Raw genomic sequence first — 113305 nt, 5'->3', positions numbered from 1 at the left:
GCAAGCACGTCGACGCGCTCGTTATCCGGGTCGCCATTGTGGCCTTTCACCCAACGCCAATCGATGTTGTGTCGCTGCGTGGCCGCATGCAGCCGCTCCCACAGTTCACGATTCTTGACCGGGTCGCCGCCGGCTGTTTTCCAGCCGCGCCGCACCCAGCCGGACATCCATTCGGTGATGCCCTGGCGCACGTATTGCGAGTCGGTATGCAGCACGATCTGGCATGGCTCGGTGAGCGTTTCCAACGCCATGATCGCCGCCATCAACTCCATGCGGTTGTTGGTGGAGGTGGCTTCGCCGCCGGCCAATTCCTTCTCGCGGCCGTTGTAACGCAACAGGGCCGCCCAACCGCCCGGCCCGGGATTGCCGAGGCAGGAGCCGTCGGTATGCACTTCAATTGATTTCATCAGCTTCTGGTGTTTGGAAAGTAGTCAGTCGTCAGATCGTGGCCACGGGCTGTGGCCAGCGCGAGGGCATCGCGATCGGGGTCGGGCCGATCGAAGCGGCGGCACGTTTTTCCACTTCGAGTAAATACACGGCGCGCCAGGGTGCGCGGCCAGGGCCGGAGGGGCCACTTCCGGTGCGCCAGATCGGCCCCAGGTAACGTTCCTGGTCCACGCATTGCAGCCCCGCACGTTGCGCCAGCAACCGCCAGCGATCCGGCCGCAAGGCGACCGGACCACGTCGCGCCCAGCGAAAGCGGTAAGGGCTCATCGGATTGAGCGTGAACAGCCACAGCCGGCCGCCGGGCATCAGCAGCCGCTCGCATTCGGCCAAAAATTCCGCCGCGCCGCCGACCACCGCATGCTGCACCACAATCGCCTGCAGGCTCTCGGCCGGCAACGGGAACGGCATCGCGCAACGCGCATCGCCAGCGAAGCGCCCCGCGCTGCGATACAAGCGCAAACCACGCCCCTGCAATGCCTCGCGCGGGGGCAGGTCGGTCGTTGGCGTCAGCCACAACCAGGGCTGCGACGGACGCGTTTGCAGCGCCGCCAGCGCCACTTGGCGCTCCAGCTGGAGCAGACTGCGCCCCGCGCCTGTTTCAAACCAGGATGAGACGCCAGCTTGACGGGAGAAGGGCGTGGCAGGCATGGTCCCAATTCTATGCGACTGACCGCCCTGCCCGCATTCGAAGACAACTACATCTGGGCGCTGGTCGCTGCGGATGGCCGCTCTGTCATCGTCGACCCCGGTCAGGCAGAGCCGGTGTTCGCTGCGGCAGAGCGCGAAGGATTCACTCCCAGCGCCGTGTTGCTCACCCACCACCATGCCGACCACATCGGCGGCGTGGCGGCATTGCAGCAGCGCTGGCCGGACCTGGAACTGTTCGGCCCTGCCGACGAACGCAGTCCCGCCGATGCCCGCCAGGTTGGACAAGGCGAGCGCTTGACCCTGCTTGGCATGGGCTTTGAAGTGCTTGAGGTGCCGGGCCACACCCGCAGCCACATCGCCTTTGTCACCGACGAGCATCTGTTCAGCGGTGATACGCTGTTCAGCCTAGGCTGTGGGCGGATGTTCGAAGGTACCGCTCCTCAGATGTTCGACTCGTTGCAACGCCTGGCCTCTCTGCCCGGCGAAACGCTTGTGTGTTGCGGCCACGAATATACGTTGGCCAACGCGTCCTTCGCGCTGCACGTCGATCCCACCAACGCTGCCTTGCAGCGCCGTCAACAGGAAGCCCAGGCCATGCGTCAAGCAGCCCGTCCTACCCTGCCGATTTCGCTCAAGAGTGAACTGGCCACCAACCCTTTTCTACGCACCAGCAGTCCCGAGATTCGCGCCGCAGTCGCAGCGCGCGCATCTGGCGCACTTTCCTCCGATGTAGATGTTTTCGCCGAACTTCGGCGCTGGAAAGACGAATTTCGCGCATGAGGCGCTTGCTTTTGGCAGTGTTGGCCGCCTGTGCGGCCATTGCACCAGCAGCCGCGTCGCCCGCCGACGCAAGCCGCCCCACACCCGCATCCAGCGCGACGACGCCGCCAGTCGCACCCAGCCTGCGCAACGGCCAGGACATCTTTTCGTCGTTTCTGGACGGGCGTGCAGATCCAGGCTGCGATAGCGAGCACAGCGACACGCGTTGGGAACAGCACTTCTCGCGTGCACCAGCCCGCCTGGCCGACGATGCACAGGACGTCCTGCCGCTGTTCGGCTACGTGGTCGACGAGCTGCGCAAGGCCGACATGCCGACCGAGTTTGCGCTGATTCCTTTTGTGGAAAGCGGATACCGCCCGGGCGCCCGCAATGGCAGCGGACCGGCCGGCTTGTGGCAGTTCATCGCCACCACGGCGCGCAACCACCATGTGCCGGTTGGCGCGCAATACGACGGCCGCCTCTCGGCAGTGGATTCCACCACCGCTGCGGTACGTTATCTCAAGACGCTTTACGGCATGTTCGGCGGCGATTGGCGCCTGGCGCTGATGGCCTACAACGCTGGCGAGTACCGTGTGCTGCAGGCGATGCGCACGGCCGGCATGAACGCGCAGAACGCACGTCCGTCCGAGCTTCCCGGCATGTCCAAGGTCACCTATGAGTATGTGGAAAAGCTGCACGCGCTCGCCTGTGTGCTCGACCACGCGCAACAGCAAGGCAACTTGCTGACCTCGCTCGACCGCCCGGTTCCGGTACTGACCGAACACGCATTGCCGGTTGGCACCAGCCTCAACGCCTGGGCCGGACAGCGCTCCATCGAGCCGCAGCTGCTCGCCCGGCTGAATCCGGCATTGGCCAGCGCACGTGCCGCGCCAAGTGGGGTGCATGTACTTGCCCCAGTCGCGGCAGCACAGCCAGGCTCGGCCGGTGCCGTCGTCGCATCCGCTGATGTGGGCAGGATTGCCGAGACCAACGATGCCGCGCCTAAGGTGGTCGCCACGACTGCCAGGACGTCGAACGCGCAAGCGCGTACGCATACGGTGCGCAACGGCGAGTCCGCCTGGGCCATTGCGCGCCGCTACGGCGTGACTGTGGCGACGTTGCTCGCCAGCAATGGGCTGGACAAGCGTGCGGTACTGAAGCCAGGCATGGTGTTGTCGTTCGACGACAGGCCTTAAGCCGACACAACGCAGACTACGTAGTGGTCCACTTGGTCGGCAGCGACCATCGCGCATGCCACCGTCGCTCGCATGACGTTCTAGACAGCCAGCATCAGCGTGATCAAGGACTGCATGGTGCAGCAGCTGCTGTGCGCTTGAATGTCCTTGCGAGGCTGCCGGCGACACAGCAGGCGTGTTGAAATAATCGAACGGCAGTGGGCCAACCCGCTCAATCGACTGCTGCGTGGCCACGCGTGCTCGTCAGGATGTGGGCAGCCTTGGAGAGCGGTCTTTCTAGCGCTCTTGAAGCAGCAGACACACCATCGACCCCGAACCCGAAGACATCGGCCGAGTACGTCAAACGCACCTACAAGACCTCAGCCCCCACGGCACGACACCGATATCCCAAAGAAAAAGCCCGGTCACCCGGGCTTTCTCGTCTTCACCAGCTGAAGAAGACAGCCTTACAGCTGCGCCTCTTCGATCTGGATCTTGTAGCGCTTGCGCATTTCCTTGACGTACGCCTGCGCCGCGTTGTTGCCATCGATCTGGCTCAGCTGTTCGCGCAGCATGGTCTGCTGCTCGGCCGGCATTTGCTTCAGATCGCCTGGCGTGGCCTTGGCGATGACGAAGACCGCAAAGCGCCCGCCGTCCAGCTCCACTTTGCCCACCGACGGCTTGCCTTCGGTCGGGCGCGGCGCGCTGAAGATGGCGCGGTTTGCCGCCGGTGTCGGGATCGGCGCAGTGCGCGGCAGGCCCGGGATCGGCTGTACCTGCAGCTTCTCGCTGGCCGCCAGCGCCTGCAACGTTTCACCCTTCTGCACACGCGCCAACACTGCATCGGCAGCCGCCGCGGCGGCCTTCTCGGTACGGTCCGCATGGATCGCCGCAATCACCTTGTCGCGCACCTTGTCCAACGGCAACGCCTGCTCGGCGCTGTGATTGGTCACGCGCAACACCACACTGTGATTCGGCGCAATGGTGATCGGGTCGCTCACCGTGCCGTCCTGCACCAGCGTCTCGGAGAATGCCGAACGCAGCACCGCCGGATTGGCGGCGATACCACTGGCTTCGGCACGCGAGAACGGGCCCAGCGTCTGCACCGGCAGACCGACCTGCTTGGCCGCTGGCTCCAACGCGGTGGGATTCTTGTAGACCTGATCCACCAACTTGCCGCTCACATCGGCAAACGCCTTGTCGGCATCGGCCTTGAGCTGCTCGGCAGCGAGTTGATCGCGCACCTGCTCGAACGACTTGCCCTGGCCGCCCTTGACCTCGCGCAGCTGGATCACGTGGTAACCGAACTCGCTCTTGATCGGGCCGACCACATCGCCAGCCTTCATTGCGAACAACGCGTCTTCGAACGGCTTGACCATCGTGCCCTTCTCGACCCAACCCAGATCGCCACCGGCCCCCTTGGAGCCCGGATCCTGCGAGTTGGCCTTCGCCAATGCAGCGAAATCGGCGCCCGGCTGCTTGGCTTCTGCGGCGAGCTTGGCTGCCTTCGCCTCGGCAGCCTTCTGCGCGGCGGGGTCGCTGCCAGCGCTGATCAGGATGTGCGAGGCTAGACGCTGGTCCGGCTCGACAAAGCGGCCCTTCTCTTCCTCATAGCGCTTGCGCAAGGTCGCCTCGTCGGCGGCGGTTGCCGGCGGCAACTTGGCCGCATTGATATCGACGTACTCGATCGTCACGGTCTCCGGCTGACGGAAATCCTGCGCATGCCCGTCGTACCACTGCTTGATCTGCGCATCGCTGACCGGCGCGGTATCGGCGGCCGGTGGGGGCAGCATCGCCAACTCCACGTCGCGCGTTTCGCCCATCAGCTTGAGCAGGCGCTCGAACTCGGCCTTGGTCGCAAAGCCCGACTCGGCAATCGCCTGCGGAATCACCGACTGCTGCAAGCTGTCGCGCACCAACGCATCGAACTGCGCCGGCGTGCGCGGTGGTGTACCTTGTGCGAGTGCGGCGCGGTACTGGTCGGGGCTGAATTTGCCATCGACCTGGAACGCCTGAATGCCGGTGATGTAATCGCGCACCGTCGCATCGCCGATCACGATGCCGGCATCTTCGGCACCCAGACGCACGACTTGCTCGTCAACCAACTGATCGAGCACCTGCAGCTTGTTTTCGCGCGATTCGAACGTGCGCGGGTCGAAATTCTCGCCCTGGCGCTGCCGCTCCTGCATACGCGCCTGCTCGAAGCGTGCGCGGAAATCCTGCGTACTGATTTCATGGTGCTGCCACAGCAGCGACACCGGCCACCAGGAAGGTGCCGATTTCCACCATGTGGGCGGCGCCTGCACCTTGGCCACGTTGTTGGCGCCAATGCCGCCGAGGTAGCTGTTGTCGATGACGAACAGGAACGGAATCATCAGCAACCCCAGGATGGCGGTAGCGATCCAGCCTGACGTCTTGTCGCGAAGTTTCTGCAGCATTGGCAAATCACGGCCTGTGGGCGAGCCGCGCAGTGTAACGCGCTTGGCGCCGAGCACCCAGCCCAATGCTCCACGCCATCGGCCGCGATGCGCCATTAAACGCGTAACCTCGGGCAATGCTGCAAAAAAAAGCCCCCGGCACAAGGCCGAGGGCTTTCGTATAACTGGCGGAGCGGACGGGACTCGAACCCGCGACCTCCGGCGTGACAGGCCAGCATTCTAACCAGCTGAACTACCGCTCCGCTTTAAACTTGGACTTCTCTCTCCACAGCATTCGCAATGCGAATGCTGTGGAGAAAACGAAGCCCCCAATTGCTCAGGGGCTTCGGGTGTAACTGGCGGAGCGGACGGGACTCGAACCCGCGACCTCCGGCGTGACAGGCCAGCATTCTAACCAGCTGAACTACCGCTCCGCACTTGAAACGTTTGCCTGGTGCTTAATGGTGGGTGCTGAGGGTTTCGAACCCCCGACCCTCTCCGTGTAAGGGAGACGCTCTACCGCTGAGCTAAGCACCCTAGCGAGTCGATTAGTTTACTGCATCCTTCAGGGCTTTGCCAGCCTTGAACGCAGGATTCTTCGAAGCCGCGATCTTGATGCTGTCGCCGGTCTTCGGATTGCGGCCGGTGCGCTCAGCGCGCTCGCGGACCTGGAAGGTACCAAAGCCGACGAGGGTGACGGCTTCGCCCTTCTTCAGTGCCTTGGTGATTTCGCTCACAACCGCGTCGACAGCACGGCCGGCTTCAGCCTTGGAGATGTCAGCGGCAGCGGCAACGCCATCGATCAATTCGGTTTTATTCATTCTTGAAACTCCCTTTGCGGCAGATGCCGCGGAATCGACAATCGGCGCTCTTGCCGTTAGCGAAGAACCCGACACAAGTGGTATCGCGTGACGCATCACAATTTGCCGCGCCCACGAGTCGTGCATTTATACCAGCGCCCCCAACCGCACGCAAGCCAAAACCCAATAACGACGCGGGTTTTGGCTTGTTTTGCCTGGGTTTAGACAAGCACTTTTAGTGCTTGACGCGGGTACCCGGAGTAGTGCGGGACTTGCCACGCACGGCGACGCGCGAGGCAGTCTTGCGGGCCTTCTCCTTGCCCGCCTTCTTCGGTGCCAGCGGACGCTCCAGTGCAAGATCCAGCACTTCGTCGATCCACTTGACCGGCACGATCTTCAGATCGCGCGTCACGTTGGCAGGAATATCGGCAAGATCCTTGCGGTTCTCGTCGGGGATCAACACGGTGCGGATGCCGCCGCGCAATGCAGCCAGCAACTTCTCCTTCAACCCGCCGATCGCCGAGACGCGACCACGCAAGGTGATCTCGCCGGTCATCGCCACATCGGCGCGGATCGGCACCTTGGTCAGCACCGACACCAGCGAGGTCACCATCGCGATACCTGCGCTGGGACCGTCCTTCGGTGTGGCGCCATCGGGCACGTGCACGTGCACATCCTGCTTCTGCAGGAAGTCCACATCGATGCCGAGTCGCTCAGCGCGCGAACGCACCACCGACAACGCAGCCGATGCCGATTCCTTCATGACGTTGCCGAGCTGACCGGTGAGGATCAGATTGCCCTTGCCCGGCACCAGCGTGGATTCGACCTGCAGCAACTCGCCGCCGACTTCGGTCCAGGCCAGACCGGTGACCAGGCCGATCTCGTTCTCTTCTTCGGCGCGCCCGAAATCGAAGCGGCGCACACCCAGGTACTTGTCGAGATTCTTCGAGTTCACCACGACCAGGGCCTTGGGCTTGCCCTTCTTGGCGACGGCCTTTTTCACTACCGGCTGCGGACCGGCGAGCGCGATTTCCTTGACCACCTTGCGGCAGATCTTGGCGACTTCGCGCTCGAGGTTACGCACACCCGATTCGCGCGTGTAGTAGCGCACGATATCCTGGATGGCATCGCTGCCGATCTTGATCTCTTCCGGCTTCAAGCCGTTGGCCTTGATCTGCTTGGGCACCAGATAGCGCATGGCGATGTTGAGCTTCTCATCCTCGGTATAGCCGGGGATGCGGATCACTTCCATGCGGTCCAGCAACGGACCGGGGATGTTGAGCGAGTTGGAGGTGGCGACGAACATCACCTCCGACAGATCCAGATCGACTTCCAGATAGTGGTCATTGAAGGAATTGTTCTGCTCGGGATCGAGCACCTCCAGCAACGCCGCAGACGGGTCGCCGCGGAAATCCATCGACATCTTGTCGATCTCATCGAGCAGGAACAGCGGATTCTTGCTGCCCACCTTGTTGAGGTTCTGCACCAGCCGGCCCGGCATCGAACCCACATAGGTGCGGCGATGGCCACGGATCTCGGCTTCGTCGCGGATACCGCCCAGGCTCATGCGCACGAACTTGCGGTTGGTCGCCTTGGCGATCGACTGCCCGAGCGAGGTCTTGCCCACGCCGGGCGGCCCGACCAGACACAAGATCGGCCCCTTCATCTGCTTCACGCGCGACTGCACGGCCAAATACTCGAGGATGCGCTCCTTGACCTTGTCCAGACCGTAGTGATCGGCGTCCAGTGTGTCCTGCGCAGCCTTGAGGTCCTTGCGCACCTTGGAACGCTTCTTCCACGGCACCCCCAACAGCCAATCCAAATAGTTGCGCACCACGGCCGCCTCGGCGGACATTGGCGACATCTGCTTGAGCTTGTTGAGCTCGGCCTTGGCCTTGGTCTCGACCGGCTTGGGCATGCCCGCCTCGGCGATCTTGCGGGCGATTTCTTCCAGTTCGCCCGGCGCGTCGTCCAGATCGCCCAGCTCCTTCTGGATTGCCTTCATCTGTTCGTTGAGGTAGTACTCGCGCTGGCTCTTTTCCATCTGCGACTTGACGCGGCCGCGGATGCGCTTTTCCAGCTGCTGCACATCGATCTCCCCGTCCACCAGGCCGACCAGCAACTCCAGGCGCTCGCCGATTTCGGTGATCTCCAGCAGGCGCTGCTTGTCGGCAAGACGCACGCCAATATGCGCGGCAATGGTGTCGGCCAGACGGCCCGGCTCATCGATACCGGCCAAGGTCTGCAACAACTCCGGCGGCAGCTTGCGATTGGTCTTGACGTATTGCTCGAACAGCGACATCAGCGATCGCGCGATCGCCTCAAGTTCGCGTGGCTCGCGCGCATCGCTGGCTTCGACTTCGATGCCCTGGCCCTGCAGTGCGCCGTCCAGTTCGACGACCTTGTCCACCGTGACCCGCGACAGGCCCTCGACCAGCACCTTGATGGTGCCATCGGGCAGCTTGAGCAACTGCAACACCTGCGCCAGCGTGCCGACGGTATAGAGATCGGTTGCGGTCGGGTCGTCGGTCTCAGCCGACTTCTGCGCCACCAGCAGGATGCGCTTGTCGGCCTCCATGGCTTTTTCCAGCGCGCGCATCGATTTGTCGCGACCCACGAACAGCGGAATCACCATGTGCGGAAACACCACCACGTCGCGCAGCGGCAACACTGGCAGATCGAGAACTTCTGGTTGGGACTGGGCCATGGGGCGCTCCGCTGGAATCGGGAAATAGGGCGTAAAAAAAGCCGATGGCCCCGTTATGGGGCCATCGGCGAGGTCTTGCAAGTAGCGGTCGGAAACCCTTTATCCGCGAGCGAGGCCAAGGCCTGGAGACGCGGCATCAGGGGCTCAGTCGCCGGACGCTGCCTTGGCCGGAGCCGGTTGCGCCTGGTAGATCAGATACGGCTCGGACTTGTGCTCGATGACCGACTCGTCCACCACCACCTTGCTGACATTTTCCTGCGAGGGCAGCTCGTACATCGTATCCAGCAACACCGATTCGACGATGGTGCGCAGGCCGCGCGCGCCGGTCTTGCGCTTGAGCGCCTTCTTGGCGATCGCAGACAGGGCGTCGGGGCGGAATTCCAGCTCCACACCTTCCATATCGAACAGCTTCTTGAACTGCTTGGTGATGGCGTTCTTGGGCTCGGTCAGGATCTTGATCAGCGCCGGCTCGTCCAGCTCCTCGAGCGTGGCGACCACTGGCAGGCGGCCGACGAACTCGGGGATCAGGCCGAATTTGATCAAATCTTCCGGCTCGACTTCGGCCAGAATTTTGCCGACTTCCTGCTTGCGCTCGCTGCTCTTGACCTTTGCACCGAAGCCAATGCCGCCGGCATCGTTGGACCGCTGCTGAATCACCTTGTCCAGGCCAGCGAACGCTCCGCCGCAGATGAACAGGATGTTCTTGGTGTCGACCTGCAGGAATTCCTGCTGCGGATGCTTACGCCCGCCCTGCGGCGGCACCGAGGCCACCGTGCCTTCGATCAGCTTCAGCAGTGCCTGCTGCACGCCTTCGCCGGACACGTCGCGGGTGATCGACGGGTTCTCGCTCTTGCGCGAGATCTTGTCGATTTCATCGATATAGACGATGCCCTGCTGCGCCTTCTCGACGTCGTAATCGCACTTCTGCAGCAGCTTCTGGATGATGTTTTCCACATCCTCACCGACATAGCCGGCTTCGGTCAGCGTGGTCGCATCGGCGATGGTGAACGGCACATTGAGCAGGCGCGCCAGCGTTTCGGCCAGCAGCGTCTTGCCCGAACCGGTCGGGCCGACCAGCAGGATGTTGGATTTCGCCAGCTCGACTTCGTCGTTCTTGCTGCGGCTCTCGATACGCTTGTAGTGGTTGTACACCGCCACTGCGAGCGTGCGCTTGGCGCGCAACTGCCCGATCACGTATTGATCCAGCACCTCGAGAATCTCGCGCGGTTTGGGCAGGCTGGAACGTGCCGACTGCGCCTTCTCTTCGAGTTCCTCGCGGATGATGTCGTTGCACAGCTCAACGCACTCATCGCAGATGAATACGCTGGGACCGGCAATCAGCTTACGGACTTCATGCTGACTCTTACCGCAGAACGAGCAGTAGAGAATCTTGTTGCTGTCGCCGGAACGACCTTGGCGGTCTTCGCTCATGCTTCTGTTACCCAGTTACCCCACCCAATGCACGGGGGTTCGATTTCGAGAATAGCACAGGGTCGAGAGGACATCCGTCCAGCCCGACCCTGCCGTTTTTCCTGCAATTTCAGGCATCTGGCGATCAGGACGGCTGGATCGACTCTTCCGGACGACGCTCCAGCACCTGATCGACCAGGCCATAGGCCTGCGCATCGACCGCGCTCTTGAAGTTGTCGCGCTCGGTATCGCGCCCGATGGTTTCCAGCGACTGGCCGGTGTGCTTGGCCAGGATCTCGTTCAAGCGCGAACGCAGCGTCAGGATCTCGCGCGCATGGATGTCGATATCGGTCGCCTGACCCTGGAAGCCGCCCAGCGGCTGATGGATCATCACGCGCGAGTTCGGCAGCGCATAGCGCTTGCCGGCCGCGCCCGATGCCAGCAGCAGCGCGCCCATCGATGCAGCCTGGCCGACGCAGATCGTGCTCACGTCCGGCTTGATGTACTGCATGGTGTCGTAGATCGCCATGCCGGCGGTGACCACGCCACCGGGCGAGTTGATGTAGATGCTGATGTCCTTTTCCGGGTTATCCGCTTCCAGGAACAGCAGCTGCGCCACGATCACGTTGGCCATGTGGTCGTCGATCGGACCGACCAGGAAAATCAGACGCTCCTTCAGCAGACGCGAGTAGATGTCGTACGCACGCTCGCCGCGGCTGGTCTGTTCGACCACCATCGGGACGAGGTTCAAGGCTCTGGTTACATTGTCCACGCGAGGGGAATCTCCTGTGTCTATTAGTTGAATCCCCGCACATGGATGTGCGGGCTCTTGCGAGGGACTCGCATTACTGACGGATCGCATCCTGGAACGACATCGGCTGCTCGGTGTGCTGGGCGCGCTCGGCAATCCAGTCGATCACCTGCTCTTCCATGACACGGCTCTGCAGCCCACCCATCAACTGGGGGTCGTTGCGGTACATCTCAATGACCTGTTCCGGTTCTTCGTAGGTCGAGGCGATCAGACGCAGCGTTTCGCTGACGCGCTTGGATTCCAGACGCAGCTCGTTACGACGGGCCACCTCACCCACCAGCAGACCGACCAGTACGCGCTTGGCGGCCGCGTCCATGAAACCCTGATGGGCATCGGCCGGGATCTCGCCCGGGTTGCGGCCGCTACGGCGCACCTGCTCCACCTGCTGGGCCAGCATCGAACGCGCTTCGTTTTCGACCAGACGCGGCGGCATTTCCACATGCGCATAGGCGGCAATCAGCTGCTCACCCACTTCGCGCCGCAGACGATTCATCAGCGCACCCTTGAGCTCACGCTCCAGGTTGGTACGGATGTCGGCGCGGAACTGCTCGGCATCGCCACTCTTCACGCCGAAGCTCTTGATGAACTCCTTGTCCACCACCGGCAATACCGGCTCGGACACTTCGACCGCCTTGACGTGCACCTGCACGGTCTTGCCAGCGAGCTGCGGCACGCGCCACTCGGCCGGGAAGTCGATGGTCAGGGCCTTGTCTTCGCCCTTGGCCAGACCTTCCAGGCCCTTTTCGATCTGATCGAACATCACGCCCGAACCGAGCACGCTGCTGCCGGTCTCCACGCCTTCGGCGGGCAGACGCTCGTCGCCGGCCTGCGACCAGGTCTCCAGCGCCACCAGGTCACCGACCTGGGCACCACGCTCGACCGGGTTCCAGGTGCGACGCTGCAGACGCAGGTTCTCGATCATCTGGTCGATGTCGGCGTCGGTCACTTCGGCGGTATGGCGCACCACCGACAGCGTGGTCACATCGATGTCGCCGAAGTCCGGCACCACTTCGAAGGTGGCGACGAAATCGAAATCGCTCTCGCCGGCCTTGTCGATGCGCGGGTTGCCCGCCAGGCGCAGCGCATGCTCGCGCACGGCCGAATCGAAGGTCTCACGCAGCAAACCATCCATTGCCTCGGCACGCACCTGCTGACCGAAACGCTGCTCGATGACCTTGGCGGGCACCTTGCCGGGGCGGAACCCCTTGATGCGCGCGGTCCGCGCGATCTCGCGCAGGCGGCCACCGACGTGCGTCTCCAGACGCTCCTGCGGCAGGGTGAAGGTCAGGCGGCGTTCCAGATTGCCGGTGGATTCGATCGATGCTTGCATGTTGACTCCTGCCACCGACAGCACAAGCGTCGGCACGAGATGGAAGATGCGGGTTGACGGATGGCGAGAAAGCCGCCGAGCCTTGTAGTTTCGCCGATAACGGCTGCCGCTGCCAGCGGAATGCGCACAACCGCGTCGATCGCGTCTGGACAACCGGTTTTGCGGATCATGCAGCGGCCGGAACACTCACGGCCGCACTGCATTGGTGCGAAAGGGGGGACTCGAACCCCCACGCCTTGCGGCGTCAGAACCTAAATCTGGTGCGTCTACCAATTCCGCCACTTTCGCGATGCTGCGCTTGCCCGCGCATTGTTGCAGGGATGCCGGCAAAGAAAAAGCGTCGTGATGCCGCAGCGCACCTTCAATAGGCTTAAGCCCAATAGGCTGGAGCCGACCCGCAGGCTTTCGCAGCCGATCGTCCAAGCTATCGCGGACGCACTTTGCCCGGGAAGCGAGGTGAACCGTTAAACTTTGCATCGCCGCAACGATCGAAGCCTCGTACTTTTACTCGTACACGGTAAAGGTAGGATTTGCGAAAATTCCGTTAAATCTAGATGAGTGAGGCAGCAGTCGCGATGAGAGACCGATATCGCCAGATCGTGGCACTGTCCCGCGATTGCATCAAAGAGATCGACCTCGATGGGCGGATCACGGCAATCAACGTCAATGGGCTGGCCGGACTCGGCGTCAGCCATCCCGACCAGCTCATCTCGCAGCCATGGCGCGAACTGTGGCCACCCGAGGCCGTGGGCCTGGTCGATGCGGCGATCGCCGGTTCCGCGAATGGCTTGATCCAGGAATTCGAGGCCGCCTGCGTGAACTTCGCCGGCGTGCGTCAGACCTGGCAGGTGGTCACCAGCCCGCTGTTCGACGCCTTTGGCAACGTCGAGGCGATTCTTGCGGTGAGCAAGAACATCTCCGACCGCAGGGCGCTGGAGGCGGCGTTCCATACGCTGGATTCCATGCTCAAGGCCGAGCGCGAGTTTTCCACCGGTGCCTTGATGCTGGCGCGTGCGCGCGAAAATTCGCTATCGACCGAACTGCATACCCTGCGCGACCTGCAGGAGCGCATCGAAGGCGATCTGGACATTGCGCGCGCCGCGCAGGGAGCGGCCGAGAAAATTTCCGAGCAGGCACAGAAAGGCGAAGCGGTCGGCCAATTGCTGGCAGGCGTCGTCCACGACTTGAACAACGTGCTGCAGGCGGCGACATCGGCCATCGACCTGGTCGTACAGCGCGCAAGGATCGATGCGCACGATGCCAAGCTGCTGAGCGTGGCCGACGCGGCGCTTCAGCATGGCTCGGTCATGGCGCAGCGGCTGGTCGGATTTTCGCGCCAGTATCCGTACAGCCCGGAAGCAGTGGATCTTGCCGCATTGGCCGAACAGCTGAGCCCATTGCTGGAACAGGTGATCGGCGCCGAGTTGCAATTGCAGTTGCGCACCAGCGAAGGCGGATGCTGCGCCATGGTCGATCGCCATACGGTGGAGCGCGCGATCCTGAATCTGGTGATCAACTCCCGCGATGCCTGCAAGAGCGGGGACACCATCCGTATCGAAACCGGCGACACCGTCGTGGCGGCCGAGGACGCGAGCCTGAGCAAACCGGGCGGGCATTACGTCACCATCACCGTTGCCGATAGCGGCCATGGCATGGATGCAGGTGTGCAATCGCGGTTATTCGAAGCCTATTTCACTACCAAGGACGCAGGCAAAGGAGCCGGGCTTGGCTTGACGCAGGTGTATAGCGCGGTGCGTCAGGCCGGTGGCTTTGTCGAAGTGAGTTCGGCTCCCGGTAAAGGTGCGCGCTTCTTGCTGGCGTTCCCGCGCATGCAACGAAGCCAGACGTCTGAGCTGACCGCATTGTCCTGAGCGACTACGCGGTTGTAGTTGTATGCGACAAGCGTGACCTGAAGAGCCACGCAAGCAATGCGCAGATGCCGCCGCCCCATAGCCCGCTTCGCACCAAGGCCAGGATCAGATCGCGATCCGAGCCCATGGACCAGCCGCCGATGACCGCTGTGAGCAACACGACCAACCCAGCCGAAAACAGGCCGCTCAGCGCGCCGATTGCGATCTGGACAAAGGGGTTTGGCCCACGCTCGCCATACAGATGACGGCACGTCAACGCGCACACCAATCCCGCACCAGCGGCAGCAATCACCGGCAACACCAGAACGTAGGACAAGCCTGCGATCAGAAAAGCAGTCTCGCCATCTAAACGCGCCCACTGCAGAAAGCCCAGCACTCCGCCTAGCGGAGGACCGACCACTGCAAAGATCACGACCTGCTGGAGGATCGAGCGCCGCGTTGCTCTGGACACATCACGCCTCATTTGAGTTTGCCAGCCTGGGCTGCAGGCCAAAGATCACCAGGCATTCGATGCAAGCAGACTTCGCGCCGGCCAAGTAACAAGCTTGATCAGGCAACTGCTGAACTGACGCAGCAGGAGAATTCGCTGCAAGCGAACAACTCGCGCAGTTCCTGCCTTGAGACGTCTCTTCTTGTTTCCAGTGCCGGAAAAAAAAAAGCACCTAGGTGTTTGCCTAAGTGCTTTTATTTGGTGGGCCGTCAAGGATTCGAACCTTGGACCTATTGATTAAGAGTCAACTGCTCTACCAACTGAGCTAACGGCCCTGAAACTGGTCGCACATTGTATGTGCATTTTTGCTTCGTTGCAACACCCCGCGATGCGTCGGGTCCAACATTTCCTGCAATCAGTGGGGTGGCTGAGGGGACTCGAACCCCCGACATCTGGAATCACAATCCAGTACTCTAACCAGCTGAGCTACAGCCACCACTGAAAACCTACTTCCTACCGCACCGCCGATGGCGCGCCCGACAGGACTCGAACCTGTAACCGCCGGCTTAGAAGGCCGGTGCTCTATCCGGTTGAGCTACGGGCGCCCGGACCGAACGTTGCATTCCCACGCCGCAAGAAGCTCGGAATGGTCGGGGTAGAGGGATTCGAACCCCCGACATCCTGCTCCCAAAGCAGGCGCGCTACCAGACTGCGCTATACCCCGGCGGGACCTTTCAATCCCGAAGGCTGGAAAGGTCGGCTATTTTGGGAACGATTGGCCTCGCTGTCAATCACTCTGCGTCAATTCGCCGATCCGGTATCCTCGCGACAACGCTCACCACCATGGCGAGCACCTACATTTCATGGAGAACACGCATGCGTAGCGGCAACCCTGCCCTTCGGGAATCCACATTCCTCGACCTTGGCTCCGGCTCGGTCGTCACCCGCGACGGCCAGGCGATGACCCTCAACGGCACCGTCAACAAGACCGGTGCGTTGTTGTTGATGGCCGTGCTCACCGCCGCTTTCGCCTGGTCGCAGTCGATCGGTGCCGATGGCATGCCATTGCCTGCAGCCAAGCTGTACATGATTGCCGGCGCGATCGGCGGGCTGGTGTTCGCACTGGCGACCAGCTTCAAGCCGACCTGGGCACCGATCACCGCGCCGCTGTATGCGCTGGTGGAAGGCTTCTTTCTTGGCTCGATTTCGGCGGTGTACGAGGCGCGCTTCAACGGCATCGTGTTCCAGGCGGTGCTGCTGACCTTCGGCACGATGTTCGCGCTGCTGTTCGCCTACCGCAGTGGGCTGATCAAGGCCACCGAGAACTTCAAGCTGGGCGTGGTTGCGGCAACCGGCGGCATTGCGCTGGTGTATCTGGCGACCATCGTGCTGGGCTTGTTCGGCGTGCGTATTCCGTTCATCCACGACTCGGGGCTGATCGGCATCGGCTTCAGCCTGTTCGTGGTGGTGGTGGCAGCACTGAATCTGGTGCTGGACTTCGACTTCATCGAAAGCGGTGTGGAACAGGGCGCACCCAAGCACATGGAGTGGTACGGCGCGTTTGGCCTGATGGTGACGCTGGTGTGGCTGTACATCGAGTTCTTGCGCTTGTTGTCGAAGCTGCAATCGCGCAACTGAGCCGGGAATCGGGAATCGGGATTGGGGAATCGGTAAGAGCGGATTCCCTGTGCATTCTGGTTACGCGCAAGTCTCGAGCAAAAAGAAAGGGCGCCTAGGCGCCCTTTCTTTTTGCAGCTCGCTTCGATGCTTAGAGGCGGCTGGCGATGGCCTTGGCAAAGCCCATGGTGTTGCCGGTGCCACCCAGATCGGGGGTCAGCGAGTCCTTGGCTTCCAGGGTGGCCACGATGGCTTCGCGCAGGCGCTCGGCGTTCTGTGGCTGACCGATGTGGTCCAGCATCTGCGCAGCGCCCAGCAGCAACGCGCACGGGTTGGCCTTGCCCTGCCCTGCGATGTCCGGCGCCGAGCCGTGCACGGCTTCGAAGATCGCCGCGTCCAGACCGATGTTGGCGCCCGGGGCCAGGCCCAGGCCGCCGACCAGACCGGCGCACAGGTCGGAGATGATGTCGCCGAACAGGTTGGTGGTCACGATGATGTCGAACTGTTCCGGACGCATCACCAGCTGCATGCAGGTGTTGTCGACGATCATTTCCTGGAATTCGATTTCCGGGTACTGCGTCGCCACGTCACGTGCCACCTTCAGGAACAGGCCCGAGGTCGACTTGATGATGTTGGCCTTGTGCACCGCAGTGACCTTCTTGCGGCCAGTAGCGCGGGCGAGGTCGAAGGCGTAGCGCACAATGCGCTCGGAGCCCTTGCGGGTGACGCGGGCGCCGGAGAACGCGGTCTCGCCATCCTCGGACACGGTCTGGCCTTCGCTCAGGTACGCGCCTTCGGTGTTCTCGCGCACCGTGATCAGGTCCACGCCATCGGCGAAACGCGACTTGGTGTTGGGGAACGACTTGGCCGGACGCACGTTGGCGTACAGGTCGAACTTGCGACGCATGGCGACGTTGATCGAGCTGAAACCTTCACCGACCGGCGTGGTCAGCGGGCTCTTCAGCGCCACCTTGTTCTTGGTGATCGAAGCCAGGGTGGACTCGGGCAGCAGATCGCCGTGCTTTTCCAGCGCGACCAGGCCAGCATCGGCGTACTCGTAGGTCAGGCCAGCTTGCAGCGCGTCGAGCACGAACAGCGTGGCATCCATGATCTCCGGGCCAATACCGTCGCCGCGGATGACCGTGATTGTCTGCGTCATAACGTTGGGTTTCCGAACTTGAAGGGGGGAGCGCCAGCCGCAAAACCCGGCAGAGCGGCGCAAGGAGGTTTCACAGGCAATTATGCCCGATGCCGGTGAAGGCGCCCAAACCGACCTTGGTCTAAGAGCGGCGCACACCCTCCACAACGCAACGCGCCGCCTCGATGGGCGGCGCGCGCGACCGGCTCGCTTTTACGAATCCCGCATCCCGAATGACCAATCCTGACTCACACGCCGGTCGACTCCCGACCAGTCATGCATCAGTCGTGCGCGTGCTGCGCCGGGGCCTGCGCACCGCCTTCGAGCTTGTCGAGAAAATCCACCGCGCGACGCAGATGCGGGATGACGATGGAGCCGCCGACCACCAGGCCGACCGAGAAGGTTTCGAAGAACTCTTCGCGGGTTACGCCGGCCTCCTTGCATTGGGCGACGTGGTAGCTGATGCAGTCGTCGCATCGCAGCACCATCGAGGCGACCAGGCCGAGTAACTCCTTGGTTTTGACGTCCAGCGCGCCGGCCTGATAGGTCTGGGTGTCCAGCGCGAAGAAGCGGCGCACCACCTGGTTGGGCTCGGCCAGGATGCGTTGATTCATGCGTTGGCGGAATTCGGTGAACTCGCGCAGACGGTCGTCGCTGCCGCCCTCATGCTCACTCATGCCTGGCCGCCCGTGGCGCCGGCCAGTAAGGGTTCGAGCTTGCCGGCGCGGTGCATGGCCATCATGTCGTCGTAGCCGCCCACATGGACGTCGCCGACGAAGATCTGCGGCACGCTGGTGCGCTTGGCCAGGGCGACCATCTTGTGACGCTCGGCCGGGTCCAGGTCGATGCGCACCTCGGTCCAGGTCCGGCCCTTGCTCTTGAGGAAGTTCTTGGCAGCCACGCAATACGGGCAGATCGCGGAGGAATACAGGGTGATCTGCGGGCCGGTGGCCGCATCCTGCACGTTAAGGTCTTGGCTCACGGGAAACTCCGTGGTTGGTCTGAGGTCTGACAATGGTACCGGGCGACTGGAATTTCCATGTCGTCACCGCAACACTGTGGATTAACTGTCGATTCACGCCCCTGCGCTCTGCTGCCCGCATGCTCCGCGCATCACCTGGGAGTTCCACTTGCGCCTGCTACCGCTCGCCACCGCCCTCACGCTGGCCGTTGCCATGGGTGTGGCACCTGCGCAGGAAAGCCGCCTGCCCGATATCGGTTCGTCTGCCGGCGAGTTGCTGACCCCGGCGCGCCAGGCCGAGTACGGCAAGATGATGCTGGCCGAGCTGCGCAACTACGACTACGTGCTGGACGACCCGCTGGTCACCGATTGGCTGCAGACCATGGGCACCCGGCTAGGCGCCAACAGCGACCAACCGCAGCAGCCGTTTACGTTTTTCATGCTGCGCGACCGCCAGATCAACGCCTTCGCCACCTTGGGCGGCTACATCGCGGTCAACGCCGGGCTGGTGCTGACGGCCGAGCGCGAGGACGAAGTGGCCGCAGTGCTGTCGCACGAAATCGCCCACGTCACCCAGCAGCACGTGTTGCGCGGGGTGGAGCGGGCGCAGCGCGATCAGATCCCGATTCTGCTCGGCATGCTGGCGGCGGTGGTCGCCGCGCAACAGGCCGGCGGCAATTCCAAGGGCGATGCCACCATGGCCGGCATCACCAGCGCGATGGGGCTGATGCAGCAGCGCCAGATCGACTACACCCGCTCCAACGAATCCGAAGCCGACCGGCTGGGCATCCGCACGCTGGTGCGCAGCGGCTACGACGTGGATGCGATGGCCGGCTTCTTCGAGCGCATGTCGGTGGCGATGCGCGCCAACGAGGGCGGTTACAGCGCGCCGGACTTCCTGCAGACCCACCCGGTCACCGTCACCCGCATCAGCGAGGCCAAGGCGCGCGCCGAGCAGATGAAAAAGAACACCGTGGTGCTGACCACCTCGGTGCCGGGCGGCACGCGCCAGGAGCGCGTGAATCCCTCCGACCCGTCGCTGTCGGAGCCGCTGAGCCGCAACGGCAATACGATTCTTCCGTACGCGCTGCGCTTGCCGGTGGATGCGCTCAGCCGCAGCGGCGAACAACAAGGCTTCGACTGGGCCAAGGAGCGCCTGCGCGTGCTCAGCGCGACCACGCCGGATGCGGCCATTCGCGAATACGAGACCCTGCGCCGCAGCGCCAAGGGCGGCCTGACCGATGCGCAGCGCTACGGGCTGGCCCTGGCGCGCTTGCGCAACAGCGGCGGGCGGCCAAGCGAGCCGGTGGCCGAACTGGCCAGCCTGCTGGAGGCGCATCCGGATAATTTATGGCTGACGCTGGGCCTGAGCGAGGCGCAGGCGCGCGTGGGACAGCGCGAGGTGGCCAATGCGCGTTTCGATGCGCTGCTCAAGCAATTGCCGACCAACCGTGCGGTGGCGCTGACTTATGCCGGCGCGCTCAACGAGCAGGCGACCGAGACATCCGGCCAGCGCGCACGCCAGGTGCTGGAACCGCTGCTGTATCGCAACAGCGATGATGCGTTGTTGCAGCAGACCTACGCCCGCGCCTGTGAATTGGCCGGCGACCAGCTGCGCGCCAGCGAGGCCTATGCCGAATCCGCGTACTTGAACGGCCGCGCCGAACAGGCGCTGATCCAGCTAGAGGCGCTGAAGAAGAAAGATCTCGATTATGTGACACGTGCGCGCGTGGACGCCCGCATTGCCGCCATTACGCCCACCGTACTGGAACTGAGGCGCCAGGGCATCCGCGACCCGGATCTGTCCACGCGTTAGCGCATGTCATGCAGTGCAGTGGCTTCATTGTTCGGGATGACAAATCGGGTGCTCGATGCCGCAACGCCTGCCTGGTGCCTCGCAGCACAGTCCGCTTATTGGTGTTGCGAACGACGTAATGCGCCCGCCATGTCACATTAGAGTCACAAAACCGTAGTCTACTGGCGACCATCGAAGCCAGACGGTAAGCCCCGCGTGCAGAAACGCATCCTGATCGTCGACGACGAACCCGCAATCCGCGACATGGTGGCGTTCGCGCTGCGCAAGGGCGAGTTCGAACCCATCCATGCTGGCGACGCCCGCGAGGCGCAGACCGCCATCGCCGACCGTGTGCCGGATCTGATCCTGCTGGACTGGATGTTGCCAGGCACCAGCGGGCTGGACCTGGCGCGGCGCTGGCGCAAGGAATCGCTGACCCGCGAGATTCCGATCATCATGCTGACCGCGCGCGGCGAAGAAAACGACCGCGTCGGTGGCCTGGAAGCCGGGGTCGACGATTACGTGGTCAAGCCGTTCTCGGCGCGCGAGTTGCTGGCGCGCATCCGTGCGGTGATGCGCCGCACCCGCGAGGACGACGAAGACGGCAGCGTGGCCGTGGGCCGGCTGCGCATCGATGGCGCCGCGCACCGGGTGTTCGCCGGCGACGCGCCGGTGCCGATCGGCCCGACCGAATACCGCTTGCTGCACTTTTTCATGACACATCCGGAGCGCGTGTACACGCGCACCCAGTTGCTGGATCATGTCTGGGGCGGCAGCGTGTACGTGGAAGAGCGCACCATCGACGTGCATATCCGCCGCCTGCGCAAGACGCTGGAACCGTTCGGCCTGGAAAACATGGTGCAGACCGTGCGTGGCTCGGGCTACCGTTTCTCTTCGGCCGCCTGATGCCTGCCGCACAGGCCGGCCCGGCCGCTAACACCGGTCGGGCTGCGTGCCTACCCGACGCTCCGTGGTAACGCCTTCCATGCCCCAACATATTCGTTCCGCCTGGTTCAAGACGCTCGGTACCCTGGCGCTGTTGCTGGGCGCTGCCGTGCTGACCGGCGTGCTGATCGAACATGTGTGGATGGCGCTGACGCTGACTGCGCTGGGCGTACTGGCCTGGCATTACTGGCGGCTGCGGCAGGTGCTGCGGCGGCTCACTGCACGCCAGCGTGCCGAACCCGCAGCCGGCGTCGGTGCCTGGAACGAACTGGATCGGCTGCTCTATCGCAGCCAGGCCGAAATGCGCGGGCGCAAGCGTCGCCTGATCGACATGCTGCGCACCTACCGCGCCGCCGCACAGGCGTTGCCCGATGCGGTGGTGGTGGTGGATCGCAACAGCCAGCGCGTGCAGTGGTTCAACAAGGCCGCCGGTGGCCTGCTTGGCCTGCATCATCCCGGCGATATGGGTGTGTCGGTGGTGGAGCGGTTGCAGCCGTTGCCGTTGGCGCATTGGCTGGCGGCCGGTCGCAATGCAGAACCCATGCTCGATGCCGCCTCGCCGGTCGATCCGGATCTGCGTCTGAATCTGCGCCTGATCCCCTATTCCGACGACTACTGGCTGCTGGTGGCGCGCGATGTCAGCAAGCTGCTGCGGTTGGAGCAGGTACGCCGCGACTTCGTGGCCAATGTCTCGCACGAATTGCGCACGCCGTTGACGGTGGTGCACGGTTATCTGGACATGCTCGACCCGGAGGACTTCCCCGACTCGGGCCCGATGCTGGCGGAGATGCGCAAGCAATCGCAACGCATGGCGCAGCTGGTCGAAGATCTGCTGACGCTGTCGCGGCTGGAATCGCAGGAAGAACTCGGCGAGGAACACGTGGCGATGGCTCCGATGCTCTCCACGCTACGCCGCGAAGCAGAAGCGCATAGCCAAGGCCGCCACACGGTGGAAGTGTTCGACGAGGCCGGCGTGGATCTGCTTGGCTCCAACAAGGAACTGCATAGCGCGTTCTCCAATCTGGTCACCAACGCGGTGCGCTATACGCCGGGCGGCGGCAAGGTGACGATCCGCTTCATGCGCGATGGCGATGGCGCGGCACTGGCGGTGCGCGACACCGGCTACGGCATTCCCGCCTCGCATCTGCCGCGCATCACCGAGCGCTTCTATCGCGTCTCCAGCAGCCGCTCGCGCGAGAGCGGCGGGACCGGGTTGGGGTTGTCGATCGTCAAGCACATCCTGGGGCTGCATCAGGCGCGGCTGGAGATCGAAAGCGAAGTCGGGCGCGGCAGCGAATTCTCGTGTCATTTTGTGGCTGCACGTGTGGTGCAGCGCGATCAGTCCCTGCCACTGTCACGCTCGGCGTGATATGTAGTGGGTGCGCGCCGCAGCGCGGTGTGATGCACCTGCGCAGCGCGCGCCAAGTCGCACCGCGCTGCATGTTGCGCGCGCTAACGACGCATTCCATTCCGTCTTGATGATCGACTCCATGGGCCACGCCAAACACTCCCACGACACCGCTTCTTCCGAAGAGATCGCCGCCGATCCGTTGCGCGAGCCGTCGCTGTATATCAACCGCGAACTGTCGCAGCTGGATTTCAATTTCCGGGTGCTGGCGCAGGCGCTGGATGAGCAGGTCCCGTTGCTGGAACGGCTGCGCTTCCTGTGCATTTCCTGCACCAACCTGGACGAATTCTTCGAAATCCGCGCGGCCACCGTCCGGCACGCGCAGGAATTCGGATTGCCGCCGGCACCCGATGGGCTGAGCCCCACCGCCATCCTCAATGCCGTGCACGATCGCGCGGCGAAGCTGGTCGAGCAGCAGTACCACGCGTGGAACGAAGTGCTACGCCCGGCGATGGAAACTGCCGGGGTGGCGGTGCTGGGCCGCTCGACGTGGAACTCGCGCCAGAAGCGTTGGCTGCGCGCGTACTTCCGCAACGAGATCATGCCGGTGCTGTCGCCGCTCGGCCTGGACCCGGCGCATCCGTTCCCGAAGATTCTCAACAAGACCTTGAACATCGTGGTGGTGCTGGATGGCCAGGATGCGTTTGGCCGCGCCGGCCATCTGGCCATCGTGCGGGCGCCGCGTTCGTTGCCGCGCATCATCCAGTTGCCGGCCAGCCTGTCGCCGGAGGGAACGCAGAGCTTTGTGTTTCTGTCTTCGGTGCTGTCCGAGTTTGTGGATGAGCTGTTCCCGGGCATGCAGGTCAAGGGCTCGTATCAGTTCCGCGTCACCCGCAACTCCGAGTTGGTGGTGGACGAGGAAGAAGTCGAAAACCTGGCCTTGGCCTTGCGCGACGAACTGGTCACGCGCGGCTACCGGCCAGCGGTACGGCTGGAGATCGCGCACGACTGCCCATCGCCGATCATGCGTACCCTGCTGCAGAACTTCGGCTTGAACGAAAACGCGGTGTACCGCATCGTCGGGCCGGTCAATCTGAGCCGTGTCACCCAGGTCTACGATCTGGTGCAGCGCCCGGAACTCAAGTACCCGTTGTTCAATCCGCGCACCTTGCGCGACAACGACGGCATCTTCGAGATCGTCAAGAAGGGCGATGTGTTGTTGCATCATCCCTTCGATGCGTTCACTGCGGTGCTGGACGTGATTCGCCAGGCCGCAGTCGACCCGAACGTACTGGCGATCAAGCAGACGCTGTACCGCACCGGCAAGGATTCGTTGATTGTCGATGCGCTGATCCTGGCCGCGCGCAACGGCAAGGACGTCACTGTGGTGGTGGAACTGCGTGCGCGCTTCGACGAAGAAGCCAACCTGGGCCTGGCCGACAAGCTGCAGGAAGCCGGCGTGCAGGTGGTCTACGGCGTGGTCGGTTTCAAGACGCACGCCAAGATGCTGCTGATCGTGCGACGCGAGGGCCGCAAGCTCAAACGCTACGTCCATCTGGGCACCGGCAATTACCACAGCGGCACCGCGCGTCTGTACACCGACATCAGCCTGATCACGGCGGATGTGGAAATCGGCAACGATGTGCACATGCTGTTTCAGCAATTGTCCGGTCTTGCACCGCGCATGAAGCTGGAGCAGTTGCTGCAATCGCCGTTTACCCTGCATACCGGCGTGCTGAAGCGGATCGAACGCGAAACCCGGCTGGCCCGCAATGGTCGCCCGGGCCGCATCATCGCCAAGATGAATGCCCTCAACGAGCCGCAGGTGGTGCGCGCGTTGTACGCGGCGTCGCAGGCCGGTGTGCAGATCGATCTGATCGTGCGCGGCGCCTGCACGCTGCGGCCGGGCGTGCCGGGCTTCTCCGACAACATCCGCGTGCGTTCGATCGTGGGGCGATTTCTGGAACACAGCCGCGTGTACTGGTTCGGCAACGATGGTGCGGCGGAACTCTATTGCGCCAGCGCCGACTGGCTGGAACGCAACCTATTGCGGCGCGTGGAAACCTGCTTCCCGATCCTGGACCCGGACCTGGCCAAGCGGGTCTATCGCGAAGCGTTGCAGAACTACCTGGACGACAACGTCAACGCCTGGGAGCTGGATGCCGAGGGCGTTTATCACAAGCGCACGCCGGGCCCCGGCGAGCCGGCGCATTCGGCGCAGATGACCTTGCTCGATCGGGTCTAAAGAGCGGCTGACAACACGTAGCGCGCAGTCGTGCGTTGGTGCCGGCGGCGCAGCGCAGCCGCCTTGTGGTTGGTGCGCGACGCCACACACGCCTTGCCGGCGGTGTGCGCAGTCGTTTTGCCGGTGCCTCTCACGGGGCCAACCATCCATCGGCTACCATGCGGCCATGCCAACACCCTCCCCCACGATACCGCCACTGCGCGACGGCGATTACCTTGCCGCCATCGACTTAGGCTCCAACAGTTTCCACATGGTCATTGCGCGCTACCTGATGGGTCAGCTGCGCGTCGTCGATCGCCTGCGCGAGACCGTGCGCATGGCCGATGGCCTGGATGGCAAAGGTGGCATTTCCAACGAAGCGCGCCAACGTGCACTGGAATGTCTGGCACGCTTCGGCCAGCGCATTCGTGAAGTGCCGTCGTTGCGCGTGCGTGCGCTGGCCACCAACACGGTGCGTCAGCTGCGTTCGCCACAAGCGTTCCTGATGCCGGCCGAAACCGCGCTTGGGCATGCGATCGAAGTGGTCAGCGGCCGCGAGGAAGCGCGCCTGATCTATCTGGGCGTTGCGCATGCGCAGCCGCCTAAGCCCGATCAGCGCCGGCTGGTGATCGATATCGGCGGCGGCTCGACCGAGTTCATCATCGGCCGCGGTTTTCAGACGCTGGAACGCGAAAGTCTGCAGGCCGGCTGCATTGCCAGCACACGACGTTTTTTTCCCGGCGGCAAGTTGTCGAAAAAGAAATGGAAGGACGCGCTGACCGAGATCGGCGCCGAGTTCCAGCAGTTCGCCAATCAGTACAAGGCGCTGGGCTGGCATGAGGCGATCGGTTCGTCCGGCACCCACAAGGCCATCGGCGAGATTTGCGCGGCGATGAAGCTCACCAAGGGCGCGATCACCGCCGAGGCGCTGCCGGCGCTGCGCGATGAACTGCTCAAGGCCAAGCGCATCGAAGACATCCAGTTGCCCGGATTGGCTGCCGAGCGGCGCCCCATTATTGCCGGCGGCATTCTGGTGCTCGAGGCCGCATTCCAGGCCCTGGGGCTGGAGAAGCTGATGGTCAGCAAGGCGGCGATGCGCGAAGGCATCCTCTACGACATGCTCGGCCGCGGCGGCGAGAACGATCCGCGCGACAGCTCGGTGGCCTCGTTGGTGCAGCGCTACGGGATCGACGAAGTGCAGGCCCAGCGCGTGGAAGCCACCGCCTGCCGCCTGTTCGATCAGGTCTGCGAATCCTGGCAACTGGATGGCGACGATGCGCAGGTGTTGCGCCGTGCCGCGCGGTTGCACGAGCTGGGCTTGATCATCGCGCACAGCCAATATCACGTGCACGGCAGCTACATCCTGGAGCATTCGGATATCGCCGGTTTCTCGCGACAGGAGCAGCAGGTGCTGGCGTCGCTGGTGCGTACGCACCGCCGCAACGTGCCCAAGACCGCGTTCGAGGCGCTGCCGGATCGTTTGTTGCTGCCGACCCGACGCAAGGCCGCATTGTTGCGGCTGGCAGTGCTGCTGCATCGCGCGCACGAGTCCGACCCGATTCCGACCCTGGAACTCACTGCAGATGACACCCGGCTGTCATTGATCCTGTCGCAAAGCTGGATCGACTCGCGCCCGTTGCTGCGCGCCGATCTGATTGGCGAAGTCGAAAGCATGGCCGGGCTGGGAATCGCGTTCAAACCGTTTGTGACCTGAGGCCTGCGGCCTCAGGCGGGATTGGAGATTCGGGATTGGGGATTTGTTGATCCCGGTAGACCATGTGTTGCGGGCTTGCTGACATTTGCACAGCCCGCCTTTGCGAATCTCCAATCCCGAATCCCAAATCCCCACTCCCGTCGCGCTTGTCACCGCCGCGACTTATCGTCGCAACATCCATGCCATCGCTCTCCCGGAAGCTAGCCAAAACCGGAGAACGGGCATGCGCTACGCGATCGTTACCGAAACCTATCCCCCCGAAGTCAATGGTGTGGCGCTGACCGTGCACGGCCTGGAAACCGGCCTGCGCGCACGCGGACATCAGGTGGACGTGGTGCGCCCGCGTCAGAGCGGCGATACGGAACCGGCGACTGCCTTGTTGGTGCGCGGCGCATCGCTGCCGCGCTATCCGGGGCTGAAATTCGGGCTGCCGGCAACGCAGCGCCTCATCCGTCATTGGCGAATCACGCAACCGGATGCGATCTATGTGGCCACGGAAGGCCCCTTGGGCTGGTCGGCGATGCGTGCAGCGCGCCGGCTCGGCATCCCGGTCGCCACCGGCTTCCATACGCGTTTCGACGAATACCTGCCCGACTACGGCGCCGCCTGGCTGCAAGGCACCGCGTTGCGCTGGATGCGGCGCTTTCACAACCAGGCCGATGCCACCCTGGTGCCGACGCGCGAGCTGCAGCAATTCCTGCGCGAAGGCGGATTCGAGCGCGTGCAATTGCTGGCGCGCGCGGTGGACAACCAGCAGTTCGATCCGGCGCGACGCGATCACGCGCTGCGGGCCGAATGGGGGATCGAAGGCGAAGGCTTCGCTGCAATTTACGTCGGGCGCATCGCCAACGAAAAGAACCTGCCACTTGCCATCCATGCCTTTCGCAAGCTGCAGCAGATTCGCCCGAAGGCACGCTTTGTGTGGGTGGGCGATGGCCCGGCACGCGACAAGATCGCGCACGAGAATCCCGATTTCATTTTCTGCGGCATCCAGCGCGGCGAGGCGCTGGCGCGCCACTTCGCCAGCGGCGATCTGTTCCTGTTCCCCAGCCGCAGCGAGACCTTCGGCAACGTGACCCTGGAGGCGATGGCCAGCGGCGTGGCCACGGTCGCTTTCGATTACGGCGCTGCACGCGAGTATCTGCGCAGCGGTCACAGCGGCGCGGCAGTCGAGACCGACGCGGCGTTTATCCAGGCCGCCGTCGCACTCACCGACGACGACGCGATGCGCCAGCGCATGGGCGCTGCGGCCGCGCAGGCGATGCAGAAACTGCATCCGGACAATGTGGTGTCCGACTTCGAAGCCTTGTTGCTGGGCATCACTGCTGCACGGGGGCGTTATGTCGGCAACGCGGCTTGAGGTCTTACGCGGTCACGAAGCGCGCTGGTGCCGGCGCGCCAATCACTGGTGCCGACGTCACCCGGTGCGGCGCGCGTTCGCCACCATCAGCCGGCTCGGCGATGGGATGTTCTGGTATGGCCTGATGGGCCTGTTGGTGCTGCTCGACGGTATGGACGGCGTGCGCGCATCTGCGCACATGGCGGCCACCGGCGTGCTCGCGCTGACCTTGTACAAGTCACTCAAACGCTGGACGCGGCGGCCGCGCCCGTATGCAGCCGACGTGCGCATTCGCGCCTGGGTCGCGCCGCTGGACGAGTTCAGTTTTCCATCCGGCCACACCTTGCACGCGGTGTCCTTCAGCATCGTGGCGCTGGCCTACTATCCGTGGCTGGCACCGTTGCTGGTGCCGTTCTCGGCGGGCGTGGCGCTGTCGCGGGTGGTGTTGGGGCTGCATTATCCAAGCGACGTGCTGGCTGCGACCGCGATCGGGGTAGTGCTGGCCAGTTTGTCGTTGTGGGGATTGCCGGTGTTGCTGGGGTGATGAATCAGGCCGGGCCGGCCCGAGTGATCCGCCCAGATAAGTAACGCGTCTCAGCACTCCCTTCTCCCCTCGGGAGAAGGTGCCCCGCAGGGGCGGATGAGGGTACGCGCGAAGCCTCGCGCACTCGCCGTAGAAGATCTCTCGCGAAGGTTGATAAAAAGCCAACACGCAGCAATTGCAACTTCAGCGTGTGGCTTCGCCCCGTACCCTCACCCCTACCCCTCTCCCGCAGGGAGAGGGGATTTCGCTCCGTGCTTGTCCTGCTCACGCTGCCTACCCCAGCGTCCCGGTTCCCGTCCCGCGCTGCCGCCGTACAATGGCGCAATGACGACCCTGTTCATTTCCGACCTGCATCTGGATCCGGCCCGGCCGGCGATTACTGAGCTGTTTCTGGACTTCCTGCGCACGCAGGTGCCCGGTAGCGACGCGCTCTACATCCTCGGCGATCTATTCGAAGCCTGGATCGGCGATGACACCCCGTCGACCGCCGCAGACGCGGTCGCCACTGCGCTGCATGCCGTCGTCGATAGCGGCGTACCGGTGTTCTTCATGGCAGGCAATCGCGATTTTCTGGTTGGCCAGACCTATGCACAGCGCGCGGGCTTCCGCATCCTGCCCGACCCCACCGTCATCGATCTGTACGGGCATCCGACGCTGCTGATGCACGGCGATCTGCTATGCACCGACGACACCGCCTATCAGGCGTTCCGTGCACAGACGCGCGACCCGGTGTTTCAGGCGCAGTTCCTGGCCCAGCCGCTGGCCGCACGGGTGGCGTTCGCGCAACAGGCGCGCGCGGCAAGCCAGGCGCGTCAATCGGAACTCAAGCAGGGCGATCAATCGCGCTTCGAAACCGTTACCGACGTCGCACCGGCCGAAGTGGAAGCGACCTTCGTGCGTTACGGGGTGGATCGCTTGATCCACGGCCATACCCATCGCCCCAACGTGCACACGCTGCAGGCCGGTGGCCACACCTGCACGCGCATTGTGCTGGGCGACTGGTACGAACAAGGCTCGGTGTTGCGTGTCAATGCCGATAGCATCGCGCTGGAGCAGTTGGCGCTTTAGCGTGGCTGAGAGAACCTAGCGAGCAAAGGCATCACTGCACGCTACGCGCATGCTCGGCGTAGTCGACAAAATCGGCATTGACCACGTCGTACCAGAGCACCGTGCCGTCGGCTTGGACGCGGAAGCGGTCGCGTACCGGGCTGGTCTGCGGGTCGCCAGGGCAGTCGTTGCCATGGCGCTCGTGCACTGCAAATTCGAAGGCATCCGGGGTGGGCGCATCGCCCTGTTCGGACAGGATGCTGATGCAGTTGTCCGGATAAAAATGATCGCTCTGCAAGCGCGCTTCCAGCACATGCAGCGCGCGCGCCTCGGCGTCGTTGCCGGTCGGCGTTGCCGTCGCCACAGCAGCGGGCTTGGGTTGCGAGGGAGCCGGCTCGGCGGGCTGCTGTTTGCAGCCGGCAACCGCAAGTACGGCCAGGCACAGCACCGCATAACGCAAGGACTTGGACATGAGTGCTCCGCTCCGCAAGACAAGGCCGGCAGTTGCCGACGGTGCGCCTAGTCTGCGCTACACCCGCGCGCGGGTGTAGCGGCGAAAGCTCGGCACATGGAGTGCCGGGCCGACAGCGAAACGCTCAACGTCAACCTCAGCGGAAGCCGGCAATCGTGGCCTTGGTGTTGACCAGCACGCGCTGATTGTCGGCGGTGCTGGCATTGCCCATCGGGATGCCGTTGTAGTTGATGTTGGGGTTGGACCAATAGTTCAGGCGCGGGCAACCGCTGCTGCAGTCGTAGGCCATGATGGTGCGCCAGCTGTTGCCGTAGCGATAGCCGTGACCGTAGGCATACGGCGAGGTACTCGGGTCGTTGGTGGCGTCGTGGCGTGCGCTCTGCAGGTGCCCGATTTCATGCGCAAAGCTGTAGTAGCCGGTGGCGCAATCCCAGTACACCGATGCAAATGCGGTTGCGGCGGTCGACCCAATCCCCGATGCCAGTCCGCAGTAAGTGGCGTTGTTCAACACGATCACGCCCACATCGGCGGTATACGTGTTGCGGCTGGTGTGGATGCTGTCCATGTAACCGTCGTTGGTCACGCGGAAGCGCTGCAGGTCGGTGGTGAAGTTGCCGGTTTCGCTGTAGCTGGTGGTCTCGTAACGCGCCAGCTGCAGGGTGATGCCGACATTGCTGTTGGTGTAGCCCTGGTTGGCTTCGGCCACCGCCAGCTGCACCAGCGCCTGCATGTTGCCGCCGTACGCAGTCACCGCCTGATTGGTGGCGACCACCAGCACGCGAATGGTCGCCGGGCTGCCCGACGACGCGGCCGCTGCGGTGACACGACCGTCGCCGGGCATGTCGAACTTGGGCAGCAGGCTGTATTCGGCCGGATGCTCCTGCGGCATGCGCTGCTCGTCCACCTGCACCAGCACGTGGCGACCATCGGCCAGCGGACGCAGGCGATAGAGTTTGCCGGCGTAGCGAATGGTGCCGGTGACGGTGTCGCCGCTACGGACCAAGATCGCGGAGTTCAGCGGATCCACGCCCGACAGCGTGCGTGCACGCGTGCCAGCGCGCGGGCCCAGGTTGCCGTACCACACGCTATCGCCGCCTTCCAGGGCATCGATCTTGGCCTGGGTGGCGGTGATGGTCTGGCCGTCCAGTTGCAGTTCCAGCAGCTTTTCCGAGGCGGTGACTGCGCCGGCATCGAGCTGGACTACCTGCGCGGTGGCTGTTGACGGTGAGCTCAACACCCGTTGCAGCGAGGGTTCGGTGGTGGCCGTGGCGGCTGCACTGCGGCTCAGCGCAGGACCGGATTGATACAGCGGTTTGCCGGCAGCGGCGGCCGAACCGGCCAGACACATAGCAATCAGACCCACCGTGGTGCACATCGACTTCGACTTCATCGTCTCTCTCTCTCCTTAGACATGGAAGTAACGGATGTGAAACACCGGGCCCCTGCCCCCGGGACGCCATTAAGGCCGGAGTGACAGTACACATTGCAAGTAGTTGCAAAGGAAAATTACAGTTCTGTGATGCTCGCCTGGAATGCATGCGATTCCGGCGGCTGCGCAGAGGGAACCCGCGCACATTTTTTCAGCCAGCCTGCTCCACCAGACTGGCCAACTCATCCTCATCGAAACCGGCAAGCAGCCGCGCTTGGATATTGAATGGTCCATGCAGATAGCCGCCGGCGTATTCGCGCAGCAGCGCCTTGAAACGCGCGCGCGGCTCGATGCCGGCCTGCGCGCAATACCAGCGATACCAGCGCGAGCCGGCCGCTACATGCGCCACTTCTTCGCGCAGGATGGTTTCCAGCACCTGCGCAGTGGCGATATCGCCGAGCGAGCGCAGCTTGACGATCATGGCCGGTGTCACGTCCAGACCACGCGCTTCCAGCACGCGTGGCACCAGGGCCATGCGTGCGAGGCCGTCATGCGCGGTTTTCTCGCACATTTCCCACAGGCCGTTATGCGCGGGGAAATCGCCGTAGTCGTGGTCGTGCGCCTGCAATCGCGCGCGCAGCAGCATGAAGTGACGCGATTCGTCGTCGGCCACCGCTACCCAATCCGCATAGAACGCATCCGGCAACCCGCGGAAGCGATACACCGCATCCCAGGCCAGATCGATGGCGTTGAGTTCGATATGCGCGATGGCGTGGATGAAGGCGGCGCGCCCTTCCGGCGTGCCCAATCCACGCCGTGGCACCTCGCGCGGATGCACCAGCACCGGCGTTGCAGGCCGGCCAGGCATGCAGATCGGCGCGGAGGGCGCGGCCTGCGGCGATGGCAACGACAGCGTGCCGGCGCGGAAGGCGGCCGCATGTCGCTGGGTCAGCGCGACCTTCTCCAGCGGATCGGCCGTTTGCAGGCAGGCGTGTGCGGCCTGCAAGAGATCCATCGTCACGTCAGCGCTCCGTCATTCGCCGGCAGCGCAACTCCACGACGCTGCCGCACCACCATCACGCGCGGCGTTTGCGCTTGGCTTCGTCGGAGCGCAACTGCTGGATCCGCTGGAAATAACCCGGCTCGATCCCGGTGATGTACTCGCCGTTGAAGCACGAGGAATCGAACTGCTTGATATCCGGGTTGCCTTCGCGCACCGCCACTTCCAGGTCTTCCAGATCCTGATAGATCAGCCAGTCGCAGCCGAGGAATTCCTGGATCTCGTGCTCGCTGCGGCCATGCGCAATGAGTTCTTCGGCGGCCGGCATGTCGATGCCGTAGATGTTGGGGTAACGCACCGGCGGTGCGGCCGAGGCCAGATACACCTTGCGCGCACCGGCATCGCGCGCCATCTGCACGATCTGCCGGCTGGTGGTGCCGCGCACGATCGAATCGTCGACCAGCAGCACCACGCGGTTGCGGAATTCCAGGTGGATCGGGTTGAGCTTGCGACGCACCGATTTCTGCCGCTCGCCCTGCCCCGGCATGATGAAGGTGCGGCCCACATAGCGATTCTTGACGAAGCCTTCGCGGTACTTCACCCCGAGCACGTTGGACATCTCCAGCGCCACATCGCGCGAGGTGTCCGGGATCGGAATGATGGTGTCAATATCGTGGTCCGGGCGCAGGCGCAGGATCTTCTCGCCCAGCTTCAGGCCCATGCGCATGCGCGCCTTGTGCACCGAGATGTTGTCGATCATCGAATCGGGACGCGCGAAATACACGTACTCGAAGATGCATGGCGCATGGTCGGTGGGCGCGGCGCAGATTTCCGAAAACAGCTCGCCGCGCGCGGTGATCACCAGCGCTTCGCCGGGGCGCACATCGCGCACGCGCTGATAGCCGAGGATGTCCAGCGCGGCCGATTCGGAGGACACGATGTATTCGGTGCCTTCGGCGTGATCGCGCTTGCCCAGCACCAGCGGACGAATGCCGTGCGGGTCGCGGAACGCCACCAAGCCCAGGCCCAGCACCACGCTGACCACCGCATAGCCGCCCTTGCAGCGACGGTGCACGCCGGCCACCGCGCGTATCGCCGCCTCGGGGGTGAGCATGCGCTGCGCATCCAGCTCGTAGGCGAACACGTTCAACAGCACTTCGCTGTCCGAATCGGTGTTGATGTTGCGGCGGTCGGCCTCGAACACCTGCTGGCGCAAGGCCTCGGTGTTGATCAGGTTGCCGTTGTGCGCCAGCGCGATGCCGTAGGGCGAGTTGACGTAGAACGGCTGCGCCTCGTCCATGCCCTCCGAGCCGGCGGTCGGGTAGCGGCAATGCGCGATGCCGACGCGGCCTTCCAGCACCGCCATCTTCTTTTCGTCGAAGACATCGCGCACCAGGCCATTGGCCTTCTGCACACGCAGGCGCGTGCCATCGGCGGTGGCGATGCCTGCGGCGTCCTGCCCACGATGCTGCAGGACGGTCAGGCCGTCATAAAGCTGCCCGGCGACGTTTTGGTTGCCGACAATACCGACGATGCCACACATGGTGCGCGTTCTCCGCTGCGGCTTGCGCCGTTACTGTGAAGGTGGCCGTGCCTGGCCTTGAGACTCGACCCGAGCCGGGTCGCTTTCTCCGCCGCGAATCTGCGCCGGATCGATATTGGCCGGCATCGCCTGCGTCGGATCGCGTCCGTCGCTGGCGGCTTTACCGGGTTGCCCAAGCGCACGCGTGATGGTGTCGCTCAGACCGGACCCGGACAGCGCCTTGCCCAGATCCGTATTATTGCCTGCCGAGGGCAACTTCCCCAACTCCGTTGGCAAGTTGCCGAGTTCCATCGATGGCATGTCCATCGACGGCATCCGCCAGGCCGGCAGTTGCGCCCGCATCCAGCCCGCACCCGGCGACAGCATCGGCATCAGCACCGATTGCCGCCACGCCGGCTCGCGCGGCAACGGGGTGAAGCTCATCAGCAGCACCAGCACGCTGGCCAGAAAGCCGCCGCGCACCACGCCCAGGCCGAAGCCGAGCATGCGGTCCATCCCGCCGAGCCGCACTGCGTCCACGCCGGCACGGATCACCATGCCGATCACCGCTACGGTGATCAGCACGCCGACGAACACCATCGCGTAGCCGCCGAACGACTCGGTGGCCGACGGATGCTTGCCGTCGGCGATCCAGCGCGCGGCCGAGCCGCCGAACTGGAATGTGGCCCAGCCAGCAAGCAACCACGACAGCGTGCCGACCACGATCGCGACAAAGCCGCGCAGCAAGCCCAACAGGGCCGACACCAGAATGATGACGCCCAGCACCATGTCGATCATTGCCAACTTCTCCGCGCGGCGCACGCGCCGTTGCTGCAACCTGGCTCGGTGTTCATTGCGCTCCCCTCCATGGGTGTGAGGCGGTCGGGAATCTGAAAACCACCGACGACATGTCGTGAGTGGCTGTCAGGCTTGATGCGGACGGCCTGCAGCAGCGCAGTGTACGAAGGGTCGCGCCGATGCAGATGTCTGATACCGGCGACGCACACCCGATGGCGGCGCAGCCGTTTTACGGATGCGGACGCACCATGCCGGAAATGCCGACCTTGGCCGCCACCTGCGCACGCAGCTGTTCGGCATCGCCACGGTTGGCCACCGGGCCGACACGCACGCGGTTGAGCGCGCCCTTGTCGGTGCGGACCTGTTCGACAAAGGCGCTGAAGCCGGCGGCGCGTACGCGGTCGCGCAGGGCATTGGCGTCTTCGGCGCGGCCAAACGCACCTAACTGCACCGCAAAACCGACCGAACTGGCCGCAGGCGCTGCCGGCGCGGTAGGCGCAGCCACGACCGGCTTGGCAGGTTCGGGCTTGGCCGGCTCGGCTTTGGCGACCTCCGGCTTGGCCGGCACAGGCTTGGGCACTTCGGCCGGCTTGGGCGCGGCGGCTACCGGTTTGGCGGGCTCCGGCGGCAGGCTTTCGGTCTTGGTCGGCGCGGTGGTGCTGGCGGCTGCCACACTGCTGCTGGGCTTTGCGGCCGGTGCAGGCGTTGGTGCAGCTGCAGGCGCTGGCGCTGGCGCGGCGGCATTGGTATCCAGCGTCACCACCTGCGCGTTGACGTCGCCGCGCACCTTCACTGCCTGCAGGCGGGCCGATTCGGCCTGGGCCTGATCGACATACGGCCCCACGCGCACGCGCCACGCCGGGCGGCCGTTGATCTGGGTCTTTTCGCTGAAGCCCGGCAGTTGCGCCTGCTTGAGCCGCGCGATCACCGCATCGGCATCGGCACTGGTGGCGTAGGCACCGAAATTCACCGCGTAGTTGCCGGCGGCCACATCAGGGGCCGATGGCGCGCTGGAGGGCTTGGCCAGGTCGGCCGCATCCGGGTTGTCCTGCACCGCTGCCGGCGCCGTGGGGGCACCGCGCATGCCAAGCGCACCGCCGGCCGGCGCATCGCCCGGGGTGACCAGCGGCAATTCGCGGGTTTCGAACTCGCCATTGGCAGGCGCTGCGGGTGCCTCGAGCGGCACATCGGCCACGCCGCTCGACGGCGCAGGGCCCTTGACCAGCATCGGCAGGAAGATCACGGCAAGCGCCACCAGAACGATGGCGCCAATCAATCGCTGTTTCAGAGCAGTATCCACGTAAAGAGACGAGAGGCGGCGTGGCGGGTTGCCGCGGCGATTATAAGGCCGCAGCCGGGCTACCGACCTTGGTGGCCTGAATGAAGTGCGTGCAGCGCGTCGGCGACGGTATGAAACGAGCCGAACACCAGCACGCGATCGCCTGGTTTGGCCGCCGCGAGTACCGCGCGCAGTGCGCTTGCGACGTCACGATGGCACGGCGCCTGCGCCGCGGAGGTGCCCTGCAGGCGTTGCTGCAATGCCTCGGCCGACTGCCCACGTGCGCCTTCCAGCCCGGCCAGCACCCAGTGGTCGATCTGCGTGGCTACCGCCGCCACCACGCCCGGCACGTCCTTGTCTGCCAATGCGGCGTAGATCGCATGCGTGCTGCCTGCGTGCGCTTGCGCGCCGAGTGCGTCGGCCAGCGCGCGCGCCGCCTGCGGGTTGTGGCCGACATCCAGCACCACCTGCACGCCAGCGACATCGATGCGCTGCAGGCGACCGGCCACTTGCGCGTTGGTGATGCCCTGCGCCCAGGCCGCAGGGGGTACCTCGACCGGCAATGCCTGCAGCGCGGCGATTGCGGCGGCGGCGTTGGCCAGTTGCACCGGCGCGTGCAGGGCCGGCATCGGGAGTTCCAGGGTCACTGCGACATCGCGCCAGCGCCAATGCTGCGGGTTGGAATGCTGTGCGTTGGATTGTTGTGCATCGGTTTGCTGCGCGGCGATCGGCTCGAAGAAGTAATCGCTGCCGGCGCGGATTGCATTGGCGCCCAGCTGGTAGGCGCGCCGCAACACGCTCGACGGCGGATCGATTTCGCCCAGCACCACTGGTTTCCAGGCGCGGATGATGCCGGCCTTCTCGGTACCGATCGCCTCGCGGTCTTCGCCCAGCCAATCGGTGTGGTCGATATCCACGGTGGTGATCACCGCCACATCCGAATCGATGATGTTCACCGCATCCAGACGCCCGCCCAGGCCGATTTCCAGCACCGCCAGGTCCAGCGCGGAGCGCTGCAACAGCCACAGCGCTGCGAGCGTGCCGTACTCGAAATACGTCAGTGCGGTCTGGCCGCGCGCCGCTTCGACGGCTGCAAAGGCGTCGACCAGTTGTGCATCGCTGGCCTCGTCTCCATCGATACGCACGCGCTCGTTGTAGCGCAGCAGATGCGGCGAAGTGTAGGTACCCACCTTCCAGCCGGCCGCGCGCCCGATCGCCTCGATAAAGGCCACGGTGGAGCCTTTGCCATTGGTGCCGCCGACGACGATGACGTGGGTGGCCGGCGCTGCGAGCTGCAGACGCGCAGCGACTTCGCGCACGCGCTCCAGGCCCATGGCGATGTTCTGCGGATGCTGTTGCTCGATGTAGGCGAGCCAGTCGGAGAGAGAGTTGGTTGCGTTCACGGCGAGGACTGCGCAGGAAGAACTGCATTATCGCGAATTTCCAGGCCGCGACGTGCTCGGACAAAAGACGACGGCGTGCTCAGGCACATGCACTTGTCGTTGCCAAATCCAATTACCTGTGTCGAGACGTCCTCGCTCACGGGACGTCTTCGATCGCTGCAATCCGCATTCCCAGCACCGAGCGCTGACCGGTCAACACCACGGTCATTTGCTGATCGGGATGCCGACGATACAGCGCCTCACTGATGCACAGATGGCTGGGAAACCGATCTTCCAGCGGCCCGCCACTCAATCGGTATTTGCACGAACGCCCGCTTTGAAAGTACTCAGTCTGCATGACATGCGTTTCTTGAAAACTGACACCGGCGATACGCGTGTACACCCACGGCGCACCTCGGGCCAGCATCAGCCAGCACACGCAGCCCAGCAACGGCGGCGCCACGACGATTGCCAGCAACGTATTGAACAGGCCCTTGCTGACAACTGCCTTAAGTCGCCCGTAGCGGTAGGCATGCAGAAAAGGCAGGGCCGTCAGAATGGCTCCTGTCAGCACCATCGGCGCTACCCATTGCCGACCAGATAAAAAGATGGCGGGGATGAAATCGCCGAAGACTCCCAGCACCAGCAGGCCTAAGAGTCCGAGTACCAGTGCCAGCTTGATGGGCTGTGTACGCTTGGAGGTTGCTCCACTGTTGCGCGCCACCGAACTGCTTACCTCCTTCCAATCGAAGCCTTACAACGCCCGATGCTTGGCTTCACCGAAAAATGGCGTGTGATGCGCGCAATCGTTCAGGCGCACCACTTCCAGGTGATCCACGTCCTCCCCTTCGAGCAGGTTGAGCGTGGTCGGTGCCTGGCGGAAGGTCCATAGCTTGGACAACGGCAGGCCCAGAATCTTGCACAGGATCACGCGATTGACTGCATCGTGCGCCACCACCAGCAAGGTGTCGTCGGCGCCCAGGCCATCGGCGGCGCGTACCAGCCCGCGCCAGCTGCGGTCCAGTACCTGACGCAAGGATTCGCCGCCAGGCATCAGCACGGTGTCGGGTTCTTCGCGCCAGGCACGCAAGCGCGCCGGATCCTTGTCGTTGATCTCGCTGGCCAGCAAGCCTTCCCATTCGCCATGTGCGATTTCCTGCAGGTCCGCATCGGTCTGCAGCAAGCTCTCGCGTGCACTGCCCAGCGCCAGCTTCGCAGTGGCCTGCGCACGCGACAGCGGCGATGCCACCGCGCGGGTGATCTCCAGCGACTGCAGGCGCGCACCAAGGGCAGCGGCCTGGCCTTCGCCGACCGGCGACAGCGGGATATCGATCTGGCCCTGGTAACGGCCTTCGGCGTTCCACGGCGTCTCGCCGTGACGAGCAAGCAGGATGCGCATGCGCGAGAGATTCCTTGGGGGAGGGTCCGGCTCGCCGCAGCGAAACGGGAGCGCATCATAACCCCTCCCGCCCTCGTGCCGGCCGGCCGCCTCAGCGCACGCCGAGTTCCTTCAACAGCTGCGGCGCCGGGGCGACTTCGGTCATGACCCAGCGCAGATACCGGCTATCCACGGCGATCATCCGGGTCATGGACGGATCGAAGATCCAGTTGCTGCTCACCGACTCCCAGTTCCCATCGAACGCCAGCCCGACCAGCTTGCCGTGGGCGTCCATCACCGGCGAACCGGAGTTGCCGCCGGTGATGTCCAGATCCGACAGGAAGTTGACCGGCACCGAGCCCAGCCGCTTGTCCTCGAGCCCGGCATAGCGCTTGGCCTTGACCGCCTCCAGCAACGCCTTGGGCGAATCGAACGGATCGGCGCCGGTGTCCTTGGCGGCCACACCTTCCAGAGTGGTGAATGGGGTATAGGCCACGCCATCCGTGGGGGTGTAACCCTTGACGTTGCCGAAGGTGATGCGCAGCGACAGGTTGGCGTCCGGATACACCGACTCGCCCTTGCTCTTTTTGTAATCGGCCAGGGCCTGCAAATACACCGGCCGCGCCTTGAGCTGCTCGCCGGTGTGCAGCTTGGTTTCGCGCTCGATCTGCAACAGCGCCGGAGTCACCGCCACGGCATATTGGATCGCCGGATCGGTACTAGCCTCGAAAGCAGCACGATCGGCGGCCAGCCACTTCAGGCGGGCCTCGGTGCTGCCCAACGTGGTGGCATCGAGCTTGCCCAACGCGGCCTGCACGGCGGCCGCATCGCCGCCGCCCAGCCATTGGTCCAGTGCGGCAATGCGCTGGTTGGCGGGCAGCTTCAGATACTGGCTGAGCCAGTACTGCTGGAGCTGCCGATCCATGGCCGGCACGTAGCGGCGCTCCATCTGCTTCATCGTCCCTTCGATGGCCGGCAGGTCGCGGTCCTGGTACCCGGATTCGCGCTCGGCATTGGGCTTGGCGCGTTCCAGCGCCAGCCGGTATAGCGTCACTGCCGCCCCCACCGTGCCGGTGGCGTCGAACTGCCGCAGCACGAAGTCGCGCTGCTGGGTGGCCTGGTCGCTTTTGAGCAGTTTGACCAGGGTGTCGTGCGCCGCGAGCGCCTGGCGCCCGCCTGCGCCACGCCCCTTCAGCCAGGCCAGTACCGCGGCTTCGTCGGCCTGCTTCTGCGCCTGCGCCCCGATGCGCTTGAAGCCTTCCAGTTGCCCATCGTAGTTCTTGGCGGCGTTATTGAGGCCGGCCACGGTGCTAGCGTATTTCACCTGGATGTCGGGATTCTGCTTGCCGGCCTGTTCGATCAGAGCGATCACGTCTTTGTAATGTCTGCCCACCACCGGATAGGTCCAGCCGGCGGTGTTGTCGAATTCGGCGGCCAGCGCGTAACGATTGGTACGGCCCGGGTAACCGGCCACCATCACGAAGTCGCCTGCGCCCAGCGGCTGATCGGCGAACTTCAGATAGTGCTTGGGCTGGTACGGCACGTTGTCCTTGGCATAGGCGGCCGGCTTGCCGTCCTTGCCCACGTAGGCGCGGTAGAACGAAAAATCGCCGGTGTGGCGCGGCCACATCCAGTTGTCGATATCGCCACCGAACTTGCCCACGCTGCCTGGCGGCGCATAGGCCAAACGTACGTCCTTGATCTCCAGATTCTTGAACAGCCGGTAGGCATTTCCGCCAGCAAAGCTGAAGAACTGGCAGCGGTAACCGGGCTGCGCCTCGCAGGCGGCGATCTGCTGCTTGCTGAAATCCTCCAGGGCCAGCGTGCGCTTGAGCGGATCATCGCCGGCTGTCGCCATCGCGGCCTTGGCAGGCGCGGTCACGTCGGTGATGGCATTGAGCACGTAGATGCGCGCAGTGGGGCCTGCGCTCAGTTCGTCGGCAGGTCTGGCGGCGCTGAAACCGTCCTTGATCAAATTCTTTTGCGCTGTGGAATTGAGCTGGATCGCGCCATAAGCACAATGGTGATTGGTCACCACCAGGCCCTGCGGCGACACGAAGCTGGCAGTGCAGCCGCCCAGTGCGACCACCGCGCCCATCGGATCGCCGGTCAGGTCGGCCAGTTGCTGCGGCGACAGGCGCAAGCCGGCCTGCTGCAGCGGGCCGGCGATGTCGGGCAGTTGCTGCGGAACCCACATCCCCTCGCCTGCCTGTGCGGATGCCGCGAGCGCGAGTGTTGTCAACATAGAAACGGCAAACAGGTTCGGACGCATCGCACAGCCCCGGAAAGGTGAGCGTTACAGTGTAACCCTCACATCCGCAGCGGACCCCATGACCAACGGCAGGGTCCGCGCCCTGATCCAGCGCTCCTGCCGGTGTGCTCGCTGCGCGCCGCCCCGCCTGGCCGGGCAGGCGTCGCTCCAGCCATGGCCGGGCGCCGGCTCAGGCGCGACCGAACGCCGGGTCGCTGCGGCTGGGCTTGCCGGTTTCCAGATGCCCGGCCAGACGCCGGCGGAATGCCCCACCGGGCTGCTCCACGACAACGTCATACCAGTGATCGCTTGCTGCCAACGGCAAGCGGATGGTTTGCCGTTGGCCTGCGGCCAGCTGCACGGCGCGCGGGGTCGGGTCTGCGTAATCCAGCGCGCGCAGTTGCAGCGTGCACGGTTGGCGCCCGGCATTGCCGAGTTCCAGCACCAGCATTTCGCCGTCCTGCCTGGCTTCCAGCCACGGCGCTGCAGATTGCGTCACAGCGGCGGCAAGTTCGCCCGCGAACTCGCGCAGGAATCCATTCGGCCCATGCACGCTCAAGGCATAGGCACCGTTGTGTGCAGCGCCAAGCGGTACATCGTCGAGCTGCGTGCCGGGCAGCACGGTGTAGTACCACGGGCCGCCACTTGCAGCGCTGGTGTAGACGTTGAATGCCGCAGCAGCCGCGCCGCTGTTGACGAACTGCAGTTGCACACCGTCTTCGTTTTGCACACGCGCATGCACCTGCAAGGCGTACGGCAACGCGCGCGCCGGACGTTGTCCCGGCTCCTGTCGCGGCATGCGCGCGGTGGTCGGCGGTACCGGCAGCGGTTTTCCGCTCACCGCGGCGGTGCGTGCGCGATAGTCGCCAATCGCCGGCAACGCGCTCAACGCCGAATCGTCCGGCTTGCGGAAATCGAACACGCTGGTCAGATCGCCGCTCACCGCACGCCGCCACGGGCTGATGTTGGGCTCGGCCACGCCGAAACGGCGCTCCAGCAAGCGCAGTACCGAGGTGTGATCGAACACCTGCGAATTGACCCAGCCGCCGCGCGTCCACGGCGAGATCACCAGCATCGGCACACGGATGCCAAGACCGATCGGCAGCCCCTCGTAGACTTCGCCACGCGTGTCGACATTGCTGCGCCCCATGTGCGCATCCAGCGCCGGCAATGGCGCGGGCACATGATCGAAGAAACCGTCGTTCTCGTCGTAATTGATGATCAGCGCAGTCTTCGCCCAGACCTGCGGATTGGCGGTGAGCGCATCGATCAGGCGCGCCACCAGCGATTCGCCGTAGGCCGGCGGTGCTTCCGGATGTTCGCAATAGGCGGTGGGCGGAACGACCCACGACACCTGCGGCAAACGATTGGCCTGCACATCGGCGGCAATCGCGGCGACCAGATGATCGGCCTGCGTGGTGGCGGCATTTTCCGCAGTGGAACCGGGCACGCACGCACGCGCGCGCCGATAGCGTTCGTCGCCGGGCTGCAGATCGCGATAGTGCGAAAAATACGCCAGCGAGTTGCAGCCGAAGTTGTCGTATTCCTGATACACGCGCCAATCCACACCCGCGGCCTGCAGACGCTGCGCATAGGTGGTCCAGTCCATAGCCGCGTAACCGGGTTTGTCGCGCGCCATGTCGGCGGTCCAGTTGCCGTCGTCGGCATTGGTCACCGCTTGCGCACCGACATTGCCCACGCTGGGGCCGCTGGTGCCGGTGAACAGATACATGCGATTGGGGTTGGTCGGCCCGTGCAGCGAACAGAAATAGCCGTCGCAAATGGTGAACGCATCGGCGAGCGCGTGGTAGTACGGAATGTCGTGACGCTGGAAATACCCCATCGTCAGTTCGCCCTTGTACGGCACCCACGCGTCGTACTCGGCCCAGCGCGCCGGGTCCTGCCCGTGGCCGGCTTTCCAGGAGTGATCCAGGCTCTTGATCAACGGCGCGGAGGTGTTTTGTGAATCGAAGGCGAACGGCAACAAACGACGACCGTCCTTTGCCGGCTGGCTCCATACCGGATGCCCATCGCGCAACTGCAGCGGGCGCGGATCGCCGAAACCGCGTACGCCGCGCAGCGCACCGAAGTAATGATCGAACGAGCGATTTTCCTGCATCAGGATCACCACGTGTTCGATGTCGCGCAGCGTGCCGGTACGCGAGTTGGCCGGCAGCGCGAGTGCGCGGCCGATCGAAGACGGCAAGGCGCCGGCGGCGGTCAGCGCGGCAACGCGCTTGAGGAAATCACGGCGCGAGGGGGAAGACGTCATGGATGCGAAACCTTGCAGAAATACGGGTGCGTGGCCGCAGGTGGCGGCGGGACACGACACGTATAGCGGGCGAGCGCGACAGTTTTAAGACAGCGACCGTCATCAATGTTTCATGAGTCGTTGACACCCTGCGTCGCGAAACGTCGGTCTTGCACCGTGCGTCCGCCCTCAGCCGTGCCCGAACAGGATTCCCCCATGACTTGCACTCGTCGTTTTCATGTCACTCCGCTGGCGCTCGCCCTGGCAGCGCTGCTTCCCGTCATGGCATCTGCCGCCACAACGGCTACCGATCCGGCTGCCATTGCAGACGCACCGGTCGCGGATGCGCCAGTCACCACCGCCGATACCGCAACCAATGCCACCCAGCTGGATGCGATCAACGTGGTCTCGCAAGGCAGCACGCGCCAGGTGCAGCGCATCAGCCGGCAGGACATCGAGCAACTGACACCGGGCAGCAGCGCCTTCAAGGCAGTGGAAAAATTGCCGGGCGTGCAGTTCCAATCGGCCGACCCGTTCGGCACCTACGAATGGTCCACGCAGGTAACCTTGCATGGCTTCGATCAGAGCCGGCTCGGCTACACACTCGATGGCATTCCGCTCGGCAACATGAGCTACGGCGTCACCAACGGCCTGCATATCACGCGCGCCATCATTTCGGAAAACCTCGGCTCGGTGGAGATCGCGCAAGGCGCCGGCGCGCTCGGTACTGCGTCCAACACCAATCTCGGCGGCACCATGCAGTTCTATTCGGCCGACCCGCAGACCACGCCCGGCCTGCGGCTGGTGCAGACGGTGGGTAGCGATGCGACGCGTCGCACCTTCGTGCGCGGCGACACCGGCGATCGCAATGGTTTGTCGGCGTATCTGTCTTATGCCAATGCCACCACCGACAAGTGGAAGGGCTTCGGCGACCAGCAGTCCGAGCAAGCCAACCTCAAGACCGTGTACCAATGGGGCGAAGGCAACCGTCTGAGCCTGTTTGTGGATACTTCGCGGCGCAAGGAGTACGACTACATGGATCTGTCGTTGACCAGCCAGCGCGCGCTGGGCTGGGACTACGATTATCTGCAGCCGGATTGGGCCACTGCGGTGCAGATGGCGCGTGCGTATCAAAACACCGGTGCCACCAGCGGCGTGGCCAACGGCTACCCGCAATCGCTGGCGGGGCTGCCCGACGATTACAGTTGGTTGGATGCCAGCTACTACGCAGGCGGTGGTCTGCGTCGCGACAACCTGGCAGGCTTGTCGGGCACGTTCGTGTTCGGCGGTGCAACCCTGGATGCTACCGGCTACTACCACGCCAATCGCGGCGAGGGGCAATGGGTGACGCCTTATGTCGTCACCTCGGCGCAGATCCCGGTGTCGATGCGCACCACCGACTATGGCCTGGACCGTTTCGGCGGTACCAGCGCACTGAAGTGGTCGTGGGGCAATCACGATCTGGAAGCCGGCGTGTGGGCCGAGAATGCACGCACCACGCAAGGGCGCAATTACTTCGCGCTGGGCAACGAGGGCTACACCTCGCTGTACAACGTGTACGAAGCGCAGACCCCGTTCCGTCGCGACTTTTTGCAGCGCTACACCACCCAGACCCGCATGCTGTACCTGCAGGACACCGTGCGCCTGCTCGACGATCGCCTGACCCTCAACTACGGCGCAAAGGCGCTCAGCACCACCACGCGCGCGCAATCGCTGGTGCCGACCACCGCGCTGGCACAGGGACGCATCCGCGCTGAAGACAACTTCCTGCCGCAGGTTGGCGTGAACTACAAACTCGACGAGCGCCAGGACATCTACGCCTCCTACAGCAAGAACATCGCCGCCTTCGGTTTCACCCCGTTCGGCACCTCGCAGGCCGCGTTCGACCGTAGCCGCTCGACGCTGGAGCCGGAAGAATCGCAGACCGTGCAGGTGGGCTACCGCGTGCAGGATGCGCAGTTCCAGCTGTCGGCCGACGCCTACTTCACCAAGTTCTCCAACCGCTTGTTGACCACCTCGCCGTGCACCGCGGTGCAGACCTGCGCGGCGATCCTGAGCAATGTTGGCGCGGTGCACAGCGCCGGTGCCGACCTGGCGTTGATGTGGCGTCCGATGGAAGGCCTGAGCTGGTTGAATTCGCTGTCGTGGAATCGCTCGCGCTATCAGGACGACTACCTCAACAACGGCGTGGTCGCCACCTCCGGCAAGGACGTGGTGGGCATCCCGGCGTTGATGTTCTCCTCCAGCGCCAGCTACCAACTCGGCAACCTGCGCCTGGATCTGGACGGCAAGTACGTCGACAAGCGCTACATCACTTTCCTCAACGATTCGCAGGTGCCCTCGTACTGGCTGTTCAACGCCGGCGCGCGTTACGACTTCGGTCGTGTGGGCGGAGTGGCCGATGTGGCGCTGGCGCTCAACATCACCAACCTCACCGACAAGCGCTACTTCGCCAGCACCGGCACCAACGGCTACGTCGCCTCCGATCCGGATGGCTACAACCAGACCATGGTGGTCGGCGCGCCGCGGCAATACTTCATGAGTCTGGATGTGAAGTTCTGAGTTGCCGGCGCCTTTTCCCCTCTCCTGCGGGGCGAAAAGGCGCGGCTTGCGCGCCACTGGCGCGCGTGGCTGGGAACGCCCGCGCCGCAAGCGCGGGCCGGGGCGCGGAGCGGCGGTTTGGGTGAGGGTACGGGCGAAGCAGTCGGCGCGTCACTTCTGAAGGCGCGTAGCGACGCGTTGGTCATTGCAGGGACTGGTAAATCTCTGAGGCGCCCCTCATCCGGCGCTGCGCGCCACCTTCTCCCGATGGGAGAAGGGCTCCATCGATCCCTACCCCGCCATGATCCGGGTCAGCCAACACCGCCCATTACCGCACCGCCGCATGGCGCAAACCTCGCGACGCCTATAATCGCCGCCTTACTTTCACTCAGCAGGTCCCGCCAGATGGCGCAGACGATGAAGGCGCTGGTCAAGCGCGAAGCGAACAAGGGCATTTGGCTGGAACAGGTTCCCGTCCCCAGCACCGGCCCCAACGAGGTGCTGATCAAGCTGGAAAAGACCGCAATCTGCGGCACCGATCTGCACATCTACCTGTGGGACGAGTGGAGCCAGCGCACCATCACACCCGGCCTGACCATCGGCCATGAGTTCGTCGGCCGTGTGGCCGAGCTCGGTTCGGCCGTGACCGGATACCAGGTCGGCCAGCGCGTCTCGGCCGAAGGCCACATCGTCTGCGGCCATTGCCGCAACTGCCGCGGTGGCCGCCCACATCTATGCCCCAACACGGTCGGCATCGGCGTCAACGTCAATGGCGCATTTGCCGAATACATGGTGATGCCGGCCAGCAACCTGTGGCCGATCCCGGACCAGATTCCCTCCGAGCTGGCCGCGTTCTTCGACCCGTACGGCAACGCCGCGCATTGTGCGTTGGAATTCGACGTGATCGGCGAAGACGTGCTGATCACCGGCGCCGGCCCGATCGGCATCATCGCCGCCGGCATCTGCAAGCACATCGGTGCGCGCAACGTGGTGGTCACCGACGTCAACGATTTCCGTCTCAAGCTGGCCGCCGACATGGGCGCCACCCGCGTGGTCAACGTGTCCAAGACATCGCTTAAGGACGTCATGGCCGACCTGCACATGGAGGGCTTCGACGTGGGCCTGGAAATGAGCGGCAACCCGCGTGCCTTCAACGACATGCTCGACTGCATGTATCACGGCGGCAAGATCGCCATGCTCGGCATCATGCCGCGCGGCGCCGGTTGCGACTGGGACAAGATCATCTTCAAGGGCCTCACCGTACAGGGCATCTACGGCCGCAAGATGTACGAGACCTGGTACAAGATGACCCAATTGGTGCTGTCAGGTTTCCCCCTGCACAAGGTGCTGACCCATCAACTACCGATCGACGACTTCCAGAAGGGCTTCGACCTGATGGAAGAAGGCAAGGCCGGCAAGGTCGTGTTGAGCTGGAACTGATCGGCCAATACGCTTGAACGCAAAAGGCGCCGCGAGGCGCCTTTTGCGTGTCCATCTTCAGAGTGCTGACAAACGCAGCGGGCAATCCTCAGGTGCGAGCGGAGCGCTTCAAGAACGCAGGGTCGGCGAGGATTGCAGGCAAAGACTCAGTGGGTCGAGGGCGCGGTGCCCTCACCGCACCAGACAGGTTGCGGGTTGCTTTGAGAAGAGCTACGCACACCGACCATCTTGATTGGTCCTTGCCCGCCCACCGTCGCGGGACCTTACGCGGCATGGATGCCGCGTAAGAGCCTACATGGACGTACTTGCGGCGTGTCCCGCGATGGTGGGCGGGCAAGGACCCTGCATCCAAGTAGCAGATCAGCCGCTCTACAAGCGACCTATCCGCACTGTGCAAACACTCCAAAACAAGCCAGCCGAAATCTAGATTCCTAAGCATCCCTTAGATGTAGATGCTGAAGCATCCGAGCATCAACTCTTCCCGCCTCACAACTACCCGGCCACGTTGTCAGAGCCGCCATTTAGTCGATCGCCATCAAGGCCAGGTGACCGTCGCAGTCGCAACCAGATGGTTCTGCGAATTCTGCCGACCGAAGCCGAATTCGGCCGCTTCGCTGGTGTCGTAATAGCCCACGCTCAAACCCAGCGGACCGAACGCCTTGCCGACATTCACACCGAAGTCGTTGTAATCGTGATCCACCTGACTGAGCGCCGAGGTATAAACGCTGTGCCCGGCGTGCGCGCCGAACGTGAAGTCGTACGGCAACGTCCAGTTGGCATCGAGCGCGTAGTAATAGCCGTCGGTCTTCGACCCATACAGATCGTTGGTATAGGCAACGGTCAAGCTATAGGTCTTCAAAAAAGTGGTCTTGGTGATCAGTTCGGCGTAGTTGGACGCGCCCGCTCCCAGGTACTGGTAGCGGTTGACCATCACATCGAAATTCCAGTTCGTGCCCAGATCGGTGTTGTAGCCGACAAAGCCATCCACTTCCCAATCCGGATCGCCCGCACCGTAATCAACATTGGAGGTCCAGGTGCCGATGTACACGCCGAACGGCGTCGTGTACGTGAGTCCGGCCTGGAAGGCGGGCTCTTCATTGGTCTGCGAGATACCGCGGAACAGATAATCGCTGGTGACCGCAAAGGTGCCACTGAAGGGCGACGCTGGCGCTTCTTCATCCTGCGCATGCGCCAACGGCACGACACCGAGCAACAGCAACGACAGACAACACGCGAGGGGGGACGGCTTCATGGAGCATCTCCTGGGTCGATGGGCGGTCGGATGACGCGAAGCGAGGCTGCAGTGACTTTATTAGTCCAACTGTCATTGCAGCGCAACATCAACGTCGTGCGCCTTTGAACCAGCACACAGGCTTTAAGCACCGATGATGCTGATCAGGATGCCCATCTCATCGACTGAATGCGCAGGATCTTGAGATTGGGGAGTGGGGATTCGTAATGCCAAAGCAAAGGCGGACCCCGCTCTACGAATCCCGAATCCCAAATCCCAAATCCCCGTTCAATACCGACCCCAGCCGGCGTTGAATCACACCGGAAACACCCCGTAATGCCGCGCCGCCAACCTTAGCTGCTGCCCTGGCTGAAAACTTCCCGCCGAAGCCGGCAGTTCCACTTCCACCTCGTTGCCTGCCGGCTCAAGCGTTGCGCGCAGACGCAGACGCGCCCCGCTGCGCTGCGACCAGGCCACTGTCGCCGGCCAACCGGCGTCATCGGGCACCAGATCTTCCGGTCGCACATACACCTCGACCGGGCCAGCAGCCAACGCGGCATTGGCCGCCGGCAATGCATGCCCGGCCACCTGGATCCGACCTTCCGCCAGCACACCAGGAATGCGGTTCACCGCGCCCACGAACGAATACACGAACGGCGAGGCAGGCTTGTCGTAGATCATCGCCGGGGTGTCGAGCTGCTCGATGCGGCCGCGGTTGAGGATCGCCACCCGGTCGGCCAGTTCCAGCGCTTCTTCCTGATCGTGGGTCACGAACACCGTGGTCAGACCGGTACGTTCGTGCAGCTCACGCAGCCAGCGGCGCAGGTCGCGGCGCACCTGCGCATCCAGCGCACCGAATGGCTCGTCCAGCAACAGCACACGCGGCTCGATCGCCAACGCACGCGCCAGTGCCACACGCTGACGCTGACCACCGGACAGCTGGGTGGGATAGCGCTGCTCCAGGCCATGCAACTGCACCAGCGCCAGCAATTCTTCCACGCGTGCGCGGATACGCGCTTCAGCCCAACGCTCGTTACCGCGCCGCACCCGCAAGCCGAAGGCGATGTTCTCGAACACGTCCATATGCTTGAACAACGCGTAGTGCTGGAATACGAAGCCGACCCGGCGCGACTGCACGCTCATGCGCGTGGCATCTTCGTCGCCGAACAGCACCTGCCCGCCATCGGCATGCTCCAGCCCGGCCATGATGCGCAACAACGTGGTCTTGCCTGAGCCCGACGGCCCCAGCAGTGCCAGCAACTCACCTTGGCGCACGTCCAACGTGATGTCGTCCAGCGCAGTGAACGTGTCGAACTGCTTGCGCAGGCGGTGGATGCGGATGCCCATGTTCACCTCAATGTCGGTGGTTGGCGGCGAGCGAATCGCCATGCCGCCATTCCAGATACGTCTTCAGCGCCAGCGTCAGCAGCGCGGTCAATGCCAGCAGCGAGGCACACGCAAACGCGGCGCTGTAGGCGTATTCGTTGTAGAGAATTTCCACATGCAAGGGCAGCGTATTGGTGCGCCCGCGGATATGCCCGGACACCACCGACACCGCACCGAACTCGCCCATCGCGCGCGCCGCGCACAGCAGCACGCCGTACATCAGGCCCCAACGGATATTGGGCAGGGTCACCCGCCAGAACATCTGCCAGCCGCTCGCGCCCAGGCTCAATGCCGCCAGTTCTTCATCGCTGCCTTGCTGCTCCATCAGTGGCATCAGCTCGCGCGCGATAAACGGAAACGTGACAAAGGTCGTCGCCAACACGATGCCCGGCAGCGCGAATACGATGCGTGGCAGCTGAATCAGCATCTCGCCAAAAAACGGCAGCTGCGCCTGCCAACCTTCGTCGATCAACGGCCACGCCCAGCCGCTGCGCCCGAAGATCAGCACGAAGATCAAACCCGCCACCACCGGCGATACCGAAAACGGCAGATCGATCAGGCTGATCAGCAAGCGCTTGCCGGGAAAGCGATGCTTGCTCACCGCCCACGCCGCAGCCACCCCGAATACCAGATTCAGCGGCAGCACGATCGCAGTCACGATCAAGGTCAGCTTGATCGCCGACAACGCATCCGGATCGACCACTGCGCGCAGGAACGTTTCCCAACCACCCCGCAGCGCCTCGGCGAAGACCAGCACCAGCGGCAGCAGCAAAAACGCCAGCAGGAACAGCAGCGCGCCCAGAATCATCAGCCACTGCACCCAGCGAGGCTCGTTGGTGGCCGAGTCGGTGATGCGGCGCGCCTGTTCGGTCATTGTGCGGTTCTGCAGCATGGAGGGCAGCGATGAAACAGCATCGTTCATGCAGGCCTCCGTTGATAGCGCAGCAGGCGTGCCTGCAGCGTATTGACCACCAGCAGGATCACGAACGACAGCAGCAGCATTGCCGCCGCAATCGCGGTGGCGCCGGCATAATCGAATTCTTCCAGCCGGATGGTGATCAGCAGCGGCGCGATCTCGGTGGAATTGGGCAGATTGCCGGCGATGAAGATCACCGAACCGTACTCACCCACGCCGCGTGCGAAGGCCAGAGCAAACCCGGTCAATACCGCTGGCCACAGACCCGGCAACACCACCCGCCAGACCGTCTGCCAGCGCGACGCACCCAGCGTGGCGGCGGCCGCTTCCAGCTCACGCTCGCTCTCGGCCAGCACCGGCTGCACCACCCGCACCACGAACGGCAGGCCGACAAACACCAGCGCCAGCACGATCCCCAACTGCGTATAGGCGACCTTGATACCGATCGCCTCCAGCCAGCGCCCGACCCAGCCGTTGCCGCCATACAACGCAGTCAGCGCAATACCGGCGACTGCGGTTGGCAACGCGAATGGCAGATCGATCACCGCGTCGAAGAAGCGCTTGCCCGGGAAGTTGTAGCGCACGAACACCCACGCCACCCAGGTGCCCATGAGTGCGTTGAAGGCGCCGGCCACGAACGCCGTACCGAAGCTCACCCGCAACGCCGACAACACCCGTGGCTCGCTCCACACCCGCCACAGGCCGTCCCAACCCAATCCGCTGGTTTTGATGAAGATGCCCAGCAGCGGTATCAACACAATCAATCCCAGCCAGGTCAGCGTAATTCCAAGACTCAGGCCCAACCCCGGCATCACGCGTCGGCGCGATGACGGCGCTGGATGGGGAGCAACCGACATATGCATTGCCTACTTTTTTGCCTGGATCTGATCGAACACACCACCGTCGGCGAAGTGTTCCTGCTGCGCCTTGTCCCACGACCCGAACGCTTCCTGGATGGTCACCAGCTTGATGTCCGGGAAACGCGCAAGATCCGCCGGGTCGGCAAATTCCGGGTGGCGTGGGCGATAGAAATGCTTGGCTGCCAGCTTCTGCCCTTCCGGCGCGTACAGATAACGCAGGTAGGCCTCGGCCACCTCGCGCGTGCCGTGTTTGTCGACGTTCTTGTCGACCAAGGCCACCGACGGCTCGGCCAGGATCGACAACTTCGGCACCACGATCTCGAACTTGTCCTTGCCCAGTTCATCGCGCGCCAGCAGCGCTTCGTTTTCCCAGGCCAGCAGCACATCGCCGATACCACGCTGCACGAAGGTCGTCGTGGCACCGCGCGCGCCGGTGTCCAGCACCGGCACATTGCGGAACAGCGCCTGCATGTAGCGCACGATGCGCTCGCGATCGCCCTTGAAGATGCGGTCGGCATACGCCCAGGCGGCCAGGTAGTTCCAGCGCGCACCACCGGAGGTCTTGGGGTTGGGCGTCACCACCGCCACGCCGGAGCGCAGCAGGTCCGGCCAGTCGTGGATGTTCTTCGGGTTGCCCTTGCGCACCAGAAACACGATCGTCGAGGTATACGGCGCGCTATTGTCGGGCAGGCGTTTTTCCCAATCGCTGTCGATCAGCTTGGCCTTCTCGGCGATTGCGTCCACGTCGTAGGCCAGCGCCAACGTGACCACATCGGCCTCGATGCCGTCGATCACTGCGCGCGCCTGTTTGCCGGAGCCGCCGTGCGAGGTTTCCACCGTCACCGTGTCCTGCGGATGTTGCTGCTTCCAATGCGCGGCGAACGCGCTGTTGTAGTCGCGATAGAACTCGCGGGTGGGGTCATAGCTCACATTGAGCAGACCGATGTCGCGCGCGCCAGCCGGGCCGGCCAGGGCCAGCAAGCTGCACAACAGGATCGACACGAAGCGGTAGCGGGGGTGGGTCACAGCAATCTCCTGGCCGGTTGGGCGCAGCTGAACAGCAAGCATGCCATGCTGCGCAGCGCTACGCGGGCGGTGAAATGACATACACGCCTGCGCTTATACCGATTTTGCATGACGTAGTGGTATGCCGCCGTGATCGTTAAAATCGTGCTTCTTTCTGCCACTGCGATCGCCATGACCAACGCTCCCGCCGCGCTGACCGCCCATTACGCCGCCGAACTGGAGGCGATCCAGGCCCAGGGCCTGTTCAAGTCCGAGCGCATCATCACCGGCCCGCAGTCGGCGCAGATCACCCTCGCCGACGGCCGCAGCGTGCTCAACTTCTGCGCCAACAACTACCTGGGCCTGGCCGACCACCCGGACATCATCCAGGCCGCCAAGGACGCGCTGGACACGCACGGCTTCGGCATGGCCTCGGTGCGCTTCATCTGCGGCACCCAGGATTTGCATAAGCAACTCGAGCGCACCATCGCCGACTTCTTCGGCACCGAGGACACCATCCTCTATGCCGCCTGTTTCGATGCCAACGGCGGCCTGTTCGAACCGTTGCTCGGCGAGCACGACGCCATCATCTCCGACGCGCTCAACCACGCCTCGATCATCGACGGCGTACGCCTGTGCAAGGCCAAGCGCTTCCGCTACGCCAACTGCGACATGGCCGACCTGGAAGCGCAGCTGCAGGCCGCCGATGCCGCCGGTTGCAAGACCAAGCTGATCACCAGCGACGGCGTATTCTCGATGGACGGCTTCATCGCCCCGCTGGACGAGATCACCGCCCTCGCCCGCAAGTACAACGCGCTGGTGCATATCGACGAATGCCATGCCACCGGCTTTTTGGGCGCTACCGGCCGCGGCTCGGCCGAGGTCAAGGGCGTGCTGGACCAGATCGATATCTTCACCGGCACGCTGGGCAAGGCGATGGGCGGCGCACTGGGCGGCTTCACCACCGCCAAGCGTGAAGTCATCGAACTGCTGCGCCAGCGCTCGCGTCCTTATCTTTTTTCCAATTCACTGCCGCCGCACGTGGTGGCCGCAGGCATCAAGGCGTTCGACATGCTGGATGCCGCCGGCGAGCTGCGCACGCAGCTGGTCGAAAACACGCGTTACTTCCGCGAGCGCATGACCGCCGCCGGTTTCGACGTCAAACCTGGCGTGCATCCGATCAGCCCGGTGATGCTCTACGACGCACCGCTGGCGCAGAAATTCGCCGAGCGCCTGCTGGAAGAAGGCATCTACGCCATCGGCTTCTTCTTCCCGGTAGTGCCCAAGGGCCAGGCGCGCATCCGCACCCAGATCAGCGCCGCGCACACCCGCGAGCAGCTGGATCAGGCGATCGCAGCATTCATCAAGATCGGCCGCGAACTCGACGTCATCAAAGACTGATGCGCACGGTGCTGCGCCAACGGCTGTTGCTGGCGGCGCACACCGATGCCCAGGCGCACTTACTGGACGGCAGTTGGGAAACCCGCTGCCTGCATTGCCGTCGGCGCTTGCAACTGCGCGCCGATGGCGAACCGCTCGGACACACCACCCTGGAACACGTGGTCCCGCAGGCCTGGTTCGGCCGTCGCGCGGCGGCCGCGCTGTGCGCGATGGTCGGCGACGATGCGAACGCGGCGCGCAACCTTGCCCTGGCCTGTGCCGGTTGCAATCACGCCAAGGGTCGCCGTCACGATGCCAACGGCGCCGGCGACGCACGTGCTTTTGAAGTCGTCAGCGCCTTGCTCAGCGCGCGTCTGGCGCGCTGGCGTGAGCCGCCGTCAGCGCCCTGACTTCCTCGGCGCTGAGCATGCGCCACGCGCCTTTGCCCAACTCACCCATTGCCAGCGCACCGATCGCCACCCGCACCAGTCGCAGCACACCGATCTCCAGCGCTGCCAACAAGCGGCGGATCTGCCGATTGCGGCCCTCGTCCAGCACGATCTCCAGCCACGCATTGCGCTCGCCTTCGCGCAGCACGCCAACGTGCTTGGCACGCAGCAGCGCACCATCGCTCTCAGGATCGGGATCGGCCACACCGGCCTGCAACTGCGCCAGTTGCTCGGCACTCGGGCGGCAATCGATCTGCACGTGATAGGTCTTGTCCGGCCCGGTCGCAGGGTCGGTCACCGCCGCTGCCCATTGCGGGTCGTTACTGAAGAGCAGCAGCCCTTCGCTGGCCTTGTCCAATCGCCCGACCGGCGCGATCCACGGCAATCCGGCACCATCGAAGCAGCGATACACCGTGTCCCTGCCCTGCTCGTCGCGCACGGTCGTGACCACGCCGCGCGGCTTGTTGAGCATCAGATAGCAGCGCGCCGGCCCGGCCAACGGCTGCCCGTCGACGGTAATGCTCGACTGCTGAGCGGCGCTGATCGGATATTCGGGGTCGTGAACCACACGCGCAGCCACGCTGACCCGCCCTTCGGCGATCCAGCGTGCCGCTTCGGTACGCGAACACACGCCCAATTTGGACAGCACGCGCGCCAGCCCGTGGCGCGGCGCGGTGGCCGCCGTGCCCGTAGCTGAGGCGCGCGAAGCACCGGCAGGACCACGCTTGCGTTGCCGGGACGTTGCCGGCGGAGGCCACCGGGTCATGCCGTCCCGACCGTGCCGCTTACTTGTTTTCGACCGACTTGGCGTCGGCCGCAGGCGTTGCAGTTGCCGCAGCGGCCGGAGCCGGCGCAGCTACCGGACGCGCCTTGACCACGCGCACACCGCGCGCCTTCATCCAGGCATCGAATTCTTCGGCGGTCATGCGCTTGCCGTTCTGACTCATGTCAAAGCGCCACGGCGTGTTGTCGAATGCAGTGGTGGCCTTGTAGGCGGCCGGATCGTTCGAATTGACGGTGCCGCCGGGCGGAATCACCTTGGCCAGATCCTGGCAGCCTTCCACACGCAACCGCAGCAGCACGCGGTCCACCGATTGCTCGCTGGTATAGGGCTGGGCCAACACGCCGGTGGGCATGCCCAGCTGGACGCTACGGGTGTAGAACTCGGCCGCCGCCGGCGCAATCACCGTGGCAGGCAACGGCAGCGGCTGGGACACCGTGCTGCCGGCGCAGTTCGGGGCGGCGTAAGCGGCAGGAATCAAAGCGAGACAGAGCAAACCTGCCGTGGCGGTACGCAGCATCGGGTTCTTCCAATTATGAGTTTGGTGTTGACGCGGCGAGTGTAGGCAGCGATGAACGCTGTTTCAACCGGAACCGTGCCTGGATGGCAACACAGACAGGTTTGGCGGCGACTCGACGCACTTTTCCTGGTCCTACAAAGACAAAACCCGGCACAAGGCCGGGTTTTGTATGCAACAGCTAGCGGTCCAATTAGTTCTGGACGTTCAGCTCGGTACGACGGTTCTTCGCACGGCCTTCCGGATTGTCGGAACCATCCGGGTTGGCGTTCGGAGCAATCGGACGGCTCTCGCCGTAGCCGATCGGGCCAACCAGACGCGACGCATCAACGCCGTTCTTGGTCAGGTAGTCGTACACGGTGGTCGCACGACGCTCGGACAGCTTCTGGTTGTACGCGTCGGTACCCTTCGAGTCGGTGTGACCGGCAACCTCGACCTTCAGGTCGGGGTAACGCTTCAGGATCTCGGTCGCTTCGCTCAGGATGGACTGTGCGTCCGGACGCAGGGTCGACTTGTTGAAGTCGAAGTTCACGCCCTTCAGGTCGATCGACACAGGAACCGGGCAACCGTCCGGACCGATGGTCTGGCCAGGCTGCGAAGCCGGGCACTTGTCGTCGCAGTTGTTGACGCCGTCACCGTCGTCATCCAGGTCTGCGCAGCTCGGAGCAACCGGAGCCGGAGCCGGCGGCGGAGCGGTCGACGGAGCCGGTCCCAACGGGATCACGACGCCGACCGAAGCCAGCACGTCGCCGAACCAGTCTTCCTGCGGAGCAGCAACGCTCTGGTCGTTGAAGTCAGCGCGGTAGGCCAACTCGGCACGCACGGCAACGCGCTTGTCGAAGGTGGTCTGCAGACCGACACCAGCCTTGGCGGCAAAGTTGCCGTCTTTCTGCTGGCCCGGCGAAACCGGGTTCGGGGTTGCGTCGAACTCTTCTTCCGAACGCTGGTAGCCCAGACCGAACAGGAGGTAGGGGTTCCAGCCGCGGCCTTCAGCGATGAAGTGGCGACGCAGGTCGAACGAGATGCCGTACTGGCTCCAGTTCTGGTCCTGGTTGGCATCGAAATTCGGGTTCTGATAGTTCAGCTCGCCGTCGATCGACCAGTTCGGGCTGACAAACTTGCCCAGACCCAGGGTCACGAACGGAGCATCATTGGTCAGACGATCGCTGTCCTGGAAGTTGAAGCCAGCGCTACCGGTCAGGTACCAACGGTCATCGAATTCCTGCGCGGAAGCAGCCTGGGCAAACGCCAGGCCGCCAAGCAACGCGGCAGTGAGAATTTTCTTGTTCATGTATACAGCTCCTTCTTTGGGAGATAAACCGATAGAGGCATTGTTCTTGGTAAAGATGCTCGTCACATCCAGAGCCATCGGGGCGCAGATTAAGCCGGCTTCAGTGAAGATCGCGTTAACGGACATATAACATGTGAAAGCAATCAACAGAGACGGCGATCCCACTCAATACTACGTATACAGCTTCATGAAGGAAAGGACCGGGCGCCCAGTTAGCACAATTGCCCCGCATGAACGGCAGCCCAATTAAGCCAGTTGAATACGCTTGCGCTCTGACCTCCGGGGGACAGGCGGCATGACTCCGTGACCACATTGGTGAATGCGAGCCCTAGTCCGAGCTGAATTGTGGGCTTGGTGGTTGCGGGCCAACGGCATCACAACGCACCCTGAACTCCCCCAAAGGAGCGCCTCGATGAAAGCCATCGCCATCACTCGCCATCTTCCAATCGACGATCCCGAGTCGCTGCTTGACATGGAGCTTCCGACGCCTGCGGCGCCGTCCGGGTATGACTTATTAGTGCGTGTGGAGGCGATCTCGGTGAATCCGGTCGACGCCAAGGTGCGTGCGCCCAAGCCGCAAACGCTGGATGCACCGAAAATTCTCGGCTACGACGCCGCCGGCGTGGTCGAAGCGGTGGGCCCGGAGGTCACTGCATTCGTGGTGGGCGACGAGGTCTATTACGCAGGAGATATCGGAAGGCCGGGCAGCAACGCGCAGTACCAGTTGGTCGATGCGCGCATCGCCGGCTGCAAGCCGACCTCGCTTAGCTTCGCCGAGGCGGCTGCGTTGCCGCTGACCACGCTGACCGCGTGGGAGTTGTTGTTCCAGCGCATGCCGTTCGCCTTCGACGGCGCACGCAATCGCGGCAAGCACTTATTGATCATCGGGGGTGCCGGTGGCGTGGGCTCCATTGCGATCCAGCTGGCGCGGCATGCCGGCTTCACGGTCATCGCCACGGCATCGCGGCCGGAGACGATTGAATGGGTGCGCCAGATGGGCGCGCAGCATGTGATCGATCACCACCAACCGTTGCACCCGCAATTGCAGGCGCTAGGCCTGCAGAGTGTGGATGCGGCGCTCAATCTGGCCGACACCGACCGCTACTGGCAGCAATTGGGCGAGATCCTGGCACCACAGGGACACGTGGGCTTGATCGTGGAGCCGCGCGGCCCGCTGTCGATTGGCGACCCCTACAAATCCAAGTGCATCGGCATCCACTGGGAACTGATGTTCACGCGCGCCCGTTATGCAACAGAAGACATGGTCGAGCAGCACCGCATCCTCAATCGTGCCGCCAGCCTGATCGATGCGGGCGAATTGCGTACCACGCAGACCGAGACGCTGTCACCGATCAATGCGCAGCAGTTGCGCGAGGCGCATCGGCGGCTGGAAAGCGGCAGCACGATCGGCAAGTTGGTGCTGGCGGGCTGGTGATCGGCGTCACTGGTTGAGTTTGCCCGCTGCGTTTGCGCGGCTTGCGGGTCCCGCCCTCTCCAGCAGACTGCCGCCAGCACTGGCCGCGTGCGTCAAGACTTGCCGACACGCCCGTTTGCCTGCATCGTGCGCACTCCGTACGCCAGCGTATCCATATCATGTCGCCCGCCACCGGCCTGCCTGACTCGCCCTACCCGCACCTGTTCACCCCGCTCGATCTGGGTTTCACGCAATTGCGCAATCGCGTCCTGATGGGCTCGATGCACACCGGCCTTGAAGACCGTGCGCGCGATTTCCCCAAATTGGCGGCGTATTTCGCCGAGCGCGCGGCCGGCGGCGTCGGGCTGATCGTCACCGGTGGGTTTTCGCCGAATGTGGTGGGCTGGCTCAAACCGTTCGGCGGCAAGCTGTCGTGGCCGTGGGAAGTGCGTCCGCATCGTCAGGTCACCCGTGCGGTGCACGCACACGGCGCCAAGATCTGCCTGCAGCTGCTGCATGCCGGGCGCTACGCCTATCACCCGTTGTCGGTGGCGCCGTCCAGGCTCAAGGCGCCGATCAACCCATTCACTCCGCGTGCGTTGTCGGCGCGTGCGGTGGATCGGCAGATCGCGGCCTATGCGCGCGCGGCGCGGCTGGCGCGCGAGGCCGGTTACGACGGCGTGGAAGTGATGGGGTCCGAAGGCTATCTGATCAACGAATTCACCGCCGCGCGCACCAACCAGCGCAGCGATGCCTGGGGCGGCGATGCGACCAAGCGCATGCGCTTTGCGGTGGAGATCGTTCGGCGCATCCGCGAGGCCTGCGGGCCGGACTTCATCATCATCTATCGGCTGTCGCTGGTGGATCTGGTCGATGACGGCAACCAGTGGCAGGAGATCCTGGCGCAGGCGCAGGCAATCGAGGCAGCCGGCGCCACCATCATCAATTCCGGCATCGGCTGGCACGAGGCGCGCATCCCGACCATCGCCACCTCGGTGCCGCGCGCGGCGTTTGCCGGGGTGACCGCCAAGCTCAAGCCGCATCTGCGCATTCCGGTGGTGGCAACCAACCGCATCAACATGCCCGAAGTGGCCGAGCGCATCCTGGCCGACGGCGCAGCCGACATGGTGTCGCTGGCGCGCCCACTGTTGGCCGACCCGCAATGGGCCAACAAGGCCAGCGCCGGCCAGTCGCACACAATCAATACGTGCATCGCCTGCAACCAGGCCTGCCTGGATCATGTGTTCGACAACAAGTTGGCCAGCTGCCTGGTAAACCCACGCGCAGTGCACGAAACCGAGCTGATCTACACACCGACCACCACGCCAAAGCGCATCGCGGTGGTCGGTGCAGGCCCTGCCGGACTGGCCTGCGCAACGGTGGCGGCCGAGCGCGGCCACCAGGTGACCTTGTTCGATGCAAGCGATGAAATCGGCGGGCAATTCAATGTCGCCAAGCGCATCCCGGGCAAGGAAGAATTCAACGAGACGCTGCGCTATTTCGGACACCGTATCGAAGCCACCGGCGTAGCGCTGCGGTTGCAGACACGCGTGCAGGCGGACGACCTCAAGGCCTTCGATGAGATCGTGCTGGCCACCGGCATCGAGCCGCGCAAGGTGGACTTCCCCGGTGCCGATCATCCGATGGTGGTCAATTACCTGGACGTCGTGCTGGGCCGCCATGTAGCGGCCGAGAAGGTCGCCATCATCGGCGCCGGGGGAATCGGTTTCGATGTCGGCGAATTTCTGGTGCACGAAGGCGTCTCGCCATCGCTGGATCCGGCACGCTGGATGGCCGAATGGGGCGTGGACCCCAGCTTCGAAACACGCGGCGCGTTGGCCAAACCGCAACCCGAGCGCCCTGCCCGTCAGGTCTGGCTGCTGCAGCGCAGCCCCGGCAAACCCGGCGCGCGTCTGGGCAAGACCACCGGCTGGATCCACCGCGCCACGCTCAAGGCCAAGGGCGTCAAGATGCTCGGCGGCGTGGAGTATCTGGGCGTTGACGATGCCGGTCTGCGGATCCGCGTGGAAGGCACCGAGCAATTGCTCGATGTCGGCACCGTGGTGGTCTGCGCCGGGCAGGAACCGCGTCGCGAGCTGCTTGCCGCGCTGCAGGCCAATGGGCAGCAACCGCATCTGATCGGCGGTGCGGATGTTGCCGCCGAACTGGATGCCAAGCGTGCGATCAATCAGGCGTGCCGGTTGGCGGCAACCTTGTAACGCGCTTGCACGCGATGTCGTAGAAGCTACAGCCGTTCTTCATTACAACGCCAGAGCGGGTTTGTGCGTCTGCAAGAGAGCCGCATTGGTTTCACTTCGATGCTGATATCGGCGGTCTTTAAGGCAACCGCCGGCCTGCTCGGCAGACGCTTGCGCAAGTGCACGCGCGGGCGCCTTAAAGCGGCTAACAAAACGTAGCGAGCAGTCGTCAGGTGGGCGTGGATGGCGCGCTCAGAACCGCAGTGTACGAGTGGTACATGCCGATGCCGAGCACCGGCCGCACCCGCGTGGCGGTGAGCGCAGTCGCTTTGTTAGCCACTCTTAGACAGGGACAGATCGGTGCCGGCGTCGACGCTGCCATCAACAGCGCGACACCACCGGGTACGCCGCTGGTCGGAGCATGCTCGGTACATTCTTTTTTCTGTCGCGCGGCTCGGCTATAAACCCGGCATGCCATCGACCCGGACTGCATCGCCGCCTACCCTCCCGCCCGCAGCGTTGCTGGCCTACGCTGCGGCGCATTTCGGCAAGAGCCTGCTCTGGTACACCGCAGAATTGCTGCTGATTTTTGCGTTGACCGAATACGTCGGACTGGGCGCGATTGCGGCCGGCGTCTCGGTCGCCGGCGGCCTGGTCGTGAGCGCAGTGATGGGCGTGTTCGCAGCGAAGCGCTGGAGTGCCGGCGCCAGCCTGGCGTGGGCTGGGCGGTCGCAATGGCGCGGCATTGCGCTAGCAGCTGTCGCCTTGTCGTTGGTCTTTGTCACGCCGGCATTTCCGCCCGATATCCGCTTGATCAGCGTCCTGCTGCTCAGCCTGCCGTTTCGCGCCGCATATGCAATCGGCGACGTGGCACAGAACACCTTGTTGGGATTGGCCCACTGGCCTTGGCATGGCGCGCGCGGCGTCAGTGCGCTGCGTCTGATCGGGAGCGGGCTGGCCGCGTTGCTGGTCAGCGCAGCGATCGGCCTGCTACTGAAAGACGGCACGCACGCCGCCGCATCCACAGCGTTGATGATCGTCGCGCTGTCCGGCAGCGTTGCCCTGCTATCGGCGTGGTGGTTACGGCAGACGCTGCAGCGCCACGCACACGTGCTTGCAGGCGCTCCAGCGCCGCCATCTGCACCACGATGGCAGCGCGATCAGTTGCTGCCGTTGGCTGTCATCGCAGCACTGGCGTTGGCACTGCCGACATTTACCAAATTGGCGCCGTATCTGGCGCAGTCGCGTATGGGCTCGGCGGGATGGGGTAGCGCGGTGTTGATTGCCTATGCGCTTGGCAGCGTCGTCGTGCAGCCCTTGGCTGCCCGCTGGCCGACTGTGGCAATGCGTCGACTAGGCGTCAGCGGAGCGGCGTTGGCCGCACTTGGGCTGGTGTTCGCCATGGCTGTCTCTCGCCACACCGTGCTGGATGCCAGCCTGGCCTTCGGCATGGGTCTGGCGGCGGGCAGTGCCGGGCAATGGGTCTGGGCACGGCATGCAGAACTCGCCTCGCGCCACGGCCCAGCACAGCAGGCGCGCGGATTTGCCGCACTCACCGCCACCGCCCAACTTGCATTGGCAGCAGGCAGTGCATTGATCGGATTGCTACTTGGCGCATCCGACTATCGCTCTGGTCACAACGCGCATCTGGCGTGGGCAATGGCATTGGGTCCGATGATTTGCGGTGTGCTGTGCGTGTTGATCGCCTGGGCCGGCAGCACCTTTGTGATGTCTGGAAAACGCCGATCTGTCGCAGCAGCGCTGCCTTCGGGCCACGTGTAATCGTCTCGATAACGCAGCAAGAGCTTCAGCGATTGCGCATGACGTTTTTCGCTGATTGCAATGATGCGCACCAGCAATCGCACTGCATGCAGTAGATGCACAAAAATCTTCTGCGCCACGCTGAATTGAAGCGTCTCATTCAATACGCACGATGAGTTCAAAACTGCAGCGAATTAGAACGGCTAACAAAACATCGTCGTCCGTTGCCGACACTGATACATCTGCGCGAAGCTATCAATGCAAGCCATGTGCGGACCATTGCGTTAAGTACACCGGTCTGCACATCTCGATACGTCATCAACGCGCCTGAAGTCGGCGTTCAAGCACACTAGCAAGTGATGATGGCGTGTAGCGCAGAACACATTTGTTGCGGTATACGCACTTTTTCATGCATGCAACGCAAGACAATCACCCTGCACACTTGCCACATATCGCATGCGTATCGCGCAGTTCTAAATTTCAATATGTGCAGTCGCTACATCGATGCGACGCATCTCAATGTTGCATCGCAAAGCTCTCATCCAGCGAAGCACTAGACACAGCAGGCAATCACGCGCGTCAACCCTGCCCATTCAGCAGGGATTATGTGATCGCCGCCTACCTTGCGCCAACTTTTTGACCCACCGCATTTGGTGGGCACCTTCGGCAGATGTGTCTTTCGCCGGAGACTTGGCGGCCCTTGGCAGGTCGCCTCCCCATGACGCCAAGCCATTCGCACTGGTGCATCCACTTTGGATGGCCTGCGGATCGGCCCATACGGAGCAAGGAGTTCTATGAAACTGGCTTGGATACTTTGGCTGTCGCAATTATTGCCGCAGCCGGCTGCAGATTCGTTGTGTTTGAGTACCACCGTATACCTGGAAGCACGCGACCAGACCTTGCGTGGCCAACAAGCCGTTGCAGAAGTCGCGTTGCGTCGTCTGGACAGTGGTTTGTGGGGCGATTCGATGTGTCAGGTGGTCACCGCGCGCAAGCAGTTCGCGCCGACCATCGTGTCACCGGGAACTCAGCTCAAGAATGACGATGCCTGGAACAAGGCGTTAGGTGTGGCATTGGCCGCAGAGCGCAACTGGGCGTTACCGGTAGGCCAACGCAAAGAGATCGTGCCAGGCGCGAGCCACTTTGCCGCCAGCGCGATTGCGAGCCCCAGCTGGCGCAATGCGTATCAGGTTGCCACCATCGGCGACCACACGTTCTATCGCGTGCAGAAGCTGCGTCCACGCACTGCATCCTGACTCCTTCCACGCACGCGCGCATGCGTTGCCGCTAAGCTTGCGCCTTCGTTCTCGCGTGGAATTCCTATGAAGCTGTACACCAAGCCCGGCGCGTGCTCGCTGGCAGATCACATCGTGTTGCGCTGGTCGGGCCTGCCGTTCGAGTTGACCGTTGTCGATGCCGCCACGATGAAGTCCCCCGAGTATCTGCGCCTGAATCCGGCCGGCGCGGTTCCGCTGTTGGTGGTCGACGATTGGGCGTTGAATCAGAACGCGGCCATCCTCAACTACATCGCCGACATCGCACCGCTTACCGGTCTGTCCGGCGACGGCACTGCGCGCAGCCGCGCCGAGATCAATCGCTGGATCGCCTTCGCCAATGCCGATGTGCATCCGACATTCAAGCCGATCTTCGGCAGCACTGCGTATCTGCAAGACGACGCACTGCTTGCGCGCAGCCACGACGACGCACGCAGCAAGTTGCGCACCTTGTACGAACGTGCCAACACGCATCTGCAGGATCGTACCTGGCTGGCCAGCGACACCCATACCGGTGCCGATGCGTATCTGTTCGTGACTTTGTTGTGGGCGCAGAAGGTCGGCGTGAATCTGAGTGGCTTGAATGCACTGGATGCGTTCGTGCAGCGCATGCTGGCCGATGCCGATGTGCAGGCCGCATTGAAGGCCGAAGGTCTGGCGTAAGCCGATCGCATCGCGCGAGTTGATCAGAGTGCGGCGGCAGCACCTACCGCACGGAGAGTCCACCATCGACGTGCGTGATTGATTTTTGGCGCCACAACGCAACGCATCACTTACGCGACGCATAAAAAACGCCGGGCACTGCCCGGCGTTTTCGTTACAACCTAAAGCAAAACTCAGCCCAGCAGATGCGACACGCCGCTGCGCTCTTCTTCCAGCTCGGCCAGGGTCTTGTCGATGTACTTCTGGCTGAAGTCGTCGATCGGCAGATCCTTGACCAGGGTGTACTCGCCATTGGCGGTGATCACCGGGAAGCCGAAGATCACGCCTTCGGGAATGCCGTAGGAGCCGTCGGACGGCACGCCCATGGTCACCCACTTGCCGTCACTGCCCAGCACCCAATCACGCACGTGATCGATGGCGGCATTGGCGGCCGACGCAGCCGAAGACAGGCCGCGTGCTTCGATGATCGCCGCGCCGCGCTTGCCCACGGTCGGGATGAAGGTGGACGCGTTCCATTCCTGGTCGTTGATCGCATCGCCGATGGAGGCGCCATCGGAGGTGGCGAAACGGTAGTCCGGGTACATGGTCGGGCTGTGGTTGCCCCACACCACCAGCTTCTCGATACCGCCGACCGGCTTGCCGAGCTTTTGCGACAGCTGGCTCAGCGCACGGTTGTGGTCCAGACGCAGCATGGCGGTGAAGTTCTTCGGGTTCAGATCCGGCGCCGACTTCATCGCGATGTAGGCATTGGTGTTGGCCGGGTTACCGACCACCAGCACCTTGACGTCACGCTTGGCGACCTTGTTCAGGGCAGCGCCCTGCGCGGTGAAGATCTTGGCATTTTCCAGCAGCAGGTCCTTGCGCTCCATGCCCGGGCCGCGCGGACGCGCGCCAACCAGCAGCGCAACGTCGATGTCCTTGAACGCCACTTCGGCGTCGTCGGTGCCGACCACGCCGGCCAGCAGCGGGAATGCGCAGTCTTCCAGCTCCATGATCACGCCCTTGAGCGCGGCCTGGGCCTTTTCATTGGACAGTTCCAGCAATTGCAGGATCACCGGCTGATCCTTGCCCAGCATTTCGCCGGAGGCGATGCGGAACAGCAGGGCATAGCCGATCTGGCCGGCAGCGCCGGTCACGGCAACACGAACAGGTGCTTTCATGGGGAGTTTCCTCTGCTAAAAAACGTGGGTGGAGGTGCACGCTGGCGTGGCGCAAGGCCTGGCGGCGCGCAGTGACAAGCGAACGGCCGCACTTGGCGGCCGTTCGGGGAAAGACATCAGGCGGCGAGGATCTTGTTCCACTCCGCGACGCGGTCGGCCTTGGCGGCCAGCACGGCGTCGGTATCGCCTTCGATCGTCACCTTGTTGATCACATCGCCCTGGGCGACCGCATCGACCACGTCCAGGCCCTGGGTGACCTTGCCGAACACGGTGTGCTTGCCGTCCAGCCAGTTGGTGGCGACATGGGTGATGAAGAACTGGCTGCCGTTGGTGTTGGGGCCGGCATTGGCCATGGACAGCACGCCGCGGTCGTGACCGACGCCGTTGTTGGCTTCATCTTCGAAACGATAGCCCGGGCCGCCGCGGCCGGAGCCTTCCGGGCAGCCGCCCTGGATCATGAAGTCGGCGATGACGCGGTGGAAGCTCAGGCCGTCGTAGAAACCGCGCTGGACCAGGTTGACGAAGTTGGCAACGGTCAGCGGGGCCTTGTCGGCGAACAGCTCAACCACGATCGGGCCGCGGGTGGTGTCGAAATGGGCAATCAGGGACATGGAAATCCTTGCAGGTTTCAGGGTGTATGACAGCCCATTAGAATACACCCGGGCGTGCAGCCGGCCGTGCAGACGTACGACCATTGTCGGGGGGTGCACAGCAAGCTGAATGGGCGTCTTGAACCATCTGACGGCCGGGCGCAACGGCACGGCAACGAAACCGCTATAATGTCGGGCTTACCTTCTCAAGACTGGCGCCAGACAGGGGCCCTTTCCGCATGTCCATCGAAAAACTCCGCAATATCGCCATCGTCGCGCACGTCGACCATGGCAAGACCACCCTCGTCGACTGCCTGCTGAAGCAGTCCGGCACCCTGTCCGAACGCACCGTGTTGGCTGAGCGTGTGATGGACAGCAACGATCAGGAAAAGGAACGTGGCATCACGATCCTGGCCAAGAACACGGCCATCACCTGGAACGGCAACCGCATCAACATCGTCGACACCCCGGGACACGCCGACTTCGGTGGCGAAGTCGAGCGCGTGCTGTCGATGGTGGACTCGGTGCTGATCCTGGTCGACGCGATGGACGGCCCGATGCCGCAGACGCGCTTCGTGACCCAGAAGGCCTTTGCGATGGGCTTCAAGCCGATCGTGGTGGTCAACAAGATCGACCGTCCCGGCGCGCGCCCGGACTGGGTGATCGACCAGGTGTTCGACCTGTTCGACAAGCTCGGCGCAACCGACGAGCAGTTGGACTTCCCGATCGTCTACACCTCTGCATTGAACGGCTACGCCAGCCTGGATTCGAGCGTGCGCGACGGCGATATGACCCCGCTGTACGAAGCGATCATGCAGCACGTGTCGGCACCGGACGTGGATCCGGACGGCCCGTTCCAGATGCGCATCAGCCAGCTCGATTACAACAACTTCGTCGGCGTGATCGGCATCGGCCGTATCCAGCGCGGCGTGTTGAAGAAGAACATGCCGGTCAGCGTGATCGACCGCGAAGGCAAGAAGCGTCAGGGCAAGGTGCTGCAGGTGCTGGGCTTCCTGGGCCTTGAGCGCATCGAGCAGGACACCGCCGAGGCCGGCGACATCGTGGCCATCTCCGGCGTGTCCGAGCTGACCATTTCCGACACCGTGTGTGCGCTCGACGCGCCGGAAGGCCTGCCGCCGCTCACCGTGGACGAGCCGACCATCTCGATGACCTTCCAGGTCAACAACTCGCCGTTCGCCGGCAACAAGGACCTGTCCGGCGGCAAGTTCCTGACCAGCCGCCAGCTGCGCGACCGTCTGGACCGCGAGAAGGTGCACAACGTGGCGCTGAAGGTCGAAGAAGGTTCCGACGCCGACAAGTTCCTGGTCTCCGGCCGTGGCGAACTGCATCTGTCGGTGCTGATCGAAAACATGCGTCGTGAAGGCTACGAGCTGGCCGTGTCGCGTCCGGAAGTGATCATCAAGGAGATCGACGGCAAGCAGATGGAGCCGATCGAACAGCTTGTGGTCGATATCGAAGAGCAGCACCAGGGCGGCGTGATGGAAAAGCTGGGCAGCCGCAAGGGCCAGCTGAAGAACATGGAGTCCGACGGCAAGGGCCGCGTGCGTCTGGATTACATGATCCCGGCGCGTGGTCTGATCGGCTTCCAGAACGAGTTCCGCACCCTGACCCAGGGCTCGGGCCTGCTGTTCCACGTGTTCGACCATTACGGTCCGAAGGAACAGGGCGCGATCGCCAAGCGCCAGAACGGCGTGATGATTGCCAACGCTGCAGGCGCCACCCCGGCCTATGCGCTGGGGCCGTTGGAAGAGCGTGGCCGTCTGTTCGCTGCCGAAGGCGACAACGTGTACGAAGGTCAGCTGGTCGGTATCCACTCCAAGGACAACGATCTGACCGTCAATGCGATCAAGACCAAGCCGCTGACCAACATGCGCGCCTCGGGCAAGGACGATGCGATCAAGCTGACCCCGGCGATCAAGTACACGCTGGAGCAGGCACTGGACTTCATCGAGGACGACGAGCTGGTTGAAGTCACCCCGAAGGAAATCCGCCTGCGCAAGAAGGGCCTGACCGAAAGTGATCGTAAGCGCTCCGGCCGTTCGGGCTGAGTTGCTGGTTAGCCCACGGTCGTGAGCAACAAACCCTACAGCCCGGATCCGCGTGCGCATCCGGGGCTGCATGTGATCGCCTTGCTAGAGGCGGTCAAAGGGACGCTTGCGCTGTTGGCGGCGACGGGCCTGGAAATTCTGGGCCCGCTCCCGCTGCAAAACGCGGTCAGTACCCTGATCCGCCGGTTTAGTCTGGATCCCGACCACGGCGCACTGCCGTCGTTGCTCAAGACCATCAGTCCCGACGCTGTCCATCTGGCCGCTGCCGCCATGCTGGCCTACGGCCTGCTACACGTCGTGGAAGCCTGGGGGTTGTGGCGTGCCAAGGCATGGGCCTCGGTATTGGGCTGCCTGTCGGCGGCCATCTATCTGCCATTCGATATCTACGCCATCGTCCGCCATCCCGGCTGGACCGCCTGGGGCGTACTGGCAATCAATCTGATCGTGGTCGGCGTGCTGGCACGCGATCTGCTCAAGCGCCGGCGTCGCTGACGCACCCTGCCCGTCTGCGGGTACGTCCTACACGTTGTCACCCCGACGCAGCGCCGTTAGCCTGCGAACAGTCCCCGGGGAAGACCATCAATGCAATCCACCACCTTGTCTTTTGCGCTATTGCTTGCGCTGTGCGGCTGTGCGCATGCCGATGGCCCTGCGCCCGTTGACGGCCTGACACAGGTAGATGCGAATGTACCGACCGCCGAGCAACTGGATCTGACCGATGCCGACATCGCCGGTCTGCAGGCGGGTATGGCTTCCGGCAAGACCAACAGCCTGGCACTCACGCGTGCATACCTGCAGCGCATCGCTACGATCGATCGCGCCGGCCCCAAACTCAACTCGGTGATCGAACTCAATCCGCAGGCCGAAGCGGATGCCCGCGCATTGGACGCCGAACGCCGCGCCGGTCGCGTGCGCGGCCCGTTACATGGCATTCCCGTGTTGCTCAAGGACAACATCGATGCTGTGCCGATGGTCAACAGCGCAGGCTCGCTGGCCCTGGCCGATTTCAAGCCCAGCCGCGATGCGTTTCAGGTGCAGCGCCTGCGCACGGCCGGCGCGGTGATCCTGGGCAAGACCAACCTCAGTGAGTGGGCCAATTTTCGCTCCACCAAGTCCAGCTCCGGTTGGAGCGCGCGTGGCGGCCTGACCCGCAATCCTTACGCGCTGGATCGCAATCCCTGCGGCTCCAGTGCCGGCACCGGCGCGGCGATCGCCGCTAGCCTGGCCACCGTCGGCATCGGCACCGAAACCGATGGCAGCATCACCTGCCCGGCTTCGGTAAATGGATTGGTCGGACTCAAACCGACCGTGGGCCTGATCAGCCGCGACGGCATCATCCCGATCTCGGCCAGCCAGGACACCGCCGGCCCGATGACGCGCAGTGTGGCCGATGCTGCTGCAGTGCTGCAGGCGATCGCCGCACCCGATCCGCAGGATCCGGCCACACGCGATGCGCCGTCTTCAACGCCGGACTATCTCGCGCACCTCAAACCCGATGGCTTGCGTGGCGCGCGACTGGGCCTGTTGCGCAACCCGCTGCGCGAAGATCCCGCCATTGCTGCAGCACTGGATCGCGCCTTGCAGAGCCTGCGTGCAGCGGGTGCTACGGTCATCGAAACCAGCCTGGCCACCGATGGCAAGTGGGATGCCGCTGAGCAGACGGTGTTGTTGGTCGAATTCAAGGCCGGGTTGAATGCCTATCTGCGCAGCCACGCCGCACCGGTGTCGAGCCTGGAACAGCTAATCGCCTTCAATCGCACGCATGCGCAGCGCGAGATGCCCTACTTCGCGCAGGAGCTGTTCGAGCAAGCGCAGGCGGCACCTGGCCTGGAAGACCCCGCGTACCTCACTGCGCACGCCACCGCCAAGCGACTGGCCGGGCCCGAAGGCATCGACGCCGCACTGAAGGCCCATCGCCTGGATGCGCTGATCGTACCGACCACCGGCGCCGCCTGGGTCACCGATCTGGTCAAGGGCGATACCTTTCCCGGCGCCGGTTACGGCGCCGCCGCGGTGGCCGGTTATCCCAGCCTGAGCGTGCCGATGGGGCAGACCCAGGGCCTGCCGCTCGGCCTGCTGTTCATGGGCAGCGCCTGGAGCGAGCCGCGCTTGATCGAACTGACCTACGCCTACGAGCAGCGCAGCAAGGCGCGCTTTGCGCCCAGCTATGCGCCGAGCGCACCGGCCGCTGCGTCCACGGCCGTGCCGGTGCCGGTGACAGTGCCTAAACCGTAGTCGCAGGCTCGCCGTCTTCGGCACCGGGCGAGCGCACGCTCTCCTGGGCGATCGGCTCGGCTGCATGCACCGGCGGTTTCTCCTGCGCCGCGATCTCGGCGCGGATCCTTGGCAGTGCGTAAGCGTGCTCACGGGTGAGGAAGTCGATCATGCGCTCACGCGCGATGCAGCGCAGATCGAACGCATCGCCGGAATTACGTGCACTCACCAGCAGACGCACCTGGATCGTGCTCTCGCTGGTTTCGGTCACCTGGGTCACGCACACGCGCCCATCCCAGAGCGGCTCGCTTTTGCAGATGCGCTCCAGCTCGGCGCGCACCGCCGCGATCGGGGTGCGGTAATCCAGCCACAGGAACGCGGTACCGAGCAGATCGGCGCTGCTGCGTGTCCAGTTCTGGAACGGGTGCTCGATCCACCAGGTCAACGGCACCACCATGCGCCGCTCGTCCCAGATCCGCACCACCACATACGAGCTACCGATCTCCTCGATGCGGCCCCACTCGCCCTCCACAATCACCACATCGTCCAGCCGGATCGGCTGCGTCAACGCGATCTGCAGACCGGCGATCAAGTTGCCGAATACCGGCTTGGCCGCGATACCGGCCACCAGCCCGATGATGCCGGCCGAGGCCAGCAGCGTCTTGCCGATCTGGCGCACCTGCGGAAATGTCAGCAGCACCACCGAGATACCGAGCAGGATCACCGCGCCCATCACCACCCGGCTCAGCACACGGGTCTGGGTCTGGATACGCCGTGCGGTGAGGTTGTCGGACACCTCGATCGGGTTGCTGCGCAGAATTGCCATCTCACCGGCAGCGACCGCGCGTACCAATAACCAGGTCACGCAGCCGACGATGCCGACATGCAACAGATGCTGCACCGCTGCCAGGCCTTTGCCCGATAGCGGCGTCGCCTCGGTGGCGATGCCCAGAAACAGCAACGGCAGGATGAAGGCAGCCGGCAGGGTGACCACGCGAATGATGCGTGCGCGGCGATAGTCGCGGCCTTGCATGCGGCGAAACAGCCACAGCATCAACGACCAGACGACGATGCCCGCCAAGAGCGAGGCACCAAGCGGGATTGCGTATTCGCGGATGACGTTCCAATCGGCAGTCAAACCGTTCCTCCTGTGGGGGGAAAGAGGGATGGCTGCAGGATCATGCCGCAAGCGGCATGAGCATCACGTCATACGCACATTGAAATCACGCGCCCAGCGGTTGCGCCACCACCTGTTGTTGCTTGCGCACGATCGCCATCGCAATTTCCAGCGACTGTTCGTAGTTCAAGCGTGGATCCACGCTGGAACGATAGGCGCGCTCCAGATCGCGCTCAGTCAACTCGCGCGCGCCGCCCGTGCATTCGGTGACGTCTTCGCCGGTCAGCTCCAGATGCACACCGCCCAGCCGCGTCCCGGCTGCCGCGTGCAGATCGAACGACAACTCCACCTCGCTGCGGATATTGTCGAAACGCCTTGTTTTATAGCCATTTCCGGTACTTTCGGTATTGCCGTGCATTGCATCGCACACCCACAGCACACGCCGTCCATCGCGCTTGACCGCATCCAGCAGCGGCGGCAATTTTTCGGCGATCTGGGCCGCGCCCATACGATGGATGAAGCTCAGGCGGCCGGGTTCGTCTTCCGGATTGAGCACATCGATCAAGCGCAACAGCTGGTCCGGCTGCACCGACGGCCCGACCTTGATCGCGATCGGATTGCGCACGCCACGCAAGTACTCAACATGCGCGCCATCCAGCGCAGCGGTGCGCATGCCGATCCACGGGTAATGCGTACTCAGGTTAAACCAGCCCCACTGGCGCGGCACCTGCCGGGTCAGGCCTTCCTCGTACGGCAGCAACAGCGCCTCGTGCGAGGTGTAGAAATCGATGCGATTGAGGTTGTACACCTCCGCCCCGGACAAGGTTTCCATGAAGCGCACCGCATCGCCGATCGAGGACACCATCTTCTGGTAGTCCGCCGCCAGCGGCGAATAGCCCACCCAATCCAGATTCCAGTATTCGGGGTGGTGCAAGTCGGCAAAGCCACCGTCGATCAATGCGCGCACGAAATTCATCGTCATCGCCGAGCGCGAATGCGCGGTGATCATGCGGCGCGGATCCGGTATGCGCGCCGCTTCGGTGAACGCCGGCGCATTGATCACATCGCCGCGATAACTCGGCAAGGTCACCCCGTCGCGGGTTTCGGTGTCGGCCGAACGCGGCTTGGCGTACTGCCCGGCAAAGCGTCCTACGCGCACTACCGGTAGGTGCAGGCCGTGCACCAGCACCAGGCTCATTTGCAGCAGCACTTTCAAGCGGTTGGAGATCGTGCCCGATTCGCAATCGCTGAAATTCTCCGCGCAATCGCCACCTTGCAGCAGAAAACGCTTGCCTTCCTGGGCCTCGGCCAGCTGGCGCTTGAGCGCAAAGATTTCCCACGAGGTCACCAGCGGCGGCAGCTGCCGCAACTCGTCCAAGGTGTGCTCCAACGCAGCTGCGTCCGGGTAGGTCGGCATCTGCAGCGCCGGACGCTGGCGCCAACTCTGCGGCGACCACTGGTCTGCCTCGTTGACGGACGGATGAAGGGAAGCGGACATCGTGAACTCCAGAAATCTCGGGCGCCGGCCATTGCCGGAACGGTTAGAACAACTTGCGCTGACCGCGCTGCTTGAACCCGGCATACAGCGCCCACAGCGCCAGCGCCACGAACCACAGCATGCTCCACATCGGCATGCTCAGGCCCAGAAAGCGCCAATCGATATTGCCGCAATCGCCGGTGCCGGTCAGCACGGTGCGGAACACTTCGAACGGCCCCATCGTCTCGCTCAGAAAGCTCAGCGGCGGCCCGCACGACGACATCATGTCCTTGGGCCGGACCTGCACCCAGACATGCCGCGACGCGATACCCATGCCCACCCCGGCAGCGATGAAACTCAGCACACCATAGAGCTTGCGCGTGCCCGCAGCGCGTGGCCCATGCAACGCACCCAGCAGGAAAAACACCGCCAGTGCCGCAAATGCGATGCGCTGGAAAATGCACAGCGGGCATGGTTCAAGCCCAAGATGCAGCTGCACGTAGATCGCATAGGCAAGCAATCCTGCGCATGCAAGAAAGCCCAGCAGAAACTGTGCCCGGAAACCCCAACGAAATGGATTCATCGTTACCGCTTGCCTAGGATCGAGTCATGGATTATCTGCCATCGCCGCCGCCATGACCACGCAAGCCTGCGTCTGCCGGCTCGGAGGGCGCCAAGCACACAGCGCGTATCTGCCTGACAGCATCAAGACAACACCCGCCCGTGATCGCATCCAGCAGCAAAGCAGCACCGACCCGGCATCTGGCGACTGCGCGACGCTGTCATTACGCCGCCATACGCACCGCTGTCGTCAACGCAATCACGTTCGACGCACCAATGAAAAAGCCCGGCGCTAGCCGGGCTTTTTCAGGAATCTTTGCGAGCAGCGATCCGATTACTCGGCCACTTCCTCGGCGACGACCGGACGGTCGACCAGTTCGACATACGCCATCGGCGCATTGTCACCGGCACGGAAGCCGGCCTTCAGGATACGCAGGTAGCCGCCGGGACGGGTCGCGTAACGCGGGCCCAGCTCGACGAACAGCTTGCCCACTGCTTCCTTGTCGCGCAGGCGCGCGAACGCCAGACGACGATTGGCAACGCCATCGACCTTACCGATGGTGATCAGCGGCTCGGCGACGCGACGCAGTTCCTTGGCCTTCGGCAAGGTGGTCTTGATCAGCTCGTGCTTGAACAACGAAGCGGCCATATTGCGGAACATGGCTTCGCGGTGCGCGCTGGTACGGTTGAACTTACGACCGGATTTCTGGTGACGCATGAGTGTGATTTCCTAAGAATGTTGAGACTGCTTGAGAGACGTTGTCGCCATCCTGGCGCTGTTGAATGGACTGCGGTTGGTCCGAGCCGGCCGTCCTTTGACCGGATGTCACCGCGGGCTTTGGCCCGTCGATGTGGAAAAACAAACATGGGCGCCCGAAGACGCCCATGCCTTGACACATTAACCAAGCATGCCGTGCTGAGCGACACCGGCCGGCGGCCAGTTCTCCAGCTTCATGCCCAGTGCAAGGCCGCGCTGTGCCAGCACTTCCTTGATTTCGGTGAGCGACTTCTTGCCCAGATTCGGGGTCTTGAGCAGCTCCACTTCGGTCTTCTGGATCAGATCGCCGATGTAGTAGATGCTCTCGGCCTTCAGGCAATTGGCCGAACGCACTGTCAGCTCGAGGTCGTCGATCGGGCGCAGCAGCACCGGATCCACGCCGCTGGCAGCCGGCTTGGCCGCACCGCGATCGCGGTGGGTGAAATCACCGAACACCGACAGCTGATCGCTAAGGATGTCGGCGGCAGTGCGCACGGCTTCCTCGGCATCGATCGTGCCGTTGGTTTCGATATCGATCACCAACTTGTCGAGGTCGGTGCGCTGTTCCACACGCGCAGCTTCCACGGCATAGGCAACGCGACGCACCGGCGAGAACGACGCATCCAGCATCAGACGACCGATGGTACGGGTCTCTTCGTCCGGACGACGACGTGCGGCAGCCGGCTGATAGCCGAAGCCACGCTCGATCTTCAGGCGCATGTTCAGCGCCGTGTCCTTGGTCAGGTGGCAGATCACATGGTCGCCGTTGACGATCTCGACGTTGTGATCGGTCCTGATGTCGGCCGCAGTGACCGTACCCGGACCCTGCTTGGACAGCGACAGCGTGGCGCTATCGCCACTGTGCATACGAATCGCCACGTCTTTCAGGTTGAGCAGGACGTCAAGCACGTCTTCCTGCAGCCCTTCGACCGTGGTGTACTCGTGCAGCACGCCATCGATCTCGACCTCGGTGATCGCAAAACCCGGGATCGACGACAACAGCACACGACGCAGGGCATTGCCCAGCGTGTGCCCGTAACCGCGCTCCAAGGGCTCGATCACGACCTTTGCGCGATTGTCGGTAAGACGTTCGATCTGCGGACCACGGGGGCGCAGAACCTGGTTGGCGGTAACCGTCATGTTGCGGGGTCTCCTGCGAACCTCCGGCGGTGCCGGAGGCTCTCCAATGTGAATTACTTCGAATACAACTCGACGATCAGCGCTTCGTTGATATCCGAAGGCAGGTCGGCACGATCCGGAACAGCCTTGAACACGCCGCTGAACTTCTTCGAATCGACTTCGACCCACGACGGCGTCATGTCGTGCTGCTCAGCCACGGTCAGGGCTTCCTGCACGCGGAGCTGCTTCTGTGCTTTTTCCGACAACGTGATCGCATCGCCAGCCTTGATCTGGTACGAAGCCAGATTCACAGACTTGCCATTGACCAGCACGCCACGGTGCGACACCAGCTGGCGCGCGGCCGGACGGGTGACGGCAAAGCCCATGCGATAGCAGACGTTGTCCAGACGGGTTTCCAACAGCTGCAGCAGGTTCTCGCCGGTGTTGCCCTTCTTGGTCGAGGCCTTCTTGTAGTAGTTGCGGAACTGACGTTCCAGCAAACCGTAGATGCGCTTGACCTTCTGCTTTTCACGCAGCTGGGTAGCGTAGTCGGAGAGCTTGCCTTTGCGAGCCGCGCCGTGTTGGCCGGGCTTTTGCTCAAGCTTGCACTTGGAGTCCAGCGCACGCGCCGGGCTCTTGAGGGAAAGGTCGGCGCCTTCGCGGCGGGCGAGCTTACAGGTAGGACCGATATAACGAGCCATTTCTTATCGCTCCCTTAGACGCGACGCTTCTTCGGCGGACGGCACCCGTTGTGCGGGATTGGCGTCACGTCGATGATGTTGGTGATCTTGTAGCCCACGTTGTTCAACGAACGCACGGCCGACTCACGGCCCGGACCCGGACCCTTGATACGCACTTCCAGCGACTTCACGCCGTAATCGAGCGCAGCGCGGCCAGCCTTTTCGGCGGCAACCTGAGCAGCGAACGGGGTCGACTTACGCGAACCACGGAACCCGGCGCCGCCGGACGTAGCCCACGACAGCGCATTGCCCTGGCGATCGGTGATGGTGATGATGGTGTTGTTGAACGAAGCGTGGACGTGAGCGACGCCGTCAGTGATGACGCGCTTGATCTTCTTCTTCGTTTTCTTTTCTGCTGGCTTTGCCATGATCTATCCCTTACTTCCTGATCGCCTTGCGCGGACCCTTACGGGTGCGGGCGTTGGTACGGGTACGCTGACCACGCAGCGGGAGACCACGACGATGACGCAGACCGCGGTAGCAGCCCAGATCCATCAGTCGCTTGATCGCGATACCGATTTCACGGCGCAGGTCGCCTTCGACGACATACTTGCCGACTTCGGCGCGCAAACGCTCGATTTCGGGTTCGGACAGATCACGAATCTTCGTGGTCGAGGTAACGCCTGCAGATTCGCAGAGCTTCTTCGAACGGGTACGGCCGATGCCGTAGATGCTTTGCAACCCGACCCAGACGTGCTTCTGGGCTGGCAGGTTGACGCCTGCAATACGCGCCATGACGCGATTCTCCAACTGAGTGATGGCCCGACAGCGCCCAGGCGCCATCCGGCAGGATGGATCAAAAGTGAACTCGGAATTGTAGCAAGGCCTCGGATTGCTTTGAAGCCCGTGGAACCAGAAAGTTCCATGGACCCGGCGTGGGGAGTGTGCCCTCGCTCCGGCGCCGGACGATGTTGATCCAGAAAACTTCTCCGAATCGCCTGTACTACTCCCGCACAGGACCACCTCGTCACACCCGCGCGCGAGACGTCGCGCGAGCCGCCCTTCTGATCGGAAGATCGTGGCCCGGGAACCAGGCCGTCTTCACGTAATGAAGTTCTAGTGTACCACTTAACCGCGCGCCAGACCGCCGCGCGAGCCGCCCTTGAGGTTGGCTTTCTTCAGCAAACTCTCATACTGGTGCGACATCAGATGCGCCTGGATCTGCGCAATGAAATCCATCACCACTACCACCGCAATCAGCAGCGAGGTGCCACCGAAGTGGAACGAGGTGCCGAGCTGCGTGCGCATGATTTCCGGCAACAGGCAGACGATCACCAGGTACAACGAACCAGCCGCAGTCAAACGCGTCAGCACGCCGTCCACATAATCCGCAGTGGCCTTGCCCGGACGAATACCCGGAATCAATGCACCGGACTTCTTGAGGTTATCGGCAGTTTCCTGCGAGTTGAACACCAGCGCGGTATAGAAGAACGCGAAGCCGATGATCAGTGCAGCGAACACCAGCATGTGCACTGGCTCACCAGGTCCAAGCGCGTTGGCGATCTTCTGCAGCCACGAACCCACGCCACTCCCCGATGCTGCCTGACCCGACCACATCGACAACGTCGCCGGGAATGCCAGGATGCTGGATGCGAAGATCGGCGGAATCACGCCTGCCATGTTGAGCTTCAACGGCAGGAACGAGGTCTGATTCATGTAGGCATTGCGGCCGCCTTGGCGACGCGCGTAATTGACCGTGATACGCCGCTGTCCGCGTTCGACAAACACCACAAACAGCGTAAACGCCAGGATGGTGATGACGATCAGCAACAGCGAGATAAAGCTCAGATTGCCTTCGCGGAACGCCTCGACAGTCTGGATTGCGCCCGACGGAAGCCCTGCGACGATACCGGCGAAGATGATCAGCGACACACCGTTACCGATGCCGCGCTCAGTCACCTGCTCGCCAACCCACATCAAGAAGATGGTGCCGGCGGTCAGTGCAATCACTGCAGTCAGCACAAAGCCCATGCCCGGCGCGTAAACCACCGGAGCGCCACCCGGCGCGGTCTGATTCTGCAGTGCCAGCGCGATACTGCCGCCCTGCACTACTGCCAGAAGCACCGCACCGATGCGCGAATACTGGGTGATTTTGCGTCGGCCGGATTCGCCTTCTTTCTGCATCGCCTTGAGGGCGGGAAAGATGTGCGTGGCCAACTGGATCACGATCGATGCCGAAATATACGGCATCACGTTCAACGCAAAAATACTGAAACGGTGCAGGGCGCCGCCCGAGAACATGTTGAACATGTCCACGATGCCGCCACCCTGCGCCTGCATCAACGAAAGCATGGCATCGGGATTAACGCCAGGCACCGGCACATAGCAGCCGATGCGATAGACGATCAATGCCCCGAGGACGAACAACAGCCGCTGGCGAAGTTCCGTGAACTTGCCAAGCCCGCCACCGAGGTTACCAATGCCAGCCTGCGCCATCTGCCGATTACTCCTCTACGCTGCCGCCGGCAGCTTCGATTGCTGCCTTGGCGCCTGCAGTCGCAGCGACACCCTTCAGCACGAACTTCTTGCTTAGCTCGCCCTTCAGCACGATCTTCGCCTTCTTGGCGCGGCTCGGGACCAGATTGGCCGCACGCAACGCTGCAAAGTCGATCTCACCGGCTTCCAGCTTATCCAGCTGGTAGGACAACACTTCAGCGCTGTCACGCGCCATCTTGGAGCGGAAGCCGATCTTCGGCAGACGACGCTGCATCGGGGTCTGGCCGCCTTCGAAGCCCGCCTTGATCTTGCCGCCACCCTTGCGAGCGAACGAGCCCTTGTGGCCGCGGCCGCAGGTCTTGCCAAGGCCGGAGCCGATGCCGCGACCGACGCGCGTGCGCTCGGTACGGGCGCCGTCAGCGGGCTTGAGGTCATTGAGATGCATAGTCATGGGATTAGTCCTCAACCTTGACGAGGTAGTGAACCGTATTGATCAGGCCACGCACCTGCGGGCTGTCCTTGAGTTCACGCACATCGTTGATCTTATTCAGGCCCAACGCATGCACCGACAGGCGGTGACGCGACTGGGTACCACGCAGGCCACGCACCAGGCGCACCTTCACAGTCTTGCCAGTGTCCTTAGCCATGGTTGAGCTCCTCCACCTTCTTGCCGCGCTTGGCCGCAACACGCGCCGGCGACTGCACTTCCGACAGACCCTTCAGCGTTGCACGCACCAGGTTGATCGGATTACGCGAACCGACCGCCTTGGCCAGCACGTTCTTCACGCCAACCGCTTCCAGCACAGCGCGCATGGCGCCGCCAGCGATGACGCCGGTACCTTCCGAAGCAGGCTGCATGTAAACGCGAGCTGCGCCATGACCGGACTTGACGGCGTGCCACAAGGTGCCGTTGTTCAGATCGACAGTCGCCAGATTCTTGCGCGCCTGCTCCATCGACTTCTGGATGGCAACCGGCACTTCGCGCGCCTTGCCGTAACCGAAACCAACCTTGCCCAGACCATCGCCGACCACTGTCAACGCGGTGAAGGTGAACTGGCGACCGCCCTTGACCGTCTTGCTGACGCGATTGACCGCGACCAGCTTTTCGATCATGCCATCGTCGACTTTCTCTTCGCGGTTACGGTCGCGATCACGACCCCGCGGTGCACGTTCTTCTGCCATCTTGATTCCTTGATTGATTGAGTATGTACGGCTCGGGGCCGCTTATGGTTGTGGAATGGAACTGTGTTCCCGGCACCGTTGCAAAAGAACGGGACGGTCCGGCATCTCCCTGCCGGCGGTAACGCGAATGTGGCCGCTGGCCACATTCGCAGCAGTGCTTAGAACTTCAAGCCGCCTTCGCGAGCTGCGTCAGCCAGCGCCTTGATACGGCCGTGGTAGCGGTAGCCCGAGCGATCGAATGCGACCTTCTCGATACCTGCAGCCTTGGCGCGCTCGGCGATCAGCTTGCCGACCTTGACAGCCGCATCGCTGTTCTTGCCGTTCTTCAAACCTTCCTTGACGTCGGCCTGCAGCGTGTTCGCAGCAGCGATCACCTTGGAGCCGTCGGCAGTGAAGACCTGCGCATACAGATGCTGGCCGGTGCGCAGCACCGACAAGCGGGCGACGCCCAGCTCACGAATGTGCGAACGGGTGGACTTGGCGCGACGCAGACGGGCGATGTTCTTGTTGATGCTCATGATATTTATCCTACGGAAGCTGAAGGAAAACAGGCTTTTGCATTGAGAAGTCCGGCCATGGATGGCCGGGCACCTAGCAGAGGGACCTGCCTTACGCCTTCTTGGCTTCCTTGCGAATGATGACTTCACCGGCGTACTTCACACCCTTGCCCTTGTAGGGCTCCGGCGGACGGAAACCGCGAATCTTGGCGGCGACTTCGCCGACGCGCTGCTTGTCGGCGCCCTGGACCAGAATTTCGGTCTGGGTCGGGGTCGACAGCGTGATGCCTTCCGGCGCCACGAACACCAGCGGGTGCGAGAAACCGAGCGCCAGGCTCAGATCCTTGCCCTGCATGGCGGCGCGGTAACCGACGCCGACCAGCTCGAGCTTGCGCTCGAAGCCGTCGGACACACCCTTGACCATATTGGCCAGGATGGCGCGCACGGTGCCGGTGATGGCCAGCTGCGACGGATCGTTGGCCGACAGGGTTGCAACATCGCCGTCGATGGCGATTTCGACGCCAACCGGCTTCGGCAGGGTCAGGGTGCCTTTCGGGCCCTTGACGCTGACCAGCTCGGGCTGGACGTTGAGCTCAACACCCTTCGGAAGGGACACAGGCTTCTTGGCTACACGGGACATGTTCGATTCCTTCCCTTAGGCCACGAAGCACAGGACTTCACCACCAACGCCGGCTTCGCGAGCCTGCGCATCGGTCATGATGCCTTTCGACGTGGAGATGATGGCGACGCCCAGTCCACCCAGGACCTTGGGCAGCTCGGTCTTGCCGCGGTACTGGCGCAGACCCGAGCGCGAGAAACGCTTCAGGGTCTCGATGACCGGACGGCCTTCGAAATACTTCAGCACGATTTCCAGCTCCGACTTGTTGTTCTCGGTCGCTGTCACGCGCAGGTCGGTGATGTAACCCTCGTCCTTCAGGACTTGGGCGATCGCAACCTTGATCTTGGACGACGGCAATTTCACCGTCTGCTTACCAACCGCGGCCGCATTCTTGATGCGTACCAGCAGGTCGGCGATGGGATCAGTCATGCTCATATGAGTACCTTTGAGTGCACCGATATCCGCTTTCGCGAAAATCTTGTGTTTTCCTGGGGATGGGCCAGAACCCTTTACGCCATGCCAAGCCTGTACAGGCAAGACAGAAGCGGAAGTATACGACAAAAGAGCCCGACTTGCGTCGGACTCCCTTGTTGAACAGAACAATCCTGTTCAAACCGGCCGCGAACGGCCGGAAAGCTGTTACCAGCTTGCCTTACGCAGGCCCGGAACGTCGCCGTTCATCGTGGCCTTGCGCAGCATGTTGCGACCCAGACCGAACTTGCGGTAGACACCGCGCGGACGACCGGAAAGTTCGCAACGGTTGCGGTGGCGGCTCGGCGACGAATCGCGCGGCAGCTTCTGCAACTTGGTCGAGGCATCGATCTTCTCTTCGTAGGACGCATCCTGACTGGAGAGGATCTTCTTCAGCGCATCACGCTTGCCGGCGAATTTCTTCGCCAGCTTTGCACGCTTGATGTCGCGGTGGATCATGGAGGTCTTTGCCATTTCGGATGTCCTCTACGGTCAGTTACGGAACGGGAACTTGAACGCTGCCAGCAGCGCCTTCGCTTCCGCATCCGTCTTGGCGGTGGTGGTGATGGCGATATCCATACCGCGGATCGCGTCGACAGCGTCGAAGTCGATTTCCGGGAAGATGATCTGTTCCTTCACACCCATGTTGAAATTGCCACGACCGTCAAAGGAACGACCGGAAACACCACGGAAGTCGCGCACGCGCGGCAGCGAGATGTTGATAAGACGGTCCAGGAACTCGTACATCTTGGCGCGACGCAACGTGGTCTTGCAGCCGATCGGCCAACCGTCGCGGATCTTGAACGATGCGACCGAAACGCGCGACTTGGTGACCACCGGCTTTTGACCGGAGATCTTGGACATGTCGCCGACTGCATTTTCCAGAATCTTCTTGTTGGTTGCCGCCTCGCCCACGCCCATATTGAGCGTGACCTTGACCAGCCTCGGCACCTGCATCGGATTGGTGTAGCCGAACTCCTTCATCAGGGCCGGCACCACGTTTTCCTTGTAAAACTTTTCGAGACGAGTGTTCATGATCGCATTCCTCAGGCGTCGAGCGCCTCACCGCTGGAGCGGAACACACGCAATTTGCGTCCATCCTCCAGCACCTTGAAGCCAACGCGCTCGCCCTTGCCCGTTGCCGGGTTGACGATATTGACGTTGGAGATATGGATCGACGCTTCACGCTCGACCACGCCGCCGGCGACACCCGCCTGCGGGTTCGGCTTGGTGTGGCGCTTGATGATGTTGGCATTGGAGACGATCACGCGATCGCCATCCACACGCACAACTTCACCCTGCTTACCCTTGTCCTTGCCGGTGTTGATGACGACCTGGTCGCCCTTCTTGATACGGTTAGCCATGTATATGTCCTCCGCTCACAGCACTTCGGGAGCGAGCGAGACGATCTTCATGAACTTCTCGGAACGCAGCTCGCGCGTCACCGGCCCGAAGATGCGGGTCCCGATCGGCTCCTGCTTATTGTTCAACAGCACAGCGGCGTTGCCATCGAAGCGAATCAGCGAACCGTCGGGACGGCGCACACCCTTGCGGGTACGCACCACAACGGCGTCGTAGACTTCGCCTTTCTTGACCTTGCCACGCGGAATGGCGTCCTTGACGGTCACCTTGATGATGTCACCAATGTGTGCATAGCGGCGCTTCGAGCCGCCCAGCACCTTGATGCACATCACTTCCTTGGCACCCGAATTGTCGGCCACATCGAGGTAGCTCTGCATCTGGATCATGATTCAGATCTCCCTTAGCCGGCCGAACGGGTGACGATTTCAACCACCCGCCAGTTCTTGGTCTTGGACATTGGAGCAATCTCGGTCACACGCACGACGTCGCCTTCATTACAGGCATTGTCGGCGTCGTGTGCGTGCAGCTTGGTCGAGCGCTTGATGTACTTGCCGTACAGAGCATGCTTGACCTGGCGCTCCACCAACACGGTGACCGTCTTGTCCATCTTGTTGCTGACGACACGGCCTTCGACCGTGCGCAGCGCTTGCTTTTCGTTGTTATCGCTCATCGCGGCCGTCCTTACTTGGTGCTGCCGAGCAGGTACTTGACGCGAGCAATCTCGCGGCGTACCCGGCGGGTATCGTGGGTCTTCGGCAGCTGGCCGGTGACCTGCTGCATACGGAGCGAGAACTGCTCCTTACGCAAATCGGTCAGGTGGGCCTTCAGTTCGTCAGCCGACTTCTCGCGGAGTTGTTTGATGTCCATCAGCGCACCGTCCGGGTCACGAAAGTGGTAGTCACCGACAGCTTCGCGGCGGCAAGGCGGAATGCCTCACGTGCGACCTCTTCGGGAATACCTTCGATTTCATAGATCATGCGACCCGGCTGAATCTGCGCGACCCAGTACTCCACGTTGCCCTTACCGGAGCCCATACGGACTTCGATCGGCTTCTTGGTGATCGGCTTGTCGGGGAACACACGAATCCACATCTTGCCGCCCTTTTTGACATGGCGGCTGATCGTACGACGTGCTGCTTCAATCTGACGCGCGGTCAGCTGACCGTGCGCGGTTGCCTTGAGGCCGTACTCGCCGAAGCTGACGGCGTTTCCGCTCCATGCCAGGCCGTCGTTACGGCCCTTGTGCATCTTGCGATATTTGGTTCGCTTGGGTTGCAACATTGCCGTTACCTCGCTTCACGAGCCGGGCGCGAAGGACGGTCACCACGGTCGCCGCGATCGTTACGATCGTTGCGTGGGCTGTCGTCCTGCTTCTCCTGGCCAACCTGGGAGAAGTCAAAGACCTCACCCTTATAGATCCAGACCTTGATACCGATGATGCCGTACGTCGTGGACGCCTCGGCAAAACCGTAATCAATGTCGGCACGTAGCGTGTGCAGCGGCACGCGGCCTTCGCGGTACCACTCCGAACGGGCGATTTCTGCACCGTTGAGGCGGCCAGCCACGTTGACCTTGATGCCCAGGGCACCCAGGCGCATCGCGTTACCGACCGAGCGCTTCATTGCACGGCGGAACATGATGCGACGCTCAAGCTGCTGCGCGATCGACTCGGCGACCAGCTGCGCATCCAGCTCCGGCTTGCGCACTTCGGTGACGTTGATGTGGGCAGGAACACCCATCATCGCGCTCACTTCCTTACGCAGCTTTTCGATGTCCTCACCACGCTTGCCGATCACCACGCCCGGACGGGCAGTGTGGATCGTCACGCGGGCGGTTTTGGCAGGGCGCTCGATCAAGATCTTGCTGATACCTGCCTGCGCGAGCTTCTTGCGCAGCATTTCACGCACTTTCAGGTCGGCTGCCAGATAACCGGCGAAGTCGGCCTTGTTTGCGTACCACTTGGAATTCCAGTCCTTGGCGATGCCAAGACGGATTCCAGTCGGATGAACTTTATGACCCATGGTCTTTTCCTTTCCGCTTACTTGGCGGCGCCAACAATCACAGTGATGTGACTGGTGCGCTTGAGGATGCGGGTACCGCGGCCTTTCGCCCGCGCCATGAAACGCTTCAGGGAGGGACCTTCATCAACCATGATGGTCTTGACCTTCAGCTCGTCGACATCCGCGCCCTGATTGTTCTCGGCATTGGCAATAGCAGACTCCACCACCTTTTTGATCAGGTGTGCAGCCTTCTTGTCCGAGAACTTCAGCAGATTGACCGCACGTTCGGCGGACAGTCCACGCACCTGATCAGCGACCAGGCGGGCCTTCTGCGGGGAGATGCGCGCGGTGCGCAGGATTGCTTTCGCTTCCATCGTCATCTCTCCTTACCTGCTCGACTTCTTGTCGCCACCGTGACCCTTGAAGGTCCGGGTGACGGCAAATTCGCCGAGCTTGTGGCCGACCATATTCTCGTTGACGAGCACCGGAATGTGGTTCTTACCGTTATGCACGGCGATGGTGATGCCTACCATTTCGGGCAGGATCATCGAACGGCGCGACCAAGTCTTGATCGGCTTCTTGCTACCCGCAGCGGACTCCACCTTCTTTGCAAGGTGGTGATCGACGAACGGGCCCTTCTTAAGTGAACGTGCCATGGTCGATTAGCCCCTACGATCGCGGACGATGAATTGCTGGGTGCGCTTGTTCTTGCGCGTCTTGTAACCCTTGGTCGGAACACCCCAGGGGGTGACCGGATGCGGATTACCCTGACCAGCCTTCGCTTCACCACCACCGTGCGGATGGTCGACCGGGTTCATGGCCGCACCGCGAACGGTCGGACGAACACCGCGCCAGCGCTTGGCGCCAGCCTTGCCCAGCTTCTCGAGGTTGTGCTCGTCGTTACCGACTTCACCGATGGTGGCGCGGCACTCGACCGGCACCTTGCGCATTTCACCCGAGCGCAGACGCAGCGTGGCATAGATGCCTTCGCGAGCGACCAGCTGGACGGCAGCACCGGCAGCACGTGCGATCTGAGCACCCTTACCCGGCTTCAGCTCGATACCGTGAACCGTCGTACCGACCGGGATGTTGCGCAGCGGCAGCGTGTTGCCGGTCTTGATCGGTGCGTTGGCACCGGCAATGACCTGATCGCCAGCCTTCAAGCCCTTGGGGGCAATGATGTAGCGACGCTCGCCGTCGACATAGCACAGCAGGGCGATATGAGCGGTACGGTTCGGATCGTATTCGATCCGCTCCACACGCGCCGGAATGCCTTCCTTGTTGCGCTTGAAGTCGATGATGCGGTAGTGCTGCTTATGACCACCACCGACGTGACGCACGGTGATGCGGCCATGGTGGTTACGACCACCGGACTTGCTCTGCGAATCGAGCAGCGCCGCGTGCGGTGCGCCCTTGTGCAGATCGGGAGTAACCACACGCACGGCGGAACGACGGCCGGGAGAGGTGGGTTTGAACTTCATCAATGGCATGGGATGGACCTCAGGCCTTAGCCGTTACGTCGATGGACTGACCATCAACCAGGCGGACGTACGCCTTGCGCCAATTGCCGCGGCTACCAGCACGGTTACGGAAGGACTTGCTCTTGCCCTTGACGTTGACCACGTTGACAGCTTTGACCTTGACGTCGAACAGCTGCTCAACCGCGGCCTTTACATCGGCTTTGGTGGCTTCGTTCGAAACTTCGAAGACATACTGGTTGGAGATTTCCTGCAGGCGCGCGGTCTTTTCAGAGACTCGCGGAGCACGCAGCACGCTGAAGATTTTTTCGTTGCTGCTCATGCCAGCCACTCCTCGATCTTCTTGACCGCATCGGCGGTGATCACGACCGTATCGGCCCCGACCAGAGCGACCGGATCCAGACCCTGCACATCACGCACCTGCACATACGGCAGATTGCGAGCGGACAGGTACAGGTGCTCGGAGGCTTCTTCGGTGACGATCAGCGGGCGCTTGCCCACATCCAGTCCCTTCAGCTTCTCGATCAGACCCTGGGTCTTGGTTGCTTCGACGTCGAACGCTTCGACGATCATCAGGCGACCCTGGCGATTAAGCTCAGAGAAGATCGCGCAGATGGCCGCACGGTACATCTTGCGGTTGACTTTCTGTTCGAAGCTGCGCGGCTTGGCCGCAAAGGTCACGCCGCCACCGACGAAGATCGGAGCCGTCAACGCGCCATGACGCGCACCGCCGCCCTTCTGCTTCTTCGACTTCTTGGTCGTGCCCGCAACTTCCGAACGCGTCTTCTGAGCCTTGGTACCAGCGCGGCCGGCATTGCGATAAGCGACGACGACCTGGTGAACCAGATCTTCGCTGAATTCGCGACCGAACACGGCATCGGAGACCGAGACCTTGTTGTTACTACCCGTGATAACGAGTTCCATCGTCATCTCTCCTTATGCCTTGCTCGCCGGACGGACGATCACGTCGCCACCAGCTGCGCCAGGCACGGCGCCGCGGATAGCAATCAGACCACGCTCGACGTCGACCTTGACCACTTCCAGGTTCTGCGTGCTTTGCTGCACGGCGCCCATGTGGCCCGACATCTTCTTACCCGGGAAAACACGACCCGGGGTCTGGCGCTGACCCAACGAACCCGGCGCGCGATGCGACAGCGAGTTACCGTGAGTTGCATCGCCCATACGGAAGTTGTAGCGCTTGATGGTGCCCTGGAAACCCTTACCCTTGGTGACGCCCTGGACGTCGACCTTCTGGCCGACCTCGAAGATGTCCGCCTTGATCTCGCCGCCGACGGCGAAATCGCCGAGCTGCGCATCTTCAACGCGGAATTCCCACAGGCCGCGGCCCGCTTCCACCTTCGCCTTGGCGAAGTGACCAGCAGCCGGCTTGTTGACCAGTGCGGCGCGACGGGCACCAACGGTAATCTGCACTGCGCTGTAGCCGTCAGCTTCGACGGTCTTGATCTGCGCGATGCGGTTTGGAGTTGCTTCGATCAGCGTGACCGGTACCGAGCGGCCGTCTTCAGTAAAGACGCGGCTCATACCAGCCTTGCGGCCTACGAAGCCCAACGAATATTTCTTCGTCATGGTCGTAGTCCTCAGGTCAGCTTGATCTGGACGTCGACGCCAGCCGCGAGTTCGAGCTTCATCAGCGCGTCCACGGTCTTGTCGTTCGGGTCGACGATATCGAGCACACGCTTGTGCGTGCGGGTTTCGTATTGGTCACGCGCATCCTTGTCGGCATGCGGGGATACGAGGATGGTGTAACGTTCGATCTTGGTCGGCAACGGGATCGGGCCACGCACTTGCGCGCCGGTCCGCTTAGCCGTTTCGACGATCTCGCTGGCCGAACGGTCGATCAATCGATGATCGAACGCCTTCAACCGAATCCGGATCTTTTGTTCCGACATGACGGAAGCTTCCTTCGTTAAAAGAGCGACGGGCAAGGCCTCTGGGATACCTGCCCCGATATTCCTGCGTAGATGAAATCGCCGTGCGTCCTGCCAGCGAGGGCATTTCCTCCGCCCAAAAACTGAGGCAGGCCGGTAAACCGGTCTGCCCAGACGGAAAAGTATAGTGCGCAACGAGAGCACCGTCAACAACACGTGAGTTGTTGAGTGCTCCATGCAACGCGACCTTCCCGGTCTGGCGAACACGAGCGGCGTCCTGCCGTTCTTTTCGCTGTAACTCTGCGCCCTACCCAGGGACACCGAGCCGCGCATTATAGCGAGCTGTTTTTACTGGCGCAAGCGCTCTACCCTGCGAATTGCATTGCACGCGCACATTTCCGCTAAACAAAAAGGCCGGCTTGCGCCGACCCTTTGCGTTGCTTGCGTGCTGATCCGGCGACGAGGCGTCGCCGGATCGCAGGCACTTACTTGATGATCTTGGCAACCACGCCGGCGCCGACGGTACGGCCACCTTCGCGAATCGCGAAGCGCAGACCTTCGTCCATCGCGACCGGGTTGATCAGGGTCACGACCATCTTCACGTTGTCGCCCGGCATCACCATCTCCACGCCTTCCGGCAGCTGGCAGGCGCCAGTGATGTCGGTGGTGCGGAAGTAGAACTGCGGACGGTAGCCCTTGAAGAACGGGGTATGACGACCACCCTCATCCTTGGACAGCACATAGACTTCGGCTTCGAACTCGGTGTGCGGCTTGATCGAACCCGGCTTGCACAGCACCTGGCCGCGCTCCACGTCGTCACGCTTGGTGCCGCGCAGCAGCAGACCGGCGTTGTCGCCCGCCTGACCCTGGTCCAGCAACTTGCGGAACATTTCCACGCCGGTGACGGTGGTCTTCTGCGTGTCGCGGATACCGACGATTTCGATTTCGTCGCCCACCTTGATGATGCCGCGCTCGATACGACCGGTCACCACGGTGCCACGACCCGAGATCGAGAACACGTCTTCGACCGGCATCAGGAACGGACGGTCGACGTCGCGGGTTGGCTCCGGGATGAAGGTGTCGAGAGCTTCGACCAGGCGCAGGATCGCCGGTACGCCGATTTCGCTCTGATCGCCTTCCAGCGCCAGACGGGCCGAACCATGAATGATCGGGGTGTCGTCGCCCGGGAACTCGTACTTGCTCAGGAGCTCACGCACTTCCATCTCGACCAGCTCAAGCAGCTCGGCGTCGTCGACCATGTCGGCCTTGTTCAGGAACACGACGATGTGCGGCACACCGACCTGACGCGAGAGCAGGATGTGCTCACGGGTCTGCGGCATCGGGCCGTCAGCAGCCGAACACACCAGGATCGCGCCGTCCATCTGCGCCGCACCGGTGATCATGTTCTTGACGTAGTCGGCGTGGCCGGGGCAATCGACGTGCGCGTAGTGACGGTTCTCGGATTCGTACTCGACGTGTGCGGTCGAGATCGTGATGCCGCGCGCCTTCTCCTCCGGCGCCGCGTCGATCGCGTCGTACGCCTTGAACTCGCCGCCGAAACGCTCGGCACCGATCTTGGTCAGCGCAGCGGTCAACGTGGTCTTGCCATGGTCGACGTGACCAATGGTGCCGACGTTAACGTGCGGCTTCTTGCGCTCAAATTTAGCTTTTGCCATGACTCACTAACCTCTAATTGGAAAATTTTGTTTGAAGCGGCTGAGCGAACTCAGCCCTTCTTGGTGACAGCGTCGGCGATGTTGGTCGGCGCTTCTTCGTAATGGTCGAATTCCATCGAGAACGTTGCGCGACCCTGGCTCATCGAGCGCAGCGAAGTCGCGTAACCGAACATCTCACCCAGCGGAATCATCGCATTGATGATCTTGCCCGACGGGCTGTCGTCCTGACCCTGCAACACGCCACGGCGGCGGCTCACGTCGCCCATCACGTCGCCCAGGTAATCCTCCGGGCTGACGATCTCGACCTTCATGATCGGCTCAAGCAACACCGGGCTGGCTTTCGCAAAGCCCTGCTTGAACGCCATCGACGCGGCCAGCTTGAACGCCATTTCCGAGGAGTCGACGTCATGGTACGAGCCGAACACGAGCTTGACCTTGACACCCACCACCGGGAAGCCGGCGATCGGACCACTGGTGATCGTTTCGCGCAGACCCTTTTCGACCGAGGGGATGAATTCCTTCGGAATGATGCCGCCGGTGATGTCATTGATGAAGAGGAAATCGTCTTTGACGTTGTCGTTCTTGCGATCTTCTTCGGTCATCGGCGACAGCTCGATCACCACGTGACCGTACTGACCCTTACCACCGGACTGCTTGGCATGCTTGTAATCGGACTTGACGTCGGTCTTGCGGATCGTTTCGCGATACGCAACCTGCGGCTTGCCAACGTTGGCCTCGACATTGAACTCGCGACGCATGCGGTCGACGATGATGTCTAGGTGCAACTCGCCCATGCCGGAGATGATGGTCTGGCCGGATTCTTCGTCCGTCTTGACGCGGAACGAGGGATCTTCCTGCGCCAGACGACCCAGCGCCGTACCCATCTTTTCCTGGTCCGACTTGGTCTTCGGCTCCACCGCCATCGAGATCACCGGCTCCGGGAAAATCATGCGCTCCAGGGTGATGATCTTGTCCTGCGCACACAGCGTATCGCCGGTGGTGACGTCCTTCAGACCCACGGCTGCGGCGATGTCACCAGCGCGCACTTCCTTGATCTCTTCGCGATTGTTGGAGTGCATCTGCAGGATGCGGCCCACGCGCTCTTTCTTCGACTTGACCGGGTTATAGACCTGGTCGCCGGAGTTCAGCGTGCCCGAATAGACACGGAAGAACGTCAGCGAGCCCACGAACGGGTCGGTCATGATCTTGAACGCCAACGCCGAGAACGGCGCGGTATCGGTCGCCGGACGGGTGTCTTCCTTCTCGTCTTCGTCGATGCCCTGGACCGGCGGACGGTCGGCCGGCGACGGCAACAGGTGCACGACGCCGTCGAGCATGGCCTGCACGCCCTTGTTCTTGAACGCCGAGCCACAGAACACCGGCACGATCTCGACCTTCAGGGTGCGCTCGCGCAGACCCACCAGGATCTCTTCTTCGGTCAGGTCGCCTTCGTTGAGGTACTTGTCCATCAGGTCTTCGCTGGCTTCTGCAGCCGCTTCGACCATGAACGAACGCGCCTCGGTCGCAATCTCGACCAGATCGGCCGGGATGTCACCGTATTCGAAGGTAGTGCCCTGCGAGGCAACATCCCAATGGATCGCCTTCATCTTCAACAGGTCGACCACGCCCTCGAAACCGTCTTCAGCACCGATCGGTACCTGCATCGGCACGGCGTAGGCTCCCAGACGGGCCTTCAGCTGCTCGACGACCTTGTCGAAGTTGGCACCGGTACGGTCCATCTTGTTGACGAAGGCCATGCGCGGCACGGAATACTTGTTGGCCTGGCGCCACACGGTTTCGGACTGCGGCTGCACGCCACCCACGGCACACAGCACGAACACCGCACCGTCGAGCACGCGCAAGGAGCGCTCCACTTCGATGGTGAAGTCGACGTGCCCGGGGGTGTCGATGATGTTGAGGCGATGCTGCGGCATGGACTTGTCCATACCCGACCAGAACGCGGTGGTGGCAGCGGAGGTGATGGTGATACCACGCTCCTGCTCCTGCTCCATCCAGTCCATCACCGCAGCGCCGTCATGGACTTCGCCGATCTTGTGACTGACGCCGGTGTAAAACAGGATGCGCTCGGAGGTGGTGGTCTTGCCGGCATCGATATGAGCCATGATGCCGAAGTTGCGGTAACGCTCGATAGGGGTGGTGCGGGCCACGGGGAGCCTCTCAATTTCTTGGATTTCGGATGGCCGAACGCCGCCTTTCGGCGGCCTTCGGATTTAGATGCGACGCTAATCGCGCGTCGCAAACAGCACTCAGATGGTGCTGAAGGGCCCCGTTACCAAGGCCCACGAGGTCACCAGCGGTAGTGTGCGAACGCCTTGTTCGCCTCCGCCATACGGTGCGTCTCTTCGCGCTTCTTGATCGCGCCGCCACGGCTTTCCGAGGCGTCCAGCAGTTCTGCAGCTAGCTTGCGCGGCATGGTGTTCTCGCCACGCTTGCGCGCGGAATCGATCAACCAGCGCATTGCCAGCGCCGTGCGACGGGAGGAGCGCACTTCGACGGGCACCTGATAGGTAGCACCACCGACGCGACGCGATTTAACTTCGACAGCCGGGGCCACGTTGTCCAGTGCTTTCTGCACCAGCTCGACGGCATTCGGATTCTTTTCGCCAATGACGTCCATCGCGCCATAGACAATTTTCTCAGCAACCGACTTCTTGCCACTTTGCATCACCATATTGATGAAGCGGGCAATGGTTTCGCTGCCATGCTTTGGATCAGGCAGGACGGTGCGCTGCGGAGTAGAACCTTTACGGGACATTGGAGTATTTCCTTAGCTCTTCGGGCGCTTGGCGCCGTACTTGGAACGACCTTGACGGCGCTTTGCGACGCCGGCGGCGTCCAGCGAACCACGGACGGTGTGATAACGCACACCGGGAAGATCCTTGACGCGGCCACCGCGAATCAGGACCACGGAGTGCTCCTGCAGGTTGTGACCTTCACCACCGATGTAGCTGATGATCTCTTCCTGGTTCGTCAGGCGCACTTTGGCAACCTTACGCAGGGCCGAGTTCGGCTTCTTCGGGGTAGTGGTGTAGACGCGTGTGCAGACGCCGCGGCGCTGCGGACACTTGTCCAGTGCCGGGGAGGCACTCTTGTAGGTGGTCGCTTGCCGAGGCTTGCGGACCAGCTGATTGATCGTCGTCATCAGTTGATTCTTCTGATTGAGAGGCCGAGACGGCCTTGCACGAAAACAAAGGCAGGCCGAAAAACGGCCCGCCGAGACAGGGAAGTATAGCTGGCAGGACGAAACTCCGTCAACTTCACGGAAATCTAACCCTGCTGGCCCATCCAAAGGCCGGAAAACGGAGGGCCTCCTGCCCTCCTTTTCGCTTGGCTTACGGCGATCTTGCGACCGCCGTCGGAGCGCTTACTCCTCGTCCGCGCCAGCGTCGGCCACCGTGGCGACCGGTTCGGCCACTGCCGGCTTGCCCGACAGCGTTTCCATTTCCGAGTCGGTCAGACCCGAAGACTTGCGACGTCCGGCATGGTAAGCCAGACCGGTACCGGCCGGGATCAGACGACCCACGATCACGTTTTCCTTCAGACCGCGCAGGTTGTCGCGGGTACCGCGCACGGCAGCCTCGGTCAACACGCGGGTGGTCTCCTGGAACGAAGCCGCCGAGATGAACGACTCGGTGGCCAGCGAGGCCTTGGTGATACCCAGCAGCACCGGATCGTACTTGGCCGGCAATTCATTGCGCTTGACCAGGCGGACATTTTCCTCGATGACGCGCTGGCGCTCGACCTGCTCGCCGTTGAGGAACTTGCTGGTGCCCTGATCGGTGATCTCGACCTTACGCAACATCTGGCGAGTGATCACCTCGATGTGCTTGTCGTTGATCTTCACGCCCTGCAGGCGATACACGTCCTGGATTTCCTTGACCAGATACGCCGCCAGCGGCTCGACACCCAGCAGACGCAGGATGTCCTGCGGGCTCGGCTCGCCGTCCACCACGGTCTCGCCCTTGGTCACGTGCTCGCCTTCGAACACGATGATCTGGCGGTACTTCGGGATCAGCTCTTCGTGTTCCGAACCATCGGTGTCCTTGATGATCAGGCGCTGCTTGCCCTTGGTGTCCTTGCCGAAGCTGATGATGCCCGAGCGCTCGGCCAGGATCGCCGGATCCTTCGGCTTGCGGGCTTCGAACAGATCGGCAACGCGCGGCAGACCACCGGTGATGTCGCGGGTCTTGGACGCTTCCTGCGGGATCTTGGCGACCACGTCGCCCACGCCGACGGCGGCGCCGTCCTGCAGGTTGACGATGGAGCGCGGCGGCAACAGGTACTGGGCCGGCAGATCCGTGTTCGGGATCGTCAGATCATTGCCCTTGCCATCGACGATGCGCACGATCGGGCGCAGTTCCTTGGCGTGTGCACCGCGACGCTTCGGGTCGGTGATTTCGCGCGAGGCCAGACCGGTCAGTTCGTCGGTCTTCTCGATGACGGTGACGCCGTCGACGAAGTCGATGAAGCGGATGAAACCGGCCACTTCCGACACGATCGGGTGGTTATGCGGATCCCAGTTGGCAACGCCCTGCCCGGCCTTGACCGCATCGCCGTCTTTGGCGGTGATGGTGGCGCCATACGGCAGCTTGTAACGCTCGCGCTCGCGGCCATGGCCATCGAGCACGGACAGTTCGCCCGAACGCGAGACCGCAACCAACGCGCCACTGGCGTGCGCCACCGACTTGAGGTTGTTGAACTTCACCGAACCGGTGGTCTTGACGGTGATGTTGTCCACCGCAGCCGCACGCGATGCCGCGCCACCGATGTGGAACGTACGCATGGTCAGCTGGGTACCCGGCTCACCGATGGACTGTGCGGCAATGACGCCGACCGCTTCACCGATGTTGACCTGGTGACCGCGTGCAAGATCGCGACCGTAGCAACGTGCGCACACGCCGAACGAGGACTCGCAGCTGATGGTCGAACGCACCTTCACCGACTGCACGCTTGCCTCTTCCAACTTGGCAACCCAGGCTTCGTCGAGCAGCGTGTTGCGGGTGACGATCGGTTCTTCGTCGTTGCCCGGCAAGTACACGTCCTCGGCCACCACACGGCCCAGCACGCGCTCCTTCAACGGCTCCACCACATCGCCGCCTTCCACGATCGGGGTCATGATCAACCCTTCGGTGGTGCCGCAGTCGACTTCGGTGATGACCACGTCCTGCGCCACGTCGACCAGACGACGGGTCAGGTAACCCGAGTTGGCGGTCTTCAGCGCGGTATCGGCCAGACCCTTACGGGCACCGTGGGTGGAGTTGAAGTACTCCTGCACGTTCAGGCCTTCGCGGAAGTTCGCCTTGATCGGCGTCTCGATGATCGAGCCATCCGGACGCGCCATCAGGCCGCGCATACCGGCCAGCTGACGGATCTGCGCCTGGCTACCACGCGCACCGGAGTCGGCCATGATGTACAGCGAGTTCATCGACTTCTGGTCGATGGTCTCGCCCTTGGCGTTTTCGACCTTCTCGGTACCGATGGTGTCCATCATCGCCTTGGCGATGCGCTCGCTGGTGCGCGACCAGATGTCCACGACCTTGTTGTAACGCTCGCCGGCGGTGACCAGACCGGACTGGTACTGCTCCTGGATTTCCAGCACTTCGGCTTCTGCCTCGGTGAGGATGCCCTTCTTCTCGTCCGGGATCAGCATGTCGTCGATGCCGATCGACACGCCTGCACGGGTGGCGTAGGCATAGCCGGTGTACATCAGCTTGTCGGCGAACACGACGGTGTCCTTCAAGCCCAGCAGACGGTAGCTGGAATTGATCAGACGCGAGATGTTTTTCTTGGTCATCTCGGTGTTGGCCAGCTGGAACGGCAGGCCTTCGGGCAGGATTTCGCTCAGCAGGGCACGACCGACCGTGGTGTCCACAATCGAGGTACCGCTGGTGCGCTTTCCATCGACCGCATCCACGTCCACCTGGGTGATACGGACCTTGACCTTGGCGTGCAGTTCCACCACGCGGTTGTCGTAGGCGCGCTTCACTTCGCTGGTGTTGGCGAACACCATGCCCTCGCCCTTCTTGTTCTCCAGGGCGCGGCTCATGTAGTACAGGCCCAACACCACGTCCTGCGACGGCACGATGATCGGCTCGCCGTTGGCCGGCGACAGGATGTTGTTGGTGGACATCATCAGCGCACGCGCTTCCAGCTGGGCTTCCAGCGAGAGCGGCACGTGGACGGCCATCTGGTCGCCGTCGAAGTCGGCGTTGAAGGCGGTACAGACCAGCGGATGCAGCTGGATGGCCTTGCCTTCGATCAACACCGGCTCGAACGCCTGGATGCCCAGACGGTGCAGGGTCGGTGCGCGGTTCAACAGCACCGGATGCTCGCGGATCACTTCTTCCAGGATGTCCCAGACTTCAGCTTCTTCGCGCTCGACCAGCTTCTTGGCGGCCTTGATGGTGGTGGCCAGGCCGCGACGCTGCAGCTTGGCGAACACGAACGGCTTGAACAGCTCCAGCGCCATCTTCTTCGGCAGGCCGCACTGGTGCAGCTTGAGGTACGGACCGACGGTGATGACCGAACGACCGGAGTAGTCCACGCGCTTGCCGAGCAGGTTCTGACGGAACCGGCCCTGCTTGCCCTTGATCATGTCGGCCAGCGACTTCAGCGGACGCTTGTTGGTGCCGGTGATGGCACGGCCGCGACGGCCGTTGTCCAGCAGCGCATCGACCGATTCCTGCAGCATGCGCTTTTCGTTGCGCACGATGATGTCCGGCGCATTGAGCTCGAGCAGACGACGCAGACGGTTGTTGCGGTTGATCACGCGGCGGTAAAGATCGTTCAGATCCGAGGTCGCGAAGCGGCCACCATCCAGCGGCACCAGCGGACGCAGGTCCGGCGGCAGCACCGGCAGCACGGTCATGACCATCCACTCCGGACGGTTGCCCGATTCCAGGAAGGCTTCGATCAGCTTGATGCGCTTGGTCAGACGCTTGAGCTTGGTTTCCGAACCGGTGCTGGCGATTTCTTCCCGCAGACGGGTCATTTCGGACTGCAGCTCGATCGTGCGCAGCAGTTCGTACACGGCCTCGGCGCCCATGGCGGCGTCGAAGTCGTCGTTGTACTCCTGGCGAGCGGTCAGGTACTGCTCTTCGGTCAGCAGCTGGCGGCGCTCGAGCGGGGTCAGGCCCGGCTCGGTGACCACGTAGGCTTCGAAGTACAGCACGCGCTCGATGTCGCGCAGGGTCATGTCCAGCATCAAACCGATGCGCGAGGGCAGCGACTTGAGGAACCAGATATGCGCGACCGGCGAAGCCAGATCGATGTGACCCATACGCTCACGACGCACCTTGGCCAGGGTGACTTCGGTGCCGCACTTTTCGCAGACCACGCCACGGTGCTTCATGCGCTTGTACTTGCCGCACAGGCACTCGTAATCCTTGATCGGGCCGAAAATGGCGGCGCAGAACAGGCCGTCACGCTCCGGCTTGAAGGTACGGTAGTTGATGGTTTCGGGCTTCTTCACTTCGCCGTAGGACCACGAACGGATCAGGTCAGGCGAGGCCAGCGCGATCTTGATCGCGTCGAAATCCAGCGTCTGGCGCTGTTGATTGAAGAGGTTGAGCAGGTCTTTCATTGGATATCTCCGGGTCGGAGGAATTTCGTATCTGAGATGAAACCGAGGGCATTACGTTCCGGATCCAGGCACCGCATTACGGCGCCTGGATCCAGCTCGATCACTCTTCCAGTTCCATGTTGATCGCCAGCGAGCGGATTTCCTTCACCAACACGTTGAAGGATTCCGGCATGCCCGCGACCATCTCGTGCTCACCATCGACGATGTTCTTGTACATCTGGTTGCGGCCCTGCACGTCGTCGGACTTCACCGTCAGCATTTCCTGCAGGGTGTAGGCCGCGCCGTAGGCTTCCAGCGCCCAGACTTCCATCTCACCGAAGCGCTGACCACCGAACTGCGCCTTACCGCCCAGCGGCTGCTGGGTGACGAGCGAGTACGGGCCAGTCGAACGTGCATGCATCTTGTCGTCGACCAAGTGGTTCAACTTCAGGTAGTGCATGTAGCCGACCGTGGTCTTGCGATCGAATGCTTCGCCGGTACGACCGTCGTACAACTGGGTCTGACCGCTCTGCGGCAGTTCGGCCAGTTCCAGCATGCGCTTGATTTCCGCTTCGCTGGCGCCGTCGAACACCGGGGTGGCCATCGGCACACCGTCGATCAGGTTCTTGCCCAGGTTGAGCAATTCCTCATCGCTGAACTGCGACAGATCCACGCGCTGTGCATTGATCGCGCTGTCGTGGTTGTAGATGTCGTCCAGGAACTTGCGCAGCTCGCTGACCGCCGCCTGGGCTTCCAGCATGCGCTGGATCTTGCGACCCAGGCCCTTGGCGGCCCAGCCCAGATGCACTTCCAGAATCTGGCCGATGTTCATACGCGACGGCACGCCGAGCGGGTTCAGCACGATGTCGACCGGCTCGCCGGTGGCCATGTACGGCATGTCCTCGACCGGCACGACGTTGGAGACCACACCCTTGTTGCCGTGGCGGCCTGCCATCTTGTCACCCGGCTGGATGCGGCGCTTCACTGCCAGGAACACCTTGACCATCTTCAGCACGCCCGGTGCGAGGTCGTCGCCCTGGGTGATCTTGCCGCGCTTGTCGGCGAAGCGTGCTTCGAATTCCTTCTCGTGCGCCTGGATCTGCTTCTGCGCGCGCTCGATGGCATCGGCTGCGTCTTCGTCCTTCATGCGCAGCTGGAACCAATCGGACTTCTTCAGCCCGTCCAGATACGCGTCGGTGACGTTGTCGCCCTTCTTCAGGTTCGGACCGCCATTGGCGACCTTGCCCACGATCTGCGAGCGCAGACGTGCGTAGATGGCCGCTTCCAGGATACGGAACTGGTCGTCGAAGTCCTTCTTGACGCGCTTGATTTCGGACTCTTCGATCTGACGCGCACGCTTGTCCTTCTCGATGCCGTCGCGGGTGAAGACCTGCACGTCGATGACGGTGCCGTCCATGCCCGGGGGCACGCGCAGCGAGCTGTCCTTCACGTCGGACGCCTTCTCACCGAAGATCGCACGCAGCAGCTTTTCTTCCGGAGTCAGCTGGCTTTCGCCCTTCGGCGTGACCTTGCCGACCATGATGTCGCCGGCGCGCACTTCCGCACCGATGTACACCACGCCGCTTTCGTCCAGACGGTTCAGGGCCTGCTCGGACACGTTCGGGATGTCGGCGGAAATTTCCTCCGGCCCCAGCTTGGTGTCGCGCGCAACGCAGGTCAGTTCTTCGATGTGGATCGTGGTGTAACGATCCTCTTCCACCACGCGCTCGGAGAGCAGGATGGAGTCTTCGAAGTTGTAGCCGTTCCACGGCATGAAGGCGATCAGCATGTTCTGACCCAGGGCCAGCTCACCGATGTCGGTGGACGGGCCGTCGGCCAGCACGTCGCCGCGCGCGATCACGTCACCCACGTTCACCAGCGGACGCTGGTTGATGCAGGTGTTCTGGTTGGAGCGGGTGTACTTGATCAGGTTGTAGATATCCACGCCGGCATCGGTGCCGCCGCCAATTTCTGCCTCGTTGACCTTGACCACGATACGGGCTGCGTCGATCTGCTCGATCACGCCACCACGCAGCGCATTCACGGTTACGCCCGAGTCGCGCGCAACCGCACGCTCGATACCGGTACCGACCAGGGGCTTTTGCGAACGCAGCGTCGGCACGGCCTGGCGCTGCATGTTGGCGCCCATCAGTGCACGGTTGGCGTCATCGTGTTCCAGGAACGGAACCAGCGCCGCGGCGACCGACACGGTCTGCATCGGCGAGACGTCCATGAAGTGCACTTCGGCCGGCGGCTTCAGCAGCGACTCGCCCTGGAACCGGCACGGCACGAACTGTTCGGTGAGCATGTTCTTGGCATCGGTCAGCGCGTTCGCCTGGGCGATCACGTACTCGTTTTCTTCGATCGCCGACAGGTACTCGACGTCGTCGGAGACCTTACCGTCCAGCACCTTGCGGTACGGGGTTTCAAGGAAGCCGTACTGGTTGGTACGGGCAAACACGGCCAGCGAGTTGATCAGGCCGATGTTCGGGCCTTCCGGTGTTTCGATGGTGCAGACGCGGCCGTAATGGGTCGGATGCACGTCGCGCACTTCGAAGCCGGCGCGCTCGCGGGTCAGACCGCCCGGGCCCAGTGCGGAGACGCGACGCTTGTGCGTCACTTCCGACAGCGGGTTGTTCTGATCCATGAACTGCGACAGCTGCGAGGAGCCGAAGAATTCCTTGATCGCAGCAGCCACCGGCTTGGCGTTGATCAGTTCCTGCGGGGTCAGACCTTCGGATTCGGCCATCGACAGGCGCTCCTTGACCGCGCGCTCGACGCGGACCAGGCCCACGCGGAACACGTTCTCGGCCATTTCGCCGACCGAACGCACGCGACGGTTGCCCAGGTGATCGATGTCATCGACCACGCCGCGACCGTTGCGGATCTCGGTGAGCACTTTGAGCACTTCCAGGATGTCGGAGGTGTCGGTGTGCTCGGCGACCAGGCGCTTGGACTCTTCGTCGTTACGCTCGGCAAAGTACTTCTTGTCGTACAGCACCGACTCGCCAAGAACTTCCTTGCGGCCGACGCGACGGTTGAACTTCATCCGGCCGACCGTGGACAGGTCGTAGCGCTCGAAGGTGAAGAACAGGTTGTGGAACAGGTTCTGTGCGGCTTCCTTGGTCGGCGGCTCGCCCGGACGCATCATGCGGTAGATCTCGACCAGCGCTTCCAGCTGGGTCTTGGTCGGATCGATACGCAGGGTGTTGGACAGGTACGGACCACGATCCAGATCGTTCACCCACAGGGTGCCGACCGCATCGACGCCGGCCTTGCGGAACGCAGCCAGTTGGTCTTCGGTGATCTCGTCGTTGGCATTGGCCAGCAGTTCGCCGGTCGAGCTATCGACCACGTCGTGCGACAGGATGCGCGTGACCAGATAATCGTCCGGCACGGCCAGCGCGGCGACGCCGGCGGCTTCGAGCTGCTTGACGTGACGCGCGGTGATGCGCTTGCCCGCTTCCACGATGACCTTGTCGCCATCGGCCAGGTCGAAGTTCAGCGTTTCGCCACGCAGACGCTCCGGCACCAGCTCCAGCTGCACGCCTTCGTCCGGATTGATGTGGAAGGTGTTGATCTCGAAGAACTCGGCCAACATCTCTTCGTTGTTGTAGCCAAGCGCACGCAGCAGGATCGACACCGGCAGCTTGCGACGACGGTCGATACGGGTGAACAGCGCATCCTTCGGGTCGAACTCGAAGTCCAGCCAGGAGCCGCGGTACGGAATGATGCGGGCGCTGTAGAGCAGCTTGCCCGAACTGTGGGTCTTGCCACGGTCGTGGTCGAAGAACACACCCGGCGAGCGGTGCAGCTGCGAGACGATCACGCGCTCGGTGCCGTTGACGATGAAGGTACCGTTGTCGGTCATCAGCGGGATTTCGCCCAGATAGACCTCCTGCTCCTTCACGTACTTGATGGCCTTGGTCGACGACTCGCGGTCGTAGATCACCAGGCGCACGGTCACGCGCAGCGGCGCGCCGTAGCTCATGCCACGCTGACGGCATTCACGCTCGTCAAACACCGGCTGACCCAGCTTGTAACCGACGTATTCCAACGCGGCGTTGCCGCTGTAGCTGGAAATCGGGAACACCGACTTCAGCGCTGCGTGCAGACCGAGGTCCTTGCGCTTGTTCTGCTCCACGTCTTCCTGCAGGAATTCGCGGTAGGAGTCCACCTGGATCGCAAGCAGGAACGGCACTTCGAGAATCGAGCGCTGCTTACCGAAATCCTTGCGGATACGCTTTTTTTCGGTGAACGAATAAGACGTCATGAGGTCTTCCACCCTAGGTTGCGGGGGCAGCGTCGCCGCGGCCCTGAAATAACAAAATTGTCAGTTGGAAGTCGCTGGTATTGCCGGCACCAGCACGCCTTCTCTTGCTACTTCCAACTACCAACTCGGTGAAGCGGAGATTGGGATGACCAGATTGGGGATGGCGAAGATTGCCTTCGCATCCCGAATGCCGACTCTCAAATCCCGGCTTTCCATCAACGGCCAAAGGCCGGGAGCTTTACGCTCCCAGCCTTCAGTGCATCACCCTGAAACGCTGGCGATGCAAGATGCTGCTTACTTGACTTCGACGGTCGCGCCGGCTTCGGTCAGTTCCTTCTTGATCTTCTCGGCTTCGTCCTTGGTTGCGCCTTCCTTCAGGATGCCACCGGCTTCGGTCAGATCCTTGGCTTCCTTCAGACCCAGGCCGGTCACGGCGCGGACGGCCTTGATGACGCCGACCTTGTTGGCGCCGCAGCTGACCAGCACCACGTTGAATTCGGTCTGCTCTTCAACCACGGCAGCCGGGCCAGCTGCAGCAGCAGCGACCGGAGCGGCGGCGGAGACGCCGAACTTCTCTTCGATGGCCTTGACCAGCTCCATCACTTCCATCAGGGACTTCTCGGCGATAGCTTCGACGATCTGTTCGTTGGTAAGGGACATTGTGATTACCTTTAAATAATTTTCTGGATTGGGGTTCTAGCAAACGCTAGGACATCAAGCTTCGGCAGTCTCGGCGACCGGCGCGGCGGCTTCGTCGCCACCACCCTGCTTGTCGCCAACGGCCTTGACGGCACGGGCGAACATGGCAGCCGGTTCGGACAGCACGCGGGCCAGCATGGCCAGGGCCTGATCGCGGGTCGGCAGCGATGCCAACACGTCGACGTGACCAGCCGGGAACAGTTCCCCGCCGATGGACACGACCTTGGCCTGCAACTTGTCGTTGCCCTTGGCGAATTCCTTGATCAGGCGACCGGCAGCGCCGGGCTCCTCCATCGAAAACGCATACAGCAAAGGACCGACCAGCTTGTCAGCGACGACAGCGAAATCAGTACCTTCAACGGCGCGCGCGGCCAGGGTGTTCTTGACAACTTTCAAGAACACACCGGTTTCGCGGGCCTGCTTGCGCATCGCGGTCATCTGGGAGACCGTGATGCCAGCGTATTCGGCGGCGATCAAGGAGTGGGCCTTGGCGGCGATGTCTGCCAGCTCGGCGACTACTTCTTGCTTCTGAGACAGATTGAGAGCCATTGCACTCCTCCGTTAAAGCCGTGATTCGGGATTAGCGATTCGGGATTCGTCAGAGCTGATGAAGCCGCTTCTGCCAATCCCCAATGCCGAATCTCCAATCCCCGCTTCAAACTACTCCGCTCGCGGCTCCTGCCGGTTGCGGTCCAGGGCAGCCTCCATCCTGGAAGCCGGGAACATCGACCGATGTTCCTTTGGTGGCCTTTCTAGACCTGGAGTGGGCTCGATCCGGGATGTCCCAGACGCGCGTAAACCAGAAAGCTCCAGAAGGGCGACACCATCTACGCCGGCCGGCTCATACGAACCTGATTAAGCGACCCCGCTGCATCGACGGCGACTCCTTGCCAGTGTGAGCATCCCTGCCCGTCGTCGATCTGCGCTGACCGCGCCTGCGGTCTTTGACGGCTACCGCCGGACATGCCGGCGATCGCCTTCAAAATGTCCGTTACCCCAAAGGAGGGAACGGACTCCCAGCACACGGTGACCCGGGCCGGAAAAACAATGCTGTACTCCATCGATGGGTCAGGCCCATGACAGGCCTGACCCATCGGATCACTTCAGCGCAAGGCTGGACTGATCAACCGTGACGCCAGGACCCATCGTCGAGCTGACCGACACCTTCTGCAGGTAGGTCCCCTTGGAGGTGGCCGGCTTGGCCTTGATCAGGTCCAGCAGCAGCGCCTGCAGGTTCGACTTCAGCGCTTCGTCATCGAAGCTGGCCTTGCCGATGGTGCAGTGGATGATGCCGGCCTTGTCGGTGCGGTAGCGCACCTGACCCGACTTGGCATTCTTGACGGCTTCACCCGGGTTGGCAGACACGGTGCCGACCTTGGGGTTCGGCATCAGGCCGCGCGGGCCCAACAGCGTGCCGAGCTTACCGACGACGCGCATTGCGTCCGGGGTGGCGATGACCACGTCGTAGCTCAGATCGCCGGCCTGCATCTTCTCGGCCAGGTCGTCCATGCCCACTGCCTCGGCGCCTGCCGCCAGGGCTTCGTCAGCCTTGGCGCCGGCCGGTGCGAACACTGCAACGCGCACGCTCTTGCCGGTACCGGCCGGCAGCACGGTGGAACCGCGCACCTGCTGGTCGGACTTCTTGGCGTCCACACCCAGGCGCACAGCAACGTCGATCGACTCGACGAACTTGGCCTTGGCCACGGTCTTCAGGATCTTGATTGCGTCATCGAAGGCATAGGTCTTGCCCGGAACGACAGCGGCCGCAATGGCCTTAACGCGCTTGCTCTGTGCCATGTCTTAGCCCTCCACCGTCAAACCCATGCTGCGGGCAGAACCCGCAATCGTACGCACTGCCGCTTCCAGCTCGGCCGCCGTCAAATCGGCTTCCTTGACCTTGGCGATCTCTTCCAGCTGCTTGCGCGTCACCTTGCCCACCTTGTCGGTGTTGGGGCGCTTGGAGCCGGAGGTCACGCCTGCGGCCTTCTTGAGCAGCACGCTGGCCGGAGTGCTCTTGGTGACGAACGTGAAGGTACGGTCGGAATACGCGGTGATGATCACCGGCGTCGGCAGACCCGGCTCCAGCTTGGAGGTCGCTGCATTGAACGCCTTGCAGAACTCCATGATGTTCAGACCGCGCTGACCCAGCGCAGGGCCCACCGGCGGCGCAGGGTTGGCCTGACCGGCCTTGACCTGCAACTTGATATACGAAAGTATTTTCTTAGCCATTTCGACACTCTCCGGGTGCTAGCGCCTTGACGACAGGCTCCCCATCGGACCGGGAAATCACGTGTCCCGGCTTCACGTTTCTGGTAACACGCAGATGGCTGCCATACGGCAGCCATTACTTCCCGGCGGTTCGCTAGGTGAGCGAGCCGCGAACTATAGCAGCAATTGTTGCGGGTGCCTAGGCAGCACCCGACTGGGTCAGCCCTTCTCGACCTGACCGAACTCGAGCTCGACCGGCGTGGAGCGACCAAAGATGAGCACGGCAACCCGCAACCGGCTCTTCTCGTAATTGACTTCTTCAACAACGCCATTGAAGTCGTTGAACGGGCCATCGGTGACGCGCACCATCTGACCCGGCTCAAACAACACCTTCGGACGCGGCTTCTCGACACCGTCCTGCACACGCTGCAGGATTGCATCCGCCTCTTCGTCGCGAATCGGCAACGGGCGGTCGGCCGTGCCACCAATGAAACCCATCACTTTGGAAGTTTCCTTCACCAAGTGCCAGCTTTCATTGTCGATACGCGGGATACCGGCTTCTTCGTGCGTCTCGATCTGCACCAGCACATAGCCGGGGAAGAACTTGCGCTCGGACCGACGCTTCTGGCCGGCGCGCATCTCGATGACTTCTTCGGTCGGCACCAGCACGTCACCGAATCGATCTTCCATCTCGGCACGCACGATGCGGTCGCGCAAAGCCTGCGCAACGGATTTTTCAAAGCCTGAATAGGCGTGAACGACATACCAACGCTTCACTGCTTGATTCTCCTCAACGAGCCAGGAACCACTGCGTGAGCTTCTGGATGACGAAATCGAAGCCGCCCAACAGCAAACTCAGAATGATCACAACAACAATCACGACCCAGGTGGTACGGATGGCTTCCTGGCGCGTCGGCCAGACCACCTTGCGCAACTCGAACCTGGATTCGGACATGAATTCACGGGTTTCGCGGCCTTTGCCGGTCCCCAGAAACACAAACGCACCCGCCGCCAACCCAACGATCACAGCCAGCGCGCGCAATTGCGGCGTCCAGGCTCCAAACTGGGTTGCGCGTTCAGGCGCAGAAAACCAGAACCACACAAACAACCCCGCAATCACCAGGAGCGCGGAGAGGACGTATTTCACGATATCAGCGCTGGCAGCAGACGCGCTTTTGGAAGGCTCGATTTTGCTATTCATCCGGCTCTAGTTACCGATCTGACCCGAATTACTGGGCCGGAAAGAGGAGTGGCACGCCAGGAGGGACTCGAACCCCCAACCTGCGGTTTTGGAGACCGCTGCTCTGCCAATTGAGCTACTGGCGTATGTACTCGTTTACCGCAAACCCTAAGACAACGAAGGCGGACCGAGGTTCAGCCGGCCCGCCATTCGTTTGAATCCAGCCGCCGCGAGGCGACTGGATGCAGGCACTTACTTGATGATCTTGGCAACCACGCCGGCGCCGACGGTACGGCCACCTTCACGAATCGCGAAGCGCAGACCTTCGTCCATCGCGACCGGGTTGATCAGGGTCACGACCATCTTCACGTTGTCGCCCGGCATCACCATCTCCACGCCTTCCGGCAGCTGGCAGGCGCCAGTGATGTCGGTGGTGCGGAAGTAGAACTGCGGACGGTAGCCCTTGAAGAACGGGGTATGACGACCACCCTCATCCTTGGACAGCACGTAGACTTCGGCTTCGAACTCGGTGTGCGGCTTGATCGAACCCGGCTTGCACAGCACCTGGCCGCGCTCCACGTCGTCACGCTTGGTGCCGCGCAGCAGCAGACCGGCGTTGTCGCCTGCCTGACCCTGGTCCAGCAACTTGCGGAACATTTCCACGCCGGTGACGGTGGTCTTCTGCGTGTCGCGGATACCGACGATTTCGATTTCGTCGCCGACCTTGATGATGCCACGCTCGATACGACCGGTCACCACGGTGCCACGACCCGAGATCGAGAACACGTCTTCGACCGGCATCAGGAACGGACGGTCAACGTCGCGGGTCGGATCCGGGATGAAGGTATCCAGGGCTTCGACCAGCTTCAGGATCGCCGGCACACCGATTTCGCTCTGATCGCCGTCAAGCGCCAGACGGGCCGAACCGTGGATGATCGGAGTGTCGTCGCCCGGGAAGTCGTACTTGCTCAGGAGCTCACGCACTTCCATCTCGACCAGCTCAAGCAGCTCGGCGTCGTCGACCATGTCGGCCTTGTTCAGGAACACGACGATGTGCGGCACACCGACCTGACGCGAGAGCAGGATGTGCTCACGGGTCTGCGGCATCGGGCCGTCGGCAGCCGAACACACCAGGATCGCGCCATCCATCTGCGCTGCACCGGTGATCATGTTCTTGACGTAGTCGGCGTGGCCGGGGCAGTCGACGTGCGCGTAATGGCGAACTGCGGACTCATATTCAACGTGCGCGGTCGAGATCGTGATACCACGCGCCTTCTCTTCCGGCGCTGCGTCGATCGCGTCGTACGCCTTGAACTCGCCACCGAAACGCTCGGCACCGATCTTGGTCAGCGCAGCGGTCAACGTGGTCTTGCCATGGTCGACGTGACCGATGGTGCCGACGTTAACGTGCAGCTTTTCGCGAAGAAATTTAGCTTTTGCCATGGGTGCGTGTCTCGGTAATCGTTTGGAGTTGAAGACGATTGAGTAATGGTGCTCACGAAAGGAATCGAACCTTCGACCTCCTCCTTACCAAGGAGGTGCTCTACCGACTGAGCTACGTGAGCGAGTTTTGTATTATGCCATGCATTTACGTTCAATGGAGCGGGAGACGGGAATCGAACCCGCACCATCAGCTTGGAAGGCTGAGGTTCTACCGTTGAACTACTCCCGCGCCGGGAACTGCAAGACACAACATGAAACTGGTGGAGGGAGGTGGATTCGAACCACCGAAGGCGTAAGCCAGCAGATTTACAGTCTGCCCCCGTTGGCCGCTTGGGTATCCCTCCAGCTTTTACTACCGGACCGGGGCGCGATGAAGCGATTCGGTTCGGGGTGAAGCAGCCCGCTATTTTGTTGTGGGAGACAAGCAGTGTCAACAAAAATTTCGCGCTATTTGTCACGCCTGAATGTGCGCAGCCATGCCGGCCGCGCGCACCCGCTCAGACGTTGAAGCGGAAGTGCAGCACATCGCCTTCCTTGACGCGATATTCCTTGCCTTCCAGCCGCAGACGACCCGCATCGCGCGCGCCGGTTTCGCCCCGGTACTTGATGAAGTCGTCGAAACCGATCGTCTCGGCGCGGATGAAGCCCTTCTCGAAATCGGTATGGATCACCGCTGCCGCCTGCGGCGCAGTGGAGCCGGCCTTGACCGTCCACGCGCGCACTTCCTTGACGCCTGCGGTGAAGTAGGTCTGCAGGCCAAGCAACTTGTAGGCCGCGCGAATGACGCGATTCAAGCCCGGCTCGGCCAAGCCCAGGTCGGCCAGGAAGGTGTCGCGATCTTCGTCGTCGAGCTGCGACAGCTCTTCTTCGATCGCTGCCGAGACCGGCACCACTTCGGCACCTTCGGTCACTGCATGCGCACGCACCGCATCCAGGTGCGGGTTGTTCTCGAAACCGTCTTCGAGCACGTTGGCGATGTACATCACCGGCTTGAGCGTGAGCAGGAACAGATCGCGCACCAGCGCTTTTTCTTCCTCGTCCAGCCCAGCGGCGCGCCCGGCTTTGCCATCGGCCAATGCGGCCTGCAACTTGGCCAGCACCGGCTTGCGTGCCGCTGCATCCTTGTCGCCGCCCTTCGCACTGCGCTCGGCACGGTTGAGCGCCTTTTCCACGCTATCCAGATCGGCCAATGCCAGCTCGGTATCGATGGTTTCGATATCGGCGATCGGGTCGACCTTGTTGTTCACATGGATGACATCGTCATTCTCGAAGCAACGCACCACGTGGGTGATCGCATCGACTTCGCGGATATGCGCCAGGAACTTGTTGCCCAGACCTTCGCCGCTCGCCGCACCGGCGACCAGGCCGGCGATATCGACGAACTCGACCGCAGTCGGGATCAGCTTTTGCGGCTTGACGATCTCAGCCAGCTGGTTCAGTCGCAGATCCGGCACCGGCACGATGCCGACGTTCGGCTCGATGGTGCAGAACGGGAAATTGGCCGCAGCGATGCCGGCCTTGGTCAGCGCATTGAACAGGGTCGACTTGCCGACGTTGGGCAGGCCGACGATGCCGCATTTGATACCCATGGTGCACGTCCGGGATTTGGGATTCGGGATTGGAGATTCGCAATGCCGCATGGCCGCAAATCCCCAATCCCCAATCACGCGTCCTTACTGGTATGCAGCCGCTTCATCGCCTCGTTGAAATTACCTTCCATTGCCAGCGGCAGCACATCGATGGCAGCGTCCACTGCCGCGCCGATCGCCGCATCGTCGTCGCGCCCTGCCCGTCCCAGCACCCATGGCACCACGCGATCCTTGTGACCGGGATGACCAATGCCGACACGCAAGCGGTGAAATTTGCCGTGCCCCAGCAGGCGGATGGTATCGCGCAGACCGTTCTGGCCGCCGTGGCCACCATCGAACTTGAGCCGCGCAGTGCCCGGCGCCAGATCCAGTTCGTCGTGTGCAACGAGCAGCTGTTCCGGCTCGATCTTCCAGAACCGCAACGCGGCGGTGATCGATTTGCCGCTGAGATTCATGAAGGTGGCCGGCTTGAGCAGCCAGACCGGTTGACCGGCGATCTCGACCTTTGCGGTCTCGCCGAACAACTTGGCATCCAGCCCCCAGCGCGCGCCATGGCGCTCGACGAGGGCATCGACGAAACGAAACCCGGCGTTGTGCCGGGTTTGCGCGTGTTCCGGACCGGGATTCCCGAGTCCCACAATCAGGCGGAGTGCAGACATGCCAGTCACCGCAGCCGATCCCCGCGCAGTGCGAGGGATCGGCCGACGGATTACTTGGTCTCGGCGCCTTCGCTACCTTCTTCACCGGCAGCGTCTTCTTCTTCGATGCGCACGTGCTTGGCAGCAACCACCGCCACGTCGTGTTCCTTGCCCAGCTTCAGCTCCGGAATTTCCACACCGGCCGGCAGCTTGATCTCGGACAGATGGATCACGTTGCCAACTTCCAGGGCGCCGAGGTCCACTTCGATGAACTCCGGCAGATCCTTCGGCAGGCAGACGACCTGAACTTCGTTCAGTTCGTGGGTCACGACCACTTCGCTGGACTTACCGGCCGGCGAGGTTGCTTCGTTGACGAAGTGCAGCGGCACAGCAGCGCTGAGCTTCTCGTTGGCGCTGACGCGCTGGAAGTCGATGTGGATGATCAGCTGCTTGAACGGATGGCGCTGCATGTCACGCAGCAGGACCTGCTGCACGTCGCCATTGAGGTTCAGGTCGAGGATCGACGAGTAGAACCACTCGTTTTGCTGGGCAAGCCAGATCTGCTCGTGGTTGAGCTGGATGCTGACCGGCTCGAGTTCGCCACCGTAGACGATGGCCGGAATGACGCCTGCGTGACGTAGGCGGCGGCTCGCACCCTTCCCCTCGTTCGCGCGGCGCTCGACCTTGATTTCGTGTGTCTTTGCCATTGGATTTACTACCTGGTTTGGAATATCGCCTCGCGGCGATGAAGCGTCTCACCCGCGACCAGGTGAGACGTGGTGCAGGCACCCGGAGAACCGGGCACCGAATGAGAGGATCAGTCGACGTAGAGCGAGCTGACCGACTCGCCGAAGGCGATGCGGCGAATGGTCTCGGCCAGCAGTTCGGCCACGCTCAGCTGACGAATCTTGGCGCAGGTGCGCGCGGCTTCGTTCAACGGAATCGTGTCGGTGACCACCAGCTCGTCGAGCTGCGAATTGTTGATGTTGTCCACCGCCGGGCCGGACAGCACCGGGTGGGTGATGTAGGCCACGACCTTGAGCGCGCCGCGCTGCTTCAGCGCTGCGGCAGCGGCGCACAAGGTACCGGCGGTATCGACCAGATCGTCGACCAGCACGCAGGTCTTGCCCTGCACGTCGCCGATGATGTTCATCACCGTAGCGACATTGGCGCGCGGACGGCGCTTGTCGATGATGGCCAGGTCCGCATCGTCCAGACGCTTGGCGACGGCGCGCGCGCGCACCACACCGCCCACGTCCGGCGAGACCACGATCAGGTTATCGGTGCCGTAAGCGCGCCAGATGTCGGCCAGCAGCAGCGGCGAGGCGTAGACGTTGTCGACCGGAACATCGAAAAAGCCCTGGATCTGGTCGGCATGCAGATCGACCGTCAACACGCGGTCGGCCTCCATCGCGCAGATCATCTTGGCGGCGACCTTGGCGGTGATCGGCACGCGCGAGGAACGCATGCGGCGGTCCTGACGCGAGTAACCGAAGTACGGAATCACCGCAGTGACGGAGGCAGCACTGGCGCGCTTGAGCGCGTCGATCAGCACCAGCAGCTCCATCAGGTTTTCGGCGCTTGGCGCGCAGGTCGGCTGGATGACGAACACTTCCTGCCGGCGCACGCTCTCTTCGATTTCGACCTGCACTTCACCATCGGAAAAGCGCGTGACCAGCGCCTTGCCCATGCGAACGCCAAGCTCCTTGCAGATGCTCTTGGCAAGCGGCTTGTTGGCATTGCCGGAGAACACCAGCAGATTACGTTGGTCTTGCATGAGATCTCTCGGGCGGCGGCGAAGAGCGTGCGGGTCGATGGTGGAGCGGGCCAAAGCCAAATCAACGCCAGGCTTTTTTGTTGAATCCCCGCACATGGATGTGCGGGCTCTTGCAGAGGGACCTGCATAAAATGGCAGGGGCGGTAGGATTCGAACCTACGAATGCCAGGATCAAAACCTGGTGCCTTGGGCCTCTTGGCGACGCCCCTGCATCAAACTTGTCTTGCCTCCAGTGCGTCGAGCAGTGGCGAGTGCGCTGCACCTTCCACGACCCACGCCCTCAGATTGTCCGGCAACTGCGCCAAGGCCTGCTCTGCAGCAGCGCGCGTGGCGAATTCGACGAAACAACCGCTCCCTGACCCGGTCAAACGCGGCATCCCGATCCTGGAAAGCGCCTGGAACACTGCCTCGATGGCGGGTTCACGGCGCCGGAGGACCGGCTCGAACGCATTGTCGAGCAGAGAACCCGAAGCGAAGTCCGCTATTTTCACGGGCGCAGCATCCCGCGTCAATTCCTGTGATTGAAATAAAACAGGTGTGGGCACGTGAATGCCTGGATCGACCAGCACATAGGAGGCTTTCGGGAGGCTGATCGGGGTCAGTTGTTCGCCGATGCCCTCGGCCCAGGCGTTGTGTCCGCGCACGAACACCGGCACGTCGGCGCCAAGGCGCAGGCCTAGCTCGGCCAGAGCATCGACCGGCAAACCCAGTCCCCACAAGGCATTGAGCGCGACCAGCACGGTGGCCGCATCCGACGACCCGCCGCCGAAGCCGCCGCCGGCAGGGATGCGTTTGTCGACCCGGATGTCGGCGCCGGCCTGCGCGCCAGCGCTGGATTGCAGCAGGCGCGCGGCGCGGATCACCAGATCATCGTCCTCGGCCACGCCCGGCAGACTGTCGCCGATGCGCCGGATCATGCCGTCGCTGCGCAGACGAAGATGAATGGTGTCCCCCCAGTCCAGCAGCCGGAACACGGTTTGCAGCAGGTGATAGCCATCGGCGCGACGGCCGACGATCTGCAAAAACAGATTGAGCTTGGCCGGCGCAGGCCACGCCGACCAGCCCGCTTCCAACGCTGACATCAGGGCGAGACCGTCCATTGGTCGATGAGCAGGCGCACCTTGGCTTCGCCGTTGCGGGCTTCGATGCGCTGCGGCAGCTCGGGCTGGCCGGCGCTGGCCGGGGCCCAGGCGAGAAAGTCGATGACCCAACCGTCCTGCTGCACGGTGCGCGGGCGGCCGGCGGCATCCAGATCCACGCGCTCGGCGCCCGCACCGGCGATCCGCAGTGCGCGCACCCAATCGGGCATCTGGTTGACCGGGATGGTCCATCCGGTTGCTTCCAGCAGTACCTGCTCGGCGTCGGCGCCGCTGCGAGGGCCGCCTTCCAGGCCTTCCAAACGCCCGGCGCCGGTGGTGGTGTCGCCGGTGAGCACCCAGCTCTGCCGGGTCACCGGCGCGCTGAGCTGCACGCGATAGCGCGGGCCGTCCTGCTGCCAGTCGATGCGGCCGCTGCCGCCATTGCTGCCCTTGCTGATCGCCACCCGGCCCTGGAACGACCAGTTCGGGTGCGCCTGCAACCAGGCCTGACGTGCGGCTTCGGCCTGACGCGCGCCATCGGAGACCTGCTCGACCACGGCCGCACCACTGCCCTGCCCGCGCGGCACGCTCACGCAGCCGGACAAGCCTGCGAGCACCAGCCCGCTCAGGGCCAGCGTGCGGACTACCCCCCCCCTCATAGCCCGAACTTTTCCGCGGCGCGTTGCAGCGCGCGGTTGTCGGGATCGAGACGGCGCGCTTCATCGAAATAGCGCTGTGCCTCGTCCTGCTTGCCGCTGACCCACAGCACTTCGCCGACATGCGCGGCGATTTCCGGGTCCTTGACCAGCGCCCAGGCGCGGCGCAGCTGCACCAGGGCTTCCTTGAGGCGGCCCATGCGGTACAGCACCCAGCCGTAGCTGTCGACGATGGCCGGGTTGTCCGGATCGGCAGTGCGGGCGCGGTCGATCAGCGCCAGCGCTTCCTTGTAACGGGTGGTGCGGTCAGCCAGGGTGTAGCCCAGCGCGTTGAGCGCCCCGACATTTTCCGGCTCGGCCACCAGAATCTTGCGTAGATCGGCCTCGGCGCGCGGGACGTCGTCGCGACGTTCCCAGGCCAGGCCGCGGGCATACAGCAGCGCACCGTCGTCCGGATACGCAGCCAGGCCGCGCTCGAAAGC

107 protein-coding genes, 13 tRNA genes and 1 other RNA gene (2 of these 121 only partly in view) are annotated in these 113305 nt (G+C 63.0%); 24 read left to right on the top strand and 97 right to left on the bottom strand.

From position 1 onward, the window contains the following. Together rnhA and NMB96_RS11725 are read right to left on the bottom strand one after the other, a co-directional pair. On the bottom strand, positions 1-407 hold the 5' portion of the coding sequence (gene rnhA / locus NMB96_RS11730) for a ribonuclease HI (RefSeq protein ID WP_255084923.1). It extends 46 nt beyond the left edge of the window; only the first 407 of its 453 coding nucleotides appear in the window; its start codon is at positions 405-407; its stop codon lies off the left edge, out of view. Positions 408-438: 31 nt separating this feature from the next. Next, entirely contained in the window at positions 439-1095 is a 657-nt protein-coding gene (locus NMB96_RS11725; RefSeq protein WP_006450175.1) for a hypothetical protein, read from the bottom strand. 12 nt (positions 1096-1107) lie between these two features. Between NMB96_RS11725 and gloB the strand changes: the two genes are divergently transcribed. Further along, on the top strand, positions 1108-1875 hold the full coding sequence (gene gloB, locus NMB96_RS11720) for a hydroxyacylglutathione hydrolase (protein ID WP_255084922.1): 768 nt from the start codon (positions 1108-1110) through the stop codon (positions 1873-1875). Next, a complete protein-coding gene (locus tag NMB96_RS11715) occupies positions 1872-3050 on the top strand; it encodes a lytic transglycosylase domain-containing protein (RefSeq protein WP_255084921.1) in 1179 nt (392 codons plus the stop codon). Before gloB ends, NMB96_RS11715 begins: the two co-directional genes overlap by 4 nt. 446 nt (positions 3051-3496) lie before the next feature. Here the strand turns inward: NMB96_RS11715 and NMB96_RS11710 are convergent, their stop codons facing one another. The 10 genes from NMB96_RS11710 to NMB96_RS11665 form a co-directional block, all read right to left on the bottom strand. Then, the gene (locus NMB96_RS11710) at positions 3497-5467 is read right to left on the bottom strand and encodes a peptidyl-prolyl cis-trans isomerase (protein WP_255084920.1); all 1971 of its coding nucleotides are present in this window, start codon (positions 5465-5467) and stop codon (positions 3497-3499) included. Positions 5468-5632: 165 nt separating this feature from the next. Beyond that, a tRNA-Asp gene (locus NMB96_RS11705) sits at positions 5633-5709 on the bottom strand. Positions 5710-5803: 94 nt separating this feature from the next. Continuing rightward, positions 5804-5880: transfer RNA gene (locus NMB96_RS11700), tRNA-Asp, on the bottom strand. 28 nt (positions 5881-5908) lie between these two features. Next, positions 5909-5983, bottom strand: a tRNA-Val gene (locus NMB96_RS11695). 11 nt (positions 5984-5994) lie between these two features. After that, positions 5995-6267: an HU family DNA-binding protein gene (locus NMB96_RS11690; protein ID WP_006451749.1), complete on the bottom strand. Its 273-nt coding sequence runs from the start codon at positions 6265-6267 to the stop codon at positions 5995-5997. A gap of 214 nt (positions 6268-6481) precedes the next feature. Then, on the bottom strand, positions 6482-8953 hold the full coding sequence (gene lon / locus NMB96_RS11685; protein WP_255084919.1) for an endopeptidase La: 2472 nt from the start codon (positions 8951-8953) through the stop codon (positions 6482-6484). Between the two features lie 144 nt (positions 8954-9097). After that, on the bottom strand, positions 9098-10384 hold the full coding sequence (gene clpX, locus NMB96_RS11680) for an ATP-dependent Clp protease ATP-binding subunit ClpX (protein ID WP_006451747.1): 1287 nt from the start codon (positions 10382-10384) through the stop codon (positions 9098-9100). Between the two features lie 124 nt (positions 10385-10508). Beyond that, a complete protein-coding gene (gene clpP, locus NMB96_RS11675; protein WP_023902875.1) occupies positions 10509-11135 on the bottom strand; it encodes an ATP-dependent Clp endopeptidase proteolytic subunit ClpP in 627 nt (208 codons plus the stop codon). 73 nt (positions 11136-11208) lie between these two features. Beyond that, a complete protein-coding gene (tig, locus tag NMB96_RS11670) occupies positions 11209-12504 on the bottom strand; it encodes a trigger factor (protein ID WP_205392213.1) in 1296 nt (431 codons plus the stop codon). A gap of 203 nt (positions 12505-12707) precedes the next feature. After that, positions 12708-12792: transfer RNA gene (locus NMB96_RS11665), tRNA-Leu, on the bottom strand. A gap of 287 nt (positions 12793-13079) precedes the next feature. Between NMB96_RS11665 and NMB96_RS11660 the strand changes: the two genes are divergently transcribed. Beyond that, on the top strand, positions 13080-14375 hold the full coding sequence (locus NMB96_RS11660) for a PAS domain-containing sensor histidine kinase (RefSeq protein ID WP_255084918.1): 1296 nt from the start codon (positions 13080-13082) through the stop codon (positions 14373-14375). A 4-nt stretch (positions 14376-14379) separates the two neighbouring features. Here NMB96_RS11660 and NMB96_RS11655 read toward each other — a convergent pair whose 3' ends face one another. The 5 genes from NMB96_RS11655 to NMB96_RS11635 form a co-directional block, all read right to left on the bottom strand. Further along, positions 14380-14838 carry a hypothetical protein gene (locus NMB96_RS11655; RefSeq protein WP_255084917.1) on the bottom strand — a complete coding sequence of 153 codons (459 nt, stop codon included), beginning with the start codon at positions 14836-14838 and terminating at the stop codon, positions 14380-14382. Positions 14839-15064: 226 nt separating this feature from the next. Next, positions 15065-15140 (bottom strand) — tRNA-Lys (locus tag NMB96_RS11650). Positions 15141-15224: 84 nt separating this feature from the next. Beyond that, positions 15225-15301, bottom strand: a tRNA-His gene (locus NMB96_RS11645). A 32-nt stretch (positions 15302-15333) separates the two neighbouring features. Next, positions 15334-15410: transfer RNA gene (locus NMB96_RS11640), tRNA-Arg, on the bottom strand. A gap of 42 nt (positions 15411-15452) precedes the next feature. Continuing rightward, a tRNA-Pro gene (locus NMB96_RS11635) sits at positions 15453-15529 on the bottom strand. 152 nt (positions 15530-15681) lie between these two features. Here NMB96_RS11635 and NMB96_RS11630 point away from each other — a divergent pair. After that, entirely contained in the window at positions 15682-16443 is a 762-nt protein-coding gene (locus NMB96_RS11630) for a Bax inhibitor-1/YccA family protein (protein WP_023902870.1), read from the top strand. Positions 16444-16573: 130 nt separating this feature from the next. Here the strand turns inward: NMB96_RS11630 and NMB96_RS11625 are convergent, their stop codons facing one another. From NMB96_RS11625 to grxC, 3 genes are all read right to left on the bottom strand, one after another. After that, positions 16574-17581, bottom strand: coding sequence for an isocitrate dehydrogenase (locus NMB96_RS11625; protein ID WP_006451741.1), 1008 nt, complete (start codon positions 17579-17581; stop codon positions 16574-16576). A gap of 260 nt (positions 17582-17841) precedes the next feature. Beyond that, positions 17842-18237, bottom strand: a complete 396-nt coding sequence (locus NMB96_RS11620) for a carboxymuconolactone decarboxylase family protein (RefSeq protein WP_255086909.1) — start codon at positions 18235-18237, stop codon at positions 17842-17844. After that, positions 18234-18542 (bottom strand): glutaredoxin 3, encoded by a 309-nt coding sequence (gene grxC / locus NMB96_RS11615; RefSeq protein WP_255086908.1) that lies wholly within the window; start codon positions 18540-18542, stop codon positions 18234-18236. Before grxC ends, NMB96_RS11620 begins: the two co-directional genes overlap by 4 nt. Positions 18543-18690: 148 nt before the next feature. Here grxC and NMB96_RS11610 point away from each other — a divergent pair, with 148 nt between their 5' ends. The 8 genes from NMB96_RS11610 to lpxH all read left to right on the top strand — a co-directional run bounded on the left by NMB96_RS11610 (position 18691) and on the right by lpxH (position 29498). Then, a complete protein-coding gene (locus NMB96_RS11610) occupies positions 18691-20337 on the top strand; it encodes a M48 family metalloprotease (RefSeq protein WP_255086906.1) in 1647 nt (548 codons plus the stop codon). 195 nt (positions 20338-20532) lie between these two features. Further along, entirely contained in the window at positions 20533-21222 is a 690-nt protein-coding gene (gene phoB / locus NMB96_RS11605) for a phosphate regulon transcriptional regulator PhoB (RefSeq protein WP_006451737.1), read from the top strand. A gap of 79 nt (positions 21223-21301) precedes the next feature. Further along, the gene (gene phoR / locus NMB96_RS11600; protein ID WP_006451736.1) at positions 21302-22630 is read left to right on the top strand and encodes a phosphate regulon sensor histidine kinase PhoR; all 1329 of its coding nucleotides are present in this window, start codon (positions 21302-21304) and stop codon (positions 22628-22630) included. A 121-nt stretch (positions 22631-22751) separates the two neighbouring features. Beyond that, positions 22752-24854, top strand: coding sequence for a polyphosphate kinase 1 (gene ppk1 / locus NMB96_RS11595; protein WP_104551379.1), 2103 nt, complete (start codon positions 22752-22754; stop codon positions 24852-24854). A 166-nt stretch (positions 24855-25020) separates the two neighbouring features. Further along, complete coding sequence (gene ppx, locus NMB96_RS11590; protein WP_006451734.1) at positions 25021-26547, top strand: exopolyphosphatase; 1527 nt, start codon at positions 25021-25023, stop codon at positions 26545-26547. Between the two features lie 223 nt (positions 26548-26770). Beyond that, positions 26771-27907 carry a glycosyltransferase family 4 protein gene (locus NMB96_RS11585; protein WP_023902862.1) on the top strand — a complete coding sequence of 379 codons (1137 nt, stop codon included), beginning with the start codon at positions 26771-26773 and terminating at the stop codon, positions 27905-27907. Then, a complete protein-coding gene (locus tag NMB96_RS11580) occupies positions 27888-28430 on the top strand; it encodes a phosphatase PAP2 family protein (RefSeq protein WP_023902861.1) in 543 nt (180 codons plus the stop codon). The genes NMB96_RS11585 and NMB96_RS11580 overlap by 20 nt, the downstream gene beginning before the upstream one ends. 324 nt (positions 28431-28754) lie before the next feature. After that, complete coding sequence (gene lpxH, locus NMB96_RS11575) at positions 28755-29498, top strand: UDP-2,3-diacylglucosamine diphosphatase (protein ID WP_043888981.1); 744 nt, start codon at positions 28755-28757, stop codon at positions 29496-29498. A gap of 31 nt (positions 29499-29529) precedes the next feature. Here lpxH and NMB96_RS11570 read toward each other — a convergent pair whose 3' ends face one another. The 11 genes from NMB96_RS11570 to NMB96_RS11520 all read right to left on the bottom strand — a co-directional run bounded on the left by NMB96_RS11570 (position 29530) and on the right by NMB96_RS11520 (position 43200). After that, positions 29530-29949 carry a hypothetical protein gene (locus NMB96_RS11570; RefSeq protein WP_023902859.1) on the bottom strand — a complete coding sequence of 140 codons (420 nt, stop codon included), beginning with the start codon at positions 29947-29949 and terminating at the stop codon, positions 29530-29532. A 136-nt stretch (positions 29950-30085) separates the two neighbouring features. Beyond that, complete coding sequence (locus NMB96_RS11565; protein WP_023902858.1) at positions 30086-31339, bottom strand: zinc-dependent metalloprotease; 1254 nt, start codon at positions 31337-31339, stop codon at positions 30086-30088. Positions 31340-31529: 190 nt separating this feature from the next. Then, positions 31530-32333, bottom strand: coding sequence for a ferritin-like domain-containing protein (locus NMB96_RS11560; protein WP_043888980.1), 804 nt, complete (start codon positions 32331-32333; stop codon positions 31530-31532). A 61-nt stretch (positions 32334-32394) separates the two neighbouring features. Then, positions 32395-33861, bottom strand: a complete 1467-nt coding sequence (gene purF, locus NMB96_RS11555) for an amidophosphoribosyltransferase (RefSeq protein WP_006449393.1) — start codon at positions 33859-33861, stop codon at positions 32395-32397. 30 nt (positions 33862-33891) lie between these two features. Continuing rightward, complete coding sequence (locus NMB96_RS11550; protein ID WP_023902856.1) at positions 33892-34638, bottom strand: CvpA family protein; 747 nt, start codon at positions 34636-34638, stop codon at positions 33892-33894. Positions 34639-34867: 229 nt separating this feature from the next. Next, on the bottom strand, positions 34868-35938 hold the full coding sequence (locus NMB96_RS11545) for an SPOR domain-containing protein (RefSeq protein WP_023902855.1): 1071 nt from the start codon (positions 35936-35938) through the stop codon (positions 34868-34870). A 59-nt stretch (positions 35939-35997) separates the two neighbouring features. Beyond that, positions 35998-37320 carry a bifunctional tetrahydrofolate synthase/dihydrofolate synthase gene (gene folC, locus NMB96_RS11540; RefSeq protein ID WP_255086905.1) on the bottom strand — a complete coding sequence of 441 codons (1323 nt, stop codon included), beginning with the start codon at positions 37318-37320 and terminating at the stop codon, positions 35998-36000. Positions 37321-37456: 136 nt separating this feature from the next. Next, positions 37457-37981 (bottom strand): hypothetical protein, encoded by a 525-nt coding sequence (locus NMB96_RS11535; RefSeq protein WP_425520927.1) that lies wholly within the window; start codon positions 37979-37981, stop codon positions 37457-37459. A gap of 72 nt (positions 37982-38053) precedes the next feature. Then, positions 38054-38698 (bottom strand): histidine phosphatase family protein, encoded by a 645-nt coding sequence (locus tag NMB96_RS11530; RefSeq protein WP_115039917.1) that lies wholly within the window; start codon positions 38696-38698, stop codon positions 38054-38056. A gap of 91 nt (positions 38699-38789) precedes the next feature. After that, a complete protein-coding gene (locus tag NMB96_RS11525; RefSeq protein ID WP_255086903.1) occupies positions 38790-40874 on the bottom strand; it encodes a S46 family peptidase in 2085 nt (694 codons plus the stop codon). Between the two features lie 244 nt (positions 40875-41118). Further along, entirely contained in the window at positions 41119-43200 is a 2082-nt protein-coding gene (locus tag NMB96_RS11520) for a phosphocholine-specific phospholipase C (RefSeq protein ID WP_023902850.1), read from the bottom strand. A 105-nt stretch (positions 43201-43305) separates the two neighbouring features. Here NMB96_RS11520 and NMB96_RS11515 point away from each other — a divergent pair, with 105 nt between their 5' ends. After that, a complete protein-coding gene (locus NMB96_RS11515; RefSeq protein ID WP_023902849.1) occupies positions 43306-45741 on the top strand; it encodes a TonB-dependent receptor in 2436 nt (811 codons plus the stop codon). Between the two features lie 384 nt (positions 45742-46125). Continuing rightward, complete coding sequence (gene tdh, locus NMB96_RS11510) at positions 46126-47160, top strand: L-threonine 3-dehydrogenase (protein ID WP_023902848.1); 1035 nt, start codon at positions 46126-46128, stop codon at positions 47158-47160. A gap of 535 nt (positions 47161-47695) precedes the next feature. Here tdh and NMB96_RS11505 read toward each other — a convergent pair. The 5 genes from NMB96_RS11505 to NMB96_RS11485 form a co-directional block, all read right to left on the bottom strand. Further along, complete coding sequence (locus tag NMB96_RS11505) at positions 47696-48412, bottom strand: TorF family putative porin (protein WP_006452587.1); 717 nt, start codon at positions 48410-48412, stop codon at positions 47696-47698. Between the two features lie 294 nt (positions 48413-48706). Next, positions 48707-49738, bottom strand: coding sequence for a sulfate/molybdate ABC transporter ATP-binding protein (locus NMB96_RS11500; RefSeq protein WP_023902846.1), 1032 nt, complete (start codon positions 49736-49738; stop codon positions 48707-48709). Positions 49739-49745: 7 nt separating this feature from the next. Further along, on the bottom strand, positions 49746-50699 hold the full coding sequence (gene cysW, locus NMB96_RS11495) for a sulfate ABC transporter permease subunit CysW (RefSeq protein WP_255086902.1): 954 nt from the start codon (positions 50697-50699) through the stop codon (positions 49746-49748). After that, entirely contained in the window at positions 50696-51556 is an 861-nt protein-coding gene (cysT, locus tag NMB96_RS11490) for a sulfate ABC transporter permease subunit CysT (RefSeq protein WP_255086901.1), read from the bottom strand. Before cysT ends, cysW begins: the two co-directional genes overlap by 4 nt. A gap of 3 nt (positions 51557-51559) precedes the next feature. Next, positions 51560-52660: a sulfate ABC transporter substrate-binding protein gene (locus NMB96_RS11485; RefSeq protein ID WP_255086900.1), complete on the bottom strand. Its 1101-nt coding sequence runs from the start codon at positions 52658-52660 to the stop codon at positions 51560-51562. Between the two features lie 90 nt (positions 52661-52750). Between NMB96_RS11485 and kbl the strand changes: the two genes are divergently transcribed. Further along, entirely contained in the window at positions 52751-53959 is a 1209-nt protein-coding gene (gene kbl, locus NMB96_RS11480) for a glycine C-acetyltransferase (protein WP_255086899.1), read from the top strand. Beyond that, positions 53959-54348, top strand: coding sequence for a hypothetical protein (locus NMB96_RS11475; RefSeq protein WP_043888976.1), 390 nt, complete (start codon positions 53959-53961; stop codon positions 54346-54348). The genes kbl and NMB96_RS11475 overlap by 1 nt, the downstream gene beginning before the upstream one ends. Here NMB96_RS11475 and NMB96_RS11470 read toward each other — a convergent pair. The 3 genes from NMB96_RS11470 to NMB96_RS11460 all read right to left on the bottom strand — a co-directional run bounded on the left by NMB96_RS11470 (position 54302) and on the right by NMB96_RS11460 (position 56976). Beyond that, positions 54302-55153 carry a pseudouridine synthase gene (locus NMB96_RS11470; protein WP_023902841.1) on the bottom strand — a complete coding sequence of 284 codons (852 nt, stop codon included), beginning with the start codon at positions 55151-55153 and terminating at the stop codon, positions 54302-54304. The two genes, NMB96_RS11475 and NMB96_RS11470, sit on opposite strands and share 47 nt — an antisense overlap. A gap of 19 nt (positions 55154-55172) precedes the next feature. Beyond that, positions 55173-55688: a hypothetical protein gene (locus tag NMB96_RS11465; protein WP_023902840.1), complete on the bottom strand. Its 516-nt coding sequence runs from the start codon at positions 55686-55688 to the stop codon at positions 55173-55175. 190 nt (positions 55689-55878) lie between these two features. Further along, on the bottom strand, positions 55879-56976 hold the full coding sequence (locus NMB96_RS11460; protein WP_023902839.1) for an OmpA family protein: 1098 nt from the start codon (positions 56974-56976) through the stop codon (positions 55879-55881). A 412-nt stretch (positions 56977-57388) separates the two neighbouring features. Here NMB96_RS11460 and NMB96_RS11455 point away from each other — a divergent pair, with 412 nt between their 5' ends. Together NMB96_RS11455 and NMB96_RS11450 are read left to right on the top strand one after the other, a co-directional pair. Continuing rightward, the gene (locus NMB96_RS11455) at positions 57389-58411 is read left to right on the top strand and encodes a zinc-binding alcohol dehydrogenase family protein (protein ID WP_176339520.1); all 1023 of its coding nucleotides are present in this window, start codon (positions 57389-57391) and stop codon (positions 58409-58411) included. Between the two features lie 158 nt (positions 58412-58569). Next, positions 58570-60609 (top strand): NADPH-dependent 2,4-dienoyl-CoA reductase, encoded by a 2040-nt coding sequence (locus NMB96_RS11450; RefSeq protein WP_255086898.1) that lies wholly within the window; start codon positions 58570-58572, stop codon positions 60607-60609. A 182-nt stretch (positions 60610-60791) separates the two neighbouring features. Here the strand turns inward: NMB96_RS11450 and NMB96_RS11445 are convergent. Next, a non-coding RNA gene (locus tag NMB96_RS11445) (sX9 sRNA) lies at positions 60792-60868 on the bottom strand. A gap of 191 nt (positions 60869-61059) precedes the next feature. On the opposite strand from NMB96_RS11445, the gene NMB96_RS11440 reads away from it, so the two are divergent. The 3 genes from NMB96_RS11440 to NMB96_RS11430 all read left to right on the top strand — a co-directional run bounded on the left by NMB96_RS11440 (position 61060) and on the right by NMB96_RS11430 (position 64286). Further along, positions 61060-62370, top strand: a complete 1311-nt coding sequence (locus NMB96_RS11440) for an MFS transporter (protein WP_255086897.1) — start codon at positions 61060-61062, stop codon at positions 62368-62370. 773 nt (positions 62371-63143) lie between these two features. Beyond that, complete coding sequence (locus tag NMB96_RS11435) at positions 63144-63605, top strand: cell wall hydrolase (protein WP_039413190.1); 462 nt, start codon at positions 63144-63146, stop codon at positions 63603-63605. 66 nt (positions 63606-63671) lie between these two features. Continuing rightward, positions 63672-64286, top strand: coding sequence for a glutathione S-transferase family protein (locus NMB96_RS11430; RefSeq protein WP_023902834.1), 615 nt, complete (start codon positions 63672-63674; stop codon positions 64284-64286). A gap of 173 nt (positions 64287-64459) precedes the next feature. Here the strand turns inward: NMB96_RS11430 and NMB96_RS11425 are convergent, their stop codons facing one another. Together NMB96_RS11425 and NMB96_RS11420 are read right to left on the bottom strand one after the other, a co-directional pair. After that, positions 64460-65446, bottom strand: coding sequence for a malate dehydrogenase (locus tag NMB96_RS11425; protein ID WP_006450657.1), 987 nt, complete (start codon positions 65444-65446; stop codon positions 64460-64462). A gap of 116 nt (positions 65447-65562) precedes the next feature. Beyond that, complete coding sequence (locus tag NMB96_RS11420; RefSeq protein WP_006450656.1) at positions 65563-66057, bottom strand: peptidylprolyl isomerase; 495 nt, start codon at positions 66055-66057, stop codon at positions 65563-65565. Between the two features lie 218 nt (positions 66058-66275). Here NMB96_RS11420 and typA point away from each other — a divergent pair, with 218 nt between their 5' ends. The 3 genes from typA to NMB96_RS11405 all read left to right on the top strand — a co-directional run bounded on the left by typA (position 66276) and on the right by NMB96_RS11405 (position 70340). Further along, positions 66276-68105, top strand: coding sequence for a translational GTPase TypA (gene typA / locus NMB96_RS11415; protein WP_006450655.1), 1830 nt, complete (start codon positions 66276-66278; stop codon positions 68103-68105). A 72-nt stretch (positions 68106-68177) separates the two neighbouring features. Beyond that, positions 68178-68597, top strand: coding sequence for a DUF2127 domain-containing protein (locus NMB96_RS11410; RefSeq protein ID WP_180336502.1), 420 nt, complete (start codon positions 68178-68180; stop codon positions 68595-68597). Positions 68598-68702: 105 nt separating this feature from the next. Then, positions 68703-70340 carry an amidase gene (locus tag NMB96_RS11405; RefSeq protein ID WP_255086956.1) on the top strand — a complete coding sequence of 546 codons (1638 nt, stop codon included), beginning with the start codon at positions 68703-68705 and terminating at the stop codon, positions 70338-70340. Here the strand turns inward: NMB96_RS11405 and NMB96_RS11400 are convergent. The 55 genes from NMB96_RS11400 to NMB96_RS11130 all read right to left on the bottom strand — a co-directional run. Next, positions 70330-71457, bottom strand: coding sequence for a mechanosensitive ion channel family protein (locus NMB96_RS11400; protein ID WP_074056773.1), 1128 nt, complete (start codon positions 71455-71457; stop codon positions 70330-70332). The genes NMB96_RS11405 and NMB96_RS11400 overlap by 11 nt on opposite strands. Positions 71458-71542: 85 nt before the next feature. Then, entirely contained in the window at positions 71543-72934 is a 1392-nt protein-coding gene (locus tag NMB96_RS11395; protein WP_006450651.1) for a class II 3-deoxy-7-phosphoheptulonate synthase, read from the bottom strand. Between the two features lie 43 nt (positions 72935-72977). Next, positions 72978-73496 (bottom strand): disulfide bond formation protein B, encoded by a 519-nt coding sequence (locus tag NMB96_RS11390; RefSeq protein ID WP_255086896.1) that lies wholly within the window; start codon positions 73494-73496, stop codon positions 72978-72980. 312 nt (positions 73497-73808) lie between these two features. Beyond that, complete coding sequence (gene rplQ / locus NMB96_RS11385; RefSeq protein WP_003486665.1) at positions 73809-74192, bottom strand: 50S ribosomal protein L17; 384 nt, start codon at positions 74190-74192, stop codon at positions 73809-73811. A gap of 180 nt (positions 74193-74372) precedes the next feature. Then, positions 74373-75371 carry a DNA-directed RNA polymerase subunit alpha gene (locus NMB96_RS11380; RefSeq protein ID WP_023902826.1) on the bottom strand — a complete coding sequence of 333 codons (999 nt, stop codon included), beginning with the start codon at positions 75369-75371 and terminating at the stop codon, positions 74373-74375. A gap of 53 nt (positions 75372-75424) precedes the next feature. Next, on the bottom strand, positions 75425-76051 hold the full coding sequence (gene rpsD, locus NMB96_RS11375; protein WP_002811641.1) for a 30S ribosomal protein S4: 627 nt from the start codon (positions 76049-76051) through the stop codon (positions 75425-75427). Between the two features lie 14 nt (positions 76052-76065). After that, positions 76066-76458 carry a 30S ribosomal protein S11 gene (rpsK, locus tag NMB96_RS11370; RefSeq protein WP_002811645.1) on the bottom strand — a complete coding sequence of 131 codons (393 nt, stop codon included), beginning with the start codon at positions 76456-76458 and terminating at the stop codon, positions 76066-76068. Positions 76459-76468: 10 nt separating this feature from the next. Further along, a complete protein-coding gene (rpsM, locus tag NMB96_RS11365; protein ID WP_003486672.1) occupies positions 76469-76825 on the bottom strand; it encodes a 30S ribosomal protein S13 in 357 nt (118 codons plus the stop codon). Between the two features lie 333 nt (positions 76826-77158). After that, on the bottom strand, positions 77159-78526 hold the full coding sequence (secY, locus tag NMB96_RS11360; protein ID WP_023902825.1) for a preprotein translocase subunit SecY: 1368 nt from the start codon (positions 78524-78526) through the stop codon (positions 77159-77161). Between the two features lie 7 nt (positions 78527-78533). Further along, positions 78534-78977 carry a 50S ribosomal protein L15 gene (gene rplO / locus NMB96_RS11355; RefSeq protein WP_012439114.1) on the bottom strand — a complete coding sequence of 148 codons (444 nt, stop codon included), beginning with the start codon at positions 78975-78977 and terminating at the stop codon, positions 78534-78536. Between the two features lie 4 nt (positions 78978-78981). Further along, entirely contained in the window at positions 78982-79173 is a 192-nt protein-coding gene (rpmD, locus tag NMB96_RS11350; protein WP_006450646.1) for a 50S ribosomal protein L30, read from the bottom strand. After that, the gene (rpsE, locus tag NMB96_RS11345; protein ID WP_003486682.1) at positions 79166-79708 is read right to left on the bottom strand and encodes a 30S ribosomal protein S5; all 543 of its coding nucleotides are present in this window, start codon (positions 79706-79708) and stop codon (positions 79166-79168) included. Before rpsE ends, rpmD begins: the two co-directional genes overlap by 8 nt. Before the next feature lie 158 nt (positions 79709-79866). After that, entirely contained in the window at positions 79867-80226 is a 360-nt protein-coding gene (rplR, locus tag NMB96_RS11340) for a 50S ribosomal protein L18 (protein ID WP_006450644.1), read from the bottom strand. Positions 80227-80317: 91 nt separating this feature from the next. Further along, entirely contained in the window at positions 80318-80845 is a 528-nt protein-coding gene (gene rplF, locus NMB96_RS11335; RefSeq protein ID WP_006450642.1) for a 50S ribosomal protein L6, read from the bottom strand. Between the two features lie 15 nt (positions 80846-80860). Continuing rightward, a complete protein-coding gene (rpsH, locus tag NMB96_RS11330; RefSeq protein WP_006450641.1) occupies positions 80861-81259 on the bottom strand; it encodes a 30S ribosomal protein S8 in 399 nt (132 codons plus the stop codon). Positions 81260-81463: 204 nt separating this feature from the next. Then, positions 81464-81769, bottom strand: a complete 306-nt coding sequence (rpsN, locus tag NMB96_RS11325; RefSeq protein ID WP_005917137.1) for a 30S ribosomal protein S14 — start codon at positions 81767-81769, stop codon at positions 81464-81466. An 18-nt stretch (positions 81770-81787) separates the two neighbouring features. Beyond that, entirely contained in the window at positions 81788-82330 is a 543-nt protein-coding gene (gene rplE / locus NMB96_RS11320) for a 50S ribosomal protein L5 (protein WP_006450640.1), read from the bottom strand. A gap of 11 nt (positions 82331-82341) precedes the next feature. Further along, complete coding sequence (rplX, locus tag NMB96_RS11315) at positions 82342-82659, bottom strand: 50S ribosomal protein L24 (protein WP_006450639.1); 318 nt, start codon at positions 82657-82659, stop codon at positions 82342-82344. Positions 82660-82674: 15 nt separating this feature from the next. Then, complete coding sequence (gene rplN, locus NMB96_RS11310) at positions 82675-83043, bottom strand: 50S ribosomal protein L14 (protein WP_003486699.1); 369 nt, start codon at positions 83041-83043, stop codon at positions 82675-82677. A 14-nt stretch (positions 83044-83057) separates the two neighbouring features. Beyond that, entirely contained in the window at positions 83058-83327 is a 270-nt protein-coding gene (gene rpsQ / locus NMB96_RS11305; protein WP_005993374.1) for a 30S ribosomal protein S17, read from the bottom strand. An 11-nt stretch (positions 83328-83338) separates the two neighbouring features. After that, positions 83339-83524 carry a 50S ribosomal protein L29 gene (gene rpmC / locus NMB96_RS11300; protein WP_006450638.1) on the bottom strand — a complete coding sequence of 62 codons (186 nt, stop codon included), beginning with the start codon at positions 83522-83524 and terminating at the stop codon, positions 83339-83341. Next, positions 83524-83937 (bottom strand): 50S ribosomal protein L16, encoded by a 414-nt coding sequence (rplP, locus tag NMB96_RS11295; RefSeq protein WP_255086893.1) that lies wholly within the window; start codon positions 83935-83937, stop codon positions 83524-83526. The genes rpmC and rplP overlap by 1 nt, the downstream gene beginning before the upstream one ends. A gap of 5 nt (positions 83938-83942) precedes the next feature. Next, positions 83943-84677 (bottom strand): 30S ribosomal protein S3, encoded by a 735-nt coding sequence (gene rpsC, locus NMB96_RS11290; protein WP_006450636.1) that lies wholly within the window; start codon positions 84675-84677, stop codon positions 83943-83945. A gap of 17 nt (positions 84678-84694) precedes the next feature. Beyond that, the gene (gene rplV, locus NMB96_RS11285; protein WP_002811686.1) at positions 84695-85030 is read right to left on the bottom strand and encodes a 50S ribosomal protein L22; all 336 of its coding nucleotides are present in this window, start codon (positions 85028-85030) and stop codon (positions 84695-84697) included. 12 nt (positions 85031-85042) lie between these two features. Next, entirely contained in the window at positions 85043-85312 is a 270-nt protein-coding gene (gene rpsS / locus NMB96_RS11280) for a 30S ribosomal protein S19 (protein WP_005993369.1), read from the bottom strand. A gap of 6 nt (positions 85313-85318) precedes the next feature. Continuing rightward, positions 85319-86146: a 50S ribosomal protein L2 gene (gene rplB, locus NMB96_RS11275; protein WP_003486715.1), complete on the bottom strand. Its 828-nt coding sequence runs from the start codon at positions 86144-86146 to the stop codon at positions 85319-85321. Between the two features lie 10 nt (positions 86147-86156). Then, positions 86157-86456 carry a 50S ribosomal protein L23 gene (rplW, locus tag NMB96_RS11270; RefSeq protein ID WP_002811694.1) on the bottom strand — a complete coding sequence of 100 codons (300 nt, stop codon included), beginning with the start codon at positions 86454-86456 and terminating at the stop codon, positions 86157-86159. Continuing rightward, a complete protein-coding gene (rplD, locus tag NMB96_RS11265; protein WP_023902821.1) occupies positions 86453-87058 on the bottom strand; it encodes a 50S ribosomal protein L4 in 606 nt (201 codons plus the stop codon). The genes rplW and rplD overlap by 4 nt, the downstream gene beginning before the upstream one ends. A 12-nt stretch (positions 87059-87070) precedes the next feature. Further along, on the bottom strand, positions 87071-87721 hold the full coding sequence (rplC, locus tag NMB96_RS11260; RefSeq protein WP_006450633.1) for a 50S ribosomal protein L3: 651 nt from the start codon (positions 87719-87721) through the stop codon (positions 87071-87073). An 11-nt stretch (positions 87722-87732) separates the two neighbouring features. After that, on the bottom strand, positions 87733-88044 hold the full coding sequence (gene rpsJ, locus NMB96_RS11255; protein ID WP_003486723.1) for a 30S ribosomal protein S10: 312 nt from the start codon (positions 88042-88044) through the stop codon (positions 87733-87735). Between the two features lie 464 nt (positions 88045-88508). Then, positions 88509-89699, bottom strand: coding sequence for an elongation factor Tu (gene tuf / locus NMB96_RS11250; RefSeq protein WP_055819390.1), 1191 nt, complete (start codon positions 89697-89699; stop codon positions 88509-88511). Positions 89700-89749: 50 nt separating this feature from the next. Continuing rightward, the gene (fusA, locus tag NMB96_RS11245; protein ID WP_006450630.1) at positions 89750-91867 is read right to left on the bottom strand and encodes an elongation factor G; all 2118 of its coding nucleotides are present in this window, start codon (positions 91865-91867) and stop codon (positions 89750-89752) included. Between the two features lie 140 nt (positions 91868-92007). Continuing rightward, positions 92008-92475, bottom strand: coding sequence for a 30S ribosomal protein S7 (gene rpsG, locus NMB96_RS11240; RefSeq protein ID WP_006450629.1), 468 nt, complete (start codon positions 92473-92475; stop codon positions 92008-92010). Positions 92476-92487: 12 nt separating this feature from the next. Beyond that, positions 92488-92862 (bottom strand): 30S ribosomal protein S12, encoded by a 375-nt coding sequence (gene rpsL, locus NMB96_RS11235; RefSeq protein WP_006450628.1) that lies wholly within the window; start codon positions 92860-92862, stop codon positions 92488-92490. A 222-nt stretch (positions 92863-93084) separates the two neighbouring features. Beyond that, the gene (gene rpoC, locus NMB96_RS11230; protein ID WP_006450627.1) at positions 93085-97302 is read right to left on the bottom strand and encodes a DNA-directed RNA polymerase subunit beta'; all 4218 of its coding nucleotides are present in this window, start codon (positions 97300-97302) and stop codon (positions 93085-93087) included. Positions 97303-97402: 100 nt separating this feature from the next. Then, positions 97403-101554, bottom strand: coding sequence for a DNA-directed RNA polymerase subunit beta (gene rpoB, locus NMB96_RS11225; protein WP_006450626.1), 4152 nt, complete (start codon positions 101552-101554; stop codon positions 97403-97405). A gap of 294 nt (positions 101555-101848) precedes the next feature. Then, positions 101849-102214: a 50S ribosomal protein L7/L12 gene (gene rplL / locus NMB96_RS11220; RefSeq protein ID WP_006450625.1), complete on the bottom strand. Its 366-nt coding sequence runs from the start codon at positions 102212-102214 to the stop codon at positions 101849-101851. Positions 102215-102268: 54 nt separating this feature from the next. Continuing rightward, positions 102269-102802, bottom strand: a complete 534-nt coding sequence (gene rplJ, locus NMB96_RS11215) for a 50S ribosomal protein L10 (protein ID WP_016900680.1) — start codon at positions 102800-102802, stop codon at positions 102269-102271. Positions 102803-103351: 549 nt separating this feature from the next. Further along, the gene (gene rplA / locus NMB96_RS11210; RefSeq protein WP_255086891.1) at positions 103352-104050 is read right to left on the bottom strand and encodes a 50S ribosomal protein L1; all 699 of its coding nucleotides are present in this window, start codon (positions 104048-104050) and stop codon (positions 103352-103354) included. A gap of 3 nt (positions 104051-104053) precedes the next feature. Further along, positions 104054-104482: a 50S ribosomal protein L11 gene (gene rplK / locus NMB96_RS11205; protein WP_023902817.1), complete on the bottom strand. Its 429-nt coding sequence runs from the start codon at positions 104480-104482 to the stop codon at positions 104054-104056. Between the two features lie 198 nt (positions 104483-104680). Continuing rightward, a complete protein-coding gene (nusG, locus tag NMB96_RS11200; protein ID WP_023902816.1) occupies positions 104681-105238 on the bottom strand; it encodes a transcription termination/antitermination protein NusG in 558 nt (185 codons plus the stop codon). A gap of 13 nt (positions 105239-105251) precedes the next feature. Then, positions 105252-105662, bottom strand: a complete 411-nt coding sequence (gene secE / locus NMB96_RS11195; RefSeq protein WP_006450619.1) for a preprotein translocase subunit SecE — start codon at positions 105660-105662, stop codon at positions 105252-105254. Positions 105663-105711: 49 nt separating this feature from the next. Further along, positions 105712-105787, bottom strand: a tRNA-Trp gene (locus NMB96_RS11190). Positions 105788-105893: 106 nt separating this feature from the next. Beyond that, a complete protein-coding gene (tuf, locus tag NMB96_RS11185; protein WP_108350190.1) occupies positions 105894-107084 on the bottom strand; it encodes an elongation factor Tu in 1191 nt (396 codons plus the stop codon). Positions 107085-107130: 46 nt separating this feature from the next. Next, positions 107131-107206 (bottom strand) — tRNA-Thr (locus NMB96_RS11180). A 33-nt stretch (positions 107207-107239) separates the two neighbouring features. Continuing rightward, positions 107240-107313, bottom strand: a tRNA-Gly gene (locus NMB96_RS11175). A gap of 29 nt (positions 107314-107342) precedes the next feature. Further along, positions 107343-107428, bottom strand: a tRNA-Tyr gene (locus NMB96_RS11170). A 153-nt stretch (positions 107429-107581) separates the two neighbouring features. After that, complete coding sequence (gene ychF, locus NMB96_RS11165) at positions 107582-108673, bottom strand: redox-regulated ATPase YchF (protein WP_043888972.1); 1092 nt, start codon at positions 108671-108673, stop codon at positions 107582-107584. Between the two features lie 74 nt (positions 108674-108747). Next, positions 108748-109332, bottom strand: coding sequence for an aminoacyl-tRNA hydrolase (gene pth / locus NMB96_RS11160; RefSeq protein ID WP_023902814.1), 585 nt, complete (start codon positions 109330-109332; stop codon positions 108748-108750). Positions 109333-109382: 50 nt separating this feature from the next. Beyond that, positions 109383-110018: a 50S ribosomal protein L25/general stress protein Ctc gene (locus NMB96_RS11155; RefSeq protein ID WP_023902813.1), complete on the bottom strand. Its 636-nt coding sequence runs from the start codon at positions 110016-110018 to the stop codon at positions 109383-109385. 110 nt (positions 110019-110128) lie between these two features. After that, a complete protein-coding gene (locus tag NMB96_RS11150; protein ID WP_006450614.1) occupies positions 110129-111088 on the bottom strand; it encodes a ribose-phosphate diphosphokinase in 960 nt (319 codons plus the stop codon). A 132-nt stretch (positions 111089-111220) separates the two neighbouring features. Then, a tRNA-Gln gene (locus NMB96_RS11145) sits at positions 111221-111297 on the bottom strand. A 3-nt stretch (positions 111298-111300) separates the two neighbouring features. Beyond that, on the bottom strand, positions 111301-112188 hold the full coding sequence (gene ispE, locus NMB96_RS11140; protein WP_023902812.1) for a 4-(cytidine 5'-diphospho)-2-C-methyl-D-erythritol kinase: 888 nt from the start codon (positions 112186-112188) through the stop codon (positions 111301-111303). After that, positions 112170-112826 (bottom strand): lipoprotein insertase outer membrane protein LolB, encoded by a 657-nt coding sequence (lolB, locus tag NMB96_RS11135; protein ID WP_023902811.1) that lies wholly within the window; start codon positions 112824-112826, stop codon positions 112170-112172. Before lolB ends, ispE begins: the two co-directional genes overlap by 19 nt. Next, positions 112823-113305: the 3' portion of a tetratricopeptide repeat protein gene (locus NMB96_RS11130; RefSeq protein WP_043888971.1), read on the bottom strand. The gene runs 1206 nt beyond the window's last position; the window shows 483 of its 1689 coding nt (coding positions 1207-1689); its start codon lies beyond the right edge, outside the window; it ends in the stop codon at positions 112823-112825. Before NMB96_RS11130 ends, lolB begins: the two co-directional genes overlap by 4 nt.

The sequence above is a fragment of the Xanthomonas hortorum genome, from assembly GCF_024339125.1.
Taxonomy (GTDB): domain Bacteria; phylum Pseudomonadota; class Gammaproteobacteria; order Xanthomonadales; family Xanthomonadaceae; genus Xanthomonas; species Xanthomonas hortorum.
Note: the sequence above shows the minus strand (reverse complement) of the source record. Positions and strands in the feature narration are given on the sequence as shown.

Excerpts from the sequence above, each read along its gene's own strand:
- NMB96_RS11425 (WP_006450657.1), bottom strand. The coding sequence starts at position 65,446 with ATGAAAGCACCTGTTCGTGTTGCCGTGACCGGCGCTGCCGGCCAGATC.
- NMB96_RS11655 (WP_255084917.1), bottom strand. The coding sequence starts at position 14,838 with ATGAGGCGTGATGTGTCCAGAGCAACGCGGCGCTCGATCCTCCAGCAG.
- rpsD (WP_002811641.1), bottom strand. The coding sequence starts at position 76,051 with ATGGCTCGTTATATCGGTCCTACCTGTAAGCTCGCCCGCCGCGAAGGC.
- NMB96_RS11475 (WP_043888976.1), top strand. The coding sequence starts at position 53,959 with ATGCGCACGGTGCTGCGCCAACGGCTGTTGCTGGCGGCGCACACCGAT.
- rplE (WP_006450640.1), bottom strand. The coding sequence starts at position 82,330 with ATGAACACTCGTCTCGAAAAGTTTTACAAGGAAAACGTGGTGCCGGCC.
- secE (WP_006450619.1), bottom strand. The coding sequence starts at position 105,662 with ATGAATAGCAAAATCGAGCCTTCCAAAAGCGCGTCTGCTGCCAGCGCT.
- rplA (WP_255086891.1), bottom strand. The coding sequence starts at position 104,050 with ATGGCACAGAGCAAGCGCGTTAAGGCCATTGCGGCCGCTGTCGTTCCG.
- NMB96_RS11470 (WP_023902841.1), bottom strand. The coding sequence starts at position 55,153 with ATGACCCGGTGGCCTCCGCCGGCAACGTCCCGGCAACGCAAGCGTGGT.
- rpsG (WP_006450629.1), bottom strand. The coding sequence starts at position 92,475 with ATGTCCCGTAAAGGTTCTACTCCGCAGCGCACCGTCCTGCCTGATCCA.
- rplN (WP_003486699.1), bottom strand. The coding sequence starts at position 83,043 with ATGATCCAGATGCAGAGCTACCTCGATGTGGCCGACAATTCGGGTGCC.
- rpsC (WP_006450636.1), bottom strand. The coding sequence starts at position 84,677 with ATGGGTCATAAAGTTCATCCGACTGGAATCCGTCTTGGCATCGCCAAG.
- rpsL (WP_006450628.1), bottom strand. The coding sequence starts at position 92,862 with ATGACGACGATCAATCAGCTGGTCCGCAAGCCTCGGCAAGCGACCACC.
- rplP (WP_255086893.1), bottom strand. The coding sequence starts at position 83,937 with ATGTTGCAACCCAAGCGAACCAAATATCGCAAGATGCACAAGGGCCGT.
- phoR (WP_006451736.1), top strand. The coding sequence starts at position 21,302 with ATGCCCCAACATATTCGTTCCGCCTGGTTCAAGACGCTCGGTACCCTG.
- NMB96_RS11435 (WP_039413190.1), top strand. The coding sequence starts at position 63,144 with ATGAAACTGGCTTGGATACTTTGGCTGTCGCAATTATTGCCGCAGCCG.
- NMB96_RS11440 (WP_255086897.1), top strand. The coding sequence starts at position 61,060 with ATGCCATCGACCCGGACTGCATCGCCGCCTACCCTCCCGCCCGCAGCG.
- NMB96_RS11570 (WP_023902859.1), bottom strand. The coding sequence starts at position 29,949 with ATGTCCAAGTCCTTGCGTTATGCGGTGCTGTGCCTGGCCGTACTTGCG.
- NMB96_RS11395 (WP_006450651.1), bottom strand. The coding sequence starts at position 72,934 with ATGTCCGCTTCCCTTCATCCGTCCGTCAACGAGGCAGACCAGTGGTCG.
- NMB96_RS11150 (WP_006450614.1), bottom strand. The coding sequence starts at position 111,088 with ATGCAAGACCAACGTAATCTGCTGGTGTTCTCCGGCAATGCCAACAAG.
- rpmC (WP_006450638.1), bottom strand. The coding sequence starts at position 83,524 with ATGGACATCAAACAACTCCGCGAGAAGTCGGCTGACGAACTGAAGGCC.
- NMB96_RS11520 (WP_023902850.1), bottom strand. The coding sequence starts at position 43,200 with ATGACGTCTTCCCCCTCGCGCCGTGATTTCCTCAAGCGCGTTGCCGCG.
- rpoB (WP_006450626.1), bottom strand. The coding sequence starts at position 101,554 with ATGACGTCTTATTCGTTCACCGAAAAAAAGCGTATCCGCAAGGATTTC.
- rplR (WP_006450644.1), bottom strand. The coding sequence starts at position 80,226 with ATGAGCATCAACAAGAACATCGCCCGTCTGCGTCGCGCCAAGTCCACC.
- tdh (WP_023902848.1), top strand. The coding sequence starts at position 46,126 with ATGGCGCAGACGATGAAGGCGCTGGTCAAGCGCGAAGCGAACAAGGGC.
- NMB96_RS11500 (WP_023902846.1), bottom strand. The coding sequence starts at position 49,738 with ATGGGCATCCGCATCCACCGCCTGCGCAAGCAGTTCGACACGTTCACT.
- NMB96_RS11450 (WP_255086898.1), top strand. The coding sequence starts at position 58,570 with ATGTCGCCCGCCACCGGCCTGCCTGACTCGCCCTACCCGCACCTGTTC.
- NMB96_RS11455 (WP_176339520.1), top strand. The coding sequence starts at position 57,389 with ATGAAAGCCATCGCCATCACTCGCCATCTTCCAATCGACGATCCCGAG.
- rpsJ (WP_003486723.1), bottom strand. The coding sequence starts at position 88,044 with ATGTCGGAACAAAAGATCCGGATTCGGTTGAAGGCGTTCGATCATCGA.
- NMB96_RS11565 (WP_023902858.1), bottom strand. The coding sequence starts at position 31,339 with ATGAAGTCGAAGTCGATGTGCACCACGGTGGGTCTGATTGCTATGTGT.
- NMB96_RS11515 (WP_023902849.1), top strand. The coding sequence starts at position 43,306 with ATGTTTCATGAGTCGTTGACACCCTGCGTCGCGAAACGTCGGTCTTGC.
- NMB96_RS11715 (WP_255084921.1), top strand. The coding sequence starts at position 1,872 with ATGAGGCGCTTGCTTTTGGCAGTGTTGGCCGCCTGTGCGGCCATTGCA.
- NMB96_RS11690 (WP_006451749.1), bottom strand. The coding sequence starts at position 6,267 with ATGAATAAAACCGAATTGATCGATGGCGTTGCCGCTGCCGCTGACATC.
- rplV (WP_002811686.1), bottom strand. The coding sequence starts at position 85,030 with ATGGAAGCGAAAGCAATCCTGCGCACCGCGCGCATCTCCCCGCAGAAG.
- NMB96_RS11155 (WP_023902813.1), bottom strand. The coding sequence starts at position 110,018 with ATGGCAAAGACACACGAAATCAAGGTCGAGCGCCGCGCGAACGAGGGG.
- NMB96_RS11465 (WP_023902840.1), bottom strand. The coding sequence starts at position 55,688 with ATGCTGCGTACCGCCACGGCAGGTTTGCTCTGTCTCGCTTTGATTCCT.
- NMB96_RS11580 (WP_023902861.1), top strand. The coding sequence starts at position 27,888 with ATGTCGGCAACGCGGCTTGAGGTCTTACGCGGTCACGAAGCGCGCTGG.
- rpsE (WP_003486682.1), bottom strand. The coding sequence starts at position 79,708 with ATGGCAGAAGAACGTGCACCGCGGGGTCGTGATCGCGACCGTAACCGC.
- NMB96_RS11505 (WP_006452587.1), bottom strand. The coding sequence starts at position 48,412 with ATGAAGCCGTCCCCCCTCGCGTGTTGTCTGTCGTTGCTGTTGCTCGGT.
- NMB96_RS11420 (WP_006450656.1), bottom strand. The coding sequence starts at position 66,057 with ATGTCCCTGATTGCCCATTTCGACACCACCCGCGGCCCGATCGTGGTT.
- rplW (WP_002811694.1), bottom strand. The coding sequence starts at position 86,456 with ATGAGCAGCAACGAAAAAATCTTCAGCGTGCTGCGTGCTCCGCGAGTC.
- cysT (WP_255086901.1), bottom strand. The coding sequence starts at position 51,556 with ATGCATATGTCGGTTGCTCCCCATCCAGCGCCGTCATCGCGCCGACGC.
- lon (WP_255084919.1), bottom strand. The coding sequence starts at position 8,953 with ATGGCCCAGTCCCAACCAGAAGTTCTCGATCTGCCAGTGTTGCCGCTG.
- NMB96_RS11585 (WP_023902862.1), top strand. The coding sequence starts at position 26,771 with ATGCGCTACGCGATCGTTACCGAAACCTATCCCCCCGAAGTCAATGGT.
- purF (WP_006449393.1), bottom strand. The coding sequence starts at position 33,861 with ATGTGTGGCATCGTCGGTATTGTCGGCAACCAAAACGTCGCCGGGCAG.
- NMB96_RS11560 (WP_043888980.1), bottom strand. The coding sequence starts at position 32,333 with ATGGATCTCTTGCAGGCCGCACACGCCTGCCTGCAAACGGCCGATCCG.
- cysW (WP_255086902.1), bottom strand. The coding sequence starts at position 50,699 with ATGAACGATGCTGTTTCATCGCTGCCCTCCATGCTGCAGAACCGCACA.
- rplC (WP_006450633.1), bottom strand. The coding sequence starts at position 87,721 with ATGACGAAGAAATATTCGTTGGGCTTCGTAGGCCGCAAGGCTGGTATG.
- NMB96_RS11460 (WP_023902839.1), bottom strand. The coding sequence starts at position 56,976 with ATGAACAAGAAAATTCTCACTGCCGCGTTGCTTGGCGGCCTGGCGTTT.
- rplJ (WP_016900680.1), bottom strand. The coding sequence starts at position 102,802 with ATGGCTCTCAATCTGTCTCAGAAGCAAGAAGTAGTCGCCGAGCTGGCA.
- ppk1 (WP_104551379.1), top strand. The coding sequence starts at position 22,752 with ATGGGCCACGCCAAACACTCCCACGACACCGCTTCTTCCGAAGAGATC.
- rplL (WP_006450625.1), bottom strand. The coding sequence starts at position 102,214 with ATGTCCCTTACCAACGAACAGATCGTCGAAGCTATCGCCGAGAAGTCC.
- clpX (WP_006451747.1), bottom strand. The coding sequence starts at position 10,384 with ATGAGCGAAGACCGCCAAGGTCGTTCCGGCGACAGCAACAAGATTCTC.
- NMB96_RS11550 (WP_023902856.1), bottom strand. The coding sequence starts at position 34,638 with ATGATCGACATGGTGCTGGGCGTCATCATTCTGGTGTCGGCCCTGTTG.
- ychF (WP_043888972.1), bottom strand. The coding sequence starts at position 108,673 with ATGGGTATCAAATGCGGCATCGTCGGCCTGCCCAACGTCGGCAAGTCG.
- NMB96_RS11660 (WP_255084918.1), top strand. The coding sequence starts at position 13,080 with ATGAGAGACCGATATCGCCAGATCGTGGCACTGTCCCGCGATTGCATC.
- lolB (WP_023902811.1), bottom strand. The coding sequence starts at position 112,826 with ATGAGGGGGGGGGTAGTCCGCACGCTGGCCCTGAGCGGGCTGGTGCTC.
- NMB96_RS11525 (WP_255086903.1), bottom strand. The coding sequence starts at position 40,874 with ATGTGGGTTCCGCAGCAACTGCCCGACATCGCCGGCCCGCTGCAGCAG.
- NMB96_RS11620 (WP_255086909.1), bottom strand. The coding sequence starts at position 18,237 with ATGAGTGAGCATGAGGGCGGCAGCGACGACCGTCTGCGCGAGTTCACC.
- rpsH (WP_006450641.1), bottom strand. The coding sequence starts at position 81,259 with ATGAGCATGACTGATCCCATCGCCGACCTGCTGGTACGCATCAAGAAT.
- NMB96_RS11625 (WP_006451741.1), bottom strand. The coding sequence starts at position 17,581 with ATGACGCAGACAATCACGGTCATCCGCGGCGACGGTATTGGCCCGGAG.
- rpoC (WP_006450627.1), bottom strand. The coding sequence starts at position 97,302 with ATGAAAGACCTGCTCAACCTCTTCAATCAACAGCGCCAGACGCTGGAT.
- rplB (WP_003486715.1), bottom strand. The coding sequence starts at position 86,146 with ATGCCATTGATGAAGTTCAAACCCACCTCTCCCGGCCGTCGTTCCGCC.
- tuf (WP_108350190.1), bottom strand. The coding sequence starts at position 107,084 with ATGGCAAAAGCTAAATTTCTTCGCGAAAAGCTGCACGTTAACGTCGGC.
- pth (WP_023902814.1), bottom strand. The coding sequence starts at position 109,332 with ATGTCTGCACTCCGCCTGATTGTGGGACTCGGGAATCCCGGTCCGGAA.
- ispE (WP_023902812.1), bottom strand. The coding sequence starts at position 112,188 with ATGGACGGTCTCGCCCTGATGTCAGCGTTGGAAGCGGGCTGGTCGGCG.
- tig (WP_205392213.1), bottom strand. The coding sequence starts at position 12,504 with ATGCAAGCATCGATCGAATCCACCGGCAATCTGGAACGCCGCCTGACC.
- rpmD (WP_006450646.1), bottom strand. The coding sequence starts at position 79,173 with ATGGCTAAGGACACTGGCAAGACTGTGAAGGTGCGCCTGGTGCGTGGC.
- NMB96_RS11485 (WP_255086900.1), bottom strand. The coding sequence starts at position 52,660 with ATGTCATTTCACCGCCCGCGTAGCGCTGCGCAGCATGGCATGCTTGCT.
- rpsS (WP_005993369.1), bottom strand. The coding sequence starts at position 85,312 with ATGGCACGTTCACTTAAGAAGGGCCCGTTCGTCGATCACCACCTTGCA.
- rplK (WP_023902817.1), bottom strand. The coding sequence starts at position 104,482 with ATGGCTAAGAAAATACTTTCGTATATCAAGTTGCAGGTCAAGGCCGGT.
- rplD (WP_023902821.1), bottom strand. The coding sequence starts at position 87,058 with ATGGAACTCGTTATCACGGGTAGTAACAACAAGGTCTCGGTCTCCGAT.
- NMB96_RS11725 (WP_006450175.1), bottom strand. The coding sequence starts at position 1,095 with ATGCCTGCCACGCCCTTCTCCCGTCAAGCTGGCGTCTCATCCTGGTTT.
- secY (WP_023902825.1), bottom strand. The coding sequence starts at position 78,526 with ATGGCGCAGGCTGGCATTGGTAACCTCGGTGGCGGGCTTGGCAAGTTC.
- lpxH (WP_043888981.1), top strand. The coding sequence starts at position 28,755 with ATGACGACCCTGTTCATTTCCGACCTGCATCTGGATCCGGCCCGGCCG.
- rplX (WP_006450639.1), bottom strand. The coding sequence starts at position 82,659 with ATGGCTAACCGTATCAAGAAGGGCGACCAGGTCGTCATCAACACCGGC.
- kbl (WP_255086899.1), top strand. The coding sequence starts at position 52,751 with ATGACCAACGCTCCCGCCGCGCTGACCGCCCATTACGCCGCCGAACTG.
- rpsN (WP_005917137.1), bottom strand. The coding sequence starts at position 81,769 with ATGGCAAAGACCTCCATGATCCACCGCGACATCAAGCGTGCAAAGCTG.
- rplO (WP_012439114.1), bottom strand. The coding sequence starts at position 78,977 with ATGACTATGCATCTCAATGACCTCAAGCCCGCTGACGGCGCCCGTACC.
- NMB96_RS11530 (WP_115039917.1), bottom strand. The coding sequence starts at position 38,698 with ATGCGCATCCTGCTTGCTCGTCACGGCGAGACGCCGTGGAACGCCGAA.
- rpsK (WP_002811645.1), bottom strand. The coding sequence starts at position 76,458 with ATGGCAAAGCCAGCAGAAAAGAAAACGAAGAAGAAGATCAAGCGCGTC.
- tuf (WP_055819390.1), bottom strand. The coding sequence starts at position 89,699 with ATGGCAAAAGCTAAATTTGAGCGCAAGAAGCCGCACGTTAACGTCGGC.
- NMB96_RS11430 (WP_023902834.1), top strand. The coding sequence starts at position 63,672 with ATGAAGCTGTACACCAAGCCCGGCGCGTGCTCGCTGGCAGATCACATC.
- rpsM (WP_003486672.1), bottom strand. The coding sequence starts at position 76,825 with ATGGCGCGTATTGCAGGCGTCAACCTGCCAGCCCAGAAGCACGTCTGG.
- NMB96_RS11380 (WP_023902826.1), bottom strand. The coding sequence starts at position 75,371 with ATGACGGTTACCGCCAACCAGGTTCTGCGCCCCCGTGGTCCGCAGATC.
- rplQ (WP_003486665.1), bottom strand. The coding sequence starts at position 74,192 with ATGCGTCACCAGAAATCCGGTCGTAAGTTCAACCGTACCAGCGCGCAC.
- ppx (WP_006451734.1), top strand. The coding sequence starts at position 25,021 with ATGCCAACACCCTCCCCCACGATACCGCCACTGCGCGACGGCGATTAC.
- rpsQ (WP_005993374.1), bottom strand. The coding sequence starts at position 83,327 with ATGAGCGATAACAACGAAAAGCAAGCGCTGCGCACGGTCGAAGGCCGT.
- NMB96_RS11390 (WP_255086896.1), bottom strand. The coding sequence starts at position 73,496 with ATGAATCCATTTCGTTGGGGTTTCCGGGCACAGTTTCTGCTGGGCTTT.
- NMB96_RS11630 (WP_023902870.1), top strand. The coding sequence starts at position 15,682 with ATGCGTAGCGGCAACCCTGCCCTTCGGGAATCCACATTCCTCGACCTT.
- gloB (WP_255084922.1), top strand. The coding sequence starts at position 1,108 with ATGCGACTGACCGCCCTGCCCGCATTCGAAGACAACTACATCTGGGCG.
- NMB96_RS11710 (WP_255084920.1), bottom strand. The coding sequence starts at position 5,467 with ATGCTGCAGAAACTTCGCGACAAGACGTCAGGCTGGATCGCTACCGCC.
- rplF (WP_006450642.1), bottom strand. The coding sequence starts at position 80,845 with ATGTCCCGTGTAGCCAAGAAGCCTGTGTCCCTTCCGAAGGGTGTTGAG.
- typA (WP_006450655.1), top strand. The coding sequence starts at position 66,276 with ATGTCCATCGAAAAACTCCGCAATATCGCCATCGTCGCGCACGTCGAC.